At 63.1% G+C, this 113,384-nt stretch carries 104 protein-coding genes, 1 tRNA gene and 3 pseudogenes (1 of these 108 running past the window's edge); 54 read left to right on the top strand and 54 right to left on the bottom strand.

Translation table 11 applies throughout. The features are described from left to right. The 11 genes from DUGA2_RS25010 to DUGA2_RS24960 form a co-directional block, all read left to right on the top strand. Positions 1–1,993, top strand: the 3' portion of a protein-coding gene (locus DUGA2_RS25010) for a VirB4 family type IV secretion system protein (RefSeq protein ID WP_070272129.1). It extends 467 nt beyond the left edge of the window; the window shows 1,993 of its 2,460 coding nt (coding positions 468–2,460); its start codon lies beyond the left edge, outside the window; the stop codon is at positions 1,991–1,993. Between the two features lie 274 nt (positions 1,994–2,267). Further along, on the top strand, positions 2,268–3,266 hold the full coding sequence (locus tag DUGA2_RS25005) for a type IV secretion system protein (RefSeq protein ID WP_070272128.1): 999 nt from the start codon (positions 2,268–2,270) through the stop codon (positions 3,264–3,266). Positions 3,267–3,276: 10 nt separating this feature from the next. After that, entirely contained in the window at positions 3,277–3,993 is a 717-nt protein-coding gene (locus tag DUGA2_RS25000; RefSeq protein WP_070272127.1) for a type IV secretion system protein, read from the top strand. A 47-nt stretch (positions 3,994–4,040) separates the two neighbouring features. Further along, the gene (locus DUGA2_RS24995; protein WP_210402595.1) at positions 4,041–4,766 is read left to right on the top strand and encodes a virB8 family protein; all 726 of its coding nucleotides are present in this window, start codon (positions 4,041–4,043) and stop codon (positions 4,764–4,766) included. A 1-nt stretch (position 4,767) separates the two neighbouring features. Next, the gene (locus DUGA2_RS24990; RefSeq protein WP_083296462.1) at positions 4,768–5,667 is read left to right on the top strand and encodes a TrbG/VirB9 family P-type conjugative transfer protein; all 900 of its coding nucleotides are present in this window, start codon (positions 4,768–4,770) and stop codon (positions 5,665–5,667) included. Continuing rightward, positions 5,664–7,007 (top strand): type IV secretion system protein VirB10, encoded by a 1,344-nt coding sequence (gene virB10, locus DUGA2_RS24985; RefSeq protein ID WP_070272124.1) that lies wholly within the window; start codon positions 5,664–5,666, stop codon positions 7,005–7,007. Before DUGA2_RS24990 ends, virB10 begins: the two co-directional genes overlap by 4 nt. Next, positions 6,988–8,109, top strand: coding sequence for a P-type DNA transfer ATPase VirB11 (gene virB11, locus DUGA2_RS24980; RefSeq protein WP_070272123.1), 1,122 nt, complete (start codon positions 6,988–6,990; stop codon positions 8,107–8,109). Before virB10 ends, virB11 begins: the two co-directional genes overlap by 20 nt. Beyond that, a complete protein-coding gene (locus DUGA2_RS34100) occupies positions 8,106–8,450 on the top strand; it encodes a hypothetical protein (protein WP_070272122.1) in 345 nt (114 codons plus the stop codon). Before virB11 ends, DUGA2_RS34100 begins: the two co-directional genes overlap by 4 nt. Then, the gene (locus DUGA2_RS24970) at positions 8,447–10,207 is read left to right on the top strand and encodes a type IV secretory system conjugative DNA transfer family protein (protein ID WP_070272121.1); all 1,761 of its coding nucleotides are present in this window, start codon (positions 8,447–8,449) and stop codon (positions 10,205–10,207) included. The genes DUGA2_RS34100 and DUGA2_RS24970 overlap by 4 nt, the downstream gene beginning before the upstream one ends. Positions 10,208–10,222: 15 nt before the next feature. Then, the gene (locus tag DUGA2_RS24965) at positions 10,223–10,930 is read left to right on the top strand and encodes a hypothetical protein (RefSeq protein ID WP_141753374.1); all 708 of its coding nucleotides are present in this window, start codon (positions 10,223–10,225) and stop codon (positions 10,928–10,930) included. Positions 10,931–11,409: 479 nt separating this feature from the next. After that, positions 11,410–12,399, top strand: coding sequence for an LPD7 domain-containing protein (locus DUGA2_RS24960; protein ID WP_070272119.1), 990 nt, complete (start codon positions 11,410–11,412; stop codon positions 12,397–12,399). A 63-nt stretch (positions 12,400–12,462) separates the two neighbouring features. On the opposite strand, the gene DUGA2_RS24955 is transcribed toward DUGA2_RS24960, so the two are convergent. Next, on the bottom strand, positions 12,463–13,590 hold the full coding sequence (locus DUGA2_RS24955) for a hypothetical protein (protein ID WP_070272118.1): 1,128 nt from the start codon (positions 13,588–13,590) through the stop codon (positions 12,463–12,465). A gap of 313 nt (positions 13,591–13,903) precedes the next feature. On the opposite strand from DUGA2_RS24955, the gene DUGA2_RS24950 reads away from it, so the two are divergent. Further along, positions 13,904–14,728 (top strand): DNA-binding protein, encoded by an 825-nt coding sequence (locus DUGA2_RS24950; RefSeq protein WP_083296460.1) that lies wholly within the window; start codon positions 13,904–13,906, stop codon positions 14,726–14,728. Beyond that, positions 14,725–15,045, top strand: a complete 321-nt coding sequence (locus tag DUGA2_RS24945; protein ID WP_070272116.1) for a hypothetical protein — start codon at positions 14,725–14,727, stop codon at positions 15,043–15,045. Before DUGA2_RS24950 ends, DUGA2_RS24945 begins: the two co-directional genes overlap by 4 nt. A 68-nt stretch (positions 15,046–15,113) precedes the next feature. Here the strand turns inward: DUGA2_RS24945 and DUGA2_RS24940 are convergent, their stop codons facing one another. Both DUGA2_RS24940 and DUGA2_RS24935 read right to left on the bottom strand, forming a co-directional pair. Beyond that, the gene (locus DUGA2_RS24940; RefSeq protein ID WP_083296459.1) at positions 15,114–15,425 is read right to left on the bottom strand and encodes a DUF3761 domain-containing protein; all 312 of its coding nucleotides are present in this window, start codon (positions 15,423–15,425) and stop codon (positions 15,114–15,116) included. Continuing rightward, entirely contained in the window at positions 15,422–15,727 is a 306-nt protein-coding gene (locus tag DUGA2_RS24935; RefSeq protein ID WP_070272115.1) for a hypothetical protein, read from the bottom strand. The genes DUGA2_RS24940 and DUGA2_RS24935 overlap by 4 nt, the downstream gene beginning before the upstream one ends. A gap of 208 nt (positions 15,728–15,935) precedes the next feature. On the opposite strand from DUGA2_RS24935, the gene DUGA2_RS24930 reads away from it, so the two are divergent. Further along, complete coding sequence (locus DUGA2_RS24930; protein WP_070272114.1) at positions 15,936–16,121, top strand: hypothetical protein; 186 nt, start codon at positions 15,936–15,938, stop codon at positions 16,119–16,121. Here DUGA2_RS24930 and DUGA2_RS24925 read toward each other — a convergent pair. Continuing rightward, positions 16,118–16,765: a hypothetical protein gene (locus DUGA2_RS24925; RefSeq protein WP_070272113.1), complete on the bottom strand. Its 648-nt coding sequence runs from the start codon at positions 16,763–16,765 to the stop codon at positions 16,118–16,120. The two genes, DUGA2_RS24930 and DUGA2_RS24925, sit on opposite strands and share 4 nt — an antisense overlap. A 166-nt stretch (positions 16,766–16,931) precedes the next feature. On the opposite strand from DUGA2_RS24925, the gene DUGA2_RS24920 reads away from it, so the two are divergent. Together DUGA2_RS24920 and DUGA2_RS24915 are read left to right on the top strand one after the other, a co-directional pair. Beyond that, the gene (locus DUGA2_RS24920; protein ID WP_229212429.1) at positions 16,932–17,612 is read left to right on the top strand and encodes an SOS response-associated peptidase; all 681 of its coding nucleotides are present in this window, start codon (positions 16,932–16,934) and stop codon (positions 17,610–17,612) included. Positions 17,613–17,623: 11 nt separating this feature from the next. Continuing rightward, the gene (locus DUGA2_RS24915; RefSeq protein ID WP_070272111.1) at positions 17,624–18,028 is read left to right on the top strand and encodes a hypothetical protein; all 405 of its coding nucleotides are present in this window, start codon (positions 17,624–17,626) and stop codon (positions 18,026–18,028) included. A 16-nt stretch (positions 18,029–18,044) separates the two neighbouring features. Here DUGA2_RS24915 and DUGA2_RS24910 read toward each other — a convergent pair whose 3' ends face one another. Both DUGA2_RS24910 and DUGA2_RS24905 read right to left on the bottom strand, forming a co-directional pair. Then, positions 18,045–19,586: a recombinase family protein gene (locus tag DUGA2_RS24910; protein ID WP_070272110.1), complete on the bottom strand. Its 1,542-nt coding sequence runs from the start codon at positions 19,584–19,586 to the stop codon at positions 18,045–18,047. Further along, positions 19,583–21,112, bottom strand: coding sequence for a recombinase family protein (locus tag DUGA2_RS24905; protein WP_083296458.1), 1,530 nt, complete (start codon positions 21,110–21,112; stop codon positions 19,583–19,585). The genes DUGA2_RS24910 and DUGA2_RS24905 overlap by 4 nt, the downstream gene beginning before the upstream one ends. Positions 21,113–21,376: 264 nt before the next feature. On the opposite strand from DUGA2_RS24905, the gene DUGA2_RS24900 reads away from it, so the two are divergent. Then, a complete protein-coding gene (locus DUGA2_RS24900; RefSeq protein ID WP_141753373.1) occupies positions 21,377–23,932 on the top strand; it encodes a hypothetical protein in 2,556 nt (851 codons plus the stop codon). Positions 23,933–24,224: 292 nt separating this feature from the next. On the opposite strand, the gene DUGA2_RS33770 is transcribed toward DUGA2_RS24900, so the two are convergent. The 3 genes and pseudogenes from DUGA2_RS33770 to DUGA2_RS33195 form a co-directional block, all read right to left on the bottom strand. After that, on the bottom strand, positions 24,225–24,824 hold the full coding sequence (locus tag DUGA2_RS33770) for a hypothetical protein (RefSeq protein WP_141753372.1): 600 nt from the start codon (positions 24,822–24,824) through the stop codon (positions 24,225–24,227). Positions 24,825–25,636: 812 nt separating this feature from the next. Beyond that, complete coding sequence (locus DUGA2_RS33765; protein WP_070272107.1) at positions 25,637–26,338, bottom strand: Abi-alpha family protein; 702 nt, start codon at positions 26,336–26,338, stop codon at positions 25,637–25,639. Positions 26,339–26,392: 54 nt separating this feature from the next. After that, positions 26,393–26,715 (bottom strand): annotated as a pseudogene (locus tag DUGA2_RS33195) (IS21 family transposase); the annotation flags it as partial. A gap of 222 nt (positions 26,716–26,937) precedes the next feature. On the opposite strand from DUGA2_RS33195, the gene DUGA2_RS32910 reads away from it, so the two are divergent. Together DUGA2_RS32910 and DUGA2_RS24875 are read left to right on the top strand one after the other, a co-directional pair. After that, positions 26,938–28,656, top strand: coding sequence for a DUF6119 family protein (locus DUGA2_RS32910; RefSeq protein ID WP_071658973.1), 1,719 nt, complete (start codon positions 26,938–26,940; stop codon positions 28,654–28,656). Positions 28,657–28,809: 153 nt separating this feature from the next. Continuing rightward, a complete protein-coding gene (locus DUGA2_RS24875) occupies positions 28,810–30,072 on the top strand; it encodes an HAD family hydrolase (RefSeq protein ID WP_070272103.1) in 1,263 nt (420 codons plus the stop codon). 6 nt (positions 30,073–30,078) lie between these two features. Here the strand turns inward: DUGA2_RS24875 and DUGA2_RS24870 are convergent, their stop codons facing one another. Both DUGA2_RS24870 and DUGA2_RS24865 read right to left on the bottom strand, forming a co-directional pair. Next, positions 30,079–31,068, bottom strand: coding sequence for a DNA-processing protein DprA (locus DUGA2_RS24870; RefSeq protein WP_070272102.1), 990 nt, complete (start codon positions 31,066–31,068; stop codon positions 30,079–30,081). A 240-nt stretch (positions 31,069–31,308) separates the two neighbouring features. Next, positions 31,309–32,781, bottom strand: a complete 1,473-nt coding sequence (locus tag DUGA2_RS24865; RefSeq protein ID WP_070272152.1) for an HAD-IA family hydrolase — start codon at positions 32,779–32,781, stop codon at positions 31,309–31,311. 242 nt (positions 32,782–33,023) lie between these two features. Here DUGA2_RS24865 and DUGA2_RS32905 point away from each other — a divergent pair, with 242 nt between their 5' ends. From DUGA2_RS32905 to DUGA2_RS32900, 3 genes are read left to right on the top strand one after another with little or no spacing between them, the layout of a single operon-like run. Further along, positions 33,024–33,884: a DUF5131 family protein gene (locus DUGA2_RS32905; RefSeq protein WP_071658972.1), complete on the top strand. Its 861-nt coding sequence runs from the start codon at positions 33,024–33,026 to the stop codon at positions 33,882–33,884. Between the two features lie 28 nt (positions 33,885–33,912). Then, positions 33,913–35,190 carry a three-Cys-motif partner protein TcmP gene (locus tag DUGA2_RS24860; protein WP_070272101.1) on the top strand — a complete coding sequence of 426 codons (1,278 nt, stop codon included), beginning with the start codon at positions 33,913–33,915 and terminating at the stop codon, positions 35,188–35,190. Further along, positions 35,190–36,038, top strand: coding sequence for a three-Cys-motif partner protein TcmP (locus DUGA2_RS32900; protein ID WP_071658971.1), 849 nt, complete (start codon positions 35,190–35,192; stop codon positions 36,036–36,038). The genes DUGA2_RS24860 and DUGA2_RS32900 overlap by 1 nt, the downstream gene beginning before the upstream one ends. Positions 36,039–36,824: 786 nt before the next feature. Here the strand turns inward: DUGA2_RS32900 and DUGA2_RS24855 are convergent. Beyond that, on the bottom strand, positions 36,825–37,838 hold the full coding sequence (locus DUGA2_RS24855) for a site-specific integrase (RefSeq protein ID WP_070272100.1): 1,014 nt from the start codon (positions 37,836–37,838) through the stop codon (positions 36,825–36,827). Positions 37,839–38,002: 164 nt separating this feature from the next. After that, positions 38,003–38,087: transfer RNA gene (locus tag DUGA2_RS24850), tRNA-Leu, on the bottom strand. Between the two features lie 106 nt (positions 38,088–38,193). Between DUGA2_RS24850 and DUGA2_RS24845 the strand changes: the two genes are divergently transcribed. Then, positions 38,194–39,888: a mechanosensitive ion channel family protein gene (locus tag DUGA2_RS24845; protein ID WP_070272099.1), complete on the top strand. Its 1,695-nt coding sequence runs from the start codon at positions 38,194–38,196 to the stop codon at positions 39,886–39,888. Here the strand turns inward: DUGA2_RS24845 and DUGA2_RS24840 are convergent. Then, positions 39,839–41,098, bottom strand: coding sequence for a voltage-gated chloride channel family protein (locus DUGA2_RS24840; RefSeq protein ID WP_070272098.1), 1,260 nt, complete (start codon positions 41,096–41,098; stop codon positions 39,839–39,841). The genes DUGA2_RS24845 and DUGA2_RS24840 overlap by 50 nt on opposite strands. A gap of 117 nt (positions 41,099–41,215) precedes the next feature. Between DUGA2_RS24840 and DUGA2_RS24835 the strand changes: the two genes are divergently transcribed. After that, a complete protein-coding gene (locus DUGA2_RS24835; protein WP_070272097.1) occupies positions 41,216–41,671 on the top strand; it encodes a hypothetical protein in 456 nt (151 codons plus the stop codon). 16 nt (positions 41,672–41,687) lie between these two features. On the opposite strand, the gene DUGA2_RS24830 is transcribed toward DUGA2_RS24835, so the two are convergent. Together DUGA2_RS24830 and DUGA2_RS24825 are read right to left on the bottom strand one after the other, a co-directional pair. After that, positions 41,688–41,927 carry a DUF6566 family protein gene (locus tag DUGA2_RS24830; RefSeq protein ID WP_070272096.1) on the bottom strand — a complete coding sequence of 80 codons (240 nt, stop codon included), beginning with the start codon at positions 41,925–41,927 and terminating at the stop codon, positions 41,688–41,690. Positions 41,928–42,016: 89 nt separating this feature from the next. Next, positions 42,017–43,459, bottom strand: a complete 1,443-nt coding sequence (locus DUGA2_RS24825) for a M20/M25/M40 family metallo-hydrolase (RefSeq protein WP_070272095.1) — start codon at positions 43,457–43,459, stop codon at positions 42,017–42,019. Positions 43,460–43,595: 136 nt separating this feature from the next. Here DUGA2_RS24825 and DUGA2_RS24820 point away from each other — a divergent pair, with 136 nt between their 5' ends. From DUGA2_RS24820 to DUGA2_RS24785, 8 genes are all read left to right on the top strand, one after another. Beyond that, positions 43,596–44,126 (top strand): GNAT family N-acetyltransferase, encoded by a 531-nt coding sequence (locus tag DUGA2_RS24820; RefSeq protein WP_070272094.1) that lies wholly within the window; start codon positions 43,596–43,598, stop codon positions 44,124–44,126. A 141-nt stretch (positions 44,127–44,267) separates the two neighbouring features. Then, positions 44,268–44,702 carry a glycine zipper 2TM domain-containing protein gene (locus DUGA2_RS24815; RefSeq protein ID WP_008447760.1) on the top strand — a complete coding sequence of 145 codons (435 nt, stop codon included), beginning with the start codon at positions 44,268–44,270 and terminating at the stop codon, positions 44,700–44,702. A 108-nt stretch (positions 44,703–44,810) separates the two neighbouring features. Continuing rightward, complete coding sequence (locus DUGA2_RS24810; protein ID WP_070272093.1) at positions 44,811–45,848, top strand: serine/threonine-protein kinase; 1,038 nt, start codon at positions 44,811–44,813, stop codon at positions 45,846–45,848. Between the two features lie 167 nt (positions 45,849–46,015). Further along, positions 46,016–48,304: an FtsW/RodA/SpoVE family cell cycle protein gene (locus DUGA2_RS24805; RefSeq protein ID WP_229214765.1), complete on the top strand. Its 2,289-nt coding sequence runs from the start codon at positions 46,016–46,018 to the stop codon at positions 48,302–48,304. A gap of 3 nt (positions 48,305–48,307) precedes the next feature. After that, complete coding sequence (locus DUGA2_RS24800; RefSeq protein ID WP_070272091.1) at positions 48,308–49,912, top strand: hypothetical protein; 1,605 nt, start codon at positions 48,308–48,310, stop codon at positions 49,910–49,912. A gap of 17 nt (positions 49,913–49,929) precedes the next feature. Continuing rightward, on the top strand, positions 49,930–50,466 hold the full coding sequence (locus DUGA2_RS24795) for an SH3 domain-containing protein (RefSeq protein WP_070272090.1): 537 nt from the start codon (positions 49,930–49,932) through the stop codon (positions 50,464–50,466). 89 nt (positions 50,467–50,555) lie between these two features. Continuing rightward, positions 50,556–51,563 (top strand): PP2C family serine/threonine-protein phosphatase, encoded by a 1,008-nt coding sequence (locus DUGA2_RS24790; protein WP_070272151.1) that lies wholly within the window; start codon positions 50,556–50,558, stop codon positions 51,561–51,563. A gap of 138 nt (positions 51,564–51,701) precedes the next feature. After that, on the top strand, positions 51,702–53,237 hold the full coding sequence (locus tag DUGA2_RS24785; RefSeq protein WP_083296455.1) for an FHA domain-containing protein: 1,536 nt from the start codon (positions 51,702–51,704) through the stop codon (positions 53,235–53,237). Between the two features lie 10 nt (positions 53,238–53,247). Here the strand turns inward: DUGA2_RS24785 and DUGA2_RS24780 are convergent, their stop codons facing one another. From DUGA2_RS24780 to DUGA2_RS24770, 3 genes are all read right to left on the bottom strand, one after another. Beyond that, entirely contained in the window at positions 53,248–54,126 is an 879-nt protein-coding gene (locus DUGA2_RS24780; protein ID WP_070272088.1) for a pirin family protein, read from the bottom strand. A 4-nt stretch (positions 54,127–54,130) separates the two neighbouring features. Beyond that, positions 54,131–54,529: an OsmC family protein gene (locus DUGA2_RS24775; RefSeq protein WP_008447752.1), complete on the bottom strand. Its 399-nt coding sequence runs from the start codon at positions 54,527–54,529 to the stop codon at positions 54,131–54,133. Positions 54,530–54,605: 76 nt separating this feature from the next. Beyond that, a complete protein-coding gene (locus tag DUGA2_RS24770) occupies positions 54,606–54,893 on the bottom strand; it encodes a DUF1330 domain-containing protein (protein ID WP_070272150.1) in 288 nt (95 codons plus the stop codon). Positions 54,894–54,995: 102 nt separating this feature from the next. Here DUGA2_RS24770 and DUGA2_RS24765 point away from each other — a divergent pair, with 102 nt between their 5' ends. After that, entirely contained in the window at positions 54,996–55,880 is an 885-nt protein-coding gene (locus DUGA2_RS24765; RefSeq protein WP_070272087.1) for a LysR substrate-binding domain-containing protein, read from the top strand. On the opposite strand, the gene DUGA2_RS24760 is transcribed toward DUGA2_RS24765, so the two are convergent. The 8 genes from DUGA2_RS24760 to DUGA2_RS24725 form a co-directional block, all read right to left on the bottom strand. Further along, entirely contained in the window at positions 55,881–56,225 is a 345-nt protein-coding gene (locus DUGA2_RS24760) for a zinc ribbon domain-containing protein YjdM (protein WP_070272086.1), read from the bottom strand. A 44-nt stretch (positions 56,226–56,269) separates the two neighbouring features. Continuing rightward, entirely contained in the window at positions 56,270–58,576 is a 2,307-nt protein-coding gene (locus tag DUGA2_RS24755; protein WP_070272085.1) for a bifunctional serine/threonine-protein kinase/formylglycine-generating enzyme family protein, read from the bottom strand. A gap of 34 nt (positions 58,577–58,610) precedes the next feature. Then, positions 58,611–60,878 carry a hypothetical protein gene (locus tag DUGA2_RS24750; RefSeq protein WP_070272084.1) on the bottom strand — a complete coding sequence of 756 codons (2,268 nt, stop codon included), beginning with the start codon at positions 60,876–60,878 and terminating at the stop codon, positions 58,611–58,613. A 101-nt stretch (positions 60,879–60,979) separates the two neighbouring features. After that, positions 60,980–62,116 (bottom strand): hypothetical protein, encoded by a 1,137-nt coding sequence (locus DUGA2_RS24745; protein WP_070272083.1) that lies wholly within the window; start codon positions 62,114–62,116, stop codon positions 60,980–60,982. Continuing rightward, entirely contained in the window at positions 62,113–63,237 is a 1,125-nt protein-coding gene (locus tag DUGA2_RS24740; protein WP_070272082.1) for a hypothetical protein, read from the bottom strand. The genes DUGA2_RS24745 and DUGA2_RS24740 overlap by 4 nt, the downstream gene beginning before the upstream one ends. Before the next feature lie 3 nt (positions 63,238–63,240). Next, positions 63,241–63,813 carry a hypothetical protein gene (locus DUGA2_RS24735; protein WP_307171185.1) on the bottom strand — a complete coding sequence of 191 codons (573 nt, stop codon included), beginning with the start codon at positions 63,811–63,813 and terminating at the stop codon, positions 63,241–63,243. Positions 63,814–63,836: 23 nt separating this feature from the next. After that, a complete protein-coding gene (locus DUGA2_RS24730) occupies positions 63,837–65,189 on the bottom strand; it encodes a hypothetical protein (RefSeq protein WP_070272080.1) in 1,353 nt (450 codons plus the stop codon). Between the two features lie 100 nt (positions 65,190–65,289). Then, a complete protein-coding gene (locus DUGA2_RS24725) occupies positions 65,290–68,610 on the bottom strand; it encodes a penicillin-binding transpeptidase domain-containing protein (RefSeq protein WP_070272079.1) in 3,321 nt (1,106 codons plus the stop codon). Positions 68,611–68,833: 223 nt separating this feature from the next. Between DUGA2_RS24725 and DUGA2_RS24720 the strand changes: the two genes are divergently transcribed. The 5 genes and pseudogenes from DUGA2_RS24720 to DUGA2_RS24705 all read left to right on the top strand — a co-directional run bounded on the left by DUGA2_RS24720 (position 68,834) and on the right by DUGA2_RS24705 (position 71,336). Further along, positions 68,834–69,091: a hypothetical protein gene (locus DUGA2_RS24720; RefSeq protein WP_008447741.1), complete on the top strand. Its 258-nt coding sequence runs from the start codon at positions 68,834–68,836 to the stop codon at positions 69,089–69,091. Positions 69,092–69,344: 253 nt separating this feature from the next. Then, positions 69,345–69,563, top strand: a pseudogene (locus DUGA2_RS35035) (hypothetical protein); the annotation flags it as partial. Positions 69,564–69,662: 99 nt separating this feature from the next. After that, positions 69,663–70,097, top strand: a complete 435-nt coding sequence (locus DUGA2_RS34585) for a hypothetical protein (protein ID WP_373994845.1) — start codon at positions 69,663–69,665, stop codon at positions 70,095–70,097. After that, positions 70,097–70,795, top strand: a complete 699-nt coding sequence (locus DUGA2_RS24710; protein ID WP_070272077.1) for a ribonuclease HI family protein — start codon at positions 70,097–70,099, stop codon at positions 70,793–70,795. The genes DUGA2_RS34585 and DUGA2_RS24710 overlap by 1 nt, the downstream gene beginning before the upstream one ends. A 55-nt stretch (positions 70,796–70,850) precedes the next feature. After that, on the top strand, positions 70,851–71,336 hold the full coding sequence (locus DUGA2_RS24705; RefSeq protein WP_070272076.1) for a hypothetical protein: 486 nt from the start codon (positions 70,851–70,853) through the stop codon (positions 71,334–71,336). A 27-nt stretch (positions 71,337–71,363) separates the two neighbouring features. Here DUGA2_RS24705 and DUGA2_RS24700 read toward each other — a convergent pair whose 3' ends face one another. The 3 genes from DUGA2_RS24700 to DUGA2_RS24690 form a co-directional block, all read right to left on the bottom strand. Beyond that, positions 71,364–73,001 (bottom strand): methyl-accepting chemotaxis protein, encoded by a 1,638-nt coding sequence (locus DUGA2_RS24700; RefSeq protein WP_070272075.1) that lies wholly within the window; start codon positions 72,999–73,001, stop codon positions 71,364–71,366. Then, on the bottom strand, positions 73,001–73,495 hold the full coding sequence (locus DUGA2_RS24695; protein ID WP_051077248.1) for a chemotaxis protein CheW: 495 nt from the start codon (positions 73,493–73,495) through the stop codon (positions 73,001–73,003). The genes DUGA2_RS24700 and DUGA2_RS24695 overlap by 1 nt, the downstream gene beginning before the upstream one ends. 94 nt (positions 73,496–73,589) lie before the next feature. Continuing rightward, complete coding sequence (locus DUGA2_RS24690) at positions 73,590–73,907, bottom strand: hypothetical protein (RefSeq protein ID WP_070272074.1); 318 nt, start codon at positions 73,905–73,907, stop codon at positions 73,590–73,592. A gap of 159 nt (positions 73,908–74,066) precedes the next feature. On the opposite strand from DUGA2_RS24690, the gene DUGA2_RS24685 reads away from it, so the two are divergent. The 3 genes from DUGA2_RS24685 to DUGA2_RS24675 are packed head-to-tail and all read left to right on the top strand — an operon-like array spanning position 74,067 to position 76,811. Continuing rightward, positions 74,067–74,726, top strand: a complete 660-nt coding sequence (locus DUGA2_RS24685) for an HD domain-containing protein (protein WP_070272073.1) — start codon at positions 74,067–74,069, stop codon at positions 74,724–74,726. A 19-nt stretch (positions 74,727–74,745) separates the two neighbouring features. Next, positions 74,746–76,014, top strand: coding sequence for a TCR/Tet family MFS transporter (locus DUGA2_RS24680; RefSeq protein ID WP_070272072.1), 1,269 nt, complete (start codon positions 74,746–74,748; stop codon positions 76,012–76,014). Continuing rightward, positions 76,011–76,811 carry an ABC transporter substrate-binding protein gene (locus tag DUGA2_RS24675; protein ID WP_070272071.1) on the top strand — a complete coding sequence of 267 codons (801 nt, stop codon included), beginning with the start codon at positions 76,011–76,013 and terminating at the stop codon, positions 76,809–76,811. Before DUGA2_RS24680 ends, DUGA2_RS24675 begins: the two co-directional genes overlap by 4 nt. A 7-nt stretch (positions 76,812–76,818) precedes the next feature. On the opposite strand, the gene DUGA2_RS24670 is transcribed toward DUGA2_RS24675, so the two are convergent. Both DUGA2_RS24670 and DUGA2_RS24665 read right to left on the bottom strand, forming a co-directional pair. Continuing rightward, positions 76,819–78,732 (bottom strand): CocE/NonD family hydrolase, encoded by a 1,914-nt coding sequence (locus tag DUGA2_RS24670; RefSeq protein WP_070272070.1) that lies wholly within the window; start codon positions 78,730–78,732, stop codon positions 76,819–76,821. A 56-nt stretch (positions 78,733–78,788) separates the two neighbouring features. Next, complete coding sequence (locus DUGA2_RS24665) at positions 78,789–79,040, bottom strand: hypothetical protein (protein WP_141753371.1); 252 nt, start codon at positions 79,038–79,040, stop codon at positions 78,789–78,791. A gap of 280 nt (positions 79,041–79,320) precedes the next feature. On the opposite strand from DUGA2_RS24665, the gene trpS reads away from it, so the two are divergent. Genes trpS through DUGA2_RS24650 form a run of 3 tightly spaced genes read left to right on the top strand, consistent with a single transcriptional unit; the run spans position 79,321 to position 81,661 of the window. Then, entirely contained in the window at positions 79,321–80,373 is a 1,053-nt protein-coding gene (gene trpS, locus DUGA2_RS24660; protein ID WP_070272068.1) for a tryptophan--tRNA ligase, read from the top strand. Between the two features lie 5 nt (positions 80,374–80,378). Next, positions 80,379–80,687, top strand: a complete 309-nt coding sequence (locus DUGA2_RS24655) for a DUF1294 domain-containing protein (RefSeq protein WP_070272067.1) — start codon at positions 80,379–80,381, stop codon at positions 80,685–80,687. A gap of 11 nt (positions 80,688–80,698) precedes the next feature. After that, entirely contained in the window at positions 80,699–81,661 is a 963-nt protein-coding gene (locus DUGA2_RS24650) for a DMT family transporter (protein WP_070272066.1), read from the top strand. On the opposite strand, the gene DUGA2_RS24645 is transcribed toward DUGA2_RS24650, so the two are convergent. The 9 genes from DUGA2_RS24645 to DUGA2_RS24605 form a co-directional block, all read right to left on the bottom strand. Next, positions 81,658–82,287 carry an FMN-binding negative transcriptional regulator gene (locus DUGA2_RS24645; RefSeq protein WP_070272065.1) on the bottom strand — a complete coding sequence of 210 codons (630 nt, stop codon included), beginning with the start codon at positions 82,285–82,287 and terminating at the stop codon, positions 81,658–81,660. The genes DUGA2_RS24650 and DUGA2_RS24645 overlap by 4 nt on opposite strands. 105 nt (positions 82,288–82,392) lie before the next feature. Then, positions 82,393–83,007, bottom strand: a complete 615-nt coding sequence (locus DUGA2_RS24640) for an LON peptidase substrate-binding domain-containing protein (RefSeq protein ID WP_070272064.1) — start codon at positions 83,005–83,007, stop codon at positions 82,393–82,395. Between the two features lie 65 nt (positions 83,008–83,072). Further along, complete coding sequence (locus tag DUGA2_RS24635; protein WP_229214764.1) at positions 83,073–84,218, bottom strand: amidohydrolase family protein; 1,146 nt, start codon at positions 84,216–84,218, stop codon at positions 83,073–83,075. A gap of 234 nt (positions 84,219–84,452) precedes the next feature. Next, on the bottom strand, positions 84,453–84,743 hold the full coding sequence (locus tag DUGA2_RS24630) for an H-NS family nucleoid-associated regulatory protein (RefSeq protein WP_008447725.1): 291 nt from the start codon (positions 84,741–84,743) through the stop codon (positions 84,453–84,455). A gap of 179 nt (positions 84,744–84,922) precedes the next feature. Next, on the bottom strand, positions 84,923–86,086 hold the full coding sequence (locus DUGA2_RS24625) for a PepSY domain-containing protein (RefSeq protein ID WP_070272062.1): 1,164 nt from the start codon (positions 86,084–86,086) through the stop codon (positions 84,923–84,925). A 74-nt stretch (positions 86,087–86,160) separates the two neighbouring features. After that, positions 86,161–87,075 (bottom strand): LysR family transcriptional regulator, encoded by a 915-nt coding sequence (locus tag DUGA2_RS24620; RefSeq protein WP_070272061.1) that lies wholly within the window; start codon positions 87,073–87,075, stop codon positions 86,161–86,163. After that, positions 87,072–89,399: a GAF domain-containing protein gene (locus tag DUGA2_RS24615; RefSeq protein ID WP_083296454.1), complete on the bottom strand. Its 2,328-nt coding sequence runs from the start codon at positions 89,397–89,399 to the stop codon at positions 87,072–87,074. Before DUGA2_RS24615 ends, DUGA2_RS24620 begins: the two co-directional genes overlap by 4 nt. Continuing rightward, positions 89,396–89,671, bottom strand: coding sequence for a hypothetical protein (locus DUGA2_RS24610; RefSeq protein WP_229214763.1), 276 nt, complete (start codon positions 89,669–89,671; stop codon positions 89,396–89,398). The genes DUGA2_RS24615 and DUGA2_RS24610 overlap by 4 nt, the downstream gene beginning before the upstream one ends. A gap of 126 nt (positions 89,672–89,797) precedes the next feature. After that, complete coding sequence (locus tag DUGA2_RS24605; RefSeq protein ID WP_083296453.1) at positions 89,798–92,056, bottom strand: TonB-dependent siderophore receptor; 2,259 nt, start codon at positions 92,054–92,056, stop codon at positions 89,798–89,800. A 154-nt stretch (positions 92,057–92,210) separates the two neighbouring features. On the opposite strand from DUGA2_RS24605, the gene asd reads away from it, so the two are divergent. Continuing rightward, positions 92,211–93,059, top strand: a complete 849-nt coding sequence (asd, locus tag DUGA2_RS24600; RefSeq protein ID WP_141753382.1) for an archaetidylserine decarboxylase — start codon at positions 92,211–92,213, stop codon at positions 93,057–93,059. Between the two features lie 3 nt (positions 93,060–93,062). Here asd and DUGA2_RS24595 read toward each other — a convergent pair whose 3' ends face one another. Next, positions 93,063–93,974: a LysR family transcriptional regulator gene (locus DUGA2_RS24595; protein ID WP_070272058.1), complete on the bottom strand. Its 912-nt coding sequence runs from the start codon at positions 93,972–93,974 to the stop codon at positions 93,063–93,065. A gap of 117 nt (positions 93,975–94,091) precedes the next feature. Between DUGA2_RS24595 and DUGA2_RS24590 the strand changes: the two genes are divergently transcribed. Continuing rightward, positions 94,092–94,691 carry an FMN-dependent NADH-azoreductase gene (locus tag DUGA2_RS24590; protein WP_070272057.1) on the top strand — a complete coding sequence of 200 codons (600 nt, stop codon included), beginning with the start codon at positions 94,092–94,094 and terminating at the stop codon, positions 94,689–94,691. Positions 94,692–94,737: 46 nt separating this feature from the next. Then, the gene (locus DUGA2_RS24585) at positions 94,738–95,607 is read left to right on the top strand and encodes a pirin family protein (RefSeq protein WP_070272056.1); all 870 of its coding nucleotides are present in this window, start codon (positions 94,738–94,740) and stop codon (positions 95,605–95,607) included. 45 nt (positions 95,608–95,652) lie between these two features. On the opposite strand, the gene DUGA2_RS24580 is transcribed toward DUGA2_RS24585, so the two are convergent. Then, complete coding sequence (locus tag DUGA2_RS24580) at positions 95,653–98,040, bottom strand: penicillin acylase family protein (RefSeq protein WP_071658969.1); 2,388 nt, start codon at positions 98,038–98,040, stop codon at positions 95,653–95,655. Between the two features lie 202 nt (positions 98,041–98,242). Here DUGA2_RS24580 and DUGA2_RS24575 point away from each other — a divergent pair, with 202 nt between their 5' ends. Further along, entirely contained in the window at positions 98,243–98,707 is a 465-nt protein-coding gene (locus tag DUGA2_RS24575; RefSeq protein WP_070272055.1) for a hypothetical protein, read from the top strand. 94 nt (positions 98,708–98,801) lie between these two features. Here the strand turns inward: DUGA2_RS24575 and DUGA2_RS24570 are convergent, their stop codons facing one another. The 3 genes from DUGA2_RS24570 to DUGA2_RS24560 are packed head-to-tail and all read right to left on the bottom strand — an operon-like array spanning position 98,802 to position 100,908. Then, on the bottom strand, positions 98,802–99,962 hold the full coding sequence (locus DUGA2_RS24570; RefSeq protein ID WP_070272054.1) for an acyltransferase: 1,161 nt from the start codon (positions 99,960–99,962) through the stop codon (positions 98,802–98,804). A 17-nt stretch (positions 99,963–99,979) separates the two neighbouring features. Beyond that, entirely contained in the window at positions 99,980–100,270 is a 291-nt protein-coding gene (locus DUGA2_RS24565) for a hypothetical protein (RefSeq protein WP_008447713.1), read from the bottom strand. Further along, complete coding sequence (locus DUGA2_RS24560) at positions 100,270–100,908, bottom strand: DUF1906 domain-containing protein (RefSeq protein WP_070272053.1); 639 nt, start codon at positions 100,906–100,908, stop codon at positions 100,270–100,272. Before DUGA2_RS24560 ends, DUGA2_RS24565 begins: the two co-directional genes overlap by 1 nt. Before the next feature lie 171 nt (positions 100,909–101,079). Here DUGA2_RS24560 and DUGA2_RS24555 point away from each other — a divergent pair, with 171 nt between their 5' ends. The 3 genes from DUGA2_RS24555 (at position 101,080) to DUGA2_RS24545 (ending at position 105,782) form a co-directional block, all read left to right on the top strand. Further along, complete coding sequence (locus DUGA2_RS24555) at positions 101,080–104,352, top strand: winged helix-turn-helix domain-containing protein (RefSeq protein WP_070272052.1); 3,273 nt, start codon at positions 101,080–101,082, stop codon at positions 104,350–104,352. After that, positions 104,349–104,717: a hypothetical protein gene (locus tag DUGA2_RS24550; RefSeq protein WP_141753370.1), complete on the top strand. Its 369-nt coding sequence runs from the start codon at positions 104,349–104,351 to the stop codon at positions 104,715–104,717. Before DUGA2_RS24555 ends, DUGA2_RS24550 begins: the two co-directional genes overlap by 4 nt. Before the next feature lie 105 nt (positions 104,718–104,822). Further along, positions 104,823–105,782: a succinylglutamate desuccinylase/aspartoacylase family protein gene (locus DUGA2_RS24545; protein WP_070272050.1), complete on the top strand. Its 960-nt coding sequence runs from the start codon at positions 104,823–104,825 to the stop codon at positions 105,780–105,782. Here DUGA2_RS24545 and sugE read toward each other — a convergent pair whose 3' ends face one another. Further along, complete coding sequence (sugE, locus tag DUGA2_RS24540; RefSeq protein ID WP_070272049.1) at positions 105,783–106,100, bottom strand: quaternary ammonium compound efflux SMR transporter SugE; 318 nt, start codon at positions 106,098–106,100, stop codon at positions 105,783–105,785. Positions 106,101–106,219: 119 nt separating this feature from the next. Between sugE and DUGA2_RS24535 the strand changes: the two genes are divergently transcribed. Continuing rightward, positions 106,220–106,576, top strand: coding sequence for a DUF1304 domain-containing protein (locus tag DUGA2_RS24535; protein ID WP_070272048.1), 357 nt, complete (start codon positions 106,220–106,222; stop codon positions 106,574–106,576). Between the two features lie 34 nt (positions 106,577–106,610). On the opposite strand, the gene DUGA2_RS24530 is transcribed toward DUGA2_RS24535, so the two are convergent. Further along, positions 106,611–107,669 (bottom strand): hypothetical protein, encoded by a 1,059-nt coding sequence (locus tag DUGA2_RS24530; RefSeq protein WP_070272047.1) that lies wholly within the window; start codon positions 107,667–107,669, stop codon positions 106,611–106,613. A gap of 127 nt (positions 107,670–107,796) precedes the next feature. Between DUGA2_RS24530 and DUGA2_RS24525 the strand changes: the two genes are divergently transcribed. Together DUGA2_RS24525 and DUGA2_RS24520 are read left to right on the top strand one after the other, a co-directional pair. Continuing rightward, a complete protein-coding gene (locus tag DUGA2_RS24525) occupies positions 107,797–108,093 on the top strand; it encodes a helix-turn-helix transcriptional regulator (RefSeq protein ID WP_008447701.1) in 297 nt (98 codons plus the stop codon). A 10-nt stretch (positions 108,094–108,103) separates the two neighbouring features. Beyond that, entirely contained in the window at positions 108,104–109,159 is a 1,056-nt protein-coding gene (locus DUGA2_RS24520; protein ID WP_070272046.1) for an alkene reductase, read from the top strand. Between the two features lie 9 nt (positions 109,160–109,168). On the opposite strand, the gene DUGA2_RS24515 is transcribed toward DUGA2_RS24520, so the two are convergent. The 6 genes and pseudogenes from DUGA2_RS24515 to DUGA2_RS34095 all read right to left on the bottom strand — a co-directional run. Beyond that, a complete protein-coding gene (locus DUGA2_RS24515; RefSeq protein ID WP_210402594.1) occupies positions 109,169–110,125 on the bottom strand; it encodes an MBL fold metallo-hydrolase in 957 nt (318 codons plus the stop codon). Positions 110,126–110,195: 70 nt separating this feature from the next. Beyond that, positions 110,196–111,245: an acetate kinase gene (locus DUGA2_RS24510; RefSeq protein ID WP_070272045.1), complete on the bottom strand. Its 1,050-nt coding sequence runs from the start codon at positions 111,243–111,245 to the stop codon at positions 110,196–110,198. Between the two features lie 21 nt (positions 111,246–111,266). Further along, positions 111,267–111,758, bottom strand: a complete 492-nt coding sequence (locus DUGA2_RS24505) for a hypothetical protein (protein ID WP_070272044.1) — start codon at positions 111,756–111,758, stop codon at positions 111,267–111,269. A 12-nt stretch (positions 111,759–111,770) separates the two neighbouring features. Further along, complete coding sequence (locus DUGA2_RS24500) at positions 111,771–112,445, bottom strand: C39 family peptidase (protein WP_070272043.1); 675 nt, start codon at positions 112,443–112,445, stop codon at positions 111,771–111,773. After that, the gene (locus DUGA2_RS24495) at positions 112,442–112,843 is read right to left on the bottom strand and encodes a hypothetical protein (protein ID WP_070272042.1); all 402 of its coding nucleotides are present in this window, start codon (positions 112,841–112,843) and stop codon (positions 112,442–112,444) included. The genes DUGA2_RS24500 and DUGA2_RS24495 overlap by 4 nt, the downstream gene beginning before the upstream one ends. A 56-nt stretch (positions 112,844–112,899) precedes the next feature. Next, positions 112,900–113,384 (bottom strand): annotated as a pseudogene (locus DUGA2_RS34095) (hypothetical protein); the annotation flags it as partial.

Genomic DNA, 113,384 nt, shown 5'->3' with positions numbered 1-113,384 from the left:
AGCCATCGAACAGGAACACCTGGCCATTATGGAAGACCTCGACCAGCGCCTGCGCTCCAGCCTGCGCCGCTACGGCCCCGAACGTCTCGGCGCCTACCGGCACGGCGGACAGCTATGCTCCGAAATGGCCAGCTTCTATGGCTACCTGCTCAACGGCGTCTGGGAACACGTGCCGTACCGCCGGGCAGACCTGGCCGAATACCTGCCGGTGTCGCGCCTGCATTTCGGCGAACGCAACGGCATGGTGGAAATCTGGCATCCGAGTCGCACCCGCTTCGCCGGCTTGCTCGACTTCCAGGACTACCCCCGCTATTCCGAACCGGGCATGAACAACGCCATCCTGTACAGCGACTACGAATACATCGAAACCCAAAGCTTCTCGATACAGGGCAAACGCGACGCGCTCGACGCGCTGAAGCGCCAGCAAGGCCACCTGCAGGCGTCGGAAGATCCGTCGCAGGAAGAGATCGACGACATGAACGCCGCCATGGAAGACGTCAACAGCGGCGCGATCCATATGGGCGAATACCATTACTCGCTGGCCGTATTCGGCGACACCCTGGAACACGCCACGCGCCACATGGCGCAAGCCCGCACCGCCTTGCAGGAGGGGCCAGGCTTCGTTATGGCGACGGTCGACGCCATCCCAGAATGCGCCTGGTTCGCTCAGCTGCCCGGCAACTGGCGGCTGCGGCCGCGCGCAGCATCGATCAGCAGCCGCAACTTCACCAACCTGGCGCCGCTGCACAACTTCGCGCAAGGCAAGCGCCACGGCAATCCCTGGGGTGAAGCGCTGGCGCTGATGCAGACACCCAGCGGCCAGCCCCACTTCTTCAATCACCATGTCACTCCAGATGAAGAAGATTCGACCGACGAGAAAAAGCCCGGCAACACCACCGTGATCGGGCCCACCGGCAGCGGCAAGACCGCGCTGGTCAACGGCCTGATGCTGTTCGCGCTCAAGTACCAAGGCTTGCGCGGCGTCTTCCTGGACTATAACCGCGGCGCCGAAATCTGCATCCGCCGCGCCGGCGGCCAATACCGCGCCCTCAAACGCGGCGAACCCACCGGCTTCAATCCCTACCAGTTGCCAACTCACGAGATCCACCTGGCATTCTGCGAGAAGTTCACCCAGTTGCTTGCAGGCCCGTCCCATCCCGACCTGCGCACCACCGAGGAACACGACATCAGCCACGCCGTGCGCACCGTGATGAGCGACGCCATGCCCATCCAGCTGCGTCGCCTCGGCGCGGTTTGGCAAAACCTGCCGATCAGGGCCGGCGGCAACAGCCTGCGCGACCGTCTGCTGAAATGGACCGGCGACCATGCGCTAGGCTGGGCCTTCGACAACCCTGTCCACACGCACCACTTCGACGACGAACAGATCCGCATCTACGGCTATGACTACACCGAATTCATCGACGATGGACAACTCTGCGCACCGATAGTCGAGCTGCTGCTTCATCTGAGCGAAAAGATGATCGATGGGCGCCCCTTCATCTATTGGATGGAAGAGTTCTGGAAAGCGCTGCGGAACGAAACGCTGGAGGACTTCGCGCTGAACAAGCAAAAAACCATCCGCAAGCAAAACGGCCTCGGCGTCTTCATCACCCAGTCGCCGTCGGACGTGTTGGGACACAAGATCAGCAAGACCATCGTCGAGCAATCGGCCACCAAGATCTTCCTACCCAATCCCGCCGCCGACCACGACGACTACGTACAGGGATTCAAACTCAGCGAACAGGAATTCACCATCATCCGCAACATGGCTGAGGACAGCCGCCTGTTTCTGCTCAAGCAGGGACACCGGTCCGCCATCCTCCGCTACGACCTGGGCGGCATGCCCGAGATACTGAACATCCTGTCAGGCTCGCTCGACAACGTCGCTTTACTCGACCAGATCCGCACCGAGGTCGGCGACGATCCGGATACCTGGGAACCCTTGCTGCACCAACGCATCGCCGCGCGGCGAGCCCTCATCCTTCAACGCTAGGGAATCATCATGGCTTCTACTTTATTGAAACTTCTAAGTCTGGCCCTTGCTGTGACTCTCCAGGCAGGTTGCCGTCCCAATTCAGCTCATCAAACGCAAGAGAACGACGATGGCTCTACGACGTTTAAATTCAATCCAGAAGAAAAGTACGGTCCTGCTGCGCCACAACACCCCCCACGGCAAGCTAGTGGAAATCCCAAGAGCGAAAAAAAATAGGACGTGTGCACCACAGCATGGACCATGCCTATTCAACCCAGTTAGAAAAAGAGATCCTGTGAAGATCGCTGAAAACATTGAGAACGCTATTGATATCTTGCTGTCCGACTTTGTGACAAGCAAGAGCTCCGCGCTATGCACAGCGTTGCAACCGATCGCGCTGACGGGCATAACAATTTATCTCATACTTAGAGGTATATCTTTGTCACGAGGATATGGCGACGAAACATTTTCGGGAGTCTTGGAGAAGATCCTGAGAATATCTGTTATCACTGAACTGGCGCTTCAAGTCGGCGTCTACCAGGAAGTCATTGTTGGTGGTCTTACCTCAATCGGTATTGCCGTCATGGAAATCACTACGGGAGAGACTTCCTTCGGGGCAGTGCTAGACAAATTGGCTGAGCCCTATGCAATCCTAGGCGACAAGCTTTGGAGTGACGCAACGGTCGGTGTCCTTCCACATGTTGGTCTACTTTTCGCAGCCGCCGTTGTTTCACTTTCTCAAGCAGCGCTTTTCTCCGTTGGGCTAGGACTATATCTGCTGGCAAAAGTAAGCGTCACTCTTACCTTTTCGGTAGGGCCAGCGTTCATTCTCTGCGCGATCTGGCCCAGCACGCAAAAGTACACGGAGAGCTGGTTGGGGCAAACGCTCAACTACATATTCTTAAAGGTATTAGTAGGCCTCACGTTTGTAATGCTCACATCGTTCGCCAGTCAATATGCAAGGCATATTACCGGGAAAGCAGATGCATTAAATGTCATCGATGCCGCCTGCGCGTTGCTGCTTGTCTCTATCGTATTGACAATCATCATGTTGTTTCTTCCGCAGCTTGCCACCGCACTATTTGGCGGAGCATCGGTATCAGGAGTTGGCCGCGCTATCTTCAGGCTGCTAGAACGCTTACTACAGGCGCCCTCGTCCAAGCCCCCCAAAGATCCCAAGCCACATGCCAATTCAATTTTGGACAGGCCAAAGACAAGTAACTCCATTGAGCATGCACGGTACACCCCGCTATATCAACGCCACACCCTTGAACGAGTACGCACCGGGAAATAAGGAGCCATTCATGAAACGCATCATTCAGATTGCAGTGCTGTCGTTCGCCACACTACTGGCGGCTCCGCTTCATGCCGGCATCCTGGTGCTGGACACCGCTAACCTGATCCAAGCCATGGAACAGGTGGCCGCATGGAGGAAGCAATACGGGCAAATGGTGGAGCAACAGGAACAGCTCCGGCAACACTACGCCGCGATCACCGGCAACCGCGGGATGGGCAGCATCGCCAGCAACCCGCTGCTGCAGGCGGTGGTGCCGGCCGACATCCTCAAAACCTACAACGACTTGCAAACCTTGGGGGCCAACGGACTGACGCCTCAGGCCAGGATGCAGCGCGACCTGATCAAAATCTACGACTGCGAAGAACGCCACGGCGCCGACAAAGTCAATTGCCAGCGCCTGCTGAACAACAACGCCCAGCTACAGGCCTTGACCCAAAGCGCAATGTCCCTCGTCAACCAGCGCACCGCGCAAATCCAGGCGCTGCAGGATCAAATCAATACCACGGGCGACGCGAAGGCGATCGCCGAGCTACAAGCCCGGCTGCAAGCGGAAACCACTCAAGTCGGCAACGACGCCAACCGTTTGATGCTGATGCGCACCATGGCCGATGCGGCAGACCGCGCTGCCGAGCAGGCCATCCGTGAAAAGACCATGAAAAGTCTTTCGCTGAGCAGCGATGGCAGTGACACCTTCACATTTGTCCCACCCCGCCGCAAGCCGTAGGACGCACCATAGGCCACTCCATGCTTACACCACCGGAGCCACACGACATGGATCTCGACCAGCAATACTTTACCGCCGCCCGTTCGTGGGAAGCCGACCGGGAACTCTTCCGCGAACGCTCCGAACGCCGCGCCTGGTGGGTGGCCGGCGGCGCCACCATCATCGCCCTGGCCGCCGTGATCGGCCTCGTGCTATTGGCGCCATACCGGCGCAACATCCCCTACCTGCTCGCACTGGATCAAGCGCACGGCAACGTCGAATTTATCGGCGTGGCGGATGACCACACGATCAAGTCCAATCAGGAGATATTGGACAAATACTGGATACAGCGCTATGTGGCCGCACGCGAAAGCTACTACTACCGATTGCTGCAGGCGGACTACGACAACGTACTCGCGCTCAGCGAAGATGATGTCGGACGCGACTATGCCCGGCAATACGAGGGGCCGAACTCCCGCGACAAACAGTACGGGGATCGCGTCGACATCAAAGTCACCATCATCAGCATTCAGGTCTCTACCAACGCCGTCGGCCAGCAAGCCACCGTCCGCTTCAGCACGGTCATGCGGCACGTGGACACGAACCTGGCCGAGCCGCCGCAGTACGCCGTCGCTTCCATCGGCTACGCCTACAAACCCGCCATGTTCGGAAAGGAGCTTGACCTGATCAAGAACCCATTGGGATTCAAGGCCACGGCCTACCGGGTCGACAGCGAGCTGGCGCCGATTGAGGCCGGCAGCGGCAAGCCGCCCACCTCGCCAGCGGGAGGATGACATGAAAACCCCTTGTACCTTCAAGTGGATATTGATGCTGCTTTGCGTCCAGGCCGGTGCCGCGCAGACGCCACAGCCGGTCGGCGGCGACCCGCACATCCGCTATGCCGTCTACCGGCCCGATGAAGTCACCGTCATCACCGTTCAGCGCGGCACCGCCACCCGCATCGTGCTGGCCGGCGACGAAAAGATCCAGCGCGACGGCACGGCCACCGGCTTTCCCGCCGACTGCGCCAAGGCGGAACTGGAATGGTGCATGCACGCGGAGCCCGGCAGCAACCAGATACTGGTCAAGCCCAAGGACGGCGCCACCCACAACAACCTTGAACTGCGCACCGACAAACGCGACTACAGCTTCCGATTCGAAGTCGCCACCAAGGACGGGGCCGCGCGTGGCGGTCATGCCTCCGACAGCGCCATGTACCGCGTCAGCTTCCGCTATCCGCAGACAACAAGAGCGCAGCAACTGGAGCAACTGCTGGGGGCCGTCAACGCACAACCCGCGGCGTCCAACAGCGCTGGCGTCGCCATCCAGGACGCCTTGCCGCAGCCGCGCAACTGGCGCTACACCATGCAAGCCCTGCCTGGCGCGGAAGACATCGTTCCCGCCATGGTGTTCGACGACGGCCGCTTCACCTACTTCCAGTTTCCGGCCAATCGCGAACTGCCGACGATCTACTACGTCTCGCCATCCGGCGAAGAGGCCCGGGTCAATTTCCATATCGACCCTCAGGATGCCGGCCTCGCGGTAGTCGAACGCATGGGGCGCCGCTTCGTCCTCAGGCTCGGCGGCGCTACCATCGGCATCTGGAACGATGCCTTCGATTCGTACGGTGTACCGCCCAAGGATGGCACTACCGTCGACGGTCTGGTGCGATCGGTGCGGAAGGAAACGCCATGATCGCGGACGACGACACAAAGAACAGCGTGGAACCGGCGGAGCGCATTGTCTCCGTCAATAGCCAAGACGGCCCCGGCAGCGGCATCGCTGTCAAACTGGGGCTGCTGGTGCTGGTGCTCGCATCGGCTGTGGTGGGCAGCGCCATGGCGTTTCAACGCTATTGGGCCGCCCGCTCCGCCGAAAACAAGGACAAGGACGCCAGCAGCCAGCTGGAGCGCCCCAAGACAGGCCCCTCGCTGCGGCACTTCAGCGACATCGCGCCTCCACCGTCCGCCAAGGCGGCAAGGACGCCGCCGGAAAACAAGGCCGTCTGCGACGATGGCGGTCCCAGCCATGTCCTGATCGGTATCGACGGCAAGCCCATGACCGCCTCCGACGGCCAGGCGGCATGGATATGCCAGAACGGGCAGCTGTTGTTCCAGCAATTGACTGGCACGCCGGCCGCGACGTCCAATTCGACAACTGCGCAAGCGGCGGAACGGACGCCTGCTCCGGCCGCGCCGGCGGCAAGCCGCTATAGCGGCGACGTGCTGCTGTCCGTCACTCCGGCGTCGACGGCGTTTCCCATAATGCAGAGTACCGAGAACACCGGCGCGTTGATGCCGACCTCCCCGTCCCCACCGGCGACGGCACCACTCCCGGCGACTGAAGCCCCCACTGGCAACACAGTCGCCAACCCGCGGGGCAATCTCAAGGGCATGCTGCAAGCGCCGCCCGTCGCGTCGGTGCAAGCCAGACTGATGGGCGACCGCGACCTGATCCTTCCAGAGGGCCGCACCATCGACTGCAATCTGTCGCTGCGCATCATCAGCGAAGTGTCCGGCATGGCCGTCTGCGTGCTGTCGAGCGACGTGTTTGGCGACAGCGGCAACGTGGTGTTGGCGGAAAAAGGATCGGTGGCGACCGGCGACTATGTCGCCTTCTCGGCACAAGGGCAGCGCCGTCTGTTCATTACGTGGACTCGACTAAAGACCTCCAAGGGTATTCTGGTCAACCTCAACTCGCCGGCCGCCGACGCGCTGGGCACGTCGGGCCTCGACGGCTACGTCGACAACCGCTGGGCCGAACGGGTGGGTGCGGCCTTCCTGCTATCCATGGTGCAGGATGCGATCGGCTACGAGACAGCCAGGGCTACCGCCGGCAATGGCGCCGGCAACGCCGCCACCGGCATCGCCGTGTTCCAGAACACCACCGAAGCTGGCAACCGCCTTGCCGAACGCATCCTCGACAGCACCATCAACATCAAACCGACCATCTACAAGAACCAGGGCGACCGCGCCAGCATCACCGTCGCGCGCGACCTTGATTTCGGGAGCGTTTATGCACTACGCGCCAAATGAACCACTGGCGATGGACGCCTCGGTACGCCAACTGTTCGCGCCGCTGGCCGAATTCCTCGCCATTCCCGGCATCACCGAGATCGCCATCAACCGGCCCGGTGAAGTGTTCTTCGAAGCCGGCCCGCTCTGGCAGCGCCGCGCGACGCCGGCGCTGACGCTGCAGCGCTGCCAGAGCCTGGCCACCGCCATCGCCTCCTACGGCAACCAGCGCATCGACCAGCACGCGCCGCTGCTGTGCACACAGTTGCCCGGCCTGGAAAGGATACAGATAGCGGTGCCGCCTGCGGTGGAAGACCATACCGTGTCGATGACGATACGCATCCCCGATGCCAGCATTCGCGAATTCGACGCCTACCAAAGCCAGGGCTTCTTCGACCACTACAAGTGGGCCCGCCCAGCCGGCCTGGCGACTCACCGCGACCAGCTGGACCCGGTGCAGCGCGAACTACTGGCCTGCCTGGAGCAGCACCGCCTTGCGCACTTCCTGCAAACCGCGATACGCCACAAGCTCAATCTGGTGCTGGTCGGCGACACCGGCTGCGGCAAGACGTCGCTGATGAAGTCGGCTTGCCGCTACATCCCCACCGACGAGCGACTGATCACCATTGAAGACGTGCGCGAACTGTTCCTGCCACGCCACCCGAACCGCGTCCACATGCTATACAACAAAGGCGACCAGGGAACGGCCACCATCACGCCTGCCGCGCTGATCGCCACCTGCATGCGCATGAAGCCAGACCGCGTGCTGCTGGCGGAATTGCGGGGCAGCGAGGCGTTCGACTTCCTGAAACTGCTGACCACCGGTCACAGCGGCTCGATCTCCAGCTTCCACGCCGAATCGTGCGCGTTGGCGCTCGAGCGCTACGTCTTCATGTGCAAGGAACATCCGCAAGCGGCGATCTACGACACCGACGCCCTCAAGCGGCTGGTGGCGCTGACCATCGACGTCATTCTTCACATCCGGGTCAAGCGCATCTATGCGGACGACGGTACGCCGCTGCGCAAGGATCGCTACGTTTCGGAAGTCAGCTACGATCCGGTCGCCAAAGTGCGTGAACATATGGGCGCCGCTCAGTTGCTGCACGCCGGAGGACTGTCATGAATTGGCGCCTTGTCAGGTTCACGCTATTCACGCTCCTGGCGCTGGCTATTGTATGCGCGGCCGCCATCCTGTGCGCCTACCTGGCCGGCTGTGCCTATTATCTGCTGCACAAGACCATGCCGCGGCATGTTTCCCCGGACACCTGGTACCGCTACTGGCTGGCCTGGTCGGGCGATCCGGTCGAGCGTCGGCGCCTGCTTGCAGCAGCCCTGATCGGCACTGGTATGGTGCTGATAGCGCCGCTATGGGCCTTGATGGAATTGGGCAGCGTCGGCAGCCCGCTGCATGGCGACGCACGCTGGGCCAACGCAATGGAAATCCGGAAGGCCGGACTGCTATGAGCGAGATCATCGTCGGCAAATACCGCGGCCGCTACCTGACCGCGAAGGACCAGCAGTTCGTGCTGCTGGCCGCGCCGACCGGCGCCGACAAGGGCACCGGCGTAGTCATCCCCAATCTGTTCAACTACCAGGATTCGGTGGCGGTGTTCGACCTCAAGCTGGAAAACTACCGCTACACCTCGCTGTACCGCCAACGCCAAGGTCAGCAGGTCATCCTGTGGGCGCCGTTCGCCGAGGATGGCAAGACCCATCGCTGGAACATGCTCGACAATATAGACCGCGACTCGCTGTTCCGCATCGGCGATATTCTGGCCATAGGCCAGGCCTTCTATCCCAGCGATTGCCATCCCCGCGAGAAATTCTGGAACGACAATGCCCGCAACCTGTTTCTGGCCTTGGTGCTCTACTTGATGGAAACCCCTGAACTGCCCTGCACCCTGGGCGAAGTATTCCGCCAGTCCTCCGGCGCAGGCCAGCCACTCAAGGAGCATTTGCAATCCATAGTGGCGACCCGCGCCGACAAAGGACGTCCGCTCAGCGATGCCTGCATCGACGCAATCAACCGCTTCCTGTCCGCCTCGGCCGAGGCTGTCGGTAACATCATATCCACCTTCAACGCACCGCTGCTGATCTTCGCCAACCCGATCGTCGATGCCGCCACCTGCGCCTCCGACTTCGACCTTGGCGCCGTGCGCAAACAGCGTATGTCCATCTATGTCGGCATCCCGCCCAACCGGGTAAGCGACGCCGGCGTACTGGCCAATATCTTCTTCTCGCAACTGATCAACCTCAACACCAAACAGCTTCCGGAAAACGACCCCAAGCTGCGCTACGAATGCCTGCTGGTGCTGGACGAGATCACCGCGATCGGCAAGCTCTCCATCATCGCCAAGTCCAATTCCTACATCCGCGGCTACCTGCTGCGCCTGCTCACCACCTTGCAGAGCGTGTCGCAACTGGTGGCGACCTATGGCGAAGCCGACGCGCGTACGCTGATCACCGACCACACGATACGGATCGCCTATCCCCCCAGCGAGCATCAGGACGCCGAGGAGTACAGCAAGATGCTGGGCTACCTGACTCTACTCGTTACCTCCAAGGGTAGCAGCCGCTCCAGCACGGCGGCGGGCGGCAGTTCCCGCTCCGAACACACATCGGAACAGCCGCGCGCCCTGATGCTGCCGCAGGAACTTAAATTCATGCCACGGGACCGCCAGATTGTCTTCGCGCGCTACTGCCGCCCCATCCTGTGCGACAAGGCCCTCTACTACAGGGACCACCGCTTTCTCGATCGGATGAAATCCGTCAGCCCCACACTCGCCGCGCTGGACACCCAGGGTTGGCGGGGTGTGCTGCGCCGGCTCGGCCTGCGCAACTTCCTCAAGGCCACACCGACCGAGGCCGCCATCAAGCATGCTGCCTTCGTGCTGCACGAACTGAGCGTCGACGTGCCGGCCATCGCATTGGAAGCGCCGCCGCGCCGTGCTCCGGCCACCAAGGCAACCGGTCCGGGGCCAGCCTGCCAGGCAATGCAACTGCCGGCATTCAGCGATCCGGCGCGGCCGTCGGCCGAAGAAGCCGGAGCAGTGGTCGACGCCTTCTTCGCGCAATTGGCATTGTTCGATGCGGCAGGCGGCGAAGCCACAACTGTCGGCGATGGCGGCGCGCAGCGCGGCTTCGCGGCCATGGAAAGCAATGCCATCGAAGCGGGCACAGCGCGGCCCGCCAGGATAGACCTGTCCGCGCTCGATCGCTGACATCAGGAGGCCGCCATGCAACTTCGCCACACCCTGCCGCTCATGCTTTTGCTGTGCGCCTGCAGCGCACCACCCAAGCCCGCCATGCCGGACGGCAGCCAGCGCGTTGCGGTCAATACCCAGGACCATATCGACGCCTACCTCGAGCGCGCGAAGCAATCCCGCCTGACAGCCCAGACCGAAGCTTCGTGCACACAGCGCATTGCGACGCTGGAAAATCAGCTGGGCGAGGCCAGGCAACTGCTGATCGCCTGGGCCAAGTCGGATAGCATGACGCCAGACACCCCGGCTGCCGCCGCCAGCTTCCAGTTGACGCCAACGAGCGCGAACGGCGGCTCGATGGCGGTGCGCCCCGGCGGCATGACATTTCATTTCACCCTGCCGGCGGACAATACCGACTTCCGGCCATCCGGCGAACTACAGGCCCGGCTGCTGGCGACGGCGATGGCCAGCAACCGCATCACCATCCGCACCGGCACCGATGCCGCGCTGGCCGCACCGGCGCTCCGCCGTCTGACCGAACGCCTCTCAACCCAGGCCCGCGACTATCTGATCCTGCACGGAATCTCCGCAGACCGCATCGGCATCGGTCCGACCACCGCCCAAGACGGCGGCAAGCCGCTGCCCGGGCGGCGGCCCATCGCCAGCGCATTTGTCGATATCGATATCGATGCCGAGACCTTGGACTTCGCTCGTCAACAGCCGCTGGGAGGCGCAAAATGAACCAGGTCGAAGACAGCTCAGCCCCGGGACCGGCAGCACAAGATCCACCCGCCCAACGCCCCGGACGGCGGTCGAAAAACGACGGCAAGCCAGCTAAGCGGCAGGCCCAGCGCCCAGCCAAAGCCCCCAAGCGCTCATCGCCAGCTGCGGGCCAGCCGACAGTATCGCCCCGCCACGTAGCCGTAACAACATCGCCGCCTGTCGACGAGCAGCCGGAGCGCGGGGAGCCGCCTCGCGACGCGGCGGCTCCCCGCAATCCATTCATCATCGGCGTTCTACGCAGACTACGCACCGCCGCTGCCGACTACATCCGGCCTGACATGCCGAATCGCCCCGAGCCACCAGCGCCACAGCTAACGGCGTCGTCCACCACAACCGATCCGCCAGACACTCCCAAACGAAAAAAAGGACCGGCGCACAGTGCGCAGCCGGCGCCATCACCGCCAGACGCGCCGCCTGCGGACGCCATTCCGCCAGCCTTGCGCATCCGCTATCTGGTGGTCGATGCCAAATACTACTTCCGTGACCGCGAGCAAACGCTGGCTTTCGAAGACCACGGAAAACGGATCGCCACCGCACACGACGACGCCGAAGTCGCGCACTCCATGGTCACGCTGGCGCAGGCCAAGGGCTGGACCAGCCTGAAGCTGCGCGGCAGCGATGAATTCAAGCGTGAGGCTTGGCTGGCCGCAGCATTGCAAGGCATGAGCGTCAGCGGCTACCGGCCCAACGACATCGACAAGGCGAGGCTGGCCGAACGGCAAAACGAGCGCGCCCGCGACCAACCCAACTTCATCGAGCGAAAAATAGCCGAGGAGCATCCAGATCCCCAGCCGGCGGCGCCAACCGCTGCGACGGCCGCCGCGCCGTCGGCCGACGACGATGCGTCCAGGATGGGCAAGCGGCAGCAGCGCGCCATCGACACGCTGGCGGCTTATCTACGCCAGCGCGGCGACAGCGAACAGGCGATCGGCATGACGGTCGCTCTCGCCTCCGAACAAATGCAGCAGCGACGCACACACTTCGGCAAACTGGTCGGGCATGGCGAAGCGCGCTACAAGAACGACCCGGAGCAGGAGGCCAGCTATTTCGTTACCCTACAAACAGAGCGCGGCCAACAGACCATCTGGGGCGTGGATCTCGAACGCGCCATCAGCGACAGCGGCGTGGCCATCGGCGAAGACATCCTGTTGAGCAAGCGCGGCGCCCGCGACGTCACCGTCCCCATCGTCGAACGGGATCCGTCGGGCCGGCAGGTCGGCGAGAGAGTCTACATTGACACCCACAGGAACGACTGGGAAGTCAGCTCACTCGACGGCGCCAGAGACTTCATAGCCGCCAAGAGCACACCCGGCAGAACCGCGACAGAACATGCCGTGCCCCAGCATCACACGGCGGCCCCGGCCAGCCAGCCGGTATCGCCCCAGCCCAAGCTTCAACGCGATCCCGAGCCAAGCCGGGCGCGATAAACAAGTCAGCCTGCGCAGCACGCCACGACGGGTGGCGCCGCCGGTCCGGCACACCCCACCGCCTCAGCCGTCCGCCAGCGTCCTTACCCATTCCGCGAACGCTTCGTTTTCGAATTCGTAAGTGTCTCGGGGCGACTTCACCACCACGCCCGACAGCTTTTGCATGGCCCGCTGGACATGGGTCGCCGCCAACGATTCGACGCCGACAGCGCCGCGCAACTTCAGCAGCACCGGCTTGCTGAAGGGTTTCAAGGCCGGATCGTCCACCAGCAGTTTCACCAGCGCCTTTTGCAGCGCATCGAAGCCGGCCCAGACACCCTCGTGGTTTTCCGTGCGCGCCAGGTTGTCGGCGACCGCCGCCATCGCCTCCTCAAGAGCCAGGCGCGGGTTGAGCACCATCTGCACCACGCCCACCAAGAAAGGTTCCGGTTGCTGGTGAAAGGCCACAAAGGCCTTCCACGCCGGCGCCACCGGCAGCGTGCGACGCGTCGATTCCTCGTAGCGCTGCGCGATATACTCGACGAAGTCGCGCCCCAGCTGCGGGAAGTCGGCGATCGCCGCCCCGGTCGAGTACAGCGGCGCGCTGGCGTTGGAAAAGACATGAGCCAACTTGGTCCGCGACGAACCGGTAAACAGCACCCGCAACCGTTGCTGATTCTTCGTGATCGCCGTGCGCAGCGCGGTCGCCACCGCTTCGTGCTCGCGCGTCCTGGCCAGCTCCTGCGCCTCGTCGATCAACAGCAGCAACGGCGCCTTCCTGCATAAGGATTCGATCAGCACATCGATCTGCAGTGCCGTTTCCGACTGCGCCTTGGAGCCGCCCTCCCCCAATTCGACCTCCCCCTCCAGCTTGGCGCCAGCCACCTCCGCCTTGCCCTTGATTTTCCTGACCGGCGCCCGGGCCTTCGCCATCAGGCCACGCAGCGGCCCCTTAGGCTCCTGCGCCTGCTCCAGCGCGCGCACGATGGCCAAGCCTGGCGACAAGCGGGTCTGCCACAGATCGGCATACGCCACCGTATAGCCAGCCTTCTCCGCCGCCGGCCATAAATCCTTCAACAGGAAGGAAGTCTTGCCCGCCCGCCGCGGCGCAAAGATCGTAGTCGATGTGACCAGGCCGGCGTTCAGCGTGTCCAGATAGACCTTGGCCAGCGCAGGCCGATGAAAATGCCAGATCTCGGTGAGCTTGAGCATCACCCCTCCTATACAAAATTATTGTGGTAAAAATATTTATACAAACAACCGATAACTTTGTATAAGAATGCGCCGGCGATTCCGGCCCGCCTTGAGATACATCAACCCGACTTGCCTGCGACGGCGCCTGGCAAACTCCTGCGCACTTCGAACAAAGAGCTAAGCTCGATGCCCAGAGGTAAGGTAAGAAGAAGAAGAAGAAGAAGAAGAAGAAGAAGAAGCGAATAGCTACCTGCTTGCCTTACCCTGTGCTTCTTACCTTATCTTCTTGATATAGACCAAAGCGGCCGCGAAGGAGACGCATAAGCTTGGTATGGAACACCCCTCCTCTGCCATGAACTCGCACGCCGACATCGCGCCGGATATCGTCCGCCGCATCAATGAAGCCGCAGACCAGCTCTACGAAGAAGCTGGCCGCAACGCTTTCCCCAATGTGGATGCTGTACGCAGGCGCGCGCGCGCCAACATGAATCATGTCTCCCTGGTCATGCGCGACTGGCGCCACGAACGCATGGTCCCAAGCGCCGTGCAAGAAGATGCCCTGCCCGCCAGCCTGGAGCCAGCGGGCCGCCAGTTGCTGCATGCTTTCTGGCGCGAGGCCAGCGCCATCGCCAACGGCCACCTGCAAGCCGCCCAAACAGGCTGGGAGCAGGAACGCGGCGAGCTGGAGGAGTTCCGCGACCAGCTTGCGGCAGCGTTCGACACCCAGGCCGGCGAACTGACGGCGGCCTACCAAGCCAGCAGCGCACTGCGTGCGGAAATGGGAAAGCAAGAGGAACAGCTGGCGGTGCTGAAACAGCGTGCCAACGACGCCGAAACAAACGCGGGCAACGCCCGTGCGGCGCTGGAACACGGCCAGGCACAACTGCGGGAGCTGCACGAATCGCTACGACAAGCTCAGCTGGCACAACAGCAGTTGGCGCAACAGCTGCAAGACCAGCACGCGGCAGCCGCCGTGGCGGCAGAGCGCAACCTTGGCGAGCAAACACGCTACGCGGAACAGCTCGGGCAAGCACGGCAAGAGGTGGCGGGATTGCGCGCCCAGCTGGCCGCCGCGCTCACTTCCAAGAATGGCCTCTTAACCTCCGGGGCCGATGTAAAAAGCAATTCCAAACCGCGAAAGGAAAACCGATCATGACCGCACATTTTCTGCATCTGGCATCCCCAGGGCGCGACGGCGCCGCCGCTGTGATCGCCGGCGACCACCATGCGTTGCTGCGCCTGCGCACGGCCATCGATACCGCGCTCACCAGCGGCGCCGGCGCGGCGCAGTTCTACTCATCGGATGGCGAGAGCTACGGCATGGTCCTGATGCGCGAACCTGACATGGGGAGCGCATGCACGGCCTACAGAAACGAGGCGGCGCCCCAACGCTCGCTGCGCGAGACCCGTCGGCTGGACCAGCTGGAACAATTTACACTGGCTTCATGCATGCTGTTACACCTGGAGCCGTGATAAGCGACAAGGTCGAACTGCGGAGACGCACTCGGCTGGTGACAGAGGTGCCCGCGCGACAACCAGACCTACAACCAGTCTGCCACGCCGCCATGATGCGAACAGGTTCCGCGATGGCTCTTGCTGAAGCTGTAACTGCCATCCCGGCACTTCGCGCTGGCGCCGGCCGGCACTTTCCCGTCGACGCTCTTCGCCGGCGCGTGCACTTCCTGGCCGGCCTTGTTCACGTAATGACCGTGCGTCTGCAGGTCGGCTTCGTTCGGCTCGGCTTTCTTCGGCGCCGTGACCGGAGCGCTCGAAGGCGGCGCCAACTGCGCATGCACCGGTCCCGCCAGCAGAATCGCCAGCAGAACCGGCATGATCCGCGCGAAGATCCTCATTTGGTGCCTGCCTTGCCAGTCTCCGGATTGACGTTGCCTTTGGTGGACCAGTTATTGTCCTTCGTTCCGTCCTTGGTCGAACGGTCATGCGCCGCGACCTGGGTACCGTCTTTCTTCGTATAGCCGCCGACATGGGTATGTTGCGGCTTCGCCCCGGTGCCGGTCGCTGCCTTCGATGTGTGGGGGGCGCCGGCGGAATGGCCTGCGCTGTGCACGCCGGCATGACCGCCGCCATGACCGCCGCGAGCAAAAGCCGGGAACGCGAAACACAGGGCACATGCGGCAACGAGTATTTTTTTCATTGTTCTCTCCAATAGCGGCAAAGCGAGCCGGGGCGCGGTTTGATTATAGGCATGTTGTCATTTGGAAATCCATCGAAATACCACAAGGGTGGTTTTTCCCACCGCCCAGCTCCGCGCAAGAGCGCTGAATTTGCGGGCACGGGCCGATGAGTTCCATCAAATCCGCAGATCCTTCTTTACGCTACGATGATTTTTTTCGGAGCGCGCAATGGACAAGCACGACCGTCGCAGTCGCCGCGACAGAGCGAAAGCCGCTTTAGTCGACACAGGGATCGCCATGCTCAAGGACAGAGGCCAAACCGCAGCTGGCGCATTTCTGCTGCGCGAGCGGCTACCGTTCCGGGTGATCGTCAGGGTGCTGGCAGAACCCGGCCAGCGGCGACCGCCGCGCTAATGCGAGGGACCAAGCATCCGAATCTGCGAGCGAGTCAACTCCGGCAATTCAATATCGAATTCGCAAAGCCACCCGTTGCACTCCACTTGCTCGGGCCTCTCCCCGTGCGCCGATAGCACACGAAGGCCGCTGAGCTCGAACCGCTCTTCTGCCATCCATTCAAGCCGGCAGTCGAGCAGATGACGTGTCGAATCGCCACTCCCGGAAGCTTGGTAATAGCTCAGCTGAGCACCTAACGAGTGTCGGCCAAGGACACGTTCGAACTGTTCCCCCACCGCCAGTCGCCCCCCTGATTTGCCGGCCTCATGCAAGACCCTTCGTGGCCGTAGCACACCACCGACGTGGGTGTTGGTGATCCTGAATCCGATCGCATAGGCTGGCGGACTGAGCTTACATATCCAGGACTGCAACACCGCCCTGTGACCATGTGCACTTGGCATCTGCTCAACGCCACTGAGCACAAACAGCCAGTTCCGCAGCCATACCAGCTTCGGCGCCAGCAACTCTGCGACAGCCCGCCGTTCTCCCACCGGAAACAGACGCGCCACTTTCACGGGCCTGCGTTTCCCTTGGTCCGTCACTTCGACGACCAACAGCTCGAACGGCGCCGATGCGTGACCGAACTCAATGGGCTGGACGAGCAATGCACCCGCCTCCCTTCTTCGGGCGACCCAAGCACGCATTTTATTACCCCAAATAAATACTGTATAAATAAACAGTATAATACCGGAACGCGAAAAGCGCTATGATGGAAATTCAACTTCCTGGTTGCCAACTATGTGCGTCAACTTCCGTCCGCCCGACCCCGCAATGCTCGACGCCGTCATGGGCGTGATTATCACCTTGCACGATACCGGTTTCTGGAAAGACAACACGTTCAAGGACTATGCCGCGCCCATCGTACGGCGCGCGGCCGACGGCGGACGGGAAGGATTGCTTGCCAGCTATGGCATGGTGCCGCAGGACCGCATTCCGAAAGGAGTCAAGAAGTACGACACCATGAACGCACGGTCCGAAACCCTGGCCGAACGGCGCTCGTTTTCGCGCGCATGGAAACAACAACAGCTTTGTCTGGTGCCGGCGATCTCCTTCGACGAGCCATGTTACGAAACAGGCAAGTCTGAATGGTGGAGCATCGCCATGGCGGACAAGGCCATGTTCGCCGTAGCGGGACTGTGGCGAGAATGGGACGGCGCAGCCGGACCACAGACATCATTTACCCAGCTGACCATCAACGCCGACGGCCACCCTCTGATGCAGCGCTTTCACAAGCCAGGTGAAGAGAAACGGTCGCTGGTGATCGTGCCCCGGTCGGAATGGGACGACTGGCTAAACTGCAGAAATCCCGATTTCGCGCGTACGTTCTTCCGTCACTACCCGCCCGAGCTGATGACAGCCTGGCCTTCGCCGCGAGCTACACGCGAGAAAAAAACAAAGACGGAGCCTGCGCTCACTGCACCACCAGCGGCCAACCTGGATTTCGGATTTTGAAGGCGAATTCAATGAACACGAAACGACCGGAAGAAGGCGACATCGTTCAGCTGCGTGGCCAAGGCCGTGGCATGCAAGTGGTGGCGGACAATTTCGGTTCGCACGCTCACTGGCAAGGAATTCCGGACGCCATCGTCTGCGCATGGGAAGTCGACGGCGTAACACATCGAGAAGGCTACGCCGCCGGCGACCTGGAAGTGGTGGGATCACAGCGGCGGCAGTCGCACACGGAAATCTACGAGTGGGTCACGACCGGCGCCATCGCGACCATCACCACCTTGGCGGCGCAGGGTCAGCATGGTATGGCGCAGGGCGCGATGCGCCTGTGGTCGGAGTTGACAGGCACCATGGCCCGCGACGAAGATAGGCTGCGCCTGCAACAGCTCATCGACCGAATCGGCGACAACCGGCAATAGGTGTCGCCCGCTCCGGCTAGGGTTCGGCATCGCCAGCGCCAAGCCCGAAAAACGCCTCCAGCGACGCGGACAGCCACAATCCGCAGCGTTCCGGTGACTTCGCCGGTATCCACCTTTGAACTTGCGCCGCATTGGCCGTGGAGAGCAGGACGTAATGGTTGAAGCGATCTTCATTGATGGTTTGCAGAGCGCATAGAACAAAGTCGGTTCCAGACGACCGCGCGGGCGCGAACCATCCCAGACAGCCACCGTTACAGCAGATACTCCTGACGGAGATGCGAAGTGTGAGCGCCCCGTCCACCACCAGAACGTGCCGTTGCGAGCTCAACTGAACGCCATGCCCGGCGCGCTGGATGCAGTCCCATACCTGATCCCGCAGTTCCGCCACCCTCCTCGCAAACCTCGCCTGATGTGTTTCTTTCGGCATGCGGTTGATGTCTAGGCCAAGTGCGGCTTGATAGGCTTGGTGCACGCTCCCGAATAGTTTTTTGATCGTCTCCGAATGTGGAATGCCCGGCTCGGAGTCGGTCAAGCGGCGGCACAAGTAGCCTCTGCGGGCATAGATCTCGCGCAGCTTCTCAAGCATCGCCGCGACGTCCCGCCCTTGCCGCAGCTGTCGCTGCTTGCGTGCCTCGGCAAATTCAACGGCACTGACGATACCTATATGCGCCCCAGCGCGGCGCAGCCAATCGACAGCAGGATTGAGCCGACGACGGCCGCCAAGACGCTCGGAGATGCGGTTGTACACCAGGTTGCCGCAGTACTTTTCGTTGGTGAGGATGGCGCGCACGCGGCTATCGGTCCACAGTTTTCCCGCCCCCGCGTGCAGTCCTTGGGCATTCAAGCGCCGTGCCGATTCCCGGCAAGTCAACCCCTCCCGGCAGTACATGCTGTAAATCAGTCTGACGGTGGCTACTTCGTCATCGGGGCCTGGCGTCAATACCACCCGGTCGGTCGGGTGCGCTTTGCGTTCTCCCGGTTCCAGTGTGCATCGCCGGCTGCCGTCCGCACGCAGGCAAAGCCGGCGCAATCCAAAACCGGCAGCGCCGCCAGGCTTGTACCCTTGAGTGAGCAGGTACGCATGCGCGTCAAATACCTTCTGCGACAGCTCGCGGCTATGCTCGGCTGCCATGATGCGCTTGAGGTCCTTGAACAGATGCTGCATCGGCGTATCGTTCTGGCCGAAAGGTTCCGCGCAATAGACGATACGTATGCCGTGACGCCGGCACAGATATTCGTAGTAAGCGCTTTCATCGATGTCCAGAAACCGTCCCCAGCGACTGACGTCATACACCAGCACCAGCTCGAACCCGGGGCTTCCTCGAGCGATATCCGCCAACATCTGCTGCAGGCCCGGGCGCCGCAGCGCCGTTAACCCGCTCCGCCCCTCGTCACGATAGACCTTCACCACAGTACATTCCACCGAGCTGGCATAGCGGTCAATATAGTCCAGTTGTTCGGCGATCGACTGGTCCTGCATATCGGTCGACATCCGGACGTAGGCCGCCGCACTCAAGCCACGCAGGCCGGCCGCCTTATGCACGGTGTGTGTATTCACGGCAGGGGAGACAAACCGAACAGCGACGCCAGGGTCGGGAACAGCAAACCACGGCTCTTGGCGTAGCGTCCGCTGCCGAAGGAAACGACGGAACGCCGCTCATCCCGCGTCGAGATCAGTGCCCAGCGTTCGACCGTCTTGTTCTGCGTATCGAGCAGACCGGCAACAACGAAATCGGCGGGCTCGGCGGCATGGACCTGGATCCGCCACCGTGCACGGACAACGCTCAGGCGGCAGCACGCTACGGCCACACGCACGATCAACGTATCGTTCAAGCGCAGCAAATTATGGTTCGATTGCAGCACAACCGCAGACCCGCCGGCGGCGGCCGCCATCTGCAGCACCTGATCCCGCATTGTGGCGAGCATCGCGTTACGCGCGTGGATGGACATGCGGAAACCGTGCACAGAGGGACGCTCGATACCGGCGGCACGGCAAGCGTCTGCCAGCGATCCAAACATCTTGGAAAGTCTGCGCCACCCCGGCATGCCGGGCACTTCGGCCAGCAATGGATAACTTACCCTGCCATGTTCGCCATGGACCTGAGCGATTACATCCAGCACAGCAGTCCTGTCCTGCCCCGTGCGCATGGCCCGCACACGCTGGGCCAGTTCGCCTTCGGTTTGAGGCACCAGGGACGGGAGCGCGTGCTCACAGCAGATCCACTGGGAACGGGGGTTGTGCAAGCACGGCGTCCGCAATTTCCGGCTGGTGCGGTAGTACGCCTGCGTCCCCCAGTATTGAGGGCCACTCAGCACGGAAAAGACCCGATGATCTGTCCACGAGCCGCCGCCGCATGAAACGCCCTCCGCATTCAGCAAGCGTTTGATGGCCGCCGCGGTCCATCCTTCATGGTTATACAATTGAAAGATGCGCCGTATCGTCGCCTGTTCTTCATCGCTACCCGGCAACAGCCGTACCCGGTCGGTACGTCGCGGCTTCAGCTCTCCCGGAGGCAAATCCCGCCCGACTTTTCCGTCAGCCCTCACCGCCACCCTGCGCATACCATAGGTGACTCCACCGCCCTGCTTGTAGCCCTGCAGTGACAAGCGCTTTTGCGCGGCAAACACCTTTGCTGACAATTCGCGGCTGTATTCCGCCGCCATCGTACGTTTGAAGCTTTTCATCAACTGCGACAAGGGCTCGCCATCGTTGACGAATTGTTCGACGCAATACAGCACACGAATACCGGCCCGCCGGCACAGATATTCATAAAAGCCCGCTTCATCGACATTCTGATATCGCCCCCAGCGGCTGACATCATAAATAAGCAGGACGGTGAAGCCCGCGCATCCGCCCGCGACATCTGTGAGCAACTGCTGCATGCCCGCGCGGCCGGCAAGCACTAGGCCGCTCTTGCCATCGTCTATATAGACGCGCACGACTTCCATGCTGCGCTCATGGGCGTACCGACGCAAGTAGGCTTCCTGCAATTTCGGGGACAGCGCTTGCGTGCTGGTCGACATTCGGACATAGGCGGCAGCACGTATCACTTCCGAACCAGACGCCTGGCTGATGGTCGTCATATTGATCTCGCCCAGAAGAAATGGGCAACTGCGTTTACTTCGACCTAATCAAAGTAGTCGCTAAGATGACGACATGCAAGCACGAACGCCTAGTCATCTTAATGACTGCTGCGGCGGTGCCTCTGGGCGCGACCTAAACGGGCTTAAAGCGGACGTTGGTGATGCGGTCGAGTTCTGGCATGCGGGCCGACAAGGAAATATTGATGGCAAGCAACACTCCGAACTTGTAGAATGTTGCCACAAAGAATTCATATTGAGATTTCCATGCCGCGTCCAGCACCTAATCCCAGCCTGCCCCCTTCATCGGACACCAGCGGCGACGCTTGCGCACGTCCGGCATCAAAGGGTACCCTCAGTCTACCTATCGCATCGAACGGCCTGGGGTATATAAAACACATCCTGCTCGGCGAGGCCCGCCTCTTCGCTCCTTTGACCATCTTGGCTGCCCTACTCATGGCGATTTACCTGCCAGGGCAAATGGTGACTCTTTCACGGTCCATGACTGCGGGCTGGCGGATACCCGCGGAATCCTACGATGGAGCGGGATTCTACAGCGGTGATGGCACCCTGATACTTTGGTGGTCGCTCTGCTGCGGCGTAATATTAACGCTGGCGTCTTTTTTGAAACCACAAACGGTGACGGCCCTTCGTTCCCCCTACGGTCGGAGCGAAGCCTGGACGCAACGGCTCGTCGTTGTCCTGGTTTCCCACAGCCTGATCCTGGCACCGCTATTTCTTCATCCCAAAATTTATGGCTGGTTCCCCTTCCCGATTTTGGGCCTGATAGGCTCAGGCGTAACAATGGTTTTGCTGAGCAAACACGATAAAACCGGCGCGGTCTTGCTCTTTACTGCCATCCTCACCTCCCAAGTTGCCGTGTTGCATGGACGGGAGAATGTAGCATTTATCGTCGGTGGTGCAGTACTGGTGCTCTTACATTTGCGTCCTAACCTGAAGAGCAAGCTTGGATTTCCTCGATGGCTGGCGAGTCTGATCGCATCCAATATCCTCCTAGGCAGCAACTTGATCGCATTCATCTTTGTCGGTGCCGCACTGCCATGGCGGATGCCGGGCGACCATCACTTCGACTACCACGCTGTCATGCTGGCATTGTGGTGGCTCCTTCCTTCATTTATCGCGACCATCGCCATCCGCCGACCACGCACGCATGAGACCAAATGCCGCGTCCCCTGGGCCGTGCTGCTCTGGGGGATTCCGCTATCGGCGGCCGGCGTGTTCCCCAACGACATGCTAGCGTTGAATACGCTCTGTGCCGCCGCCGGCCTGATGATCGCCACCGCGAAACTGCTTCAGGGGGAGGGGGCAATGATTGCTCGCAGAGTATTTGTGCTGTTCACACTCGGCTATGCGGCATACAGTATTTGGCTACTCGATCCTACATATGAGGTGGACGGCGAAAGAAGGAGCCAACAAATCGGCGCTTGGAACCGCGAACAGGGATTCAATGCCTTTATCGATGCTTGGACCGCAGCGCGCGGCGAGCGGCTCGTTGATCACGGCCCGATTATTCTATTGGCGGCATCGGGAGGCGGCTTGCGGGCGGCCGCGCATGCTGCGCTGGCATTCACCACTGCAGACGACCTCAGTAATGGATTATTCGGCCAACGCGTACTCGCAGTTAGCGGCGTCTCCGGCGGCGCGCTGGGTGCCGTGACTTGGTTGGGCGCCCGCAACGATGGCAGCAGAGCAGAAAGTGCTAATCCCATGAAACCCCTCGGCGATGAGCCACGCCTCCCGCAATTAGCGCGCTTTTATTCTGGCGATTTCGTCAGCCCCCTGGCCAACACCCTGCTGACCCACGACCTGCTACCTGCGGCTACTCCCATCGTGACAGGACATTCGCGCCGCGCCGATGTCTTATCAGCGTCCTGGCAAGCTCAATGGGAAAAGACATTCCCCGACAACGGCACCCGAATTCCCGACCCACGGGTATTTGCCCATTCGGTAGGCGACTTCGCCGCTAAGCCTGGACAGATGCCCATGGTGATCCTGAATACCACGGCAGCCAGCGACGGACAACGTGCAGTGTATAGCAGCATCGACGCCAAATTCCCGGGCGCCGCGCACCTTGATCCGAACACAACGGTGGCAACCGCAGTGTCGGACAGTGCCCGCTTCGCCTTCATCAGTCCCGTCGTGCAATCCTGCGCAGATCAGCCACCTGCTGCGCCGAAGTTAAATGCCTCCGCATTAAAATGCCGCCCCGGCTATTTCCCCATTACCATCGCCGATGGCGGCTACGCCGACAACTCCGGTCTCGCCTCCATCCACGACATCTTAGACGAGCTAGTGGCCTCCAAACGCGGACTCGAAAATGTGTTCGTCATCATTGTAAAAAGCAACCCCAGCGAAGACATGCCGTTTAACGAAGGGACCCGCTTCGACAATGGCCGTCTGATCGCCGAACTCGCCGCGCCTGGCTATGTGTTGGAGGGAGCCCGTTCCGGCCACTCCTCGACCTACGAGCGTCTGATACGGCGCCGCCTCCCCTCCGAGCAAGTGATCACCTGGGAGCTGACCTATCATGAACTGGGACGAGGCTTCAGGCCAACGCCGCGCCCCAATAAACCCGATAGCTGGTTCGCTGAGCTGCAGCAGCGTTCACAAGCGGCGAGCGCCCTGCAGGCGCTCAATCTGCCACCCTTGGGCTGGACCCTGGATCCAGCGTCCTTCGAAGGGATTCGCTTCCAGTCGCGGCTACACCCCAACTTTGGCCCGCACGCCAACTGTGGCAACAATGTGGAGTCCTCCCCACTGTGCAGATCGATGATGGCCGCGAAGCGCCTCCTCCGACCATAAGCCAAAGAGCTAGTGGATCCCCGGCTCACCGCCTGAAATGCCGCCACTGCGATAGCCGCATGGGTTGAACCTAATGCTACAACCGCAAGGATCACACGCGCAGTGGGTCAGGGTGCAGGGTACCGGCACCGAACCGGCCGCGTCTATACAGGCAATGGGTTAGGTTGCGTAAATTCTGCGTAATGCCGCCCGACAATATGGCACGGTCGCGGCCGCTCTTGCCCCCTTACGGGCGCTCAACAATTTGCCCCCAACGTCTGTTTCAGCACCTGCTTATCGTCACTCGCGACAATCAAACTTCTTTGCATCTCGGCGCTTTGCAAAGGGCGCCAATAAGACCAAGACCTGCCAGCAACATTGCATATGACACAGGCTGCGGTACAGCGGAAGGTATAAGCAACGCACTTTGCGTCCAAGTGCCAGTAGATACAGAATTCCAAGCGGCATTTCCTTGACCTGGCAAAATTGCGAAGTCCCACGCAGCAGGGCCGTCGGCGCCATTTCGATAAGTAGTAAAGTCGGTGCCAGAATAAACGGTATATGGCGATGGATAAAAACCAAGGCCGACCCACCATCTATCAATTTCACCCGAACTATTGAATGAGAATTGCGCTATTCCACTATTCGACGACGGTGACTGGTACGATAAGCTGGGTCCGTTGGCAATACCAATAGTTAGTGACTGTATATCGGTCCAATTGCTCCATACAAATTTTGGCTGAAATCCATCGACAAAAGTGACCGATGCTGTCATTAGGCCGTATCCTGTTTGACCAGAAGTAAAGGCGCTACCCGTATAGGTTGCTGTTACGCCAGCAAAGCTACTTGAAGCGGCAGTTAATATACCAACTGTTGCGATGAGCAGTTTTAAGGCTATGTTTGCGAACGGCATAATTTCAGGCTCCGAAGTTAGGTTTTGTGGTATACCTAGATGTGTGCTCTCATTGTAATTTTATTTTATACAAAAGAATTTCTCATTTGGACAGTTGCTGGGTTGAGAGGCTAGGACAGATCTTCCTGCATTGCCGCCGTTATGAGTAGGGATGATTTGCACCTCATGGCAAGCACTGTCAATGCAGCCGCCACAACGTCTCAAAGTCAAAGCCTCCAGAGGAAAATTGCCAAGCATGCGGTTCGCATATACAATTTGCAATTTAACATGGGCGATACGAATGCGATTGCCGAAATTCTTTTGGTCCAATATGGAAATTACCGGTCTACGATTAGAAATAGTAGGATTGTCGCTCTTGCTCGGTGCCGCAATGTGGTAAGCTCAAGTGAACGACTGGTTCGACAAAAACTCCACTGAAGGAGAGCTACTCGCTCAGAGAGAAATCCAATGGAGAACTATCTATGCAATTAAGGACCTTGGCGTGATTCTAGCGACGGACGAATTGCAGGATCGTAAAAAGTACAGCGAAGAGTTAGAATAGAGTATTGCTCGCGCCGTTATCCGCTCCGAAGATTTGTCCCAAAGCAGGGAAAATCTGAACAAAGGACAAGCGACGTCATTCGGTAGCGTACGCAAAATGCTGGCGCTTTTGGGAAGCTGCTTAATCATCGTTGGCAAATACCAAGTCAGCTCATATAAGTCGAAAAATATAAGGGCATGAGCTCTTGGTAAGTCATATTATCCTGCTCAGTCAGCCAAGACGCGAGCAGGTCTCGGTCATAAGTGCAAGCGGTACACACCGCAATTTCCCTTCAGCGCACATCCAGGCACAATGAGTAAAGGTGCTCTCCCAGAATCGTCGGGCTGACCAGCCGAAAAATGGGGATCCCCCCCAACGTTTCTGTCACCCTCAGACATCCAAGCCGCTGAAGGTTCGCTATCCCAAGGCAAACCTCGGGACTAGGATCTTGGGTGTTGTTCCAATCAATAGTAGCCTGGTGACTTGCGGTAGTGGAATTAGGCAGGTCTGTAGTCAACCAAGCCGCCTCTGTATCGTCGCCAAGCTTAACAGAATATAGGCACTTAAGAATTTGTACTTCGAGGGAGGTGAGTTGTTCCAACATTACAATAAACGATCTGGTCAGCTCTCCCGCATGATCTACATCCGTGGCGTTCACAAGCATCCGTGCCCATACATCCTGAAGAGAGTTGTCCTCTTCAAGCGTGGCCGCTTCTAGCAGAGGGATAGCTAATTTCAAGGGAATTTGCCTCGTCGGTGCACGCAGTCCACGCTCATTCATAAAATCCATTGCGCGCTCGTACAAGCGTATTTGACGCTCCCACCTAACGTATTGCAGGCGATCGGTGATCATTCCCGACACTTCATTGATAGGGCCACCAAAAAATTTAGCAAAGGCTGCACCTGCCCCAGTGGTTGCATCGACAATCTTGCTGCCGACTTTAGCGAGTTCGCTTGTAGCCTTCGCCACTTCCTTGATGCTGTCGTCATCCATATCCGCCCCCCCCCTCCTTGCAGTAGTGATGTCTCGCCAATTTACGCACAAAACGAAGCGCACCACTGGGTCGGTCGGCGGTGCTGACCGCAGCTACGCATGAAGGCGCGCAACTGGCTCATACCGCCTTGGTAGCCACGTGCCGCGATCTCGCGGTACAGCACCGTCGCGGGAATCACATCGGGCTGAGCGGCCTGCTGCCGATCCCGCAGGTACTGCTCAAACTGCGCTAGCTTTGTCGGGCGTACCACCTTGCGTTCATACTTCGGCGCGGCCTCCAAGGCCAGTTGCCGACGCACCGTGTTTACCGCGCAGCCCACCTCGGCAGCGATCTGCCGTAGGCTTAACCCATGCTTCTTCAGCAGTTGGATTTCCACGTACACCTCCGAACTCCCGTCGCGTCAGAGGTGGTTCATCCATAGTGAACCTTAGAAATTATAAGCTGTCCAGGAAAAAATGCGATCAAAAACGACAATAGGGACAACTGCGATTGCTAACCACTCGCATATTATCTCAACATCCCAAGATTGTGACAATTTGCTAGTTTTTTGACAAAAAAAATATGCAAAATGGAAATTTAAATTCTTTATGGCAAAGCCATGTCAATTGATAAGATAACCATATTTAAAATAAAGCAACACATTTCCAGTTTTTCAGATTTTTTACGCGAAAAAAAACCCAAACATGTCGCTCTAGCGGTACCGGCGGGATCGACTTATACCGTCGAAGTCGTTACCGCATTCAAGAGCCATGAAAGCGATCCGAAAACCCATGACAAGATTCCGTGGCTGGTTTTCTTGAACGACGGCCTACCAGTTGCTGAACGGTTCACGTTCAAGTCTGAGAATAAGTTCCCGTCAGCAATTCTTGCAGTCAAAATTACAGAAAACGGTACCAGCGAGTTTTATGCCATTGTCTTCGGACTTGCAGGGGAGAGCCATATTCTTCCTGACCAAGTAGTGCGTGACTTCGGTATCCGGGTGGCAATGAATATCTGTGACGAGGACAAGCTCAAACGTGTTCAGAGCACGCGCCATGCCGAGGTTTCCACTCAGTCCGAGCGCCAGATAAGTGCCGGCAGCTCTTTTTCAGTCTTCGACATCGATGATGAAAAGGAGTTTCTTCAGGTTATAGCCGGGGCATCTGGTACCGGATACGAATTTATCCAGTCATTCACTGGAAAAGAAAGCATCGCAATCAAAGCCAGCAAAGACAGCTCCGTTAAATGGGATAACTTAATCGATCGTGTCCGCGCATTAGCAGCTGCTTACAAACTAACAAAATTTGAAACTTCCTTTCCAGGCTACGCAAAATTTCACTACGAAACCGATACCGCAATTATCGATGCCCTGGATGCTCAACTGTTTAAGTCGATCTCCAAAAGAAACTTCAGCACTGCTCACCTAGCACCTCCAGAAGTAGTGGACTATGCCACTTGTGACTTTTCTTTCGGACAAGAAGAATCTCGTTTTGAGGATTTAACGCTTAGCGATCTGATCGATTCAAGGAAGAGAAATTTCCAAGCAAAGGCTTCTATTGACAGTATAAAAACGATGCGGGTGAAGCTCTGGAACGTCGATACGAACCTAGTCACGCGCTCTTGGAGCGCATATCGCTGCATCGTTGCAGAAGGGTCCTATAACGGCGATACCTTTATACTTAGCAATGGTCAGTGGAAAAAAGTATCCAAAACACTACAAGATGAAATCGACGCATATATTCCAACAGTGGCAACTGGCGGCTGTGCCTACCTACCGCATGACGTCAATATCTGGAATGCGAAGGAAAACAAGAATCAAGAGCACATTTTTAATGCGCGGGCCAAACTTGCTAGTTCCGATCTCTTTCTGCTGGACAAAGGAAAAATCAAAATTGGTGGCAAGCGCATATATGAAGTGTGCGATCTGCTTCACAAAGATTGCGAGCTGATCCAAGTTAAACGGTTCCAAAATAGTTCTAGCTCAGTCAGTCACCTCTTCCTGCAGGGGCGGTTCTATGGCGAAGCTTTTTTGACTGATGAACAAACTCGCATTGGATTACGCACAGCTATAGAAAATACGCTAGGCCTACCATCGGCAAAACCCTTCCTTGATATCGTACCGATCAAACGTGACTTTCATCCTAAGGATTACAGTATTGTATTTTGTCTTCTCACGGAGAACGATATCGAACTGAAAGATCTACCATTTATGGCGCGCTATGAACTAATGCATAGCCATCGGTTCATTCGAAACACGCTTGGCATGAATTGCGGTGTTGTATTTCGTCGCATCAAAGTTGAAGATAAATCGAAGCTAGCGCCGGCAACGAAACCATAAGGCGCTGTTGTTGCCGCTCTTAAATGCCCAGTTGTTACCAATAGATGGAATTTCCCATCAATGATTAAGAGACTTCTTCTCATTCATTTATGGCAGGACGGCGTGGACTTAGCTGAGTAGGGACACACCGTTGAGCTGACAGGAGCAGATGCTATGTATAACTTCCTTATCTTCGATCTAGACGACACGTTGGCGGCGACTGGGATGCTCGAACATTTCCGGGGTGCCGCCAACGTCGGAAAAAACACTCAAGAATACTCTCATGCCTTGCGAGCTAGCATTATGTTGGCAGGTCTGCAACCAAGTATTCCCCAGCAATTCCTGCTAGAGCTGAAGGCCGAGAAACCTCATGCCAAGTTCGCTGTCGTTACGACCTCACCAGTCTCTTACGCGCTAACACTACTTGATTACTTTTATCCGCAATTTGCATGGGACGCCGTTGTCGGCTATGAGAACGTCGCGCGCACCAAGCCAGATCCCGAAGGACTATACCAGGCGTTCGAGCGTGCAGGGTGCGACCCTAATTGGAATCGCGATTCCATTGTCCTCATCGGCGACAGCATTAAAGACGTCACTGCCGCTTACCGCTCAGGTATCAGAGTCATCTTGTACACCGCTTGTTGGCCTCAGCAACCCGGCACTGAGCGCTTCAAAGCTGCGAACTTGCTACCAGATGCCCAAGTGAAGACGCTCGAATCGTTGCGCGATGCAATAGACAACCCAAACGACCGTTTGCCGGCTTTTGAACTCGCAGTAGCTGGGGCTCAATTCGGCAATGTCCGCAGTCCAAAGATTAACCATTTTTGCAACCATCCGGACGAAAGATTGCCTAACGGCCGATCTCCCAGTGTCTCAGTGTATACACTCGGCCGACTGTTTGCAGAGTACAAAATCATTGCTGAGCGCCGAGCTTGGCATTTGCCAACGCAACAAATTCACGATCATAAAAATGCATCGCGGTTTCCAACTGCCTGGGTCATAGCCATTCTGCAGGCTGTAGGCAAACTTGCACGCGAACTGCCTGCCGTGGTTTTCGGATTCACTCCGCTCGTGTTCACTTGCATACCGCGCAAACCTAACCGTCCTCCCCGCTTGGAGCTTCTACTACAGCAAGTACAGGCTGAGTATCAACACATCGGCGCAGGAGACTACGAATTCGCGCCTGCGGCGCTAGTCTACGACATTGGCGCCCTCTCCCATCACGGCGAACATCTAAAAGGATTGCAGCGCTTCGAGAACGCCAGAGATTTTCTTCGCGTTGCAAATCCTGAGCAAATCCGCGGCAAAACAGTTGTCGTGCTGGACGATGTTGTGACCAGCGGCGCCTCGCTGTTTTACGCCGATAAAAAGCTGAAAGCGGCGGGGGCTAACTCGGTAATTTGCCTCGCGCTAACCCAGACCATCGGCGAGGTTTGAGCGCGACTAAGCAGTTTGCTCGAGGACACTTGGCTTCACACCAAGCGGAAGCACAGAGGCAAGCTGGCAAGCCAACAGTTCATAGTCATTACGGCCTTCTAGCACGACCACGCGGTTAATATCTTCTGGGCGGCATTTAAGAAACTTACTGCTTTCGGTAGTGCTGCTCTGAATGATCTTCAGGTTTCCTCGAATCTTGGGTTCGCGCGCGGCCTGGTCTTCGTCCGTTGGACGCGGCACAACTAAAAAACGGCCATAACGCAGGGCTGCACGACTGGCGTGCCAACTACCGCCCTGCTCGTCAGATTGGACCATGACAACGCAAGTGGCAAGTGCCGCCTGAATACGGTCGCGCTCCACAAAATTCGATGGGAAGGTCCTGGAATTGTAAGCATATTCGCTCAGCAAAATGCCACCAGCTTCAACGATCTGCTCTGCTAAGAGCTTGTTTTCTTTGGGATAGACGGTGTCCAAGCCGTGCGCGAGTACCGCAACTGTGCTCCCTTTGTTCTCCAGCGTACATTGATGCGCAATCGTATCTATGCCAAGTGCTAATCCGCTCACGATCTGCCACTGGTCTGCGACAAAATGCGCTGTAATTCTCGCCGCTGTGACGATGCCGTGGCGAGTCGGCTCACGAGTGCCAACCACCGCAACGGATCTGTGGGTGAAACGCGCTGGATCGCCTCGAACGAAGATAATCTCTGGACGATCTGCAACATTGGCCAGCAACTTGGGATACTTGGAATCGAGCGCCGACAAGATGAAATGCCCATTCTTTTCGGCCAATTCAACATCACGATCAGCCGCTCCTTTGGCATCGCTCCAAGCAGCCGTCCCCTTGCGAAGCGCCTTCAGTTCAGGGAAATTTTCAGCCAACTCCTCCAGTTCCAGTTCAAAGAACATGCGGTCAGAAGAGAGATCGCGCAAAGTCTTCCTACCGACACCCGGCAATTTACCGGCAACAAGGAGTTTATAGGTGAAAGATGAAATCATAAAAGCTGCTCTACTTGTGGATCGAAGACGGCAAGGTCGAGCACAGTTAGCATCGCACATTGAGAAGGCGTGCCAATGGGCCTCGGATTTGACATACCATCATCATACTGCACAATATATTCCTCCCCCAACCTTGTTAATGCTCCGGTCCGTTCAGCAGCTGCGGAGACCTATGACGAAGAACAGTGATCTTGCCACCGCATAACCGGCCGGACCTCTCTGGCTGCACTCAAAAAGTATTCAGTTTTTCTCCAGAGTGAAGTTTTCTGCGTGACTACACTGCGGCGTCTCTCTGTATCCTGTGCAGCCCCAGAACGGTACGCCGGTACGGCTATTCGGTTTGACGACCATGTCTCGGCCGCATTTGGGGCATGGTTTCTTGTAGAACGGCTCGGTGTGCTTGCATAGGGACGCTTCGTCCCGAAATCCGCTGCATCCCCAAAAACGCACCTTTGTCGTCGGATGCTTCTTAATGAGCATCGACCGGCCGCATGAAGGGCAGTCCTTTTCGTGAGCAGCCACGCTAACCGTTTTCGCTAGAGCGACCCCGAACGCCGCTTCAGCACCGTGCTCCGTCACGAGCTCGCGTGCCCGAGCCATGGTGGAGCCAGTGGTGATGACATCATCGATTACTAGGACGCGCTTGCCCTCGATGACAGATGCCGCGCGGACATTGATATGCAGCGAACGAGAGGCTTCCATGTGCCTCTCATTCCGGCCCAGGGTTTTCTGGCTGCGCGCGTCGGCAGAATACTGGAACAAGTCGGGAACAAATACCGGCTTCGCAGTGTCAACACAGATAGCCTGGACTTTCGCAAGCAGGTTTTCTAAGCGAGGATGCTTACCACCTTTGGCTGGGATGACGGTGACGATGTCGAAGGGTTTTCCGCCCCCGAAGCGCGATTCACCACCGGCCTTAATCACGTGCGCGACCATCTCACTCACGTAACCCGGAAGTTCGTAGTTTGGCGTCTCGTCCTTTTTGATGATCTCCTTCGACAGCGCGTGAGAATCGTGGAGCACGGCTGAGACCTCTGACTTCTGCCCGAAGTAACGGCCCAGACAGAAGGTGGAGAGCTCGTCCTCCATGGTTACGACGTTGCCGTCGTCATCCAGCGGCAGGAAGTAAACACCGTTCCGTTTGAAGGCTGCAGTACCGAGCTCAGCACAGCGCTCGGCGAAGAGTCTGTATTCCGACGGGTCGGAAAAATGATCTGAGAGCATCGTGGACGAAAGCTCTATGGCCGGCGCAAGTGAAGTACCTTTCTTCGAGGCCCAAGAGGCCAGGATTGGAGTGACACCTGCAGCGTACGCAGCCTCAATGTCCTCATTTGTGTCGCCGACATACAGCACGTCCTTGTTTGCTGGCACCCCCAGCCGCTCAAGGGCGAGCTTGAGTCCGGTCGGAGATGGTTTGGCACCGGCCGCTTTAACGTCTGTGTAGGTCACGACGGTGGAAAAGTACTGCCCGATGCCCAAATGATCGAGCAAGACGCTCGCATACTTCCGGCCTGAATTCGTCACAATCCCAAGCTTTACCCCTTGCGTGGTAAGTTTCTCTAGCAGTTGCTGGACTTGCTTGTAGGGCTTGATCGGCGCGAGAACTTCCTGCGTCAACGCATCATAGTCGTGGGACTCTCGAATGTCGCGGATCCGTTCTGTCGGGGCCAAGGTATTGTCTAGATCGAACAGTACGCATCGAACAGCGGCCATCTGTGATTCCTTCCGTTGCAGCAGGATAATAGTGAAGTCGTTACTTTCAGCAATCATAGCGCGGACGACAAGGTATGGCGACAGAAAGTTTGCCTGAGCGCTGGCGCAGCCAACGACGCAGTCATTCGAGATAAAGTCACTTCGCAGACATTCCAACTTACAGCGTACAGCAAACTAAATTGCCAACTTGCCACTGGATGAAGACACAGTATAATTAAAATTCATCCTAAGGCGGGCTGAGCATGGGTAAAGAGACATCAATTGAATGGACGCATCACACCTTTAACCCTTGGTGGGGTTGCGTCAAGGTGTCAGCTGCTTGCGACCACTGCTACGCTGAGACTTGGGCGAAACGACTAGGCGAGGACGTGTGGGGACCGAAATCCGATCGGCGCTTTTTCAGCGAAGCGCACTGGAAGGAGCCCCTGAAATGGGACGCTGAGGCCAAAGCCCAAGGTGTTCGGCGCCGCGTATTTTGTGCATCAATGGCAGATGTGTTCGAGAATCGTCCAGACCTGATATCACATCGGTTACGTTTATTTGATTTGATAAAAAACACTCCTCATCTGGATTGGTTGTTGCTTACCAAGCGAATCCATTTGGTAAAAAAACAGTTGCCGAAGGGGTTTCAATTTCCTTCTAATGTATGGCTGGGTGCAACGGTAGAAAATCAAGCGTCGGTCAATAAACGAATTAAGTATCTATTAGAATTTACTTCGCCGTCCGTTCGGTTTTTATCGTGCGAACCGCTTCTAGGGCCGATCGACATAAGCAATTTTCTTCGAAAGGGACCTCTGGGAACAAGGGTAGATTGGGTTATAGCCGGAGGAGAGTCAGGGCACGGCGCTCGGCCAATGGAACCACATTGGCCAGATGATCTTCGCAAGCAATGCAGTGCCGCCCGAGTTCCGTTCCATTTTAAACAATGGGGGCATTGGGCACCGATTGAATTGGCTGGGGATGCGGTCACTCGAAGGACAGTAATCCACATAGTGCAGCATAGAGGTGAGGCGATTACACTCGCTGCTGTAGGAAAGGGTAAAGCAGGGCGTTCACTGGGCGGCAAGCATTGGGATCAACTCCCGAAAATGCGCAGGGCGTAACGAAATCCCTTACGATTGAAAGGCTCCCTTGGCAAAGAAGCATTACGATTGGGCGAACGGTCCCGCAGAGCTGGATGCTCATAGCTTAACAAAGCATGATGTCCTGGTCGGCTATCTTTGCCGCTACTTCGAACAACGGACACTCAATGCTAGAGGAAGAGAACTCTTCCGAATTACTTTGGTAGATGGTTTTTGCGGAGGCGGTCTGTACACCATTCGTGGTACGGGGCGAGAAGCGTTGGGATCGCCGCTGCGAATGCTCGATGCTGTAGAAGAGGCAAAAATTCGAGTAAATCTGGACCGCACAAAACCTTTGAATCTCGATGTCAAATTCGTCTTTATCGACAAAGATGAAAGCGCTATCAAATTTTTAAGCAAAGTCCTAGTTGATAAAGGATACGGCGCAGCAATCGGTACCTCGATCCACTTAATTCGTGAAGAATTTGGTGTGGCGTCACCGTCAGTCATTGCTCTAGTCAAGAAACATACTCCTAGAGCGGGGAAAGCACTTTTCTTCCTTGATCAGTATGGATACAAGGACGTTCCTGCCCCGCTTATTCAGTCCTTATTTGCTTCGCTTCCGAACAGCGAAGTTGTCCTAACCTTCCATGTATCATCCTTTGCCACATATACCAATGACGAGTTCACGGACCAAGTGAGCGCCAAGCTAGCAATCGATATCCGGTCTGAGTTGCGAGGGCGAACAATTGAGGAGTTGAAGCACAGCGACGCAGACTGGCGTAGGCTTATTCAAGGAGCGCTGTACCAGGCGTTAGTCAGGGACTGCGGAGCCAAATTCTTTACTCCTTTCTTCATACGAGGAAAAGGCAGTGGCCATGGCGAATATTGGTTGGTTCACCTTTCGCAACATCATCGCGCACAAGACGTGATGAAGCAGGTACATTGGCAACATCAGAACCATTTCATTCACTACGGTGGCGCCGGCCTAAACATGCTTGCCCCACATACCATGGGATTTCGCCAAGAGTTTACCGGAGGGTTCCAATTCGACGACGTCGCTCTCAAACAATCCAATAGAGCGCTCCTTCAACAACTCGCCGATCACATTTTTTCGAAAAACCAACCGACTACTATAGGCGACCTATACGCGTCTACATGTAACACATCGCCTGCTACATCCAGCATGTATAAGGACGTCCTAGAAGTTTTGATTGGCGAGAAAGATCTACTTGTCACATCCAGCGAGGGAAAACCAAAGAATTACGCCAGGTACATGAGCGATACCGACATAATTGAACGCAGCCGTCAAACCAGTCTATTTCCATTATCATTCGAGACAAAATAATGGCCTTTTCGCTTGCACACGATATCGACCCCTTCCCCGCGCTGGCAATCGAACGGGGCCGCACCGGAGAAGGCGTGGGTATCTGGGTGCCGGAGATGAAACATACATTTTTGGCAAAGTACATTGAAGGTACTCGACAGGCACGAAAGAAATTTCCACAACGGGTATTTCTAGATTTGTTTTGCGGGCCTGGACGTATTCAAGTAAAGGGCGAGTCAATCACCCGATATGGTGGTGCGCTGGTAGCGTGGCAGCACTCACAACTTGGCGGAGCCGCGTTTACCGAGTGTTTTATAGGCGATATTGACCACGACCGAGCGAGGGCCTGCGGAGATCGTCTGCGGGCCGTCTCAGCTCCGGTGCGCGTGTTCAACGGCCCCGCAGACGCTACGGTCCATTCTGCTGTCAAAGTTGTTCCTCAAAACGCTCTTTGTCTCGCTTACCTCGATCCGTACAATCTTCAGTATCTCTCATTTAACATTATAGAAAAGCTTGCCACACTAAAGCATATAGATATCGCCGTGCATTTCAGCACCATGGACTTGCGTAGAAATATCTTTATGGAATTCAATGAGGACCGAAAGCGGTTCGATATGACTGCTCCTGGATGGCGTAACCACATTGATCCCGCTGCATTCGTACGTGGGGATGCTGATGAGGCATTCTTTGACTACTGGTGCTCTCTAATTACAAACCTTGGATTTACAATTAGCAAAAGGATGCCCTTAGTTCGCGGCGACAGAAATCGCCCTCTGTATCACTTGGTTTTTTTCAGCAGGCATCCACTGCCGAATCGTATATGGGGAGATGTCGCTCAAGGTCCAAATAGAGAACTAGATTTTGGTTAAACAGTATCGGTCTACAGCAGATTCTGCTTGTCCCAGACAGTCACGTCAGCGAAACCCAGCGAGCCGAGCCTCCGCATGTCGATGACTGGGTTCTGAAGGCAGCAAGTCTGCACCGATGGGCTGCTGCCGCCATTCACATTGGGTAACGCGCATCCCTTTGACAATCAGTTGGGCTCTTTGTAGCTTTGAACCCATTCGATCACCTCCCTCGCGTTGTAAAGTGGCTGTGCCCTCCCCGATTTAGTTGGTAAGCGTATCGCCTTAGGAAAGCCAGGAAGACAAGCCATCCGCTCGCGCACAACTTGTGGATCACGCTTGAGGTACCGAGCGATCATTGTGATGTCCCATAGATCAACGGACAATGGGATTGCCGGCCGCACGTACCCAGCCAAGGCTTCAGCCAGCCGCTCGACAAATTCCGTGTCATTCATGATTTGTCTACCTATGTTATGGCTTCGCGCAGAACTTCGCGCGGTCATTTCACACATGATGAGGCCAGCTATCTAGCAGAGATATAACCCACATCAATCTTCTGCCAATTACATGCAAAAAACATTATAGAAATTGAAGCATGGAATCCGTCCGAGGCCACCGGTCAACCGACGTACAGTCTTCGCTCGATCTGAGGATGGTCTCAACGGTCCAATTTGCACGCCCGTCGACAATAATCGATAGCGGTACATTTGAGCGAAACTCCCGTCCCAAAAAAACCTAGGGCTTCAGCGTCCGCCAATGCCCTTCGATGATGCCACGGTGCGCAGTGCAAATGCCGAAACCTGGATCAAATTACTGCAGCTTCTTAGACAGCTCTTCGGCAGTCTCATTGTAGTAAGTCTGAAGCTCGTTCAAGTCGCGGTGCCCGACGACCCTCGCCAATTCAAGCACGTTTAGTTTTTTTGCGAGTCGCGTGATCGCCTCGTGCCGGGTATCATGGAATTTCAAGTCTTCGATCTGGCATCGCCCCTTCGCCTTGCGGAACAAGGCGTCCAGACTCGCAGCGCTGATGCCGAACAGCGTGTCACCGGATGGCATCAACGCGATCAGATCCAGCGCACGGCTGGACAAAGGCACGTCACGCTTGGTGCCGTTCTTCGTTCGAGGAAGGTGAGCCACGCTCCCTTTGATGTCACAGCGCTTCAACCCGCAGATCTCACCGGCGCGCATCGCTGTCTCTATCGCAAATAGAAATGAAACCGCGACGGCAGCACTCTTTGTACTTACAGGACCTTCGTCGAATCCTAGTGCCAAGCAGAGACGTTCAATTTCGTCTTGGCTGATACGACGATCGCGCGGAGGCGAGCCTTTCGGCCTGCGTACGTCGGTGGTCGGACTTTTGGCGATCCACTTCCACTCACGGCGCGCGGTCGTGAACACATGCGACAGAAGATTGAGTTCGCGAATCACTGAAGCGCCCAGGACCTTATCTGCGAAGTTCGCGGCAGCGGTACCGCGAAGCCGTTGGTCACGCCACTGGCCAAGTATGTCGGATGTGACTTCGCCCAGAGGCAAACCACCGAGCCGCCGGCCCGCGATAACATGATCGGCGATGGCTGCGAGCCTATGCCTCTCCATGCGATGGCCGCGCTTATGCACCGACACCTCGCGCAAGTAGCGACCGAAGGCATCGTCCAGCGTTTTGACGACGGCTGGTGCGGCGTTCTCTCCTGAGCGAATCTGGGTTTCGCGCGACGCCGCCCAAGCCACTGCTTCCGCCTTGGTCGAAAACGTCTTGGAATGACGCACCCCAGCCAACGCCACCTGCGCGCGCCAGCCACTCCCCGATTTCTTGATGCTCGCCATGATATTGATGACTGCGTAAATCGTGCGTAAATTATGCGTAAAGCGTATCCGAAAATAGCGGTTTTAAGCGCACACTTGTGTGATTTCCCACAAACAAAAAACGCCATAAACCCCTGATTTACAAGGCTTTATGGCGTTTTATGATCTTTATCAAAAAAGCGGACTGGTGCTCCGAGCCGGAATCGAACCGGCACGCCTTGCGGCGGGAGATTTTAAGTCTCCAGTGTCTACCAATTTCACCATCGGAGCGACAGAGCCCGTGATTATGCCATGAACCGCCCACAACTGCCATACCGGCAACTGTCGAATCCGATAACATGGCATCATTGCTAATATCTACGCCACAAGGAAAGTCATGACCGTTCTGCGCCGCCTGCTCTTCGCGATGCTCTTGATGCTGTTCAGCGGCCTCGCCCCCGCCGCCGACACCTCCGCCCTCCCCACTCCGCAGACGACCACACCCGCCGTGGCCAAGCTGGTCTTCGCCAACCGCACCATCTTCGTGTTCCGCTCCGCGCTGGCCGGCTATCCGCCGGAAGACCGCGCCGACGGCGCGCACAAACGTCTGGAGGCCGCGCTGGCCCGCAACGGTGCACAGCAACCAGGCGTACATCCGATCAGCGAAGGCACGCAGGTGACGCTGGACGGCGCCCTGCTGTTCCTCGTCACGCCGGCCGACATCAACCCGCTGGCCGGCGACACCACCGACAGCGTGGCCAACGAAAGCGCCGCGATGCTCGGCAAGGCTTTACTGGAGCGCCGCGAACAGGCCAGCCCGCGCTACCTGCTGATCGCGGCGGCGCTGTGCGCGGCGGCCACCTTGACATACGGCCTGATTCTGCACGGCCTGCGGCTGATGCACCGCTGGGTGGGCAAGCGCTCCACGCAGGCGATCAGCCGCCGCCTCGGCCAGGTCAAGCTGAAAAACGTTCGCGTGCTCGACGCCGAACACTACGTGGCCTTCATGCGCCAGCTGGTCAACCTGCTGATCTGGGGCCTGCGCCTGATGGCGACCTATCTGTGGCTGGCCTTCGTGCTCGGCAAAATTCCCTACTCGCGCAGCTGGGGCGAGCGCCTGCAAGACTACTTGATCGACATCGTCGCCAGCGTCGCCCAGGGCGTCATCGAAGCGCTGCCCGGCCTGGTGCTGGTGGGCGTGATCGCCGCCATCGCGCGGCTGGTGATGCTCACCGCAGGCTCGGTCTTCCAGCGCGTGGAAAGCGGCGAGCTGCAAATCGCCTGGCTGGACCGCGACACGGCCACGCCCACGCGCCGCATCTTCAACGTCGTGATCTGGTTGTTCGCATTGGCGATGGCCTACCCTTACCTGCCCGGCGCGCACACGGCTGCGTTCCAGGGAGTGTCCGTGCTGGTAGGCTTGATGGTGTCGATCGGCGCGTCGAGCATAGTCGGCCAGGGCGCCAGCGGTTTGATCCTGATGTACGCGCGCTCGCTGCGCAAGGGCGAGTACGTGCGCATCGGCGAATCGGAAGGTACGGTGGTCGAACTGGGCATGTTCGAAACCCGCCTGCGTACCGGCCTAGGTGAGGAGATCACCATGCCCAACGCCTGGGTGCTGTCCAACACCACCAAGAATTATTCACGAGCGCACGCGGGCACCGGCTATGTACTCGACACCACCGTCACCATCGGCTACGACACGCCATGGCGCCAGGTGCATGCGATGCTGGAACTGGCCGCCACGCGCACCGAGGACATCGCCGCCACGCCCAAACCCTACGTCATGCAGATCGGGCTGTCGGACTTCTACGTCGAGTACCGGCTGGTGGCCTATGCCACGGTGGAGACGCCACGCCGTCGCGCGGAGGTGCTGAACCAGCTGCACCAGCACATCGTCGATGTGTTCAACGAGTTCGGCGTGCAGATCACGTCGCCGCACTTCACGCAGGAACCGGCCGTGCCGCATGTGATCCCGAAAGAGCAATGGCATCCGGCGCCGGCCGTCGCGCCTATCGATCTGGCGCGGGACGAACATCACATCACACCGGCGGCTTCGGATCGCGCGCCACCGGCGGGAGGCGGTGCTTGAGCATGCCCACCTTCTGCGCTCGGTAGATGCCGGCATGGCCGGAGAACAGATAGGCCACCACGCAGGCCAGCGCCGCGTATGGCCCGATCTGCGGGCCGAATAATTCGATCGCCATGATGGTCGAGGCCAGCGGGGTGTTGGCAGCGCCCGCGAACACGGCGACGAAGCCCAGCCCCGCCAACATGGGGAACGGCAGATGTAGCAACGGCGCCAGCGCGTTGCCCAGCGTCGCGCCGATGTAGAACAGCGGCGTCACCTCGCCTCCCTTGAAGCCGCTGCCCAAGGAGGCCACGGTGAAGGCGAACTTGCCGATGAAATCCCACGGCGCCAGCGGCTGCTGGAACGCTTCGACCATCACCGGAATCCCGAGGCCGATGTAGCGCGTACCAACCAGCCACACCGCCAGCGCAACCACAACGCCGCCGATCAGTGGACGCAGCGGCGCATACGCCACATGGCGCTTCATGAAGGCCGACGCGGCATGGGTGGCTTTGGCAAACAACATGCCGGTCAGCCCGAACACAATGCCGGCAACCAGCACGGCGGCCACGCTCCAGAATCCGATCGTCGCGATGCCGCTCATCGCGTAGTGCGTGTGGTGCACGCCCCACGCCATGCCTACCTGGTCGGCGACGATGGCGGCCACCATGCAGGGATAGATCGCGTCGTAGCGCATGCGGCCGATGGCCAGCACTTCCAGGCCGAAGATGGCGCCGGCCAGCGGCGTGCCGAACACGGAGGCGAAACCGGCGCTGATACCGGCCATGAGCAGGATGCGCCGCTCGGCGTGGCGCAGGCGGAATACGTGGGTGAGCTGGTCGGCCAGGGTGCCGCCCATCTGCACGGCGGTGCCTTCGCGGCCGACGGAGGCGCCGAACAGGTGCGAGATCACGGTGCCGATCAGCACCAGCGGCGCCATGCGCAGCGGGACGACGCTCTTGGGGTCGTGGATTTCGTCGATCAGCAGATTGTTGCCCGCTTCGACGCTGCTGCCCAGCTTCAGGTACACCCAGCCGATCGCGAAGCCGGCCAGCGGCAGCAGCCAGATGATCCACGGGTGCGCTTGGCGCCAGTCGGTCGCGCGGTCCAGGGAGAACAGGAAGAAGGCGGAGGCTGTGCCGCTCAGCAGAGCAATCAGACCCGCGATGAAGGTCCACTTGCCGATATACGGCAGCAAGGCGATTTGTTCGGGATAGCGGCGTGATTTCATCTGAATTGCATACTAGCAAATTCGCCAGATAGCGGCAATCAGACGACCGGGATGGAACGAATTCAGCGTTAACAGGTCCAACACTTCATCCGTGACAGCCGGCAGGAGCATTGCAAAATGGAAGAGCGCATTGCAAGACTTGAAGCCATATCCGACAGCACCGTTGCAGCAGTCGCTGCGCTGAGGACCGACATGAACGATCGATTCAAGCTGGTTGACGTGCAACTGGCCGAGCTGCGCCGACAAAAAGTCGAGACCGACGTTATATTGGGCAGGCTGGACGCTCAGGCGGCCCAAATCGCCGACCTGCGGCAGTATATAGATGATCGTTTTGAGCTAGCCCGTGCAGAAACGAATCTGCGTTTCGATAAGATCGATCTGCGTTTCGATCAGATCGATCTGCGTTTCGATCAGGTCGATCGTACCTTGGAAGAGCACGCCCACCAGATCGAAGACTTGCGATCTGAATTCAAGGACTTGCGATCTGAATTCCGCTACGTCACGCGATGGATCATAGGCATCCAGTTCACCACGCTGCTATTCCTGGTGGGCTTGGCTGTAAAGACTTTCTAGCCAGCCTGAACGCAGCTCAGGCCAGCCGCACCAGCGGGTTGGCGATGATGTTGTCGATCTGCCGTATCGCCTCGTCGCAGGCGGCGGCGATGGCTTCGTCTTCGGTGTCGCGCACGAATTGCATGGTCGCGCCTTCGAACACTTCCACGCCGTCGGCGCCGGCACGCTCGATGTCGCAACTGGCGGTCCAGCGGCGATCAGTGGTCGGCAGCGCGGTGGGCACGATCTCCCAACCCTTGTAATGAATCTTGTCCATGACGGTCTCCTTGTTAAGTAAGCAGACTATCACGAGGAACAGCCGCGCCGCGCACGGATGCGCGCGGCCTCGGCCTTGGCCTCTGCCGGTCAGTCGTCCTCGGCGTCCTGGTGCGCGGTGCGGCCGATCGGCTGTTCCATGTTCGCCAGGAACCAGCTCAGCGAAGTCATCACGGCGACGTGGCGCTTCAGCTCCAGCGGGCTGACCTTGTCCAGCGTGTCGGCCGGCGTATGATGGTAGTTGAAGTAGGCAGAGGTATCGACCATAGGCTCGAACACCGGCACGCCTGCGCGCTCCAGCGGACCGGTATCGGCCGCGCCGGCAATGTCGCGCCGCTCGAACAGGCCCGCGCCGATCGGCGCCAGCGCATCTTTCAACGGCGCGAAGTACTTCACCATCGGCGGCGTCACGCTGCCTATGAAGCCGAACGGACGGCCACCGCCGCTGTCCGACTCGATGGCGGCGAAGTGTTTATCCAGCTTGTCCTTGTTCGCTTCAAAGTAGGCCTTGCCGCCACGGGTGCCGTTTTCCTCGTTCATCCAGGCGATCACGCGGATGGTGCGGCGCGGATGCAGGTCCAGTTTTTTCAGCGTGCCGATCACACCCATCGCGCCGGCAACGCCGGTGCCGTCGTCGTTCGCGCCGGTGGCCAGGTCCCACGAATCCAGGTGGCCCGATACGATCACCACTTCATCGGCCTTGTCGGTGCCCGGCCAGTCGGCGATGACGTTGAAGCTGTCGGCGTCGGGCAGGTTCTGCGGCGTCAGCGTCAGGTGCATCTTGACCGGACCGCGCGCCAGCAGGCGGTCCAGCAGCAGCACGTCTTCGGTGGTGATGGCGGCGGCCGGGATGCGCGCGCCGTCGGTCAGGCCGGTGACGCCGGTATGCGGAATGCGGTAGTTGGCGCCGCCGACCGAACGCACCAGCGCCGCCGCCGCGCCCATCTCCGCCGCCACCTTGGGACCGATGTAACGGAAGCCGGCGCCGGGGCCGTAGGCCTGGCCGGCGTGGCCACGGTCAGCCAGCTCCTGGTCGAACGGCACGTCCATCAACACGATGCTGCCTTTCACCTGGGCCGCCTTGGCCTTCAGTTCATCAAGGCTGCGCACCACCAGCACCGGCGCGGTCAGGCCGGCGGCTGGCGTGGCGCCGGAACCGCCCAGCGCCGTCAGCACGATCTTCTGCGTGATGCCGGCCGGACGGCCATTGTAGTCAACCAGTTCCGCCGTCTCCACGCCGCGCACCCAGTGCGGCACCTTCACCGGCTGCAGCGTCACCTTGGCGCCCAGCTTGCGCATGGCGGCGGCCACCTGCTCCACCGCCGCAGCGGCGCCCGGGGAACCCGACAGGCGCGGCCCGACCAGATCGGTCAGGTCGGCCAGGCGCTCGTAGGCCCAGTCGTCCTTCATCGCGCTGTCGCGGATCTTCGCCAGCGTGGCCGGGTCGTTGGCCGGCGCGGCGATGGCGCCGGCGCTCAACAGCGAGCCGGCAAGGACGGTCAGGGACAACGGGAGTGCGAAGACGGATTTCATGCGTTTCCTAAGAATGAGATGGGTAAGTTGCAAGAACGATCTAAACGATAACCTATCGTGGAGATCTTGTCATCAATGTTGATTTGTCATGGCCGTTGCACTACCATGAAAGTTCAACTTTGCGAAGAAGGCGCCTATGCTCAAGGGTTCACTCTGCACCGTACGTCACCTGCTGACGGCCGACCTGAACGCGTTCATCGCGCTGGCCAACGACCTGCCCTCGCGCGGCGACCATTTCTCTTCCCACTTCAAATCGCCGGAAGCGATGCGCAAGGAGTTCGCGCAAAACAGCTTCGTCACCGACGACAGCGAGCTGTTTGTCATCGAGGACAGCCTGCACCACGTCGTCGGCGTCATCACCCATTTCAAGAGCCGCACGCCGACAACGCGCGAAATCGGCTACCGGCTGTTCGACCCCAAGCTGGCCGGGCGCGGTTACGTGACCGAGGCCTGCAGGCTGCTGGTCGACCATCTGTTCAAGGCCTACCAGTACCACCGGCTGGAACTGCTGTCCGCGCCGGAGAACGAAGCCTCTGTACGGATCGCGCTAAAATGCGGGTTCCGCGCCGAAGGCACGCTGCGCCAGAGCTTTTTTATCAACGGCAGGTACCAGGACGTGCAGGTTTTCAGCCTGCTGCGGCCGGAATGGGAGGCCCGGCGGGGCTGAAGGCTAATTGTTACAAGCCATTACCGGATAGCCCGTTTTGTAAGCATGTGTATAAGACATGGCGTATTTCTACCCAGGCTATATAGTGAAGTCGCTGGCTAACGAATCATTCCGATCCGGGCCATGGCAAGGGGAACTACCATGTTGAGCAAAAAATTGATGGGTGTCGCGTTACTGGCCGCAGCAGCAGTATCGTCGTCGGCCTACGCAGGCGACCGTGATTTCAACACGGTAGCCGGTGCTGTGGTCGGCGCCGCAATCGGCCACAATGCCGGCGGGCGCGATGGCGCCATCGTCGGCGGCCTGGTTGGCGCGGCGGTCGGCAACAGCATCAGCACCAATGACCGCTATTACGATCGCGGCGGTCGCGGTGGCCGTTATGTGGAGACGCGTGTGTACACGCAGCCCGCACCGGTGTACTACGAGCCGGCTCCGGTCTATTACGCACCGGCGCCACGCTACTACGCCCCGCCTCCGCGCGTGGTGTATGTTGAACCGGCCCGCCCTTACTATCGCGAATACCGCGAAGAGCGTTGGGAACGCCATCACCACCATCACGATCGCTGGGACCGTTAAGCTCCCCGCCTGAGTAAAGAGCCTCGCCCCTGCGAGGCTTTTTTTCGCCTGTGCGGTTTTCTCCTCCCCCCGCTAGCCCAGACCAACGGCGCGGGCCGAGGGGAAATCATGACGACAGCAGACGCAATCATCGCTTTGGAACTGGGCCACTACCGGCTGCGCGAGCAGATCGGCGGATCGGCCTACGGCATCATCTGGCGCGCCAGCGGGCCTCCGGCCACGCGCGACGTCGCCGTCAAGTTCATCAACCGCGAGCAGATGGAGCGTGCCCTGCCCGCCCAGCGCGACCGCTGGATCGCCAGCGCGAATAACGAAATCGGCTTCCTGCAATCGCTGGAACCCTGGGACGAGCGCCACATCGTGCGCCTGCTCGACAGCGGCTGGCATGAAGGCCTGCCCGTCATGGCGCTGGAATTGATGGCCACGGACCTGGGCAAGCACATGGTCGCGCTGAAAGGCCGTGGCGAGACGATTGCGCTGCCACGCATACTCAATTGGCTGGCCCAGATCAATCAGGCGCTGGCCAAGGTGCACCAATACGGTTGGCGCTACCTGGACCTGAAACCGGCCAACGTGCTGCTGGATTGGGACCTGGGCACCGTCAAGCTGGCCGACTTCGGCACCAACCGCCAGTTGGGCGATCTTCAAGTTCACTCGTATGCCGGCACCGCCAATTGGCAGGCGCCGGAGCAGTTCTTCCCGGCCGAGGGCGGCGGTTACGCCACCGGCCCGCGCAGCGACTATTTTTCGCTGGGCGCGATGTTCTACTTCCTGGCGACGGGCGGCCTGCCGCTGCGCTTCTGCACCGACTGCGGCCAGGCATATCGCGAACATCACACGGCCGGCGCTGATCTGCTGCGCCGGCTGAACGGTGGCGCGGTTCCGACGGCGCTGCACGCGGAGGAAGCGGCGCGTTTCGCGGCAGCGATTCCGGCGCCGGTGCGCGATGCGGCGCTTGATCTACTGCGGGCTTTGCTGCATCCCGATCCGGCGCAACGTCCACGGCACGCGCTCCAGATCAGCCGCATGCTGCATGCGATCCAGGGCGTCAAGCCGGAGCGCGGCGCGTTCCACGCCGCCGATCCGATTCACGGCATGAACCGTCCAACCGCCGATAACGGCTGGCGTCACATCAGGAGCGCATGATGGCGATCTCTTTGCGCCTGCCTTTCATGACGACGCCAGCTGCCCGGCCAGCGGCACGCTCCCCAGTGCCCCGGGCCGCATTCGACAGGCCAAGCTTCGGTGAACTTTTCGCTGCGATTGTCCGCGCAGCGGCGCGCAACACAGGCCTCGCCGTAACGCTCTCGCTATTGATACTGCTGTGCGGCCTGCAGGCGCTGGCCTTGCTGCGCGCCCCGGCCGCGTGGATGCCGGCCGCCATTACAGTCAAGCTGGCGCCGGGCGAAGCGCTTGCGCTGGGTCAGCATGAACTGGCGGCGCCGCAGTCCGACCGCAACCATCTGTCGCTGCGCCGCGATGCGCAGGATGGCTGGATGCTGCGCAACCTGAGCGCGACGCGCCAGGTGATACTGCTGCGCGACGGCAGCGAGCAGCGCATGGGCAGCGTGCCGCTTCAGGCGGGCCAGCGCTTCCAGATCGACAGTGCGCTGTTCGAGGTCCGGGCTGCCGATGCCGGCAGCGTCACCTTCGCGCGCGACGGCCACGAATGGCGTTACGACGGCGCGGTGCTGTATCGCGACGGCCATCAACAAGCCAGTTGCCCGGAATCGCATGTGGCGTCCAAGCTGCTGTCGCTGTGGAACCGCGCCATGCCTGGCTTGGTGACGATAGCCCGTCCGCTGTCCTTCGGCGGCAACCTGTATTGCGACAACCGCCTTGGCCTGGCGCAGGTGACGTCCGGCGCGGCGCAGCTTGCGCGCAGCAACGGCGGACTGCAGCTCTCGGCCGGCAATCCCGATGGCGACCGCGCGGCGCTGCTGGTGCATGGTGTCGGATCGCCGATCGACTTGCGCAAGCAGGAGGCGTCGCTGGCCGGCGTGAACGCTATCGTGGTCGGGCATACCCGCTTCCAGTTGAACGCGGACGGCGGCCAACTGACGCTGCACCCCAGCCGCCACGTCAGCCTGTTCAGCGCACCGGACCTGAAACTGCCGGAGCACGTGTCGTGGCAATGGCAGCAGCGAGCACTGTGGGATGGCGGCCAATCGACCGCCATCTGGATCGGCCTGGCCGCCAGCCTGGCGTGCATGGCCGCCGCCCTAGCGATTGCCGCGATCCGCCGTGGCGGCACCGCGATGCTGCTGGCTGCTGGCGGTGTGCTGGCCTGTGGCGTGATCGCGCTGGTGTCGCAGCGGGCCGGCCATGCGCCGAGCGCCGCCTGTTCGATGCTGCTGGCCGCCAGCGCCCTGCTGTTGTGGCTTGCGCTACCCGGCCGCCTGACGCTCCTCAGCGCCGCCGGCGTCATTCTGCTGGCCGCCGGCCTGCTGTCGCAACTGGAGCTCGGCCTCGGCGCGCCCGAATCATCCTGGCTGCGCTACTACCAGAAAAGCGCCGCCATGCTGGCGATAGGCGCCGGCCTGGGCGGCCTGCTGCGCCTGTGGGCACAACGCCAGACCGCGCACCGCGCCCATCTCCAGCAACGCAGCATCGAATGGCTGCTCGCCCTGTTCGCCGCCACCGCGCTGGCTGCGCTGGCCGCGCAGGTATTGTGGGGCGACGAAACCGGCGTCTTCGATCTGCAACCGGTGGAGCTGGCCAAGCTCGCCCTCACCGCCCTCACCGCACACTGCCTTGCCCTGCGCTTTAGCTGGCACGCCGGACCGCAAAAGCTGACCGAACACGGCGCCCGCTGGCTGCAACTGATCGCCCCGGCGCTGCTGTTCCTGGCCCTGCTCGGGCTCTCGCTGGTGCAGGTGGACGACTTCTCGCCACTGATCCTGCTGCTGGTGTGGAGCACCGCCATGGCCTTCGCCTACGCCCTGGCGGCCTGCAACCGCAAGCTGGCCGGCGCGCTGGCCGCCATGGTGCTGGTCGCCATCGGCGCCATCGTCTACCTGCGCTGCGCCGGCACGGACGACCTGATACGCTGGGGCTTCTACGCCGACCGCTTCCTCGTCTGGCTCAACCCCGCCGAACACCCCCACACCGGCCAACAACTGCTGCTGGGCGCGCGCGCCATCAGCGACGGCGGCTGGCTGGGCGCCGACCACTGGCTCGGCCTGCGCTCGCTCGGCATGACGGCCGGCGGCGCGGTGCAGATCCCCGCAGTGCAGGACGATTTCGCCGCTTCCTTCTTCCTCAACCGCCATGGCCTGGTCGGCGGCCTGCTGTTGTGGGCAGCGCAAGCCGCTTTCCTGGCTGGCATCGCGTTCACGGCAGCCCGCGCCTACCAGGCCGGCGCGGCGGCGCGCGACTTCCGGCACGCGTGGTCCGGGCGCTTCCGCTACTTCGCCTTATGCGGCGGCGGCGCCTTCGTGCTGGGCCACTTCCTGCTCTCCTGGGGCACCAACCTGGCGATCTTCCCCATCATGGGCCAGCCCATGAGCTTTCTCTCGGCCGGCGGCAGCCACCTGCTGTTTTTCCTCTGCCCCCTGCTAGCGTTTAGTGCCATCAGCGCGCAATCTTTAGAAGGAGAATGAATCATGCCGATCTATGTCCAACACGAAGTCCTGGGCCGCATCCCCGACGTCTTCAATGCCGAAGCGATCTGGCAGGCGCCCGGCCTGGCCTTGTTCTCGCGCCGCCCGCTGCTGCGCGACCTGCTCGAACGCAGCCCGCGCGAACACAGGGGCCGCGCCGCCACGCGCTGCTTCTCCCACGTGACGCTGATGCTGCCGCAGGAAGAAGTCGACGACGACTACCACCTGACCCGTGGCGCCCGCGCGCGCGACCTGGCGCAGACGCTGACCGCGCTGCACCAGAAGGACTTCGGCGACCTGCTGGGCGGCGACCAGGTGCGCTACGATGTCACCGGCACCTCGTCGCTGGCGCCGGGCGAGATCGAAGTCAAGTTCGGCCACGCCGTGTACCTGCCGGCGGCGGACGAGAAGATCCTCTACAACGTCAGCGTATCGCGCGACAGCGCGATCTGGCATCCGGTCTGCCCGATCTATCCCAATCAGCGACTGGCATTGATCGGCGGCGAAGGCGGCGAAGCGAGCTTCGTCGCGAGCGGCTGGCCGTTCGGCCCGGACGGCGCCATCCTCATCATCAACGACGGCCCGGATGCGCCGCCCGTGGTGCAGGTGCGCCCCAAGGATGCCTACGATTGCCGCTTCGATCCGCGCAGCGGCTACTACACCATCAAGTCCCTGCGCGAAGCGCCGGGCGGCAGCCCGCGCCTGATGCTCAAGATCGCGCGTACTTCCGTCTCCGCACCGCGCCCACAAGCCAATGCGGCCGCAGACGCCATCAGCATCAATCCGGTCTGCGCCGCCGTGCGTGACGTGCAAGCCGCGCCGAGCGCCGGCGTCGCCGCCAAGCCGGCTGTCTGGCAAAGCCGCGCCGGCGGAGGCGCCTCGCCGGACATGACGGCGATCCCGGTCAGCCACAAGCCTGTCAACAACGCCGGCGAGAGCGACGCCACCTACGCGCCGGTCTCGCAACAGCGCGTCAGCCTGGTGGCGCTGGCCATGCCGCGCCTGAGCCGCTACCGCGACACCGGTGCGCAAGCGATGGAGCTGCCATTCAGCCGCGCGCTGGCATTGTGCACCGACGGCCGGCCGGCGATCAGCTTCGTCGTCGACGCCGCCGACGAACTGTATGCCTGCACCGCAGAGGGCCGCCAGCGGATCACCGCACCTGCCACGTTCACGCCGGTCGATACGCAGGCAATCCGCGTTCTGGCGGCCGCGCCGCAGATGGCGGACCGCTACCGCGCCGTGGTCTGCCTTGCGCAGCCGGTCGGCGCTTCGGTCGCGAGCGGCGCGCGGTTCACCTTCGGCCGCAACTCGCCCATGCTGGCCGCGCTGCGCCTGCTTGATTCGCCGCGCTTCCTCAAGCGCACCGGCGATGCCAACACCGCCAGCGCCGACCGCATCGGTCTGTCGCGCAACGCGTTCAGTTTCGAAGCGACGGCGCTGGGCTACAAGATCGGCCGGCTGAGCGCCTCGCAGGCCTTGTTCCATCTGGACGACAAGCTGGAATTCGTCGCCAGCATCGGCGATGCGGGCAACGATGCGCCTTACCTGCTGCCCAACGGCCATCACCTGGTGGCGGGCCATTATGTGCTGCGCTTCGACGCCTGAGCACCGAAGGAGCTTGCATGGAAACGGCTACACTCTACGCGGCGGGCGCCTTTGCCGTGGGGCTGGCGATCACGCTGTTCCTGGCCGCCTACCTGACGCCGCGCCAATGGTGGCGCCGTCCGAACGCGCGCGCGCTGCTCATTTCACTGGCCGGAGCGTGGGGGTTCGGCAGCCTGATACTGTACGCGGCGCACGCCCGCCCGGACGGCCACGACGATGCACCGGCCGTCGCCGCCACGTCCGCTGCCGCGCAGGCCACCGCCCGGCGCGCGGCATCCCGCGCCATCACGGCGGCCGTGGCGGCGCGGGATGCCGCATCGGCATCCGCGCCGACTAGCCTGATCGCCGGCCATCCATTTGCCGTACACCGCGACCTGAACCTGCGCGCCGCAGCAGGCGTGCACGCGGCCCGCCTGATCACCGTGCCTGCCGGCGCCGTCGTCACACCGACCGGCTTGCGCAGCGGCGACTGGTGGCAGATCAAAGCCAGCGTGGCCGGCCGCGAGAACACCGGCTGGGCCAACAGCCTGTGGCTGCGCCGGAGCGGCGAATGACGCCCGTGCGCGCCGAGGCGCGGTCCCACGCCAGCATATTTTCGGCTAAGCTGTGGCCTTTCGCCTCCCGCGCTGCGGCGCCCGCACCGATGACAAGAATTACCGACTCGCTGGACTTCGGTCCCGGCCTCGACGTGGCCGCGCGCAGCAGCGCCAGCATCAGCAAACTGCAGGCGCCCGAGAACCAGGACAACCTGCTCATCATCGACGCCACCGGCCGCGCCGCCTTCCTGCGCGACCAGATCCCCCACGGCGTCACGCTGCCCGACTGGCCGCGCGGCCACGTGCGCCTGGCCGTATTGGACGGCATGGGCGGCCACGGTCATGGCCGCGAAGCCGCCGAGGCCGTGGCCACCGGCCTGCTGCTGATCCCCGCCTGCGCCCGGCTGGAAGAACTCGGCGCCCGCCTCGACGCCCTGCACGCCCGCCTGCAGGAGCAGTTCCGCCGCCAGGGCGACGACGACAGCTTCCGCCGTCCCGGCACCACGCTGACGCTGCTCGAAATCCCGCCCGGCGCCGCGCCGATGCTGTACCACGTGGGCGATTCGCGGCTGTACGAAATCACCGCGCAAGCGGCCGATCCGCTGACGGTCGACCACGTGCCCGCCACGTCCTTCGCCATGCACGGCCTGCTCGGCGAGCAGGAATGGTGGCAGCAGGTGCACGGCGAACACCGCGCGCAGATCACGCAGGCCTACATCCTCGGCAACGCCTTCATCAATCCGCAGGTGCTGGACGACGGCCTGCTTCCGCTGGACGAGGCCAACCTGCCGCCCTTCCTGCGCCGCCTGGCCGACCGCCGCCTGCTGACCGTGCGCGCCGACGCTACCTATCTGCTAGCCACCGACGGCTTCTGGTCCTGCGGCCGGCCGCTGCAATGGACCGCCCGCTGGCCGGCGCTGCTGGCCCGGCCGGACAACGCGGCGGCAGCGCTCGACGCGCTCTTCAGCGACTACGCCGGCAACCCGCCGCCCGAACTCCACATCGACAACCTCAGCGCCATCGTGCTGCGCTTCGCCGGCGCACGCGCTTCCGCGCACGGCGAAAACATTGACGAAACGGCACTGCCTCACGCATCAATACCGTCGCATTTTTGATCACACGCGAGCGCCCGGTGTTGCGTGTCAGCCCCACGATGCGGCGCGGGTCAAAAATAAGTCGATTGCCGGGACCTTAGATTGCCAAACAGAGTGAAAACCGCATAAACTGACGGGTATCCCATCGGTCGGTTCGTCATGAAAAAATGCAGTAATGCCCAGCACCCGCATTGCACCTACTGGGTCATGCCAGGAGCGCAAACTTGCGAAGGCGGCCACGCCCAAGCAGAGCCCTCCAGCTTCGACCTGCTGAGTGCCGTGCGCAGCACCCGTTCCGGCGTACCCGGCACGATGCTCGATGCCGCCCCTGCCAACGGCGCCGCCCACGCGCCCACGACCTACGCCCGCCCCCTGCAACGCGCCCAGTCCGAGCGCCCGCAACTGCACATCAGCGGCTTCGACCCGCGCGCCGCCGGCGGCCGCCAGACCCTGAAGATGGAATTGCGCGGCATGCCCGAAGCCTGCGCCCCGCAACTGACGCTGCACGTGCAGTCCGACCTGATCCCCAACGGCGCCGCGCGCCAGCAGTTCGTGCGCGCCACCAACGGCGAATGGCGTCCCGTGTTTGTCGAGTTTTCCTCGCGCGGCAAGGAGCACGGCCAGTACCAGATCAGCATCGACCTGCTGAGCCAACACGCCGAACTAGCGTCGCGCAAATGGGTGTGCACCTTCGTCATCCTGGTGCCGCGCCTGGATGCGACGCTGACTGAAATCCACCGCATCTTCCTCAGCACGCACAAGAACGTGCGCGTGATGGCGGACGACGCCTCCATCGCCCGCGTCAGCGCGCAAGGCGGCGACAGCCTCGATATCGATGTCACCGCGCGCAACGCCGGCATCGCCCACCTGGACCTGAACGCACCGGCCGGCAAGGTCGACCTGGGCTTCTCGACCATCGCCTGGGACGAGGACCTGATCGAAATCGACATGCCGGCGGCAGCCGCCATGCACCCGCACCCAAGCCGCGCGGCCTGCCTGGTCAACGCCGCGCCGGAAGCCGGCGCGCAGCGCCAGATCCGCCTGTTCGCGATGGAGGAATGCGTGTTGGGCCGCTTCGAGCTGGTCGATCCGGAATCCGACGTGCTGCTGACCCACTACAGCGCCGACGGCCAGGACACCAACGGCCTCACGCGCCGCCTGTCCGGCCGCCACGCGGTGATACGCCGCGCCGGCCAGGGATTTGAAATCGAGGATGTGTCGCGCTACGGCGTGCTGCTGGACGGCGTCTGGCCGGGCAAGCACAAGCCGACCGCGCTGCGCCTGGGCATGCGCATAGAACTGAGCGCCAGTATCAAGGGCATCGTGGTGCTGTCGGTGTCGGCCATCATGCCGCACGGCGTGATCCTGCATCGCATCGACCAGGGCGCCAATGCCGAATGCTTCTACCTGCTGATGCCGGAAACGCATCCCGGCTATCCACTGAAGGCGTTTGCCGCCGCGCCGCACGCGGCCGCGCTACCGCTGCTGCTGCACCGCGACGGCGGCTTCTGGCACCTCGATCAGCTGACCGGCAAGGAAACAGCGCTGGCGCCGACGGTGCCGCTCGATAAACTGAGCCGCGTGCCGCGCCACAACCGCTTCGCCAGCGATCCGTATCCGGAACACTGGATCATCCGCACCGGCGCCACCGACCTGTATAGCACCGTGGCGGCCAACGCCATGTCGACCGCCTGAACCCGGATACTTAAGCTGGCCGTTTCGCCGGCAGTGGAATGAACTCGGTCTCTCCAGGCACCTTCTCGAAACGCTGCGCTTCCCAATCCTCGCTGGCCTTGACGATGCGTTCCTTGCTGGACGAGACGAAGTTCCACGACATGAAGCGATGGCCATCCAGCGGCTCGCCGCCGATCACCACGAACTGCGCATCCGCGTCGGCCTTGATCAGCTGCGCGCCTGCGGTATCGAGCAGCGCCATGCTGTGCAGCGCCAGCGGTGCGCCGTCGATGTGCAGCTCGCCGCTGATTGGATAGATCGCCGCTTCCGCCGGCAGGCCGCTCAGCGCCAGCTCATGGCCGGCCTTCAGCGTCACGTCCAGATACAGCGTCTGGCTGTAGGTCTTCACCGGCGAGGTCTTGCCGAAGGCCGAACCGACCAGCACACGCACGCGCGCGCCGTCCACGTCGAACTCCGGAATATCGGACGACGGCGTGTGGCAGAAGCCCGGTTCGTCCTCCTCGTGCGCGACCGGCAGCGCGGCCCACAGTTGCAGGCCGTGCGTGCGGTGCGGCTTGCCGACCAAATCCTTGGGCGTACGCTCGGAGTGGACGATGCCTCGGCCGGCCGTCATCCAGTTGATCGCGCCGGGTTCGATGCGCTGCACACTGCCGATGCTGTCGCGATGGTCGATCGCGCCTTCGAACAGATAAGTGACGGTGGACAGGCCGATATGCGGATGCGGGCGCACGTCATGGTCGGCGTCCAGCGGCACGTCGACAGGGCCGAAATGGTCGAAGAAGATGAACGGGCCCACCGCCTGCTTGATGGCGGACGGCAGGTAGCGGCGCACGACAAAGCCGCCGCCCAGATCTTTTTCATGGCCCTTGAGCAGATTCGAAATCGTCATGGTCTTATCCCAGCACGGTGGTGACTTCGGTGGTAACGGAAGTCATCAGCTTGTGGATCGGGCATTTCTGCGCGGCGGACAGCAGCTCTGCGCGCTGGGTCTCGGTCAGGTCGCCGGTCAGGTGCAGCGTGGCGGCCAGGCGGTAGGTGCCCTGGCGCTCTTCGCTGGCGTCGCGCTCCATGCTTACTTCCACATGCTCCAGCGGGATGTTCTTGCGCTTCGCGTACCAGACCACGGTGAGTGCTTTGCAGGCGCTCAGCGCCGCGTCGTACAGGTCGTGCGGCGAAGGGCCGGCGTCGTTGCCGCCCTCCTCCACCGAGCCGTCGGTCGACAGGATGTGGTTGCGCACGTGGACGATGTGGCGCATCGGCAGCGACTGGTCGCGCAGTACTTTGATAGTCATACGGTGTTCCTTGAAAACGGCATTATCAAAACCGTCACTCTACACCGTTTGACCGGGTTTCGCCTCTACTAAACGTCTACAAGCCGTTCAGCAGCACCATCGAAAAATCGGCACCGCCCTGACGCAGCTTCTTCAGCGGCGCGTGGGCCGGATCGTCATACCAGGCCTGCGCATGTTCCATCGACGGGAACTCGACGATGATCTGCGTTTCCGGCATCAGCGGCGAACCTTCCAGCACCAGAGGCGCCGCCTTCGCCAGCGGCTTGCCGCCGTGCTTTTGCGCCAGCGCCGGCATGTGCGCGCTGTATTCGGGCACCCATTCCGAGTTGCGTAAGGTGAGATAACCAATCGCGTATGCTGCCATGATGAACTCCTTGCTGTTGAATGAGGCTTCATTATTATTCAAAGCATTTACTACATAAATGAGCTAAGATTTCATAGACTCGTAACTAAAACTTTTGAATATATGAGCGATAAACTCCGCAGCATGCAAGTGTTCGTGGCCGCCGCCACCGCGCGCAGCTTCGCCGCCGCAGCGCAGGCGCTGGACATGTCCCCGGTCATGGTCGGCAAACACGTGCAGGCGCTGGAGCTGGAACTGGGCGCGCGCCTGATCGAGCGCACCACGCGCAGGCAGGCGCTGACGGAGATCGGCACCGTCTACCTGGAACGCTGCCGCGACGTGCTGGCCGGCGTCGAGGCGGCCGACCGCGTGGCAGAACACCTGCGCGCCGAGCCGCAAGGCAGCCTGCGCGTCTCCGCGCCATCCACCTACGGCGAACAGCGGCTGATGCCCGTTATCGGCGCCTATGCGGCGAAATACCCGCAAGTGAAACTTGATCTAGTACTGACTAATCGGGTGATCGACATGGCTGAGGAAGGCGTCGATGTCGTGATCCGTTCGGGCTCGCTGGTGGACAGCGGCTTGATCGCGCGGCCATTGCAGTCCGGGCGCGTGCTGCTCGGCGCCAGCCCGGATTACCTGAAGCGGCACGGCACACCGCGCCATCCGTCGGATCTGGAGAAGCACAACTGCCTGGTGTTTTCTGACTGGCGCCCGCATGCCGGATGGCGTTTCAACAAAAACGGGGAACAGGTCGAGGTGGCGGTGCGCAGCGCATTCACCAGCAATACCGGCGCGTCGCTGGTCTCGGCCGCCATCGCCGGCATGGGCGTCGCAATGCAGGCGGACATGCTGATGGAACCCGCGCTGAGAGAAGGAAAACTGGTGCGGCTGCTGCCGAAGTGGGAACTGCCTTCGCGGCCCATGCACATACTGCGCCGGCCGGAAGCGCGCCCCAGCGCCAAAGTCCGCAGCTTCGTGGACTTTGTGCTGGAACGGCTGGGATGATTACACGACTTTTTTAACGAACTCGGTTTTCAGGCTCATTGCGCCGAAGCCTTCGATCTTGCAATCGATATCGTGGTCGCTGTCGACCAGGCGGATGTTCTTGACCTTGGTGCCTACTTTGACGGTGCCGCCGCCGCCCTTCAGCTTCAGATCCTTGATGACGGTGACGGTGTCGCCGTCCTGCAGGATGTTACCGACGGAGTCGCGATACACCTTGGCGCCCTCTTCCGCCGCCTCGGCTGCGGTGGCGCTCCACTCGTGCGCGCACTCCGGGCACACCAGCTGTGCACCGTCTTCGTAGGTGAATTCAGAGTGGCATTTGGGGCATGGTGGCAAGGCGCTCATGGTAAGGTCCTGGTATTTTTAAGAAGGCAGCATTATACCAGCGGCTACACCAGTTTCCGAGCCACCCGGAAGCCGACGATGTCGTTGGCCAGCACCGCCGAGAAGCCGTTGCGCACCGACGAGCGCAGATAGCGCGGGTTGTAGAGCCACGAGCCGCCGCGCAGGACGCGCCGCACCTGGTCGCCGCCCTCTTCCCACGCGCTGCCGTCGACGGGGGCGCCGACGTAGTTATCGTGCACTACATCCTGCGTCCATTCCCACACGTTGCCGTGCATGTCGAACAGCCCCCATGGATTGGGCTGGAAGGCGCCGGCCTTGTTGGTGGCCTGCAGATAGGCGCCGCGCGGGCTGCCGTTGTACGTGTAGTGGCCGTCGTAGTTGGCCTGCTCGGTGGAGATGGTGTCGCCAAAGCTGAACGCGGTCTTGGTGCCGGCGCGGCAGGCGTACTCCCACTCCGCCTCGCTCGGCAGGCGGTAGGTCTGTCCGGTCTTCTCCGACAGCCAGCGCAGGTACAACTGCGCATCCACCCAGCTGACGCCGACCACCGGATGCTCGTCGTTCTGCGCAAAGCCGGGTGCGCGCCAGTCGGTGTCGGACTGCGATTCCCAGCCGGTGGCGCGCACGAACTGCCGCCACTGTCCCACCGTCACCGGGAAGCGCCCCATCGCGAACGAGTGCTCGATGCCCACCCAGTGCTGCGGCGTCTCGCGTTCCAGCCAGTTCTTTTGCGCGCCGGCCTTGATCGCCACCGCCTGTTCGTGTTCGTGGGAGCCCATCTGGAAGCGGCCGGTCGGTATCAGCACCAGGTCCGGGCCGACGCCCGTGCCGTCGACAAAGCGGTCGCGCAGCACGCCGTTGGCGTCGGCCACCGGGCTGCCCGCCGTGGGCATGAGCACGGCCAGTTCGGCGGCATTGCGTTCGGCCTGCTGCTTGCGGTGGCGCTCCTGCTCGGCGCGATACGCCGCCTCGGCCTTCAGCTGCGCGGCTTTGCGCTGCTGCTCTTCGCGCTCGTCGCGGGCTTTCTTGGCGTCGGCGTCGCGGCGCGCTTGCAGCTGCTCGCGCAAGGCCTGTTTGCGCGCCTGCGCGGCGGCTTCGGATTCGGCGCGCTGCTTCGCCTCCAGCAGGCGGCGCTGCTGATCCAGCTTGGTCTTTTCCACGGCTGCCGCCTGCGCCTCCGCCTGGCGGCGCGCGGTCTGCTCCGCCACCAGCGCCTGCCGTTTCATCTCGGCGATGCGCGCCTGTTCCGCCTGCGCGGCCTTGGCCGCGGCTTGGGCGGCCTGCTCCGACTGGCGCTGCTGCTCGCGGTCCTGCGCCTGCCTGGCTTGCGCGGCAAGTTCCTCCTGGCTTGGCCCGTCGGCGCGGCGCAGCTCCGCCAGCAGCTCGCTGACCGATGCCGGACGGCGCTCCTGCGCGTAGGCGAAGCCGTTTTGCAGCACCTTCCATTGCGCCGGGTTGAGGCCCTGCGGCGGCGACGGATGGAAGTCGGCCGGGCGCATGTCGTCGAACGGCATGCGGCCTTCCAGCAGCTGGTAGATCATCACCGCGACGGCGTAGACATCCAGCTTGGGTGCGGGCTGGCGCTGATGCGTGCCCGCTTCCGGCGCGCGGTAGCCGACAGTGCCGGCGTTGGGCGTCTGCAAACCGAGGCTGCTGCCGGCGCTGCGCGCGCGCGAGGCGATGCCGAAGTCCAGCAGCTTGATCTCGCCACGCTGGGTCAGGAACACGTTGCCGGGCTTGATGTCGCGGTGCACCAGCTTGTGCTTGTCCCAGGCGTATTGCAGCGCATCGCCGACGGGTGTCAGCAGTCGGAACACGGCTTCCATCGGCAGCGGACCTTGCGCCGCCAGATACGCATCCAGGTCCTGCCCCTCCAGGTACTCCATGATGATGAAGTAGCTGGAGGTGGCCGGATCCTGCGCCCACTCATAGACGCGGACGATGTTCTCGTGCGCCAGCTTGCGCGCCTGCGTCGCTTCCTCGATCAGCAGCTTGGCGTGGGTGGCGCTTTGCGTCAGCTGCGGCGGCAGGATCTTCAACGCCACCATGTCGCTGTGGCCCAGCTCCGCGTGGGTGGCGAGGTCGGTCGCCTGCCACACCTGGCCCATGCCGCCCATGCCGATCAGGCGCTCCAGCCGGTAGCGGCGGTTCTGCGGGCCGATCTCCTGGCCGGACATCAGCCCGAGTTCCGTCCCCTGTCGCACCGGCGGCGCAGCCGTGACGCTGCCTCCCGGCGGCGCGTACTCCGCATCCAGGATGGCGTTCTTGCGGCGGTCGAACTCCTGCAAGCTCAGTAGACCGTCATCATGTAAGGCCCGCAGTTCGCGGATCTTTTCTCTTGCTGTCTGCATCATTAAACTAAGTGTAACCGTTCCTGCACAAAGCTGTTCAAGCTAAAGGCACGCCGCATTGGGCGCAGAATTTGTCGAGCGGGTGGCCGGCCCGCGTTGGATGGCCGTTGGCGCAGTAGCGCACTGGCAGCGGCGCCGGTGCGGACGCTCCGGCCTGCGCCACGCCCACACCCAGCTGGCTCTGCGTCGTCAGCGCACTGGCGCTGGCGGCGTTCTGCACGTTCAGCAGGTCGAGCTGGTGGCGGCGATCCTTGTCCATTTCGCTGTCGCGGTGTGTGCGCTCCTCCAGCACCCGCTCATGTGCCAGCCGCGCCGCTTCGGCCGGGGTCACGCCATGTTCGGCCGCCACCACCTGCGCCAGCGCCTGTATCTGTTCGGCCGTCATGCCGCCCTGGATCTGCAGCTTCATGATCTGCGTGAGCGCTTCGGCGTTCGGCGCGGCGGCGGTGGCGACCTTGCCGCTGTCGCTCAGACGGCCTATGGTGTCGATACGCGTGATCTCATGCGACTGCTGCGCCAGCAGCACGTCGTACTCGCCCTTCCAGCGGGCGAATTTTTCTTCGCGCTCGTGCTCCAGTTTTTTCAGCTCGCGCTGCCACTGCGCCTCCTGTTCCTTCTGCTTCAGGATCTGGCGCTGCTCGTCCACTTCCAGCTGATCCAGCATGGCCTGCTTGTTGACGGCCAGGTTCTGGCGCTGATGCACGCCATCCGCCTCGATGGTGCGCAACAGTTTCTCGTACTGGGCCACGGCGTCGGCCTGCGCGCCGGCGCGCTTCAATTCCTCGATCTTCTGGCTGATCTCGGCCACCTGCACCGCATTGGCTGCGTCCTTGACGGCGTCGCCGCGCAGCATCTCGCGCTGGCGAGCCAGTTGCAGCTGGTCTTCCCACTCCTGCACGCGCTCGGCCTCGCGGCGGCGCGCGGCGCTGGCCAGGCTCAGGCCCTGGATGCGTTCGTTGTGGCCTTCGGCCTCGATTTGCAGCTCGCGTTCTTTTTCGGCCTTCTCGCGCTGGCGCAGCGCGGCCAGCTCATTGCGGCGATGCGATTCGTCCTCGATCAGCAGCGCCTGCGCGATCTGGCTTTCGATGGACTGCTGGCGCAGCTGGTGCGACAGCCGTTGCTGCGCCAACTGGCGCTGCCCGGCCGCCGTCTGCTGCTGCACTTCCAGCTCGGTGCGCATCTTGATCTGGGCCAGCTGGCGCACATGCTCCCAGTCGGCCTGCTCGCCGGCGCGGTGCGATTTGGTTTTCGCCAGCTCGTGTTCGAGATCGGCCAGGATGGTGCCCGCGCCCTTGTCGATGGCGACCTTGCGGGTTTTCGATTCCATCACGCGGCTGTACAGGTCCACTTCGCGCGCGCGCAGCGCCTGCAGGCGCTCGGACTCCTTGAAGGTCAGCTCGGCCTTGTTGACACTGGCGTCCTGGCGCAGCTCGGCGCGGCGCAGGTCGGAGCGCATCTTCTGCTCCTCGCGCCAGATGGCCTGCCATTCTTCCTCGTCGTAGATCTGGTCGAGCTGCTTGACATGCTCCAGCTGAACATGGCGCTCGTCGGCCACCAGCCACAGGGTGCCGATGCGCTCGCGGTTGTGGTCGAATTTATCGTGGCGCAGCGCGGCCGTCTCCACCCGTTCGACGGCCAGCCCGTAACCGGCCAGGCGCAGCTTCAGCGCGGCTTGCAGGCGCTCGTCCAGTTGCAGGCGCAGCTCGGCGTTCTGCGCCATGTCGCGCATGGCGCGGCTGCCGACGAATTCGGCCGCCACCTGGTGCACCGATGGCGCCAGCAGATCGTGCAGGTGCAGCGTGCTGACGACGCCGGGCACGGTCATGAAATGCTGGGCGAAGGCCGGCACGTTTTCAATGCGGATGCTGACGGTGAAGCGGGCCGATATCTTCAGGTGTTCCGCCGTTTGCAGGTCGCCGAACGAAAACTCCACCGGCAACGCGGTGCTGCGGGTGATCAGGATTTCGGCGTTCTGGTTGCGCAGAAGATGGTTCAGGCGAGTGAAGAAGCCTTCGATTTCGTATTCGCCTTGCGGTACTTCGGTGGCTTTGTCGGCTTGCAGGATGTAGGCGCGCGAGGTGGCCGGGACGCGCAGCGTCTTGGTGAAGATGCCGGACAAGGCGCTGACGCCGAAGTACACGGCCAGCTCGTCGTCGCCCGGTATCCAGCGGTTGTCGCGCAGGACCGGCTCGCTGCGCGGGGCGCCCAAGGTCAAACCGCAGTGCTTGCAGTAGCCCGACTGGTCGTCGTTTTTGTGCTCGCAGCGCGGGCATTTTACGCCGCCAAAACCAAACATTTGGAACATGTCAGACTCCTTCTTCGATTCATCTTCCGGGCCGCCCTGGCATCTGCCGATTTTAGCAGGGCACGCCCGTTTTCATTCTTGCGCACGATACGCGCGCCGCTTCAAATCATGCCGATCCGGTCGATGCAGGCCAGGCTGGCGCCTTTTTGCCGCAGTTCGGCCGCAAAACCGGCCGGCAACTCGCCCTGCCAGGCCTTGGGCAGCAGCACCCGGTCGCCCGGCACCGCTTGCTTTAATATCAATTCCAGCTTGGGCTCGCGGCCTTCCACCGTATCCACGCGGCCCGCATGCCAGGCGCTGGAGCAGCCGGTGGCGATCAGGCGGCCGCGCGGTACGAATTCGCGGCCGCGCGCGAGGCGGTCGGCCATCACCAGCGCCAGCTGGTACGATCCGCCCTGGAAACGCACCTGGCCGAAGCGCACCACGCTGCGCCAGCGTCCCAGTCCTTTGCCGTCGAAGTGGCGGGCGCCGGCCAGGGTCTGGCGCACTTCCAGTTGGGCGCTGAGGTCCAGGCCGGGGGCGGCGATGCTGTCTTCCTCCGTCGCTGCGGCGTCGCTTTCGATTGGGAAGACGCTCACTTCCACCCATGTCAGGCTGTCATTGACGCCGCCGCTGTGCAGCGGGAACCAGGTGCGCACGGTGGAAACGCCGGCCGATGGATCGGCGTGGCCGCTCAATGCGCCCAGGTGGGCAATGCGCTGGATCTGCGGCGAGACTTCGCCATTGGCCGCTGGGCCGCCGGCGATGATGATGTCTTCAGGGTTGATATGCGGCTGGGCGCGGGTCGCAGCCGGCGTCGGGCTGCCTTGCACGCGGCCCAGGTGCCAGTTGTCGGACCAGCCGTGGGCGTAAAGGCGGCCTGCCAATGCGGGCTGGAACAGGCCGCGCACCATGCGGTCGGCCAGCACGGCGGCCAGTTCCCAGTCGCGGTCTGCGGCGCCCGGCGGGATGTCCATGCTGAGGACGATCTGGTCGCGGCTGTCAAGGCGCACCTCGGTATGGCGGGCCAGGCGGACCACTTCCTGCATGCGCTCGGCGACGACCGGGGCGCCGGCCACGGTGCATTTGACGTCGGCGCGGTTGGCGCGCGGGCGGCGGCTGGCGGTGATCGTCACTACGCGGCCGTCGGCCAGCACGCTGCGGCATTCGGCGTTGGCGGGGACGTGGCTGGCCGAGAGCGTGGCGGACGCGGTGGGCGTGGTCGACGGCGTCGGCGTCGGCGTGATCGGCGTGGTCATAGCGTTGGCTCCGTGCGGGGCGCGTACGGAGCGCGGCGGAAGGCCAGGCCCGTTTCCAGGTTGGCGCAGATGCGGTCTGCTTCGTCCAACAGCCCTGGCCATAGTGCATGGGCGGCAAGCTGCAGGCGGGCCAGCAGCGCCCAGGCTTCGTCCAGCGCCTGCACGGCGAGCAGGGTCTGGCTGGTGCGGCGTGCCTGCTCTTCATGGGGCAGCGGCTGGTCGGGCGCAGCCCAGGCCAGCGAGGGCATGGTGTTGACGTTCAGCGCGGCCATGCCGAGGCGCAGCAACAGGGCCTGGTGCTGCTGGAAGATGGGTAGGCCTTCCGGCAGGACCAGCACGCGCAGGCCGCTGCTCAGGCTTGGCAGTTCGAGGAACAGGCGGCGCAGGCCGAACGCGTCCTGCCGCGCGGTTGCCGGTGCGGCGTCAGGCCGCGCGGCGCCAGGCGACGCCACCGAAGCCACCGATGCCACCGGTGCCCGCTCGGCCGGCGGTGCGGCGGCAGCGAAACTCTCGGCAGCGGCAGCGGCGGCGACGGCGACGGCTTGCTCGGCTGCGCGGGCTTTCAGCACATCGGCGAAATCGATCTGATCGCCCAGGTCGACCGGCACGCAGTCGTCCACCGTCACGCCAAAGCGCGTGTACATCAGCTGATTGAGTCCGGCACGGAAGGCGTGCCACTCTTCGAGCGAGGTGCAAGGCGGCAGATCCAGCGCGCCCTGGGCCAGCTCGATTTGCAGCGCCGACTGCGCCGACACGCGGAACGCCTCGACATCCAGCCGCTCCGCCATCTCGCTGTAAAGGTATAAATCGAACCGCTGCTGCGCCACGCGCGGGTTGGCGACATCGACGACAAACCGCAGCCGCAGCGCCCATTCCGGCGCCGCCGCAAACGGCGTCAGGTACACCGTGTACGGACCCGGATGAAAACACACAGCCATCTCGCCCGGCTCGCACGCCACCTTGCCCGCCGCCGCGCGGCGCGCATGGCCGCCGGCGTTGAACACCACCACCGTGCTATGAACCGGCGCAACATCCCCCGCCTCCAGCCTGAGTGCGATCAAGCTGGCTCCCAGCCCGCCGGTATCGGCGACCGGTTTGCGGCGCAGGGAAAATATGCCCATGGCTTAAGCCGGCACCGGCTCTACGGCGAAACCCGCACCGTACATCTGGAAATGCCGCGCCGGCGGCGTGGCGAAGGGCCAGCTGCATTCGCACTCGCCGTCCGCATCCAGGCGCCCCTGCAAAACGATCGCGCCGCCGCCGTCGATGACACGCACCATCACGTGCTCACGCAGCAGGCGCGGGGCAAACGGCGCCTCCGCCGACAAACCCAGGATCACCTGCCAGCCCTCGCCTTGCGGCAGGAAGTGCAGCGTCCAGCAGCCGTCGTCGGTCGCCAGCGATTCCAGCGCCGTGGCCGTGGCGGCCGCGCGCAGCATGCCGCTGCTGCCGGTCCACACCGGATCGTTGGCCGCCTGCCCTGCCGCCTGCCGCTCCAGCGACAGCTGCCGGAAACGCCGCAGCGTCAACGGCGAGGCCGATAGCGCCTGCCGCTCGTTCGGCGTCAGCACCCGGCTGCCGTCGAGCGCCCCCAGCAGCGTGGCGTCGGCCAGCATCAGGCGGTCGCCCGGCACGGCGCGGCCCAGCAGCAGGCGCTCCCGCAGCCGCGCTTCTTGCTCATCGTGTGCTGATTTCAATTCGTTCTCCTCCATTTCGCCGCCTAGCCCTTGCCGGTGTTGGCCGCGTACAGCTTGTCGATCGCTTCGTTGCGACGCTTGCGCAGCGTCGGCATCGAAATCCGGTCCAGCGCCGCCAGTTGCTGCAAGGTCGGCAGCTCGCCGGTGGCAGGGTCCAGCCAGGCGTCGGGATAGGTGTCGTCCGCGACGCCGAGCAGTTTCTGGTACACGGCCAGCCGGATCGGCAGAGATTCCGCCGCCAGTATGCGCAGCGCCCAGCTCCCGGATTCCTGCGCAGACCGCGCCAATTCAAGATAGCGGGGGGGCAGGGAAAGCGCCCCGGCCAGGGCCTGTTCGGCCGCCAGATCGTGCGCCAGATCGTGCGCCAGGTCGCGCGCATCAGGCTCCGGCGACGCCGTGGCGGCGGCGCCCTCGCCTTCCTGTTCCGCGTCGCCAGGCGCCTCGTCCGCCGCCGGCTCGGGCAGGATACGGTCCTCGTCCTGCAGGCCGCCGTGCGCCTCCTGCTGCTCGGACTCGCCGATCACGCGCCAGTAGTCTTCCAGCCACAGGGCCGCTTCGCCGGCGTCGCCCTGCCAGTCGTCGGCCCGGTCCAGGTTCGCCGACAGCTCCTCGTAATCGCCGATCTCCGCCAGCATCGCCGCGATCTTATCGGGACTGTTTTTCAGGCTGGCGAAACGCTTGGAGCGCGTATGCAGCGGCCCCGGCGAACCGGCGTAACGCTCCTGCGATTCGCTCCAGCGGATGATCCACTCCGCCTTGCAGCCGCCGATGGACTTCATCTGCCGCACCTCGATCGGACTGCCGTCCAGCGGACGCCCAAGGATGGCGCCCACCTGCCCCGCATGCTGCCGCCAGTCGGCGAACAGGCTGGCGATCTCGCGGTACGCGGTGTCGAGCATGCGGTAGGTGTAGATTTTGTTGGGCGAGCAGTCGCGGCCCGTGGTGGCGATGTAGCTGTCGGCGTCGACCTTGTCGCGCAGGCCGGCGTACATATCGTTGACCTTCTTGCGCATCACTCCCTCGGCGGCGGCGTCGAGCCAGAAGGCGCCGCTGCGCGCATGTTCGGCGGCGACGGCGGCGGCAAACGCCAGCCAGAACGACGGCTGCGCCTGGAGTTCGAACAGCAGGCTAAGCGACAGCTCGTACACGCTGTCGCCATAGCTGTTGCCCTCGGCCTCGGCGCGGGCCGAGCGGGCGCCCGCGCGCAGCGCTGCGGCTACCGCATCGGTATAGCTGTCGAGCAGCGGCGCGTGCTGCCCGGGGTCGAGCAGCTGGTGCATCTCAAGCTGCCGGAACGCCTGCAGCGAGCAGTGTCCGAGCAATTTGCGCACCTGTTCCCAGCCGTGCTCCTGATAGCGGGTTCCTGGCAAGCGCATACAGTCCTGTCAATAATAGAAAAACGAAAATGAGCGCGCTATGGCGGACGCCTCAAAATCATGCCACAAAAGCGGCGATTTCATTATCCCGTTTACAAGGCTATTTCCCCTTCTGTTCGCGGTTCTGCGACGCCAGCGTGGACAGCACCGCCGCCAGCACCGGCGCCGCATGTTCGCCGCCGGTGACGCCCGAGTGGCTGACGAAGGCCGCCATCGCCAGCCGGTGCGTCTGGCCGGGCAGGCTGCCCGGCTCCAGCCAGCCGGTGAACCAGACCGTGGCCGTGTCGTCGCCGCTAGGCGCGGTGCCGGTCTTGCCGTACAGGCCGGGCCGCACGCCCGCCAGCGCTGCGCCGCCGAATGCGCCGGCGCCGGTGCCGACATCGATCACGCCTTTCATGCCGGCGCGGATGCGGTCCAGGCGGATGCCTACCGGCTTCATCTCCGGCACCACGCTGTCGCTGCGGCCCAGCGACAGCAGCAAGCGCGGCGCCACCACCTTGCCCTGCCCGACCGCGGCGGCGGCCAGCGCCATTTGCAGCGGCGTCACCTGCATGCGCAGGCCAATCGACATCTGGCGCAGTTCGTGGCGCGTGTGGATCGGGTCGATATGGGCCGGCGTCGCTTGCAGCGCGTCCCAGCTGCGCCAGTTGAAATCGGCCGGCAGCAGGCCGCCGTCCAGGCGCAGCGTCTGTTCGAAGCCCAGGCGATGCGCGGCCGCGACGATGGGGCGCACAGAGTCCAGTGCGTCGGCGTCGAGCGCCTGCAGATCGGGAGCGCCGCCGTCGGCGCGGCCGAACAGGCTATGGTCGCTCAATTCGCCGGACCAGGCGAACCAGGTATTGAGGCTGTAGGTCAGCGCCTGCGCCAATCCAAGCCGCCCCTCCTGCGCGCGGCGGTCCAGGCTTTGCTCGTGGTAGTTGGTGATGTGGGCCAGGCGCGGGTTGAGCGGATAGCTGGCGGCGTCGGTCTGGAAGCCGAAGCCGCGCTGCTGCGCCAGGCGGTTGATGGCGGGCAGCGGCATGCCGCCCAACAGCGCGTCGATTTGCGGATCGCTCCTGGCGGCCAGCTCCAGGCCCAGCGCGCTGACCACCTTGAAGGTCGAGCCGGGGCTTTGATGCGCGCCGCCATCGTGCTGCAAGGCGGGCAGGCGCAGCGGGCTACGCGCGGGACTGGTGCGGTCGAAGTCGCGCACCTCGGCCCAGTTGGCGGCGCTGACTTCGCCCGTCCCGGCGCCGGCGGCGGCCAGCACGTCGCCGGTTTCGGTGTCGAGTATGACCAGGCCCGCGTGGCGTCCTTCCGGCGCGGGCTGCGCGCCGTTGCAGGCCTTGCCGTCCCAGCGGCCGCGATGCATGCCGACACAGTCCAGCACCCGCTGGCTCAGCGCTTGCAGCGGCAGGTCCAGCGTCAGGCGCGCGCCGACCGCCGCGCCGGATGCGCGCGAGACGGTGACATCGGATGCCGGCAGGCGGGCCAGCATGCCGGCCACGCTGTTGGCGTGATCGGCGCTGACGCCGAGCAGCGGCGCCAGGCCAGCGCCGATGGCTGGCTGGGTCGGCGCTCCGTCGGCCCACAGCAGCGTACCGTTGCGGTCCTCCAGCTGCACCGGCGACGGCGCGGCGGGACGCGGCATGCCGGGTGCGGCATCGCCGGAGACGGGCGACAGCGCCTGCCACACCAGCCGGCCGCCGGCGACGCGCAGGTGGCGGTACTTCTGGTCTTCCGGCGCATGGAAGTCCAGCGGCTGCACGATGAGCTGTACGGCATGCGCGCCGGCATGCAGCGTCAGCGCAATCTGCTGGACATCCGCGTCGTTGGCACAGGCGCGGCCGGTGCATGCCGGCGTCAGTTGCGCGCTGGCGCCGACGGTGCCGGTGACGCGGCCTGCCAGCAGCATCCGCACCACTTCGCCACCGGCGGCGGCACGCGGCAGCGTGAGGCTGAGGCGCACCACGGGACGGGCGCCCGACACCTCGCCCGCCTGCGGCCAGCGCGCCACGCGCGTCCACGGCTGCCAGCCCTGCGGCAGCGATGCGAACAGGCGCGATGCGGCGACCGGCATCTGGCTGGTGGTGGCGACCATCACCGGTGCGCTGTCCGACGCGGCGTCGCTGCCGGCGGTTGCGCTCCAGTCCATGACCATGCCTGGCGGCGCCTTCACGCGCCAGGCCAGCAGGCGGCGCTCGCTGTTGTAGATGTCGATCTGCTGGCGGACGTAGGCGCCGTCGGCCTGGTAGTACAGGCGCTTGAAGAGTTTGTGCGTGGCGGCGCCGGGCTTGACCTGCTTCCAGCTGTCCAATTCGGCCACGCGCTCGGTGGCGCCGGCCGCCTGCCATTGCGGCAGGTCGCGCGGGGCCAGCTCGATCGCGCCGGCGGCGTTCAGGCGGATCAGGCCCTGTGCTTGCAGCGCGTCGAACAGCGACTGGTCTTCCAGCGCCGCCGGCGCTGCCGCCGGCACCTGGTAGGTACCCGCCGCCAGATTAGCGCCAACCGCGCGGCCGCGTGCCGGAAAGGCCACCACCAGCGCGCTCGCCGGCGCCACGGACGATGCCTCGCTCTGCGGCGCCAGGCGATACATCTGCACCACCAGCTCGCCGGCCTGCGGACACATGGCGTTGGAACGCCGCTCGATGCGCAGCGCGGACGCGGCGCCCCACAGCAGCCATCCCTGCTGCCGCAGCGCCACCTGGCCGCTGGCGCCCTGCTCAACCTGGCCGAAGCTGGCGTCGCTGATCCAGCGCGTGCCCGCCTGCGCGCTGCGCCAGCTCAGTCGCAAAGGCTCGCCGAGCGGATCGACGAAGTCGGCGCGGGCCGTGCCTTCGATTTGTATTTCGGGGACGGCATCCGCACCGGCGCCGCTGTCGGCCACCAGCAGCACGTTGCGCAGCGAGATCTGGACGTCCGATTCCTCGTTGCGCTTGACCCAGCGCTTGACATCGTCGAACCGGTAGCCCAGCCGCAGAGGCAGCAGCCTGGCATCGGTTGGGCTGCGCATCTGGGTGCACAGGTCCACGCGGACCGGTGGCGCGGCCTGCATGCCGGCGGCCACCAGCAAGGCGCCGCCGGCGTGGATGCTGGTGCCGATTCCCGCTTGCGTCGGCACCGTGAAGGCGGCTCCGGGCAACGCAGATTGGAAGGCGTAGGCGGCGCGCACGCTGTTGACCGCTTGCGGCGTGCTGACCGTCGCTGCGGCCAGGTGGCGTGCGTGGCCGGCAATCAGCGCGCCACCGCCAGCCAGCACGCAAACGGCGGCGACCGCGACCCACATGGTGCGCTGTCGCCTCGCCGGCTGTGCCGCACGCGGGGACGGCACCAAGCGCATCGCGGGACGGCCACCCATGCCGGCACGCAGATTGGCCTGCCGGCGGCGTGCGCGGCGGCGCTCGGCCCAGGCTTGCAGGATGGTGGTGATATATCGCGGCATAAGCCCCTCGCGCTGGTGGACGGTATCTGCCCAGCCTTAGCGGAGGGCCCGGGAAAACCCGGCCGCAGCGGCATTCCATGGCCTAAAAGATATCGCCTTATCGCGTTTATCTGCATTTCGGACCGCCAAAAACGCACCTCGTCGCAATCCCGTGGCGGCTGGACGGGCCTTTGCATAAAGTGAGCACATCGAAACACACTTTTAACCACCGAAAGGAAGCAAAATGAACGTCCTGAAAAACTTCGAAGCCCTGTTTGTCGTGACCCTGGGCCTGGCCTGTGCCGCCAACTACGTCCTCGACGACACCACTGCAACGCCAGCGCCGGTGCAAGCCAGCTACACCGCACCCGCTGCCGCCAAAGGGATGCAAGTCGTGGTCGTCGCCGCGAAACGCCTGACCGCCGAACAGAAAAAACAGTCGCTGCTCGACGAAAGCAAATCCGTGCTGGCCGCCGACACCACCACTGCGAGCAAAATTTGAACGCCCGAGACCACTTCGCCTGGACGCGCCACCACCCTGCCGCGTAACAGGCGAAGCCTTACCCCGCTTCGCGCCGTTTCAGACACTACCCGCAGTTCCTCCCCCTCGGCAGTCCCTCTGTGCGCCATCGCACACAACTCCACACAGCTTTGTGTCAGATGTAAAAAGTTGCATCTCCGGGAGCCAGCCCCCGCGCCGCTTGCTATAGTTCGTTTCAAGCGTTGAAGCAGAACGCGCAAACGGAGAACACATCATGATCAAGCGCTCGCACAACATTTACGCTGCCGCCATGCTCGCCTTGAGCGCAGCAGCTTTCGCTCCAGCCATCGCGTCCGCACAAGTCGGCGTCAGCGTCGTGATCGGCAACGCCCCACCGCCTGCGCGTTTCGAAAGCATCCCGGCGCCGCGCCGCGGCTACGTCTGGGCGCCTGGCTACTGGAACTGGGATGGGCATCGCCACGTCTGGCTGGCCGGCCGCTGGGAAAACGAACGCCGCGGCGCCGAGTATCGCCGCGCCGAATGGATACGTGAAGGCGGCAACTGGCGCCTGGATCCGGGCGGCTGGGTAACGGTGAGTTCCGGTCCAACGCGGGTCGACTACGTGACCGTCGCGCCACCGCCGCCGCGCTATGAAGCGGTGCCTGGGCCGCGTGCCGGCTACGTCTGGGCTCCCGGCTACTGGGACTGGCGCGGCAACCGCCACGAATGGATAGGCGGCAGCTGGGTTTCGGCGCGGCCGGGCTATGTGTACGCACAACCGCACTGGGTGCAGCGCGACGGCCGCTGGCTGCGCGAGGAAGCCCGCTGGGAGCGCGGCCCGTACGGCGACCGCGATCATGACGGCATCCCCAACCGCTACGACCGTCACGACAACCGGGGCGAGCATGGACGCGGCCATGGCGACCGCGATCACGACGGCATCCCGAACCGCTACGACCGCGATCGCGACGGCGACGGTGTACCCAACCGCTACGACCGCCGTCCGGACAACCCGCGCCGCGATTGATGAACGACCTTGAATTCGAAGTATTGGCCACGGCCGCCTACAAAGGCGAGCGCGTGGCCGCTCGTCGTCTGGCCGCGCGTTCGAATGTGAGCGAGGCGGCCGCGCTGCATCAGGTGCTGCTGCAGGCGGCCGGCGCGCAGGGCTTGCCGCAGCTGCTGGCCGAGCGCGACGCGCTGCGTCTGCGCGACGAGCAACGGCGTTCGGCAAGGATCGCTGAGAAGGCGCGCTTGCTGGCACAGCGGACGGCGCGCATGCAGCCTGCCGCCGATGGCTGGCGCGGCTGGTTCGATGGTTCCGCGCATCCGAATCCGGGGCAGATAGGCATAGGCGCGCTGCTGTGCGGACCTGGCGGCGAGCGGCTGGAGATCAGCCGCCGCGCCGGTTACGGCAACAGCGGCGAGGCTGAGTACCTGGCGTTGACGGCCTTGCTGGAAGCGGCCGGAGAACTGGGCGCCACCGGCTTGGTGGTGCATGGCGACAGCCAGGTCGTGGTCAACGATGTAAATTTGAGCGAGCAGGCAGTGGCGGCCGGCAGCGGCGCGAAAGGCCTGGAGGCGCATCGGCAGCGCGTGATGGCGTTGATGGCGCCACTGGGCGCGGTCAGCCTGCGCTGGGTGCCGCGCCACCGCAATGGCGACGCGGACCGCTTGTCGCAACAGGCGATAGACCGGACTCCGATGGCGCGCGGGGGCGAATAATCAGCGTCGCGCGGCCGCATGTTCGGCGGCCATGACCAAGGCCATCGAGTGCTGATTGGAAGACCCGGCCAGATTCGTGCCCGGCGCAGACCCCGAGAGCCTGCACGGCTATCAATGGAAAACGCTGTTCCTGCCCGAGGGAACGATTCTGAAATCGTGGAGCTACGGCGAAAACAACTACGCGCGCGTTCAGGGCGACCAGATCATCCACAACGGCCGCGCCGTCTCGCCGAACCAGTTCGCGCAATCGTTCGCGCGCTCGACGCGCAATGCGTGGCAGGATTTATTCATCCGCCGCCCGGGCGACAAGACCTTCAAAATAGCGTGCCGATTGCGGGACGAGCTGATCGCAGCGTCGAAGACGCCGGCGCCTGCGCCTGCCGCAATCCCGCCGTTGCCCGTGGCATCAGAGCGGGCGTTACCCGTGCCTCAGGCTCCGCAGCCCGCCAGCGCAACACTGCGCAACACCGACTGCGAACCCGGCTGGGATTTACCTGAGCGCAGAAAATTCCGCTACCGGCTGGAAGACGTTGCTTTCTAGTTCAGTAGCAAAGGTGGCTGCGCGGACTCAGGCGCGGCTGGTCAGGCGCAGCGCCGGCGATACGGAAGCAGCGCGCGCAGCCTTGGCACGCGAACGCGACGACGAGACCGACGAAGAACCATCCACCTTGAACACGCTGACCGCCTGCGCCAGCGCCGCAGCCTGCTGCTGCATCGATTCGGCCGCAGCTGCGGCTTCTTCGACCAGCGCAGCGTTCTGCTGCGTCACGCCGTCCATGGCGCCGATGGCTTGATACACCTCGTTGATGCCCGCACTCTGCTCGGTGCTGGCCGCTGTGATCTCGGTGATGATGTCGCTGACGCGATGCACGCTGCTGACAATTTCATCCATCGTCAACCCGGCATCGGCCACCAGCTTGCTGCCCTGGTTGACCTTCTCGACCGAATCGCCGATCAGCGTCTTGATTTCCTTGGCCGCGGACGCCGAGCGCTGCGCCAGGTTGCGCACTTCCGACGCCACGACCGCGAAGCCGCGACCCTGCTCGCCGGCGCGCGCCGCTTCCACCGCCGCATTCAAGGCCAGGATATTGGTCTGGAACGCGATGCCATCAATGACGGCGATGATGTCGACGATCTTGCGCGACGACTGGTTGATCGAGTCCATCGTATCGACCACCTGCGACACCACCTGCCCGCCCTTCACCGCCACCTGCGCGGCCGATGCCGCCAGCTGGTTGGCCTGGCGCGCGTTGTCGGCGTTGTGCTTCACGGTCGACGTCAGTTCCTCCATCGACGACGCGGTTTCCTCCAGCGCGCCGGCTTGCTGCTCGGTGCGGCGCGACAGATCCTGGTTGCCGGCCGCGATCTCGCTGGACGAGGTGGTGATATGGTCGGTGCCGCTGCGCACCTCGGTGACGATGCCCAGCAGGCTGGCGTTCATCTCCTTCAGCGCCGACAGCAGCTGGCCCGTTTCGTCGCGGGCGCTGTCGTCGATATGGCCGGTCAGGTCGCCGCCGGCGACGCGGCGCGCAGCCGTCACCGCCTGCTGCAGCGGGCCGGTGATGCCGGTGGTCAGCAGCCACGAACTGACGGCGCCGAACGCCAGCACCAGCAAGGCCAGCACGTACAGCAGGTTGCGGCTGCTGGCCGCCACTTCATCGATGTGGACCGCGGTGGCGTCGATCTTCGCGCGCTGCATCTTCAGCAGCTCCTGCATCAGCGTCTGGTAGCTGGTCGAGCCTGGGCGGAACACATTGGTGAACACCTTCTCGGCTTCATCCAGCTCGCCGGCGGCCTTCAGCTTGGCCACCTGGTCGCGCGAGGACAGGTAGATCTTGCGCTGCTCGCCGATGCGGCCGAACAGTTCCTTCTCGTCGGCGTCGACGATCAGCGCTTCCACCTTCTTTTGATATTCGGCCGAGGTGGCCGACGAGGCTTTCGATTCCTCGGCAAAGAATGCCGCCAGCGACTGGTCGCTGCTGCGGGCGATGGCGGTGGTGCGGCGGATAGCGCTATCAATCTTGCTGGACCAGTCGGAGATCATGCGCTCCTTGGCCAGCGGCACCTGCATCATGTCGCGCGTGGCCGAGGCCACGCCCTGCAGCCGCCACACGCTGATGCCGGTGATCAGCATGGCGAACGCCAGGATGATGGTGAAGCCCAGGGCCAGGCGCTTGCCGATACTGATGTTGGCCAGCATCGTCATCACGCCGCCAGCGCTGTGTTTTCGATCAGCCCCATATCGGCGCTGGACATCAGCTTGTCGATATCGATCAGGATCAGCATGCGCTCATCCAGCGTGCCCAGGCCGACGATGTGGTCGGTGTTCACCACCGAACCGATTTCCGGCGCCGGCTTGACCTGCTCGGGCGTGAGCGTGGTCACGTCGGAGACGCGGTCCACCACCATGCCCACCACGCGGTGGCCGATGTTGAGGATGATGACGACGGTGAACTGGTCGTACGACGGCGTGCCCAGGCTGAACTTGATGCGCATGTCGACGATCGGCACGATGATGCCGCGCAGGTTGACCACGCCCTTGACGAAGTCCGGCGCGTTGGCGATGCGGGTGGGGGTTTCGTAGCTGCGGATCTCGGCTACTTTTTGTATATCAATGCCGTACTCTTCCTGGCCCAGTGTGAAGGCCAAATACTCGCCGGCGGGGGTCGTTGCGTGCAGTTCGCTTACATTACCAGACATGGTGGTTTCCTTCATTGCTAAAGTGACTGGGCGCAATGTTACCTCAAGTCAAGTAATTGCGCACCAAATAAATGCACTAGAGCAATAAATAGACTTACCGCAATTTCCACCTTGGTTTTTCGATCATCAGGCCGGCCTGCGCGGGCAGCGGCCGCAGGACGGTGGTCAGCACGCCACGCGGCGTCAGCGCCTGGCGGGCGGCGTCCCGGGCCGCATCCATCTCCGGCAGCAGCCGCCTGGCGGGCGGCGCGGAGGCGGCGGACGCGCCGGCGGCGGCCGGGCGGCCGGGCTGGCGATTGTCTTCGCCCTTGATCTGGAAGTGCGGCGCGACGGTCGGCGTGTCGTCCAGCGCCAGCGCGGGCGCGCTGGCCAGGGCCAGCCACATCGGTGCAAACGCCAGCAAGTTACGCATCACATCGCCTGTTATTGTCAAATATGGTTGTATATTAAACAATCTCATCGTACTTGGCAAGCAAACAATTTTTTATCCCCATTAAGTTCCACTGCACAAGGGCTGAATCAGGCTGTATGATCTTCCAAAAACAGAACGTCCAAACATCACGGGAGACCGATGAATAGCTTGCTCAACAGCTGGCACCCGCGCCTGGTCGGCCTGGCCAGTGCCGCCACCGATGCCGACGGCGCCCACGACACCAACCACCTGCACCGGGTCTGGCGCAACGCCGCCCTGCTGCTGGACGACTATCCCGAGGCCGACGCGCTGGTCGTGCTGGCCGGCTGCTACCTGCACGACCTGGTCAACCTGCCCAAGAACCATCCCGAGCGCCATCTGGCCTCGCGCAAGGCGGCGCTGCTGGCCAGCCGCCAGTTGGCCGAACTCGATTTCCCGCCCAACAAACTGGCCGCCGTCGCCCACGCGATCGAAAGCCACAGCTTTTCCGCCGCCATCCGCCCCGAGACCATCGAAGCCAAGATCGTCCAGGATGCCGACCGCCTCGACGCGCTGGGCGCGGTCGGACTGGCGCGCCTGTTCTACACGGCCGGCCGCATGGGCACCGGGCTGGCGCATGCCGACGATCCGATGGCGCTGCACCGCGAGCTCGATGAGAAAGCCTACGCGCTCGACCATATCGACACCAAACTGGCCACCCTGCCAGGCAAGATGCAAACCACGGCCGGGCGCCAGCTGGCGCACACCCGCTTCAACGAACTGACCGCCTTCCGCGACCGTTTCATCGCCGAATGGGCCGCCAGTCCGGCCACGCCCTGACCCTCTGCCCTCCGCGCTCATGACCACACCCGATACCGCGGCATCCGCCGCCCCCGCCGCATTGCCCGCCAGCGCGCCTGGCAACCTGAATTTCGTGCTGATCTGCGTCTTCATCGACATGCTGGGCATCGGCCTGATCGTGCCGGTGCTGCCGATGCTGGTGGGCGAGTTCACCGGCTCGCGCGAGAACCAGGCCCACTGGTTCGGCATCATGAGCGCGGTGTTCGGCCTGATGCAGTTCATCTTCATGCCCATGCTGGGCGCGATCAGCGACCGCATCGGCCGCCGCCCGGTGCTGCTGTATTCGATGGCCGGCATGTGCATCAACTTCCTGACCACCGCCTGGGCGCCCAACCTGGCCTGCCTGTTCATCGGCCGCGTGGTGGGCGGCATGTCATCGGCCAGCATGTCGGTGGCCTCGGCCTATGCGTCGGATATCTCGACGCCGGAAAACCGCGCCAAGAGCTTCGGCAAGGTCGGCGCCGCGTTCGGCCTGGGCTTCATCTGCGGCCCGATGCTGGGCGGCCTGCTGGGCAGCGTCGACCTGCACCTGCCGTTCTACGTGGCCGGCGCGCTGTCGGCGGCCAATTTCATCTACGGTTATTTCGTCGTGCCGGAATCGCTGCCCGCCGGGCGCCGCTCGCCATTCAGCCTGGCCAAGATCAATCCGCTGTCGGCGCTGTTCAAGCTGGCCGGCCGGCGCGACATCCGCGGCCTGGTCATCACCTTCGCGTTGGTGACGTGCGCGCAGATGATGCTGCAGACGACCTGGGTGCTGTACACCCACTTCCGCTTCAACTGGACGCCGGGCCAGAACGGCGCCGCCATGTTCTGCGTCGGCCTGATGGCGGCCGTGGTGCAGGCCGGCCTGCTGGGCATCCTGATCAAGCGCTTCGGCGAAGTGCGGCTGTCGATGATGGGCATGTGCTCCGGCGGCATCGTCTACCTGCTGTACGGCCTGGCCACGCAAGGCTGGATGATGTATGTGCTCATCATCTGCAACGTGCTGTCGTTCGCCATCGGCCCGGCGCTGCAGGCCATCGTCTCCAAATCCACGCCGCCCAACGAACAGGGCGAGTTGATGGGGTCTTTGCAATCGATCAGCAGCCTGGGGGTGATCTTCATGCCGCTGCTGGGCACCGCCATCCTCGGCCAAGTGAGCCACCTGCCGGCCAACGACTGGCGCATCGGCAGCACCTTCTACCTGTGCGCGGTGATGCAGACGATGGCCATCCTGGTGGCGCAGCGCTACTTCAGCCGCCACCACATGCAGGCGGCCAAGCCATGAGAGCGCGCGGCATCGCCCTGTCGATGGCGCTGTGCGCAGCGCAGGCCGCCGCCGCCGACTGTTCGCGCGACATCGCCGTGCCGGTATCGGCCAGCGGCGCCAGCGTGCAGGTGGAAGGCGCGCATATCGGCGGCATCTATCCCGACCTGCTGCGCAGCCTGGGCGCCCGCAACGGCTGCAACTTCGTCTTCAACCTGGTGCCGCGCGCGCGCCAGGTGGCCATGTACAAGGACGGCAAGGCGGACATCCTGGTGCCGGCCTCGCGCACGCCGGCGCGCGACCTGCTGGGCACCTTCGTGCCGATGATAGGCCATCGCGCCATGCTGATTTCCGTGGCCGGCCAACGCGCGCCGATCGCCGACGCCAAGGCCCTGCTGGAACGGCGCGAACTGCGCGTGGCCGTGGTGCGCGGCTTCGACTACGGCGAGCACTATATGGCGCTGATCAACGAGTTGGGCAAACAGGGCCGATTGTTCACCGAGGTCGATGTGGTGGCGGTGGCGCGGCTGCTGCACGCCGGCTCGGCCGACCTGACCATCATGGGGCCGACGCTGATGGCCGGCGCGATCCAGCGCGACCAACGCGTCAAGGGCATGCAGGACAAGCTGCGCATGGAGGCCATCCCCGAGCTGCCGTGGCACGAGAGCGGCGCCTACGTGTCGCGCGCGCTCAAGCCGGAAGACCAGCGGGTGCTGGTCGACATGCTGGAAAAAATCGGCAAGTCCAACCTGGTGATGGAAGGCTACCGCCGCTACTTCCGCGCGGACGTGCTGACCGGCAGCGTGCGTCCGCGCTAAGCCGCGCCTACTTGTTCTCCACCACCGGCAGTTCCAGCGCGCTGCTTTCCGCGCCCGCGTGATACACGCGCAGCGTGGCCTTCTGGTAGTCGGCCGGCTTGGCGTAGAAGATGTTCGGCACATAGGTCTGCGGGTTGCGGTCGTACAGCGGGAACCAGCTGGACTGGATCTGCACCATCACCCGGTGGCCCGGCAGGAACACGTGATTGGCGTTCGGCAGCGCGAAGCGGTACTTCTCCACCGCGTTCGGCACGACGGCCGACGGATGCTCCAGGCTGTTGCGGTAGCGGCCGCGGAAGATATCCATGGCGATGCCCAGCTGGTAGCCGCCCAGCTCCGGCTGCGACGGCACCTCGTCCGGATACACGTCGATCAGCTTGACCACCCAGTCGGCATCGCTGCCGGTGGTCGATGCGTACAGGTTGACCATGGGCGCACCGGCAATCTGCAGGCGCGTCTTCAAAGGCTCGCTGACGTAGCTGAGCACATCGGTGCGGTCGGATACGCCGCGCTGGTCGCTGACCAGCCATGGCCGCCACACATTGCCGTCGTTCATATGCACCGGGCGCGGCACGAAGGGCACGGGCTTGGCCGGGTCGGACACGTATTCGTCGTAGGCGGCGCCGTCCTTCGGCGCGTCGAAGTCGAGCTTGAAGCCGGGCTTCAGGTAGACCGGTTTCAGCGGCGCCGGGCAGCCCTGCTCGCAGGCCAGCGGCCAGCGCGGCAAACGCTGCCAGCGGTTCACGCCGGTCTGGTAGAACAGCACCGGCGGCGTGTCGGCCACCGGCGCGCCATCCTTCAGGTACTGGTCGAGGAAGGGTTGCATGACGTCGCGGCGAAATTCCAGCGCGGTGTCGCCGGTGAACTTCAACACGCCCAGGCTGGAGCCTTCGTAATTGACGCCGCTGTGGCGCCACGGCCCCACCACCAGGAAGTTCTTGTTGTTGGCCGTGTCCTGCGGCTCGACCGCCGAATAGAAGGCGTGGGCGCCGTAGATGTCTTCCTGGTCCCAGTAGCCGACCACGGTCATGGTCGGCACCTTCATCTGGCGCTTGCCGAGGATTTTGTCCAGCGCCTGGTGCTGCCAGTAGCTGTCGTAGGCCGGGTGCTCGAACAGCTTGCGGGTGAAGTTGAGCTGGTCCAGGCCGAACTGTTTGGCGTAGTCGGCGGTGGAGCCGCCGCGCAGCACGCCTTCGTAATCGTCGTAGACGCCGGTGGCCATGGTCTTGCCGCTGCCCTTGGCGGCGGTCTGGCCGGCGATGTAGGCCAGGTTGGGCAGGCGGAAAGCGCCGTTGTGGAACCAGTCGTCGCCGCGCCAGCCGTCGACCATGGGGCTCATCGGCACCGCGACCTTGAGCGCCGGGTGCGGATCGACCAGCGCCATCAGCACGGTGAAGCCTTCGTAGGACGAGCCTATCATGCCGACCTTGCCGTTGCTTTCCGGGACGTTCTTGACCAGCCATTCGATGGTGTCCCAGGCGTCGGTGCTGTGGTCGGTGCGGGTGTCGTTGAGCGGGCCCTTGATCGGGCGGGTCATCACGTAGTCGCCCTCGGAGCCGTATTTGCCGCGCACGTCCTGGAACACGCGGATGTAGCCGTTTTCCATCATCACTTCATCGCCCTGGCCCACCGTGGCCAGCACGCTTGGGCTGACGTTGCGCTGGGCGCGGCCGCTGGCGTTGTACGGCGTGCGGCTGAGCACCATGGGCGCGCGGGCCGCGCCCTTGGGGATGACGATCACGGTGTGCAGCTTGACGCCGTCGCGCATCGGTATCATGACGTCGCGCTTGACGTAGTCGGCGTTGGGGACGGCGGTGTCGAACTTGGCGGGAATGTCCGGCGCCATGGCCGGGGTGAACGTTTGCGCCGTTGCGGCGGAGACCATCAGGGTGGAAAGCACTGCCACTGCGAGTACGCGCATATCTGCTCCGGTAAGGGGTATTGCCAAGGATGGGCAATACTACCTTATCGTTACGATTAATGCATGAGCTTGAAGAGTACGGCGATCACGCCGGTTTGCACCACCACCGCGCCCAAGGTCCATTGCGTGATCCACTGGATCAGTTCGGACTTCAACTGCGCCAGGCGCAGATCGAGATAGTCCCTGGTGACGAGATGGCTGTCCATCAACTGGATCATGGCCGAGGTGAGCGCCTTGGCTTGTTTTTCCGAAAAGCCGCCTTCCGTCAAGGTATCCATAAACGCCACCGAATCGAAATTATTAGGCACGTCAGCCTCCATCAAGTATAAGACCCGGGAGCAGCAAGTCTAGTTCCCAATCCCGCGCGCGGCCTTGCGGCGCCTCACACCTTGACAGACCGCCGCTGAACTGCAACCATACGCGCATGAAATTTTCCACCGCACTTCACGCCTGCCTGATTTGGCGCCGCTCCTAGCGCGCGGCCACTGTCTACCCATAGTGATGTGATATTTTTATCAACGCCGCCCTTTGTCTGGTGGCGTTTTTTATAGTCGTCGCGCCGGACCGGGGCAACGTAAAGGAACCCTGATGAGCCTGACCGAACAGTCCGAAGTAATCGCCACCCCGCCGGCCGCGGCCAAAGGCCCCACCGTGATCCTGACCGGCGACCGCCCGACCGGCCCGCTGCACCTCGGCCACTTCGTCGGCAGCCTGCGCAACCGCGTGGCCTATCAGCACGACTACAAGCAGTTCATCATGCTGGCCGACGCCCAGGCCCTGACCGACAATATGGACGACACCAACAAGGTGCACCGCAACGTGGTGGAAGTGGCGCTGGACTACCTGGCCGTCGGCATCGACCCGGCCAAGTCGACCGTGTTCATCCAGTCGCAGATCCCGGAACTGGCCGAGCTGACCTTCTACTACCTGAACCTGGTGACGGTGGCCCGCCTGGAACGCAACCCGACCGTCAAGACCGAGATCGCGCTGCGCGGCTTCGAGCGCGACATCCCGGCCGGCTTCCTGACCTACCCGGCCTCGCAGGCGGCCGACATCTCCGGCTTCAAGGCGTCCATCGTGCCGGTCGGCGAAGACCAGATCCCGATGATCGAGCAGACCAATGAAATCGTGCGCCGCTTCAACCGCCTGGTCAACAAGGACATCCTGGTCGAGTGCAAGGCGCTGGTGCCGGAAATCGGCCGCCTGCCCGGCACCGACGGCAAGGCCAAGATGAGCAAATCGCTGGGCAACACCATCAACCTGGGCGCCACCGCGGCCGAGATCACCGCCGCCGTGAAAAAGGTTTATACCGATCCGCTGCACCTGCGCGTCGAAGACCCTGGCCACCTGGAGGGCAACGTCGCCTTCATCTACCTGGACGCCTTCGATCCCGAAAAAGACAAGCTGGCCGACATGAAGGCCCACTACGTGCGCGGCGGCCTGGGCGACTCCATCGTCAAGAAGCGCCTCGAAGTGGTGCTGCAGGAAATGCTGGCGCCTATCCGCGCCCGCCGCGAGGAGCTGGCGCAGGACAAGGGCTACATCATGCAGATGCTCAAGCAAGGCACGATGGAAGCGCGCGAAGTGGTGGCCCGCACCGCCGATGAAGTCAAGGCCGCCCTCGGCCTGAGCTACTTCTGAACCCGGTGACGCCGGACGCCCTGCCCTCGCAGCTCGCGCTGCTGTGGCTGGCGGCCGTGTACGGCGTCGCCAGCGTCATCTGCTTCATCGTCTACGCGGTCGACAAGTCGGCCGCCATCCAGGGCCGGCGGCGCACGCCCGAAAGCACGCTGCTGCTGTGGGGCCTGGCCTGCGGCTGGCCCGGCGGCTGGCTGGCGCAGCGCTGGCTGCGCCATAAAACCGTCAAGACCTCATTCCAGATCGCCTACTGGTGCAGCGTCGCGCTGAACCTGGCGGCGCTGGCCGCCGTCTGGTGGCTGTGCACCAATTACTGAGGAACTCCACCATGTGGCATGGCGTGTTGTGCGGATTGCTGGCTGGCGCCATGTGGGGCATGGTGTTCATCGTGCCGGAATTGCTAACGGCGTTCACGCCGCTGGAAATGGCTTGCGGGCGCTACCTCGCCTACGGCCTGATCGCCGCCGGCCTGATGCTGCCGCGCCTGCCCGCGCTGCTGCGCCGCCTCGACCGCGGCGACGTGGTCGCCATGATCAAGCACGCGCTGGCCGGCAACATCGTCTACTACATGCTGCTTGCGCTGGGCGTCAAGTTCGCCGGCGTGGCCGCGACTTCCCTGATCATCGGCGTGCTGCCGATCTCGGTCACGCTGATGGGCCAGAAGGACCACGGCTCGGTGCCGCTCAGGCAGCTGATGCTGCCGCTGCTGCTGGTGGCGGCCGGCATCGCCTGCATCAATCTCGACGTCTTCACCCACGACAGCGGCAACGGCGCGCCGCTGCCGGAAAAAATACTCGGCGTGCTGTGCGCCGCCGGCGCGCTGCTGTGCTGGACCTGGTATTCGGTGGACAACGCCCGCTACCTGAAGCGCAATCCGCACTTCAGCAGCGGCGAGTGGTCGGCCTTGTACGGCGTGTCGAGCGGCTTGATCGCGCTGCTCATCTCGCTGACGGCGCTGGCCTTGTTCCATGCCGACGTGACCGGCGCCGGCGCCGTGGCCAGCGGCCGCGACTGGACACTGTTCTGGATCGTCAACGCCCTGCTGGCCCTGGGCGCGTCGGTGATCGGCAACCACTTGTGGAATATCGCCAGCCGCAAGGTGCCGCTGACCTTGTCCGGCCAGCTGATCCTGTTCGAGACGCTGTTCGCGCTGCTGTACGGATTTATCTACAAGCAGCAGCTGCCGCGCGTGCTGGAGATCGCCGCGATGCTGCTGCTGGTCGCCGGCGTGATGTGGTCGATGCGCGTGCATGCGCTGGACGCGGCCGGCGAGGCCCACGCCGGCGATTAATCGGGCTTGAGGCGTTCGGCCACCAGCTGCGCCATCGGGTGCTGCTGCAAGCCCGCCACCACGCCGCGCTGGTCGGCCGCGTTGCGGTTCTGGCTGACCTTCCATTTGCCCACCAGGCTGTCGATCGGAATCTCGATGCCGATAATGGCTTTCATCGTCGCCGCCATGAAGTCGGCCGGCGCATCGTCCAGCTCCCACGGCTGCGGCAGGCCGCCTTCGTGCGCGGCGGTCAGATGGTCGAGCAGGCGGCGCAGCCAGAACGGTTCGTCCACCACGCGGGCGGCGCCGCGCGCCTGCACCATCGCATAGTCCCAGGTCGGCACCACCTTGTGCGTGGTGCGCTTGGTTTCATACCAGCTCGGGCTGATGTAGGCGTCCGGCCCCTGGAACTGCACCAGGCACTGCGCCCCCGCTTCCAGCCTGCGCCACAGCGGATTGGCGCGCGCCACGTGGGCGCGCAGCACGCCCAGGCCGCTGCTGCCCTCGTCGGCGTACAGCATGAAGGGTATCAGGTCGGCGGTGATGCCGTCGGCGTCGGCCACGATCAGCGTGGCCAGCGGATAGGCGCGCATCAGGCCGTGGCGGACTTCAAGGCGGTCTTCGGCAAAAGCGGGTTGCAGGTACATGGGCGGTGGCGATGGCGTGGATGACCGGGCCAGTGTAGCAGCGACACCCACGCGCCGACAGGGCCAGCGCGGCGCCCGCCGATGGAGCCAGCGGCGAGGCCAGGATCAGTCGAGCAGGCCGTTTTCGCTCAACACGTCCTGGATCAGCTCCAGCCGCAGCACGGGATTTTCCTGCAGCAGCAGGCGCTGCTTTTCTTCCACGTCCAGCCGCAGCAGCTCGCACCAGCGGTTCGCCACCCAGCCGGCTTCGTCCAGCCGGTACGGCGGCGCCAGCGGCATGTTGGCGGTGGAGATCTGCTTCTTCTGCAGCGAGCGGATCAGCGCGCCCAGCGCGTTGGCCACGTCCTGCTGTTCGCTCGGAATCGGCACCACCATGTCTTCGGCCACCTCGTCCACCTCGGCCATCCACAGCCCGTGCTTGAGCTGCTCGGCGGATTTGATCTGGAAGCGCGTGGTGCCGACGCAGGAGATTTGCAGCAGGCCGGGCAGCGGCGCGGTCCAGTCGAGGATGCGCGCCATGGTGCCGGCGTCGGACAGGGTTTCGTGCTTGTCGGGCACGCGGGTTTCGCTGCCTTCCAGCAGCGGCACGACGCCGAATTCTTCGCCTCGGGCGATGCAGCGCTTGACCAGGTCCAGGTAGCGCACTTCAAACACCTGCAACGGCAGATGACCGTCGGGGAACAGGATGGTATTCAGCGGAAAGAGAGGGATGGATGCCATTTCGCTATCATCGCACGAAATGGCCCAAACCGGTCTAGACAAGCACGTCTAACCTTACGCCTACCTTAAGGTGTGCGATAAATCATGCCGTCTTTCATCACAAAAGCAACGCTGCGCAGCGCGGCGATATCCTGGGTCGGGTCGCCCCGCACCGCCACCAGGTCGGCCAGATAGCCTTCGCGGATCCGGCCCAGCGACGCGCTGCGGTCCAGCACCGCCGCGTTGACCACGGTGGCGGCGCTGAGCGCTTCGGTCGGCGTCATGCCCAGCCGGACCATCCATTCCAGCTCGCGGGCATTGGCGCCGTGCGCGAACACGCCGACATCGCTGCCGTTGCCGATGACCACGCCCAGCTTGCGCGCCAGCTGGAAGGCGCGCGCGGCGGCCTGCATGGAAGGCGTCGGCGGCCCGCCGCGCTGGTACTTCTGGAAATACTCGCTGGTGGCCTCGGGCGCCGTCAGCGTCGGGAAATAGGCGACGCGGCGCTCGGCCATCAGGCGGAAGGTGGCTTCGCTGCCGCCATAGCCGTGCTCGATGCTGTCGACGCCGGCCAGCACGGCGCGGCGCATGCCCTCGTCCGTACTGGCGTGCGCGGCGACCTTGCGGCCCGATTCATGGGCGGCCGCCACCAGCGCATCCAGCTCGGCCTGGGAAAAGGTGGCGTGGGCGCTGCCGTCGGCGCCGCTGCGGTAGTCGGCGTAGACCTTGATCCAGTCGGCGCCGCGCGCGCCCTGCTCGCGCACCGCGCGCGTCACCTCGTCGACACCGCTGGCTTCCTGTGCGCCCTTGGGCAGGTCGACATCGGCCCGGTAGCTGCGCGGCGACGGCCCATACGTGCCGGTGGCCACGATGGCGCGGGTGGCGATGAATAAGCGCGGACCGGGTATCACCCCTTCCTCTATCGCTTTTTTAATCGCCACATCGGCATACAGCGCGCCTTCCGTTCCCAGATCGCGCAAGGTGGTAAAACCGGCCTGCAATGTGGCGGCGGCATGGCGGCCCGCCAGCAAAGTGCGGTATTCCACCGATTCCTTTAAGACCTGCTCGTCCCACGAGGTTTCATTATAGGGATGGAGCAGCACATGCGCGTGCAGGTCCATTAAACCGGGGATCAGCGTCGTACCGGGCAGGCTGATACGTTCGGCGCCGGCCGGCACATTCAATTTATCGGCGGGACCGACCGCGGCGATCTTGCCCTGGACAATAAGCACGGACCAATTGGCGTGCGGCTGCCCCTCGCCGGTCCAGACCCGGTCGGGACTTAACAGGCTATCGGCGGCCCGCGCGGCGGGAGAAAACAGGGAGATTATTACGGAGAATAAGACTGCGGCACGGCTGATCATGGATGGCGTCCGAAAAGAGAAAAGCCGGGAGCAGGGTTTATAAAAAATATAAACCCTGCTCCCGGCTTCGCAGCGGGCTTACCGAGTAGCTTGCCGAGTGGCTTACTTAATCAGATACTGCTCTTTGTCCTTGCCTTCCAGCCATTTCGGAGCACGGCCACGGCCGGTCCAGGTCTGGCCGGTAGCGTCGTCACGGTACTTGGTCGGCACCGGCGCGCGGGTCTTGACCGTCTTCACCTTGGCTACGCCGCCCAGATCCGCCACGGTCAGGCCATATTCACGCATGATGGCGGTGACTTTCTCTTTTGCCTGAGCGATTTCATTTTTACGGGCGCTTTCGGCCAGATTTTCCAGCTCGGCGATCTTTGCTTTGTATTCCTGGTAAGTCGTCATCTTATTTCCTTCTTATCGGCGGGTTAGATTTAAAAAAAACCACTGGTGACAATGTGTGAGAATTGATAAGCGCAATTTACCATAACTTTGCGCTGATTCTCCAGAGATATACGCGACAAATACCAATATAGCGATAAAAATGAATATTTTCCACCACTGTTGTTCAAACGAATCGCATATCAGACGGATTTACGACGCCGCCGCAATATCCAGGTGGAGAGGCCGGTAATAAAGAATACCGTGGGCAGCAAACCGGCTATCACCATTAGCCAGCGGCCTATGGCGCCACCGAATTGGCCTGAATGCAGAGGGAATAAAGCGGCCAGCAAGCGGTCGCCGCCGGTGCCTGCCAGCGGATTAACTGTTTCAATCACCGCGCCGTTGCGGATATCGATCAGCAGGCGCAGCGTGCCGGTGCGCTGCCAGTCGTCGGCGCGGCGCAGGCGTACCTGATAGATGCCGCGCTCGGGCAAGCGGTTCAGCGCCAGCAGGATGGCGCCGTCGCTCAGGTGCTGCTGGGCGATGGCCTTGGCGTCGTTCCAGGAAATCGTGGTTTCGCCTTTCTGCAAGGCCGGCAGGGCGATGCTGCGATGCTCGGTGCTGACCGGCGCCACCTGCCCCACCAGCGCGCGCGCCAGCTCCGGCAGGCCGTTGTAGAAACCAGTCACGGCCACCGTCAGCATCAGCACGATCGCCACCAGCCCGGCCGAACGGTGCAGGTCGAAATGGGCGCGGTAGGCGTTCTGCCGCCAGTTGATGCGCAGCGCGCGCCGCCAGCCCTGTGCCGGCGTCGGCCAGGCCAGCAGCAGGCCGGCGATCAGCAGCGCCGCCCAGGCCAGCGCCAGCCAGCCGAGCGCGGCGCGGCCGGCCTTGCCCTGCATCAGGCTGGAGTGCCAGCGCTGCAGGGTCGGCATCAGGTGGCGGCCGTCCAGGCCGGCTTCCTCGCGGTTGCGGCTGCCCAGCAGATCGCCGCTGCAGGAATCGAGCATGACCTCGTTGTCGGCCGTGCCGGGCGCCTTGAAATACAGGCGGTAGCTGGCGCCTTCGTGGCTGGGCAGATAGACCGAGCTCACCTTGGCCTGCGGCCAGATGCGCTGCACGCTGGCGACCGCGCCGGCAATGTCCAGCGGCGCGACGCAGGGTTCGTAGTTGTGGACCAGTTCGGGATTGAGCTCGGCGTCGAGTTCGTGATGGAAGACCAGCAGGCTGCCGCTCAAGCCGGCCAGCACCACCAGCAAGCCCAGCGTCAAACCCAGCCAACGGTGCAGCCACAGCACGCCCGGACGGATGGTCCGGCGCAGGCTGCGCAGTGGTCGCTGGGCGTGTTGGGTCGTGGCGGACATTGGACTCGGCGGCAAAGGAGGACGCCGATTATACAAAAGTTTCATACCAAACAGGAATAATTCTCAATTACACCTCATTCGCACAGCGGGCGCAGCTCGATGCCCTCCTTCACCACCTTGCGGATCGAATTCGCCAGGCGGCAGGTGGCGGGCCCGGCCAGCTCCGGGTTGGCGACGATCAGCGTCAGCGATTGCTTGCGGCGCTGCCCCACCCGCAGCGGCAGCGGCTTGAGCAAGCCTTGCTCCAGCTGGGTCCGTATCTTGTGCTCGGGCAGCCAGCCGAAGCCCAGGCCGCTGCAAATCATCTCCAGCCGCGTGTGCGGGCTGGTGACGGTCCAGCGCTGATTGCTGTTGAGCCAGCCATGGTCGCGCGGATTCAAGGTGCCCGAATCGCGCACCACGATGTGCAGGTTGCGGCTCAGGTCGTCCGATTCCAGCTCGCGGCCCAGCGCGTGCAGCGGGTGGCAGGGATGGGCGACGGCGACGAACTCGATGTCCATCAGCGCATCGCCGAGGAAGCCGGGCGGCACGCGGCTGACGATGGCGATGTCGACGCGCTGCTCCAGCAGCGCATCCTCGGAGCCGGACAGCACGGTCTCCTCCAGGTTGACGCGGGTATGCGTGGCCGACGGCTCGAACTCGCGCAGCACCTGCACCAGCAGCTCGACCGGAAACAGGCTGTCGACGGCGATGCCGACCTGCGGCTCCCAGCCCTCGGCCAGGCTGCCGGCCAGTTGCTCCAGCTGGAAGGCGTCGCCCAGCAGCTCGCGCGCCCTGGCCAACAGAGCCTCGCCGTTTTTGGTCAGGCGCGCGCGCCGGCCGTCGATCTCCAGCAGCTCCACGCCCAGCTGTTCCTGCAGCTTGGCCACCATGTAGCTGACCGACGACTGGCTGCGGTGCAGCGCCTCGGCCGCCTGCGCATAGCCGCCGCATTCCACGATCGCCTGCAACACCTGCCATTGCTCCAGCGTGCTACGGGGGATCTTCACTTGGATTCCATCACAAAAGTACCGTCCCAATCGTCGGGCGGCGGCTTGGCCGCCATGTGGGCGCAGCGCTCGATGTACAGCGCGGCCACCTTGTCGTGCGGATTCAGGGCCAGCACCTCGCCGAACAGCTTGCCCGCCGCGGCCCAGTTGCGCTTGCGGTAGCTTTGCAGGCCGTTGCGGAACAAGCCCATGGCCTCGATCAGGTGCGGATAGCTGTCCTCGCCGTGGAAGTCCATCACCTCGTAGATCGACACCGGCTTGGTCTTGCCCTTGACCACCACGATGTCGACCTCGCGCAGGCGATAGGTGCCGCGCAGCGCGCGGTAGGTGAATTCGCTGATCAGGATGCGGGCGCCGTACTGCTTGCAGGCCGATTCCAGCCGCGCCGCCAGGTTCACGCCGTCGCCGATGATGGTGTAGTCCATGCGCTTCTTGGAGCCGATGTTGCCGGACACGACCAGGTCGGTGTTGAGGCCGATGCCGATCTCCACCGGCGGCTTGCCCTCGCCCGCGCGCGCCTGGTTCCAGGCGCTGAGCTCGGTCATCATGGCGATGGCGGTGCGCAGCGCGCGGTCGGCGTCGTCATCGTGGCCGACCGGGATGCCGAAGGCGGCCATGATGGCGTCGCCGATGAACTTGTCGAGCATGCCCTCCTCGCGCTGGATGCAATCGACCATCAGCGTGAAGTATTCGTTGAGCAGCGTCACCGTGCCCTGCGCGCCCAGCTGCTCGGTGATGGTGGTGAAGCTGCGGATGTCCGAGAACAGCACCGTGGCCGGCACGTTCTTACCGCCCAGCATTTCGGCGCCATTGGCCACCATCTGGTCGGCGATGCCCGGGTCCATATAGCGCGACATGGTCGAGCGCAGCCGCTTCTCGCTGGAGATATCCTCGATCATCAGCATCCAGCCGATGCGCTTCTTCTCCATCGACAGCAGCGGCTGCACGCTGAAGTTGACCGACAGCGTGGCGTCGTCCAGCACCAGCTCGGCATCCATCAGGTGTTCGGCGGACTGGTTTTCCTCGACCTGGCGCAGCTTGTCCATCACCCAGGTGTTGGCGGCGCCGAAGAAGTCCGCCGCCGAACGGCCGACGATGCTGGCGGCGTCGGTGCGCAGGATGCGCAGGCCGGCGGCGTTGCAGGTGACAATCTTCTCCTGCCCGTCCAGCGTGATGACGCCGTTCGACATCGACTCCAGCATGGCTTCGTTGTAGTTCTTGATCTGCTGGACGTCGGCAAACAGCTTGGCGTTTTCCAGCGCGATGGAAATCTGCGCGGTGAAGGCGCGCAGCCGCGACTCGTCCTCGTGCGTGAACGGGCCGCCGCGCTTGTTGAGCACCTGCGTCACGCCGATGATCTTGCCGGCCTTGTTGACGATGGGGACGCACAGGATAGAGCGCGTGAAATAGCCGGTGCGCTTGTCGAACGCCGGATTGAAGCGCAGGTCGGCGTAGGCGTAGGGAATGTTGATGGTCTTGCCGGACGTGAAGACGGCGCCGGCGATGCCGGCCGAATTGGGCAGGCGGATCTGCAGCGACTCCAGGCCCTGCCCCACTTCCGACCACAGCTCGCCGGTCTTCTCGTCGTTGAGGAACAGCGTCGAACGTTCGGCGTTGAGCAGGCGCGTGGCCTCGCCCATGACCTTTTGCAGCAGCGAGCCGAGCTTGATGTCGGCCGTCACCTCGGACACCACGTCGATGAACTCCATCTCCTGGCGCCGGATCTTCTTCATGCTTTCCAGGAAGCGCGCGCTTTGCAGCGCCAGCGTGCCCTGCGTGGTCAAGGCCTCCAGCAATTGCAGGTCGGCGCGGGTGAACTTGCCGCGCCGCTTGTTGAGCGTCTGCGACACGCCGATGATCTCGCCCTTGAAGGTCTTGATCGGCACGCACAGGATGTTGCGGGTGACGAAGCCGGTCTGCTCGTCGATGGAGCGGTTGAAGCGCGGGTCGGCATAGGCGTCGGCGATGCTGACGGCCTCGCCGGTGGTGAACACATGGCCGGCGATGCCGGTGTGGTTGAGGAAGCGGATCTCGCGCTGGATATTGCCCTGCGCCACGCGGGAGAACAGCTCGCCCGTTTCTGCATCGTTGAGGAACAGCGTGCCGCGCTCGGCGTCCAGTTCCTCGGTGGTGACGTCGACCAGCGCGGTCAGGATTTCGTCCAGCGTATCGTAGGCGGCCATGCGGCGCGACACTTCCAGCAGCAGCTCGACCTGGCGCAGCCGCTTGCGTTGCGCGCCGGCCGCGGCCTGCGCGGTGGCGGCCTCGCTTTTGGCGGCCGCCGGCTTGGCCGGCACGCTGCGGATGGCGGGCTTGACGCTCATGCGCGCGCCTCCAGCGCGTCGCGCAGCGCGCGTATGGTCTCGTGCAGCACGGCCACTTCGGCATGGTGGACGGTGCCGGCCTGCTGCAGCGCGTCGATTTTTTGCTGCGTGAGTTTTTCCAGGCTGGTGCGCAGGGCCGCGATGGTGTCGCGCAACTGGGTGATCTCGCTGTGGGCGAAAGACAGGGCGTCCTGCACCGCGTGCTGGCGTTCCTGGTGCGAGGTTTCCAGTTCCGAGCGCAGCACGACCACGGTGCGCTGCAAATCACGCACCTCGGCCAGCGCCAGACGCAGGCTGTCGTCGTCGGACTGGATGATCTCGGTAACTTTAGGCTTTTTCAGAGGAGGCCCGCGGCAATTAAGTACACCGCAGCATCATATCACCTCATTATCCCGCCTTCAAAAACGCTTTTCCACCGTGACGCGCAGCTGGGTTTCGCCGCCAGCCACCGTCATGCGGTTGCTCGTGCCGTTGCTGTCGCTGTACAGGCTTTCCATCACGTAGTCCTGCGCCAGCAGATTGGAGACGGCCACCCGCAGATTGTTCTGGGTGTCGATTTTCCACAGGGCGTAGACATCCAGGTCGCGGCGCACGCTGGTGTAGCCGCCCTGCGTGCCGCTCACGCGGACCAGGCCGCCGTTGCGGAAACTGAAGCTGCTGCCGGTGGTGAGCACGCCGCCCGGACTCTTGTAGTCGATGCCCAGCGTCGCACTCAGCGGGGTCTGCTGGTCGAGGCGGTTGTCCGGCCCCGGCACGCTCTCCACCCGCGACCAGTTACGGCTGACGCTGGCGCGCAGGTCCAGCGCCGGCGCATGCTCGACCAGCGCGCGCATGGGGAACTTGGCCTCCAGTTCGATGCCGCGCGTTTCGGCGCGGCCGTCGTTGATCGAGGTCGAGACCCAGCGCTGGTTCTCATACAGCAAGCCCTGGTGCGTGTAGTTGTCGATGCGGCGCATCGAGGCGCTGGCGCTCAGCAGGCCGCCCTCGCCCCAGTAGTGTTCGAACGACGCGTCCAGGCCCAGCGCCAGTTCCGGCTTCAGGTGCGGATTGCCGCGGCGGTCGGGATCGGTCGCGCTGTTGTTGGTCGAGGTGAACTTGCGCGGAATCAGGCTCGATGTCGACGGCGCCTTGTAGGTGCGGGTCAGCGCCACGCGCAACTGGTCCTTCTTGTTGGGGAACTTGAACAGCGTCTGCATCAGCGGGCTGAACACGCTGGAGCGCTGCTGCACCGCATCGAAGGTATTGCCGTCGCTGCGGGTGTCCAGGCCTTCCCAGCGCAGGCCGGTGTAGAGCGACCACTGCGGCGTCAGGTTCCACTCGTCCTGGCCGTACAGCGCCAGCCGCGTGACCTTGGCCGAGAAGCCCTCGTCGCTATTGTCCGGCGTGCTGCCCGGCAGCGCCGCCTCGCGCTGGGTGCGCTGGTCGTCGCGCTGGGTCAGCCCGGCATCCCAGCCCATGGCCAGCGCATGCTCGGTCGGCGCCTCGCCCTTGCCGTCGGCCGGCGCGGCGCCGAAGGTCAAGGGCCGCGAATACTTGCCCTGGGTACTGAAGCCGTGCTCGGTGCCGACCGAGGTGACGGTGCGCGCCAGCGTCGGCGGCAAGCCATGGTTGCCGCCGATCTGCAAGGAATCGGAAGTGTTGCGGTTGTCGCTGACACCGGCCTTCAGGTCCAGCTTGGCGCCGCCGTCCAGCTTGTGCACCCAGTTCAGGTCGGTGCGGCCGAAGCCGTTGTGGCTGCTGTAAGTGCTGTCGATGCGGTCATAGTCCGGGCCCCGGCCCAGTGCGGTGGCGGTGCGGCTGTGGCTGTTGCTGACGAACTGGTTCAGATTGATGAAGGTCTGCGACGTCACCGTGTCGCCGTTGTCCAGGGTCCAGTTGATGCGCGGCGACAGGTTCATGCCGTCGGCGCGGCCCTGGTCTTGCCACGGGGCGGAGCGGCTCAGGTTGGGCAGGCCGGCGGCGTCCGTGCCGCTGTCGAACACCGGCGTCAGGCGGTTGTACATATAGCGCCAGGCGTTGCTGCCGAACGAGTACGAGGTCGAGCCCAGCTTGTCCGACATCTGCAGGCTGACGGACGGCGAGCTGAACTTGCTGCCCTTGGCCTCGCTGAACTTGAACTCGCGCTGGGCGGCTTTCAAGGCCTTCTTCAGCACGATGTTGATGGTGCCGGCGATGGACTGCGTGCTGAACTCGGCGCTGGCGGCGCGCAGGATTTCGATGCGTTCGATCACCTCGGGCGCCAGGCTGTCGATGGCGAAGCCGGCCGGCGCGCGTTCGCCGTTGATCAGGATCTGCGTGTAGCCATTGCCCAGGCCGCGCATGCGGATCTCGCCGCCGCTGCGCCCGGCCGCGCCGCTGACGGTGATGCCGGGCACGCGCTTGAGCACGTCGTTGACCGAGGTGTCGCCGTATTTCTGGATCTCTTCGCTGGTGACGACGGTCTTGCTGGCGGTGTCGTCGCGGCGCGCGTCATAGCTGGCGGCGGCGCCCTTGACTTCCACCTTCTGCATCGTCGCGGCCTCGGCCGGCTTGGCTTGCTTGAGCGGTTTGGCGGGCGCCTCCGGCGCGTCGGCCTCGGCCCGGGCCGCACCGGCGGTCATGTAGAGGGAGAAAACGGCGGCGGCGATCTGGGTCAGGCGGAATTGGCGTGCAGGCATTATTCTTGAAGGCAAGTTGTCGGACAAGTGGAAGCGTGCATTATGCCTTGTTTTATTCAAAACGTTCCGTAAATAACAAGGGCTTCAGATTGTTTAGTACGAATTCCTAAACCCGGGCGCTATAATGCGCAGTCGTTCACCACATGGATTCCCTATCGTGTCCCGTCTTGCCGTCCTGCCGCACTACCTGCTCCCCAAGGGAGCGTTGACCAATTTCGCGGGCCGCGTGGCCGGCGCCAAGGGCGGCAGCAAGACGACCTGGCTGATACGCTGGTTCGTCGGCAAGTACAACGTCAACATGGACGAGGCGCTCGATCCCGACATCGCCCACTACGCCAGCTTCAACGAATTCTTCACCCGCGCGCTGCGCCCGGAAGCCCGGCCTATCGCCGATGCCGACTTCATCTGCCCGATCGACGGCCGCATCAGCCAGTTCGGCGACATCAAGGAAGACCAGATCTTCCAGGCCAAGGGCCACAACTTCAGCACCACCGCGCTGGTCGGCGGCGACGCCGAACTGGCCGCCAAGTTCCGGAACGGCAGCTTCGCCAACCTGTACCTGAGCCCGCGCGACTACCACCGCATCCACATGCCTTGCGACGGCAAGCTGACCCGCATGATCTACGTGCCGGGCGAGCTGTTCTCGGTGAGCCCGGCCGCCGCGCGCGGCATCCCCGGCCTGTTCGCCCGCAACGAGCGCGTGGTGTGCGTGTTCGACACCGCCCACGGCCCGTTCGTGATGACGCTGGTCGGCGCCACCATCGTCGGCAGCATGGCGACCGTGTGGCACGGCGTGGTCAATCCGCCGCGCCAGCCGCACGTGTGCGAGTGGCAGTACGACGACCAGAACATCGTGCTGAAAAAAGGCGAGGAACTGGGCCGCTTCCTGCTCGGTTCCACCGTCGTCATGCTGTTCCCGCAAGGCTTGATGCACTTCAACCCGACGTGGCAACCCGCCGGACCGGTCCAGTTGGGCCAGGCCATGGCCACGCTGAAGAAGTAAGCCTCACACCCCGTACGGCCGCCCCTCCTCAAAGGCGGCCTCCAGCATATCGAGGAACACCCTGGTCTTGGCCGGCATCAGCCGGCGGCCGGGGAACACCGCCCAGCCGGTGACGATGGGGAAAGCCCACTCCGGCAATACCCGCACCAGCGTCCCGTTCTGCAAATGCTCGCGCGCGAACAGCTCGGTCGACGCGGCGATGCCCACGCCGGTGGCCGCCATGCGCACCAGCAGTTCCGGCGAGTTCGCCAGCAAACGCACCGGCAACTCCCTCTCCCACTCCGTCTTGCCGCGCAAGAGCTTCCAGCGTATCAAACCATTCAGCCTAGGCGGCAGGCTGAGCAGGTCGTGCTTGAACAGATCGTCCGGATGCTCCGGCAGCCCGCGCAGCGAAGTGTAGAGCGGTGACGCGTACAGCGCGATCTTGCTCAGCGTGACGCGGCGCGCGGCCAGCGAGGCATCGTCCGGCAGGTCGCCCATGCGGATGGCCAGGTCGAAATTTTCCGCCACCAGGTCCACCCGGCGCGGCGACAGGTCCAGTTCCAGCGCGATGGCCGGGTACTGGTGCATGAAGCGCGTCATCATCGTGCCCATCGCCACGTTGGCGAAGTCGGCCGGCATCGATACCCGCAACAAGCCGCTCGGCGCGCCCTGGCGGTGCTGCGCCAGCGCGCCGGCCTGTTCGGTTTCATCGGCCACCCGGCGCGCGTGTTCGAGCAGGCTGGCGCCGAACTCGGTCAGCACCAGCTTGCGCGTGGTGCGCTGGAGCACGCGTTCGCCCAGCTGCGCCTCCAGCAGCGAAAGGCGGCGCGACACCGTCGATTTGGGCAGTCCCACCCGCTGCGCCGCCAGGCTGAAGCTGCCGCATTCGACGATGCGGGCGAATAAAAGCAGGTCTCCCGGGTCAATTTCCATGTGATTGTTCCATAGGTGGATTAATGTTATCCATTTTAGCGTCTTCCGGAATGAATTTGAAACGATTAAAGTGACTCCATCGCAGCACACACCCGACAACAAACAAGGAGCAACACCATGAACATCCTGCAAATCAACTCCAGCGCCCGCAGCACCGGTTCCGAATCGACCCGCTTGGCCGACGCCATCGTCGCCAAGGTCCGCGCCGCCAATCCAGCCGCAGCGCTGGTGCGCCGCGACCTGGCAGCCGATCCGCATCCGGTGATCGACGAGCCGACGCTGCAAGCCCTGTTCACCCCGGCCGACCAGCGTACCGAAGCCCAGGCTGCCCGCGTGGCGCTGGATGACGCGCTGATCGCCCAGGTGCAAGCTGCCGACGTGATCGTCATCGGTGCGCCGACCTACAACTTCGGCATCACCGCTCAGCTGAAAAGCTGGTTCGACGCGATTGCCCGCGCCGGCGTGACCTTCAAGTACACGCCAACCGGCCCGGTCGGCCTGCTGAGCGGCAAAAAAGTGTATGTGGCCCTGTCGCGTGGCGGCGTGCACCGCGACGGTCCTAGCGATACGCAACTGGCGCACATCAAGATGTTCCTGAACTTCGTCGGCCTGAGCGATGTGCAGTATGTGTTCGCCGAAGGTTTGGGCATGGGCCCGGAAGCCGTGGCCAAGGCCCAGGCGCAGGCTGAAGCAGAGATCAACGCAGTACTGGTGTAACAACGGCGCCGCACAGGCGGCGCTACAACGAAGCAAGGAGCATGACATGACCGATCAAGTAAGCACCCCTCGCAGCGTAGAGCGCGTTATCACCGGCCAGGCCGTGATGGACGGCGCCGGCGTCAAGATCAACCGCGTCCTGACCCAACCGTTACAGCGCCGCCTGGACCCGTTTTTGATGCTGGATAATTTCGGCAGCGACCAGGCCAACGATTACATCGCCGGCTTCCCCAGCCATCCGCACCGGGGCTTTGAAACCGTGACCTATATGCTGGAAGGCCGCATGCGTCACAAAGACAGTTCCGGCAACGAAGGCTTGCTGACCAACGGCGGCGTGCAATGGATGACGGCCGGCCGCGGCGTGATCCACTCGGAAATGCCGGAGCAGGAAGAAGGCGTGATGGAAGGCTTCCAGCTGTGGCTGAACCTGCCTGCCAAGGACAAGATGCGCGCGCCGTGGTATCGCGATTTCAACGGTACCGATGTGCCAGCCTACACCACGGCCGATGGCGTGGCGGTGAAAGTCATCGCCGGCAGCAGCCACGGCGTGGCGGGCGCGGTGCAGCGCGAGGTGACGGAGCCGATCTATCTCGACATCCACCTGCCGGCCGGCGCCAGCTTCAGCCAGGCGCTGCCGGAAGGCCACAACGCCTTCCTCTTCACCTATCGCGGCGAGGTGAGCGTGGGCGACAAGGCGGTGGCGTCGGGCCGCATGGCGATCCTGGCGAACACGGCAGGCGCCGATGGCGTGACGGTGCATGCGGCGCAAGCCAGCCGCTTGATCCTGGTGGCGGGCCGGCCGCTGAACGAGCCGATCGCGCAGTACGGCCCGTTCGTGATGAACACGCAGGCCGAGATCTTCGCCGCCGTTGAAGATTTCCGCGCCGGCAAGCTGGGCGAGGAAGCCCACGCTTAAATCTCAACCGCCTCCGGACAAGCTTCTTGTCCGGAGGCGTTTTCTTTACGGCGTGCTGATGCGCTTGCTTGTGTACGCTGCGTCGCCGGTGATCTGCGCTTCAGTGTACGGTTGGGTGATCCACGCCTTTTGCGAGAAGCGCTCGGTCTGGTCGGCAAAGTATGGCGACGACGGCTGGCTCGACTGCGAATAGCTCAGCATCGCCTGCGCCACCGGGCCGTCCTTGTCGAAGGTGACGGCCTGGATGTAGCTGGTGCCATCGGTGACATCGCGCTGGCCGCCGCCGATATCGGCGCTGCTGATGGCGTTGTAGACGCCGTAAATATCTTCGCCGCCGTGGATAGAAATCCTCTTCGATCCGCGCACCGCCACCTGGATATCGCCCCACTTCGCTTCCGGCGACCAGCCCTTGGCGGCTGCGGCGCGCACCGTGTCCTGCAGCGCCAGCCGCAGCGCCGACACCACGCCCTGATCGGCCAGCTTCAGGCCGCGCGGCGTGCGCACCGGGTCGGCCGCATCGAAGGGCACCGCCCACACATCCTGATCGCGCACCCGGTCCCACAGGCCGGCGAAGTAGACATAGCCCATGTTCGCATCCAGGTTGGCGGTGCGGTCCCATGCGCCGAGCTTGGCGCAGGCCACGGCAAGCTCGGCGCCGCTGCATACCTTCAGCACATCATCCAGCACCTGCTGCGCCATGTAGACGCGGTTGTTCAGCGCGATCTGCTGCAGCTGCGCCAGGCTCATGCGGTTGCCCGCCAACCCGTCGCTGCCGGCCAGCCGCGCCTGCAGCTGGCTGATGCCGATGCGCGTGCGGCCGCTCTGCTCCACGCCCTGCACGCTGACGATCGTCGGGAACGACACCAGCGGCGCCGCCGGGTTGGTCAGCCAGGCGCTGTCGTTGGAATTCTGCACGAAGTCGCTGCGCGACAGCACCGGCAGGCTGGCGCCGGCGAAGATGCCGGGCTGCGGCGCGGCCGGATCGCTGCCCCAGGCGCAGGCGGCGCGGCCGCCGTCGAGTATCACAATGCCGAAGCCGGCCAGCGCCTGGTCGGCCGCCGCCACGCAGTCGGCCTGCTTGGCGAAGGAGACGTTCGGCACGGCGGTCACGTCCAGGTACAGCGCCTGGCCGTCCTTGTCGGCCGCCAGCGTGTTCACCCACGGCAGGCCGACCATGCGCACGATCGCATCCTTGAACTCGGCTAACGAGGTGGCGCGGTCCATCGCGTACCACTGCGACAGCAGGCGGTGATTGTCCTTGTTGGCGTCGCCCAGCGCGTAGGCGTTGCTGCGGTCCCAGGCGGCGACGCCGGGCACCACGGCGAGCATGCCAAACTCGGTGCTGTAGAAGTCGCGCGATTGCTGCTTGATGGCGCCGTCCGCGGCCTTGACGTCGACCGTCACGGTGCGTTTGGTCATGCTCTTGCTCTGGCCGTCGATGAGGTATCGGGTCGGATCGGCCGGGTCCAGCTTGAGCCGGTGCAGCGTGAAGTGCGACGAGGTGTTGACCGTGTGGCTCCACGCCAGGTTCTGGTTGAAGCCGATGTTCACCAGCGGCATGCCGCCGAGCGAGGCGCCCATCACGTCCATCTTGCCGGGCATGGTCAGGTGCAGCTGGTAGAAGCGCAGCGGTCCCTTCCACGGGAAGTGCGGATTCCCCAGCAGCATGCCCTGGCCGTTGTCGGTGGCGTCCTTGCCCAGCGCGACGGCGTTGCTGCCGGTACGCTGATGCAGGCGGCGCCAGTATTCCGGGCTGAGTACGTTCGGTTGCGCCGCCGGCGTGCCGGGGCCGCCCGCGCGTTGGCGCGCGCCCTGCGCCGTCTTGCCCGGCGGCGCGGCGGCGTTCAGCGCGCCGATGAACTGGCCCGAGCTGCCCTCGACTGCATAGCGGCGCACCATGCGCATCAGGTCCGTTTCGCTGAGTTCGCGCACCCATGCGGCGCCCTTGCAATCGCCCGGCAGATTGGCGACGCCGGTCTCTTTCAGGTATTGGTTGTAGCCGGCCACATAGCCCTTGACGAGCGCCCGGACCTCGTCAGGCTGGGCCGCCCACGCCTGCTTCAGCGCATCGGCGTCGTTGAGGATCTGGTAGAAGTAGTCAGCCTCCAGGTTGCTGGTCTGGTAGCCCGTGCGGGTGCCGTCCGGCCCGAAGTAACGCGAACGCTGGCCGTTGGCGGTGACGATTTCCTCGGCCAGCGCACACAGGTTGTCTTCCGCATAGGCATAGCCGGCGCCGTAACCGATATCGCCCTCGGTATTGCCTTTGATGTGGGGGATGCCGAATGCGGTGCGGCGGATGTCGGCCTGGTATTTCGGGGCCGGTGTGGCAGGCGTGCCTGGTTGGTCCGGCGAGTGGCTGCCGCCGGAGCAGCCAGCCAGCGCCGCCAGCATCGGCAGCAGCGTGCGGCCGAGCCGCAAAGTTCTATAGGTCATGGGAAAACCCTTTCATCGGAAGGAAGCGACAAGGTGCCGCAATATTGCAAACCTTGCACGTAAAATCCATCCGCTTTTGAAAGGGCTCAAAGACCGGGACTACCAGTGGCGCCTGACAATACCGATCGCTTGGCCTTCCTTGTCCAGCTCTCGGAGGGCATCACATCCGATGCGGCGGCCCGACTCAGGATAAAATGCCGGCATGATGCCCACACTCCTCAAATGGCTGCGCTACCTGAGCCACGTTCTCGGCTTTGAGACGGCCGAATCCTTCCCGCCCGGCCATCCGTACGAACGGACGCGCTGGAATGGCGCCTATTTCGATATCGCTTCCGACGTCAAGCCGGACCAGATCGAAAGCCGTCTGTGCGAGGCGATAGTCAATACGCCGCTGGTGTTCGGCTACATCACCAACCCGACGCCGCGCATGCAGCGCGCGCTGCTGGCGATGCTGGAAGAACGCATGCGCAACAACCGCGGCCGCGCCAGCGAACTGGCGGCGTTGCTGGTCCACGCCTACGACAGCCCGCACATCACCGAAGTGGTGCCCGGACTGCGCGCCGCCATCGCCGCCACCCGCCACGAAGACACCGCGGAACGCGCACGCAGCGTGATGGCCTTCCTGGGATCGATGCAGTCGCCGTTCGACGTGATCGAGCTGAATTAGCTAATCCGTCATTCCCGCGAACGCGGGAATCCATGCTGAGTATCTGTCCGGCGACAGTATGGGCTCCCGATTTCGCGGGAGCGACGGGTTCTGCTCAGGCGACAACGCCAGTCGGCACCACCGGCCTTGCGAAGTTGCCCGGCACATAGCGGTCGCGCAGCTTCATGAACGGCGTCTCCACCAGCAGATACAGCAGCCAGCCGGCCAACAGGCTGGCCGCGCTCATCAGCACGATGGCCTGCCAGCTGTCCGGCCCCCAGCCCTCGGCCTGCAGCGGCGCGCGCAGCAGCACGCACAGCGTCTTGTGCGTCAGGTAGATCGCATACGACCACAGCGCGATGCTGGCCGCGCCCGGCACGCGCAGCCTTTGCAGCAGCGAGCCGGGGCTCAAGGCCGCAATCAGCAGCAACGTGAAACTCAGGCCCAGCATCGGATAGCCGATCACGGTCATCGCATAGCCGTAATGGTCTTCGATGAACAGCGACCAGGTCAGCGCCAGCAGCGCCGCGCCAGCCGCCAGCGCCCAGTTGCCGCGCGAGGTCAGCCGCGCCCAGGCGCCGGCATGATGGTTCTTCAGCAGCGCCAGCGCGACGCCGGCCACCAGCTCATCGAAGCGGCACAGCGACGAGTAATAGATCAGCGTGTAGTAATGGAAGCCGCCCTGCTCCACCGTCCCCGCATGCGTGGTCCACAGATGGCTGCGGATCGCCATGCCGGCCAGCAGCGCGCCGACCACCGCCAACCAGGCCAGCAGCAGCGGGCGGCGGCAAGCCGCGATCGCCAGCGCCACGGCCGGCAGCAGGAAATAAAACTGCTCTTCGACGCATAGCGACCAGGCGTGCGAAAACGCCGTGCCCGGCGTCAGCTGGATATTCTGGGTAAAGGTGAGGAACTTCCACAGCGGCGGCAGCACGCTGGTGCCGCGAAACGCCGGCCACAAGGCGTACAGCGCCAGCACGACATAGAAATTCGGCAAGGTGCGCAGCAGGCGGCGTGCATAGAAACGCACCAGCGAAAAGCGCTCGCCGCCGTCCGACTGTCGCGAGCGGCGAATGCCGCCCAGGATCTGGTTGCCGATCAAATAACCGCTGAGCGCGAAAAACAGGTCGACACCCGTCCAGCCGATTTCGCTGAACCAGCCAAAAGTCGGCGTACCGCTGACAAACAGCATGTAATGGTTGGCAAACACCAGCACGATGGCCAGTGCGCGCAGGGTGTCGAGGCCGGCGTTGCGGCCCGGGGAACTAGGATTCATGCCCGCATCTTACCAAATCAGGGCGAGATCACCATGCTGAGGACATTGTTGACCACGCTGAGCACGGCCGTGCTGTCGGCCGCGATCGCGTGGTTGTGGCCGTGGCTGGAGTAGTAGTCGGTCCTGCCCAGCCGGATGCAATCGATCGCCGCGCTGACGCCATTGCTGATGGTATAGGCCGACAGCAGCATGTCCGGCGCGGTGACAAACTTCAACACCACGTCCTGGCCGGTATTGTTGAGAAAAATGGTCTTGGATGGCTTGACCGTCTTCAGCGACACGGCTTCGGTGAACTGTATCGTCAACATCACAGCACCCGGAACAGACCTGCCGGATAGCCATCGTTGGTGCGCGTCAGGTCGACGCTGATCCGCTTGCCGTCATCGACCAGCAGGCTGGCGGCCGCCAGTTGCTTGAGGCTGAAGCCGACATAGTCGCGCGAGCCGTGGTACTCGGGCGACGGCGACAGCCAGCTCAGCGCCGCCAAGCCCTTCAACACCATCGTCTCGCAGCAGGCGCCGGAACCGTACACGCCGACCTGATAGCGGGGCTCCCCCGGCCCTGCCGCCCGGAACGCCTGGTTGACGCCCTCGAAATACGCGCTGACCGGGCCGGCGATGGCTTCCTCCGACGGATTGAAGTCCACCGCAAAATAAATCGCCGAGCCGGACGGCTGGGTGATGACCGACTGCGCCATCAGGTAGGCGGCGGCGCCGTCCGCGCACCCTTGCGCCCGGCTGAAATAGTTCAGGTGATCGCCGCCAGCCTGCCACAGCGCACCGATCTGAATGCTGGCGTCGGTCAGCGACCGGGCTTCGGCCAGCGACAGGCTCTTGCCCGCCTGATGGCTGTAGTAGCGGATCGCGAAATCTATCCCCTGTTGCTTGATAGCAATTGCGTGCTGCGTCAGTTCAAATGGCGCTTTCAGGCCAGTCAGAACAACCATGAGATCTCCGGGTAGAAAGGGGTGTGGTTTCCCCTTGTTAATGTTAATATTTGAAAAATATGTAGATATGAAACAACTGTAACCATACAGACTAAAAATGGCCTTCCGAAAACCTTCCGAATGCCAAGTTGTTGATTACAAAGAACTTATATCCGAACAAAGAAGGTCCGCGTGAATCACAAAAGTTTTCGTTTCGGGCAGTGGCGGGTCGATCCCGCCACCAATACACTCAGTTGCGGCGACCTGAGCCGCCAGCTGGAACCCCGCGCCATGGATGTTTTATTGCACTTATGCAAACATCCGCATGTCGTCGTTTCAGCCGAAACCCTGCTCGACGCATGCTGGGGCGACATCTCCCCCAGCGACAACGCCGTACATAAAATCATCACCCAGCTACGGCGCGCGCTAGACGATTCGGCGGTCGAACCGCGCTATATCGAAACCATCCGCAAGCGCGGCTATCGTTTGCTGGCCGAGCTCAGCTACGACGACGACGTCAGCAACGGCAGCTGGCTGCACGCCTCGCCATTCCGCGGCCTGGAAGCCTTCGAAGAGCAGCACGCCGCCATCTTCTTCGGCCGCAAGCTCGGCGTCGACCAGCTGGTGCAAGTGGTGGTTAGCCAGGTGCAGGCCGCCTGCGCGATGGTGCTGGTGCTCGGTCCGTCCGGCGCCGGCAAGACCTCGCTGGTGCAGGCCGGCCTGATCCCCGCCCTGAAAGCGGGCGCCGCGCCGGCCGAATCCGGCGTGGCGATCGCCAGCCATCTGCAACTGGACTGCGCCGACATGGGCCAGGCCAGCCTGCTCGACACCCTGGCCAGCGTGCTGCTCGATGCCGAGCTGGACGGCCAGCTGCTGTTTGAAAACACCAGCGCCGTATCGCTGGCCCAGCGCCTGGCGCAGGACCTGCCGGGCCTGATCGCCCAGTTACAGACGCGGCTGCCGGCGATCCGCCTGATGCTGTTCATCGACCGCTTCGAAGCCATCTTCCGCCTGCCGCATATCGGCGAGCAGGAGCGGGCCGTGTTCATCCACGTGCTCGACCAGCTGGCGCGTTCCGGCTGCATCTTGCTGGTGCTGGCCTGCCGCAACGACTTCTACCCGCACCTGACGGCCTACCCTGCGCTGATGAGCATGAAGCTGCGCGGCGGCCACTTCGACCTGGCGCCGCCCGGCGCGGCCGACATCGCCCAGATCATCCGCCATCCTGTGCAAGTGGCGCAATTGCGCTACACGGTCGATGCCGCCGGCGAATCGCTGGACCAGGTGCTGATCGACGCCGCCAAGGCCGGCCCGGACACGCTGCCGCTGCTGCAATACTGTCTGCAGGAACTGTATCGCCTGCGCAGTCCCGATGGCGAGCTTAGCCACGCCAGCTTCCACGCGCTCGGCGGGCTGGAAGGCGCCATCGGCGCGCGTGCCGAACAGGTGATTTCGGCGCTGGGCAGCGCGCAGATCGCCGCGCTGCCGCATGTGCTGTCGCAGCTAGTGCTGGTGGCGGAAGATGAATCCACCGTCACCTCGCGCCGAGTGCCGTGGTCGGCGCTGCGCAACGAGGCCGATCATGGGCTGGTGCAGGCGCTGGTCGATGCGCACTTGTTCGTCAGCGATCTGCACGGCGGAGCGCCGGCCTTCGGCATCGCCCACGAAGCGCTGCTGCGGCGCTGGCCGCGCGTGGTGGCGTGGATCGAGGAACACCGCCAGGCCTTGCAGGTGCGCAGCCGCGTCAGCGCGCAAGCCAAGCGTTGGCAGGACAGCGGCCGCAAGCCCGACATGCTGCTGCCATCGGGCACCCAGGCGAACCAAGCGCGCCAGCTGCTCAAGACCAGCGACTTCAGCTTCACGCCGCAGGAGCAGGCCTTTGTCCACGCCTCGCTGCAAGGCGTGCGGCGCGGCGAGCGGCTGCGCTTGACGATCACCATCGTCATGGCTGGCCTGGCGCTGCTGGCCGGCGGCCTGTTCCTGATGGCGCGCTCGGCGCAGCAGGCAGCCGAACAGCACCGCACCGAGGCCGAGGAATTGATGGGCTACATGCTGGGCGACTTCGTCGACAAGCTGCGCCCGCTGGGCAAGCTGGACCTGCTCGACAGCGTCAGCAACCGGGCGCTGAAATATCTGTCCGATCCGATGCGTAGCGATGATGGCGATGCGGCGTTGGCCCAACGTGCCAAGTCCTTGCAAGTGCTGTCTGAAGTAAAGATTTCGCGCGGCGACCCAGCCGGCGCCAACACCGCGCTGCTGGCCGGCCGTGACATCCTCCGTCACCAACTGAAATCCAAACCGGATGACTTGGCGCTGCTCAAAAGCGCGGGCGAAAATGCCTTCTGGCTGGGGCAGATTCAGCTCGATCAGAAAGCATGGGACAAATCTCAGGAATACTTTGAGCAGTACCGGAGCTACGCCGACCGTCAAGCAGCAGTCGCGCCAACCTCGACAGATGCGTGGATTGAGCAGTCCTACGCCCACAACAATCTTGGCACCGTCGCCCTGCGGCGCGGAGACACGCAGCGCGCCGCCGATGAATTTGCACTGTCCGTCGATTTGAAACAACGCGCTTATGCGCAGACACCAAAAAACAAACGTCTCGCCGCCGATCTCGCCGACAGTCTTTCGTGGCAAGCCCGCGCTCAGCTGCAACTGGGGCAGTTGGCGTTGGCCGAAACACTAGGGGCACGCGAGCTCGCCCTGCTGCAAACACTGCGTGACGCCCATCCCGCCGAGACATTGTGGGTCAACCGCCTGTCATCTGCCTGGTCGCATCAAGCCGACCTCCGCCAGGCACGCGGCGACCTCGCCGCCAGTCATGAAGCCATGCAGCAGGCATATACGCTGCTACAAACCATCGTGGAGAAAGATAACAGCAACCGGAATTGGCAGCGTAATTTATACATCGCCGAGGTAGGTCTCATTGAAACGGAAAACGAAGACCAGAAACCGGCGTCGAAGCTTGCGCGGCTGGATAAACTGGAGCAGAATTTTTCGGAGCTCATCCGCCTGGAACCCAAAAAACTAAACCTTCAAATGGTCCAGGCCAGGGTGCGACGGATCAAGGCGGCGATTCACTTACGGGAGCACCGACTCGCAGACGCCAGCGCCAACTTGGGGCCGGCTGTCGAGAAGCTGGAGCAGCTTTACTCGGCCACGCCCACCGACCAACTGATACGTTCTGTCTTGATCGACGCACTACTCCTGGATGCGGAGCTGAGCGCATATCAAAATGCAGACATCGCACATCGTCGCTGCGAAGCAGTGCAGACATTACTGCGGCCATTGGTCAAAGGGAGCACCGATTTCCGGGTCCTTGCGCCATGGGTCAAAGCCCACGCATGCCTTGGCCAGAATGAACAAGCGGCGCCTATGCGCAAGCAACTCGAGGCGATGTCATATCGTGATCCTGCCTACCTGCAATACCTTTCCACCCACCCACTGAAGAAAGCAAGTTCATGAGTAAATTCATCGCATGCACACCATTCATCAACATTTTGGTAAAGGTCCGGCCCGGAGTAAAACCTGGCACTTACAAGGTCGAAACCATGCCTGCCATTCTTCGCGTTTCGCAAACCGATACGATCATCAACTACCAGATTTTCGATAGCGGCAACGACAATATCGTATTCACCGGCATGACCGTGGTACCGGAAGATAACGATCAATTCAGCGAAGAGAGCATCAGCATCAGCGGCAAACAGCTGACCTTCTGCGACGCTAACACCTCCAAAATGACGCTGAACATCATGCTCCACTTCAAGGATGACGCCGGCGTGCAATTCATGCACGACCCGCAAGTCGAAAACGAGCCTGAAGGCGGCTAAGCTCATCCAGTCCGATGCCGCAGCGATGGGCATCGGACTGCACAATTTCCCATCTTTTGACGCAAGGTATAAACTGTTTACTTTGATGACTCTGATGGGGTAGGCATGATCGTCACTGCCAGCTTGCAGTTCAAATCCATTCAATACAACGGCCAACACCCCGGCACGCGGCTGATCGTCACCGGCGCCGTGCATGGCAACGAGACCTGCGGCACCAAGGCCATCACGCGCGTGATGGAGCAACTGGACAGCGGCCAACTGACGATACGCAACGGCAGCGTCACCTTCGTCCCCATCGTCAATCCGCTGGCCTACGCCAAGGGCGAACGCTCGGGCGACCGCAACCTGAACCGCAACCTGTTCCCCAACCCGAACCCGCAAGACTTCGAAGACCGCGTCGCCAACTGGCTGTGTCCGCTACTGGCACAGCATGATGTGCTGCTGGACCTGCACTCGTTCAACGCCGCCAGCGAACCGTTCGCCATGGTCGGCCCGCGCGACAACGACGGTCCGCTCGAACCCTTCAAGCACGAGCAGCAGGAACGCGCGATGGCGCGGCGGCTCGGCGTGCGGCGCTTCGTCGACGGCTGGCTGCGCACCTACGGCGCCGGCGTGCAGCGCCGCCTGCGCAATGAAGGCGAACTGCAAACCGTGCTGCGCTACGGCATGGGCACCACCGAATACATGCGCAGCACCGGCGGCTACGCACTGACGCTCGAATGCGGCCAGCACGCCGATCCGCAAGCGCCCGAGGTTGGCTATCGCGCCATCGTCAACACCCTGGCCTTCCTCGGCCTGATCGACGCGCCCTCGCCCGAGCCCATCGCCGACGATGCGATGGAAGCGCTCAGCATGGTGGCGGTGTACGACAAGCAGCATGCGGACGACCGCTTCAGCCGCGCCTGGTCCAGCTTCGATCCGGTGCAGCAAGGTGAACAGATCGGCACCCGCAACGATGGCACGCCGGTGCTGGCCGAGTTCGACGGCCGCATCCTGTTCCCCGACGCCGCCGCCGGCGCCAACAGCGAATGGTATTACCTCACGCGCGCCAATCCTGCTTTCTGATCAGACGGCCGACAGCTTCAGGCCGACGATGCCGCCGATGATCATGGCGATGCAGCCGATGCGCAGCGCGCTGGCCGGTTCGTTCAACACGACAATGCCGAAGATCACGGTGCCGACGGTGCCGATGCCGGTCCAGATCGCGTAGGCGGTGCCCAGCGGCAGCGTGCGCAGGGCCAGGCCCAGCATGGCGACGCTGCCGGCCATGGCGGCCAAGGCCAGCGCCGTCGGCAGCGGCTTGCTGAAGCCGTCGGTGTATTTGAGTCCGACCGCCCAGGTCACTTCCAGCAGGCCGGCAAGGATGAGGATAATCCAGGTCATTGTGTATCTCCGTTGAAAAATTGGCGGAACTATAACACCGCCAGCGTAACTCTGCTGACGGCTTCCCGCCGCAGGCGGCACAGGTCATAATGCCCGTTCAACAATAACAAGGAGCATCCATGCAATTACTGGCGCAGATCGTCACCGGCCTGGTGGCGCTGATACATGTCTACATCGTTCTGCTGGAAACGGTGCTGTTCCAATCGCGCGGCCGCCGCGTGTTCGGACTGAGCAAGGAGAAGGCCGACATCGTCCAGCCGGCGATGTCCAACCAGGGTTGCTACAACGGCTTCCTGGTGGCGGCGCTGGTGGTGGGTTTTGCGCATCCGAATCCGGCGATCGCGTCGGCGTTCACGGTGTTCGGCCTGGCTTGCGTGGCGGTGGCCGGCATCTGGGGCGGCGTGACGGTCAAGCGCACTATCCTGCTGATCCAGACCCTGCCCGCCGTCATCGCCCTGGCCCTGCACTTCGCCTGACATCCGGGGTCAGGTCCGCCATTTCTACACGGCCTCAGCCGTTGGTGGGCTTGACGCCGTTCAGGCTAGGCAAGGCGATGGTCTCGATCACCACCGGCGCCGGTTCCGTCGCGGGCTTGGCGCCGCTGCCGCGCAGCGCCAGCAGCCAGCCGATGCCATCGAACCAGAACGGCGCTCCCAGCGACGAGGCGAAGGCGGTGATGATCCATCCCATCAGCGCGAACATCAACGCGGCCGTGAAGGCGCCCACGCCCTGGTCCCAGGTGCCGACAAAGCGCGACGACGACCAGCCGATCGGCAAGGCTTGCAGCGCCTGCACATCCTTTTTGGCCTCGGCCGCCTGACTCAGCGCCGTAGCTGCCGGAGTGCCTGCTGCTGCGGCTGCGGTCGGTTTCATGCTACCGCCGGCCATGGTGTCGCCAACCTGCTGCGCCGTCCTGGTCGCGAAGGCTTCGTCGCGCCACAGGCGCTGGCTCAGCTGCAGCGCATCGATATTCATCGCCCCGGCATAGAACAAGCCCACGCAGAACAGCACCAGCTGCGAGCGCCGCTTGTACCAGCCGGTGATGCGGTCCATCACCGTGTCGTACCAGATGCGCACCGCGTTCTCCAGCGCGGCCACGTCGTCCGGCCCCTCGCCCATGATGGCCAGCAGCGTGCGGCTCAATCCTTCATTGCCGACATTGGCCAGCAGCAGTGCCGCCGCCTGCCCCTTGCCATACTTGGCGGTCAGCGTCGACACGAACGCCCGCGCGAAGATCGCCGACGGAATATAGGACGGCATGCGCCCCTGCTGCGCCAGGCCGGTGATCAACGGATGCGTCATGACCTCGGCCGACAGCGAATGCGGCCCCAGCTTGGCCAGATTGAAGCCGCTGTCCAGCCGCAGGAAGCGCTGGATCGAGGGAATGATGCCGCGCAGATGAGACTTGCCGGCCGGCTCATGCAGCATGGTCAGCACGCCGTCGACCAGGATCTTGGCCCGGGTCTGGAACAGCGAGGCGATGGCTTCGCGCGTGGCGCTGCACAGCAGGCTCACGGCCAGGAATGTGTAGGACAGCCCGATGGCCACATCCAGGTAATGACTCGACATACGGCCCTCATATACTTCGAACAATGTTCCCATAACATAAATGATTTTTTGGCCGCCAGCACGTTTTTCTTTTATATCGTAAGATGACGATATTGAAATCGGAAAAAGACGATCCATATATCGTTACATGCAAATGGACATAGACGCTATCCACAAAGCCCTCGCCAACCCGATGCGGCGCCAGATCCTGGCGTGGCTGAAGGAGCCCGAGGTGTATTTCTCGGACCAGCAGCATCCGCTGAGCCTGGGAGTATGCGCCGGCCTCATCGACCGGCGTTGTGAACTGTCGCAATCGACGGTGTCGGCGCATCTGGCCACCCTGCTCAAGGCCGGCCTGATCACCTCGCACCGCGTGGGGCAATGGAATTACTTTAAACGCGACGAAGCCCTGATCCAGGCCTTCATCGATCAAATGACACTATAGGAAACTCATCATGGCAAATCTTTTCGACCCGCTCACCATCGGCGACATCACCCTGAAAAACCGCATCGTCATGGCGCCGCTGACCCGCGCCCGCGCCATCGGCGGCGCCCGCGTGCCGAACGCGCTGATGGCCAAGTACTACGAGCAGCGCGCCACCGCCGGCCTGATCCTGAGCGAGGCGACCGCCGTCACGCCGCAGGGCGTGGGCTATGCCGACACCCCGGGCCTGTGGTCCGACGAGCAGGTGGAAGGCTGGAAGCAAGTGACCGAAGCCGTGCACAAGGCCGGCGGCGTGATCTTCGCCCAGTTGTGGCACGTGGGCCGCATCTCCGACCCGAGCTTCCTGAACGGCGAAGCGCCGGTGTCGGCCAGCGCCATCGCGGCCGAAGGCCATGTCAGCCTGCTGCGTCCGCAACGCGCCTATCCGGTGCCGCGCGCGCTCGATACCGAAGAGCTGGCAGGCATCGTCGCCGCCTACAAGAAAGGCGCGGAAAACGCCAAGAAAGCCGGCTTCGACGGCGTGGAAATCCACGGCGCCAACGGCTACCTGCTCGACCAGTTCCTGCAAGACAAAACCAACCAGCGCACCGACAACTACGGCGGTTCGATTGAAAACCGTGCCCGCCTGATGCTGGAAGTGACCGATTCCTGTATCGAAGTCTGGGGCGCCGGCCGCGTGGGCATGCACCTGGCGCCGCGCCGCGATTCGCACGACATGGGCGACTCCAACCCGGCCGCCACCTTCGGCTACGTGGCGCGCGAGTTGGGCAAGCGCAAGATCGCCTTCATCTGCGCGCGCGAAGCGGTGGGCGAAGACAGCCTGGGTCCGTTGTTGAAGAAGGAATTCGGCGGCGTCTACATCGCCAATGAAAAGATGGACAAGCAGACCGCGCAGCAAGTGCTGGACGCCGGCACCGCCGACGCCATCGCTTTCGGCAAGGCCTTCATCTCCAACCCCGACCTGCCGCGCCGCCTGCAACTGGACGCGCCGCTGAACGAGTGGAAGGCCGAAACCTTCTACGCGCCCGCGGAAGAAGGCTACACCGACTACCCAGCGCTGGCTTAAGCTCGTCGCTTAGCGCGGCAACGCGTAGTCCACCGGCACGAAGTCGTAGCCCTTGCCGTTGACGCGCACATGGCCCAGGGCCGGGAACGACAGGTGGGGCGCGCCGATCAGGTAGCCCCCCTTGGCCGCCGCCGCGAACGCTTCCTTGCGTTCGGCGATGGCGATCTTGCTGTCGGTGTCGAAGCTAACGCCGACGCCGGGCGTTTCAAACTGCACCGCCTGCACGTGCAGCAAATCCCCCAGCAGGGCCAGCTTCTGGCCCTTGCTCTCCACCACATACGTGATATGCCCCGGCGTGTGGCCGCCATTGAAGTAGGACTTGATGCCCGGCACCAGCTCGCTGTTGGCGACGATGGGCTGGAACTTGCCCGCCTTGACATAAGGGTTCAGCGACATCATCGCGCCCTGGAAGTCTTCCTTCTCCTCGCCGGTCGCCTTGTCCAGGTTGCTCTGGTTCAGATAGAAATCCGCATCCAGCTTGCCCGCCCGGACCACCGCGTTCGGAAACACGCGCTGCTCGTTGGCCGCCAGTCCGCCCACGTGGTCGCCATGCATATGGCTGATGTAGATCTCGTCGACCTGCTCCGGCTTGTAACCGGAGGCCTTGAAATTGGCCAGCATCTTGCCCGCCGTCGGGCCGAACAGGCTGGCGGCGCCGGCGTCGATCAGCACCAGCTTGCTGCCGGTGTTGATCAGGAAGGCGTTGATCGAGGTCTCCAGCGGACTCTTCTCGAACGAGCGCGCCAGCGCCGCATTGGTCTTGGCCGGCGGCTGCTTGAGCAGCTTGTCGACCGGCAGATCGATGGTGCCGTCGTTGAGCACGGTGATTTCGAAATCGCCCAGCGTGGTGCGGTAGAAGCCTGGCGCCTGGAACTTGGCCATCGGCGCGGCGGCCTGCGCCATCGTACTGGCCATGGCCGCAGCCAGCACGGCTGCGGTTCGGGTCAAGGTGGTCGTCGTGATCATAGCGTCCCTGTTTTTTTAACAATCGAGAATCGCTACGATACCGCAAAATCGGCCTTTCCGGTCACGCGCTCTACAGTGAGAGCGGCATGCGGAACGATAGTTGCACGTCCGGCGTATCGCGCGTGAGCCCCGCGCCCACCGTGATGTTGACGGTGCGCTTGTCATTGAGCCGGTAAGACAAGCCCATCAACAACGTGCCCAGCTGCGTCCGCACCGAACCCGGCACCGGCACGCCGTTCTGCCGCGTGCGCGCGATCGAGCTGTGATCGTAGCCAAAGCTGATCAGCGCCCTGTCGTTCAAGGCCAGGCCCATGCCGAAATTAAAGCCCGCCACATCGCCCGGCGCGACCGTGCCCAGCGGCTCCCATTCGCCGTTCAACACCTTGCGGTTGACGTTGCTGCGCTTGAAGTTGACCAGGTAGCTGACGCCGCCGAACAGGATGGCCGGATCGCTGGCGTACAGCCACGTCAGGCTGGGCTGCACGGCATAGAAGCCGGATCCGGTGGGCAGTTCCAGCGGCAGGCCGGTGCCGGTGGCGTTGGGCCCCACGCAGCGCTTGCTGCAATCGGTGACGACCTTGAACGGATCGGTGCCGGTGCGCGACTTCACGCGCAAGCCGGCCACGTAATACGGCCGGTCCGGCGCTCCCTGGTTGAGCTGGTAGCGCAGCGCCAGCTCGGCGTCGCCCACGCCCTTGCCGCTGGTTTCAAACACCTTGTCGACACCGGTGCCGGTGAACAGCTCGCGGCTGACGGTGGAATCGGTGCGGTACACATAGGGCAGCTTCAACTCCACTTCCGCGCGGTTGCCCAGGCCGTAGCGCAGCGAGACGGCGCCGGTCAGCGTGTTGCGCTTGATCTCGCGCACGTCGACCAGCCCGATCAGCAAGGCCGGGATGATGGTGTAGCCGACCAGCACCACGCGGTTGCTCGACGAATAGCCGAACTGCGCCGACGGCTCCAGCACCAGCTTGCCGCGCGGCGTCAGCACGCCCGGCTGTTCGAACAAGGGCGCCACGGCCGGCGGCGCGGCATCGCCCTGCTGTTGCTGAGCCTGAGCCTGCGCCGCCGCGCACGCCATCCACACCAGCGCACTGGTTTGCCATCTCACACCTCGCATCGCCACCCTCCCTCGTCGTGTTCATTTCGGCCCCACCGCAGCGCTCAGGGCATCGCGCAACATGCTTTCAAAATTGACCGCCTTGAGCAGCGCCAGATTGCTGACCGTGGTGCTGATCGTGGTCTGGCTGCGGATGGCCTGGTCGTTGACGCTGTTCTGTATCAGCAAGGAGCCCAGTGCCGGCGTGGCCTGCATGACGTCGGCCACATTGCCCGCGCCGTTCTGCACCACCACGGCAGCGAGCGCATCGCTGGCCATGCGGGCCTCTTCAGCGCTCAACTTTGTCACATCGGCGATCGCAAAACGACTGTTTGCTACAACACTGCCATTGATCGAGACCAAACGTTCGACACCTAGCGAGACCATGAGTCCGCTGCCCAGCTCGTAGCCGCCGCGCGCCTGTGCCAGCGTGGCGTCGTCGACGGCCAGCCAGCCGTCGGTCGGGTCCGGCAAATCGCCGGCGTGCGCCACCGCCCCGCAGGCCAGCAGCACGGTCAACATCGTTGTGCGCATACGCGCCTCCGTTCAGTAATTGCCGCTGCCGTTCTTGGGCAGCGTGATGTCGGTCAGCGAGCCGCGATTGATGCCCTGCTCCAGCGGCGCGCGCGGCGCCACGCGCCAGTCCGCGGCCTGGTTGAAGTGCGGCTGCCCGCGCCAGTTATGGATCAGGAACAGCAACTGGTCCTGCCACACCGCCTCGAAATCCGCGCGCCGCATCGCCCGCGTGCCGCCGGCCGGATCGCCCAGCAGCACGCGGCCGTCGTCGACGCCCTTGATGACCACGAAATGTTCATAACCGTTTTCGCGGATGCGCACGATGGCCGGAAAGCGCGCCTCGGCCAGCTTGTGCAAGGGCTGCTGATAGCCGTCGGCGATGAAGCCCAGCCCGGCCAGGTAACGCTTCATGTCCAGCAGCGAAAAACCTTCGCGCTGGATTTTCTGTTGGTCGCCCAGCGCGTACATGGCGTCGAACACCTGCCGCTCGCTGACGGGCGTGTCGTAGTGATAGCTGAGCAGCGTCGCCACCGCCGCCGAGCCGCAACTGAAATCGAACTGCTGGCGCACCGTGGATCGGAAGCGCGCCTCCTTCAGGCTGGTGACGTGCAGCGCATAGCTGCCGCCCCCCGCGCCGGGCAAGTCCACCGCGCCCGCCTGGCCGCACGCGATGGCGGCCAGAACTGCATAAGCGTAGGTCTTCATCGCATCTGGATGTTGATGATGGTGGCGTTCTGGATCAGCACATTCGCGCCGGAATTCTGTATCGCCACCGGCAGGCCGGCGGCATTGCTGAACGAGCCGCTGCTGATCGAGTTGGCGCCGGTGTACACATTGACAGCGGAGTTGCCGCTGACCGCGCCGCTCAACTGCATGTCGTTGTTGACCGCATCGGCGCCCGCGCGCTTGCCGGCCAGCCTCGCGGCCGGCACCGCGCTGTTCTCGAACCCGGCCGGATCGGCGGTCGTGATGACGATCGCGCCCGGCAGCAGCACCGGCCGGGACAGCGCCGCCGGCGGCAACAACGGCTCGATCGACGGCGCCGCCAACGCCTTGCCGCCCAGCGCCAAGGCCACAAACAAACTGAAAACTGATGTATGCATACCGTACTCCCTGTAGATGGCGGGATGCGCCATGCTGCGCGCATCCCGCCCCCGCGCTACTTGCCGACCGCCAGATTGGCCTGGACGTTGACGCTCTGCTGCACCAGCGAGGCGATGCCGCTGTTCTGCGCCGTCACCATGATGCCGGCGGCCGACTGGCCGACATTGCTCATGGTGTTGGACATATTGAACGTGCCCGCCGTCACCGACACATCGCCACCGGCGCCGCCCGTGCCGCCTGCCGCCGCGCCGCCCGTGGCCGCACCGCCGGTAATGGTGCCGCCGCTGCCGCCAGTACCGCCGGTGTTCCCACCGCCGCCGCCGCCACCGGCGCCGCCCGCACCGCCGGTCGAACTGCCGTTGGTGGGATTGCCGTTGCTGGCCGTGCCGCCGCTGGCCGCACCACCCGCCGCACCGGCGCCGGCCGTATTGCTGGCCGCACCGGTGCTGGTGGCCGAGCCGCCTGCGCCGCCCGCACCGCCGCCGCCCGTGGTACCGGCCGCGCCTGCGCCACCGGTTTGCGTCACGCCGGCCCCCGCAC

This window comes from Duganella sp. HH101 (assembly GCF_001758795.1).
GTDB classification, from domain to species: Bacteria; Pseudomonadota; Gammaproteobacteria; order Burkholderiales; family Burkholderiaceae_D; genus Rugamonas; species Rugamonas rivuli.
Note: the sequence above shows the minus strand (reverse complement) of the source record. Positions and strands in the feature narration are given on the sequence as shown.

Coding starts and splice junctions, on each gene's coding strand:
- DUGA2_RS24990 (WP_083296462.1), top strand. CDS start 4,768: ATGAAAACCCCTTGTACCTTCAAGTGGATATTGATGCTGCTTTGCGTC.
- DUGA2_RS24520 (WP_070272046.1), top strand. CDS start 108,104: ATGGCAAATCTTTTCGACCCGCTCACCATCGGCGACATCACCCTGAAA.
- DUGA2_RS24625 (WP_070272062.1), bottom strand. CDS start 86,086: ATGTCCGCCACGACCCAACACGCCCAGCGACCACTGCGCAGCCTGCGC.
- virB11 (WP_070272123.1), top strand. CDS start 6,988: ATGCACTACGCGCCAAATGAACCACTGGCGATGGACGCCTCGGTACGC.
- DUGA2_RS24770 (WP_070272150.1), bottom strand. CDS start 54,893: ATGGCAGCATACGCGATTGGTTATCTCACCTTACGCAACTCGGAATGG.
- DUGA2_RS24740 (WP_070272082.1), bottom strand. CDS start 63,237: ATGGGCATATTTTCCCTGCGCCGCAAACCGGTCGCCGATACCGGCGGG.
- DUGA2_RS24630 (WP_008447725.1), bottom strand. CDS start 84,743: ATGACGACTTACCAGGAATACAAAGCAAAGATCGCCGAGCTGGAAAAT.
- DUGA2_RS24545 (WP_070272050.1), top strand. CDS start 104,823: ATGATCGTCACTGCCAGCTTGCAGTTCAAATCCATTCAATACAACGGC.
- DUGA2_RS24800 (WP_070272091.1), top strand. CDS start 48,308: ATGCCGATCTATGTCCAACACGAAGTCCTGGGCCGCATCCCCGACGTC.
- DUGA2_RS24605 (WP_083296453.1), bottom strand. CDS start 92,056: ATGCCTGCACGCCAATTCCGCCTGACCCAGATCGCCGCCGCCGTTTTC.
- DUGA2_RS24775 (WP_008447752.1), bottom strand. CDS start 54,529: ATGACTATCAAAGTACTGCGCGACCAGTCGCTGCCGATGCGCCACATC.
- DUGA2_RS24945 (WP_070272116.1), top strand. CDS start 14,725: ATGACCGCACATTTTCTGCATCTGGCATCCCCAGGGCGCGACGGCGCC.
- DUGA2_RS24855 (WP_070272100.1), bottom strand. CDS start 37,838: ATGGCGAGCATCAAGAAATCGGGGAGTGGCTGGCGCGCGCAGGTGGCG.
- DUGA2_RS24550 (WP_141753370.1), top strand. CDS start 104,349: ATGAGTAAATTCATCGCATGCACACCATTCATCAACATTTTGGTAAAG.
- DUGA2_RS24765 (WP_070272087.1), top strand. CDS start 54,996: ATGAGCGATAAACTCCGCAGCATGCAAGTGTTCGTGGCCGCCGCCACC.
- DUGA2_RS24835 (WP_070272097.1), top strand. CDS start 41,216: ATGGAAGAGCGCATTGCAAGACTTGAAGCCATATCCGACAGCACCGTT.
- DUGA2_RS24780 (WP_070272088.1), bottom strand. CDS start 54,126: ATGACGATTTCGAATCTGCTCAAGGGCCATGAAAAAGATCTGGGCGGC.
- DUGA2_RS24930 (WP_070272114.1), top strand. CDS start 15,936: ATGGACAAGCACGACCGTCGCAGTCGCCGCGACAGAGCGAAAGCCGCT.
- DUGA2_RS24680 (WP_070272072.1), top strand. CDS start 74,746: ATGACCACACCCGATACCGCGGCATCCGCCGCCCCCGCCGCATTGCCC.
- DUGA2_RS24695 (WP_051077248.1), bottom strand. CDS start 73,495: ATGTCTGGTAATGTAAGCGAACTGCACGCAACGACCCCCGCCGGCGAG.
- DUGA2_RS24825 (WP_070272095.1), bottom strand. CDS start 43,459: ATGAAATCCGTCTTCGCACTCCCGTTGTCCCTGACCGTCCTTGCCGGC.
- DUGA2_RS33770 (WP_141753372.1), bottom strand. CDS start 24,824: ATGCCGTTCGCAAACATAGCCTTAAAACTGCTCATCGCAACAGTTGGT.
- DUGA2_RS24745 (WP_070272083.1), bottom strand. CDS start 62,116: ATGACCACGCCGATCACGCCGACGCCGACGCCGTCGACCACGCCCACC.
- DUGA2_RS24755 (WP_070272085.1), bottom strand. CDS start 58,576: ATGATGCAGACAGCAAGAGAAAAGATCCGCGAACTGCGGGCCTTACAT.
- DUGA2_RS24685 (WP_070272073.1), top strand. CDS start 74,067: ATGAATAGCTTGCTCAACAGCTGGCACCCGCGCCTGGTCGGCCTGGCC.
- DUGA2_RS24965 (WP_141753374.1), top strand. CDS start 10,223: ATGCAACTTCGCCACACCCTGCCGCTCATGCTTTTGCTGTGCGCCTGC.
- DUGA2_RS24905 (WP_083296458.1), bottom strand. CDS start 21,112: ATGACGACCATCAGCCAGGCGTCTGGTTCGGAAGTGATACGTGCTGCC.
- DUGA2_RS24710 (WP_070272077.1), top strand. CDS start 70,097: ATGAACGACCTTGAATTCGAAGTATTGGCCACGGCCGCCTACAAAGGC.
- DUGA2_RS24500 (WP_070272043.1), bottom strand. CDS start 112,445: ATGAAGACCTACGCTTATGCAGTTCTGGCCGCCATCGCGTGCGGCCAG.
- DUGA2_RS24565 (WP_008447713.1), bottom strand. CDS start 100,270: ATGTTGACGATACAGTTCACCGAAGCCGTGTCGCTGAAGACGGTCAAG.
- DUGA2_RS24760 (WP_070272086.1), bottom strand. CDS start 56,225: ATGAGCGCCTTGCCACCATGCCCCAAATGCCACTCTGAATTCACCTAC.
- DUGA2_RS24515 (WP_210402594.1), bottom strand. CDS start 110,125: ATGATCACGACGACCACCTTGACCCGAACCGCAGCCGTGCTGGCTGCG.
- DUGA2_RS24720 (WP_008447741.1), top strand. CDS start 68,834: ATGAACGTCCTGAAAAACTTCGAAGCCCTGTTTGTCGTGACCCTGGGC.
- DUGA2_RS24700 (WP_070272075.1), bottom strand. CDS start 73,001: ATGACGATGCTGGCCAACATCAGTATCGGCAAGCGCCTGGCCCTGGGC.
- DUGA2_RS24585 (WP_070272056.1), top strand. CDS start 94,738: ATGACCGATCAAGTAAGCACCCCTCGCAGCGTAGAGCGCGTTATCACC.
- DUGA2_RS24810 (WP_070272093.1), top strand. CDS start 44,811: ATGACGACAGCAGACGCAATCATCGCTTTGGAACTGGGCCACTACCGG.
- DUGA2_RS24640 (WP_070272064.1), bottom strand. CDS start 83,007: ATGGCATCCATCCCTCTCTTTCCGCTGAATACCATCCTGTTCCCCGAC.
- DUGA2_RS24950 (WP_083296460.1), top strand. CDS start 13,904: ATGGAACACCCCTCCTCTGCCATGAACTCGCACGCCGACATCGCGCCG.
- DUGA2_RS24785 (WP_083296455.1), top strand. CDS start 51,702: ATGAAAAAATGCAGTAATGCCCAGCACCCGCATTGCACCTACTGGGTC.
- DUGA2_RS32905 (WP_071658972.1), top strand. CDS start 33,024: ATGGGTAAAGAGACATCAATTGAATGGACGCATCACACCTTTAACCCT.
- DUGA2_RS24505 (WP_070272044.1), bottom strand. CDS start 111,758: ATGCGCACAACGATGTTGACCGTGCTGCTGGCCTGCGGGGCGGTGGCG.
- DUGA2_RS24920 (WP_229212429.1), top strand. CDS start 16,932: ATGCTCGACGCCGTCATGGGCGTGATTATCACCTTGCACGATACCGGT.
- DUGA2_RS24690 (WP_070272074.1), bottom strand. CDS start 73,907: ATGCGTAACTTGCTGGCGTTTGCACCGATGTGGCTGGCCCTGGCCAGC.
- DUGA2_RS24795 (WP_070272090.1), top strand. CDS start 49,930: ATGGAAACGGCTACACTCTACGCGGCGGGCGCCTTTGCCGTGGGGCTG.
- DUGA2_RS24865 (WP_070272152.1), bottom strand. CDS start 32,781: ATGGCCGCTGTTCGATGCGTACTGTTCGATCTAGACAATACCTTGGCC.
- DUGA2_RS24560 (WP_070272053.1), bottom strand. CDS start 100,908: ATGGTTGTTCTGACTGGCCTGAAAGCGCCATTTGAACTGACGCAGCAC.
- DUGA2_RS33765 (WP_070272107.1), bottom strand. CDS start 26,338: ATGGATGACGACAGCATCAAGGAAGTGGCGAAGGCTACAAGCGAACTC.
- DUGA2_RS24995 (WP_210402595.1), top strand. CDS start 4,041: ATGGATCTCGACCAGCAATACTTTACCGCCGCCCGTTCGTGGGAAGCC.
- DUGA2_RS24935 (WP_070272115.1), bottom strand. CDS start 15,727: ATGAAAAAAATACTCGTTGCCGCATGTGCCCTGTGTTTCGCGTTCCCG.
- DUGA2_RS24530 (WP_070272047.1), bottom strand. CDS start 107,669: ATGTCGAGTCATTACCTGGATGTGGCCATCGGGCTGTCCTACACATTC.
- trpS (WP_070272068.1), top strand. CDS start 79,321: ATGAGCCTGACCGAACAGTCCGAAGTAATCGCCACCCCGCCGGCCGCG.
- DUGA2_RS24820 (WP_070272094.1), top strand. CDS start 43,596: ATGCTCAAGGGTTCACTCTGCACCGTACGTCACCTGCTGACGGCCGAC.
- sugE (WP_070272049.1), bottom strand. CDS start 106,100: ATGACCTGGATTATCCTCATCCTTGCCGGCCTGCTGGAAGTGACCTGG.
- DUGA2_RS24790 (WP_070272151.1), top strand. CDS start 50,556: ATGACAAGAATTACCGACTCGCTGGACTTCGGTCCCGGCCTCGACGTG.
- DUGA2_RS24650 (WP_070272066.1), top strand. CDS start 80,699: ATGTGGCATGGCGTGTTGTGCGGATTGCTGGCTGGCGCCATGTGGGGC.
- DUGA2_RS24955 (WP_070272118.1), bottom strand. CDS start 13,590: ATGCTCAAGCTCACCGAGATCTGGCATTTTCATCGGCCTGCGCTGGCC.
- DUGA2_RS34100 (WP_070272122.1), top strand. CDS start 8,106: ATGAATTGGCGCCTTGTCAGGTTCACGCTATTCACGCTCCTGGCGCTG.
- DUGA2_RS24915 (WP_070272111.1), top strand. CDS start 17,624: ATGAACACGAAACGACCGGAAGAAGGCGACATCGTTCAGCTGCGTGGC.
- DUGA2_RS24495 (WP_070272042.1), bottom strand. CDS start 112,843: ATGCATACATCAGTTTTCAGTTTGTTTGTGGCCTTGGCGCTGGGCGGC.
- DUGA2_RS24875 (WP_070272103.1), top strand. CDS start 28,810: ATGTATAACTTCCTTATCTTCGATCTAGACGACACGTTGGCGGCGACT.
- DUGA2_RS24535 (WP_070272048.1), top strand. CDS start 106,220: ATGCAATTACTGGCGCAGATCGTCACCGGCCTGGTGGCGCTGATACAT.
- DUGA2_RS24970 (WP_070272121.1), top strand. CDS start 8,447: ATGAGCGAGATCATCGTCGGCAAATACCGCGGCCGCTACCTGACCGCG.
- DUGA2_RS24590 (WP_070272057.1), top strand. CDS start 94,092: ATGAACATCCTGCAAATCAACTCCAGCGCCCGCAGCACCGGTTCCGAA.
- DUGA2_RS24510 (WP_070272045.1), bottom strand. CDS start 111,245: ATGCGAGGTGTGAGATGGCAAACCAGTGCGCTGGTGTGGATGGCGTGC.
- DUGA2_RS24615 (WP_083296454.1), bottom strand. CDS start 89,399: ATGAGCGTCAAGCCCGCCATCCGCAGCGTGCCGGCCAAGCCGGCGGCC.
- DUGA2_RS24595 (WP_070272058.1), bottom strand. CDS start 93,974: ATGGAAATTGACCCGGGAGACCTGCTTTTATTCGCCCGCATCGTCGAA.
- DUGA2_RS24675 (WP_070272071.1), top strand. CDS start 76,011: ATGAGAGCGCGCGGCATCGCCCTGTCGATGGCGCTGTGCGCAGCGCAG.
- DUGA2_RS25000 (WP_070272127.1), top strand. CDS start 3,277: ATGAAACGCATCATTCAGATTGCAGTGCTGTCGTTCGCCACACTACTG.
- DUGA2_RS24870 (WP_070272102.1), bottom strand. CDS start 31,068: ATGATTTCATCTTTCACCTATAAACTCCTTGTTGCCGGTAAATTGCCG.
- DUGA2_RS24750 (WP_070272084.1), bottom strand. CDS start 60,878: ATGTTCCAAATGTTTGGTTTTGGCGGCGTAAAATGCCCGCGCTGCGAG.
- DUGA2_RS24845 (WP_070272099.1), top strand. CDS start 38,194: ATGACCGTTCTGCGCCGCCTGCTCTTCGCGATGCTCTTGATGCTGTTC.
- DUGA2_RS24940 (WP_083296459.1), bottom strand. CDS start 15,425: ATGAGGATCTTCGCGCGGATCATGCCGGTTCTGCTGGCGATTCTGCTG.
- virB10 (WP_070272124.1), top strand. CDS start 5,664: ATGATCGCGGACGACGACACAAAGAACAGCGTGGAACCGGCGGAGCGC.
- DUGA2_RS24900 (WP_141753373.1), top strand. CDS start 21,377: ATGCCGCGTCCAGCACCTAATCCCAGCCTGCCCCCTTCATCGGACACC.
- DUGA2_RS24575 (WP_070272055.1), top strand. CDS start 98,243: ATGATGCCCACACTCCTCAAATGGCTGCGCTACCTGAGCCACGTTCTC.
- DUGA2_RS24730 (WP_070272080.1), bottom strand. CDS start 65,189: ATGCGCTTGCCAGGAACCCGCTATCAGGAGCACGGCTGGGAACAGGTG.
- DUGA2_RS24725 (WP_070272079.1), bottom strand. CDS start 68,610: ATGCCGCGATATATCACCACCATCCTGCAAGCCTGGGCCGAGCGCCGC.
- DUGA2_RS24570 (WP_070272054.1), bottom strand. CDS start 99,962: ATGAATCCTAGTTCCCCGGGCCGCAACGCCGGCCTCGACACCCTGCGC.
- DUGA2_RS24815 (WP_008447760.1), top strand. CDS start 44,268: ATGTTGAGCAAAAAATTGATGGGTGTCGCGTTACTGGCCGCAGCAGCA.
- DUGA2_RS24580 (WP_071658969.1), bottom strand. CDS start 98,040: ATGACCTATAGAACTTTGCGGCTCGGCCGCACGCTGCTGCCGATGCTG.
- DUGA2_RS24840 (WP_070272098.1), bottom strand. CDS start 41,098: ATGAAATCACGCCGCTATCCCGAACAAATCGCCTTGCTGCCGTATATC.
- DUGA2_RS24525 (WP_008447701.1), top strand. CDS start 107,797: ATGCAAATGGACATAGACGCTATCCACAAAGCCCTCGCCAACCCGATG.
- DUGA2_RS32910 (WP_071658973.1), top strand. CDS start 26,938: ATGTCAATTGATAAGATAACCATATTTAAAATAAAGCAACACATTTCC.
- DUGA2_RS24645 (WP_070272065.1), bottom strand. CDS start 82,287: ATGTACCTGCAACCCGCTTTTGCCGAAGACCGCCTTGAAGTCCGCCAC.
- DUGA2_RS24830 (WP_070272096.1), bottom strand. CDS start 41,927: ATGGACAAGATTCATTACAAGGGTTGGGAGATCGTGCCCACCGCGCTG.
- DUGA2_RS32900 (WP_071658971.1), top strand. CDS start 35,190: ATGGCCTTTTCGCTTGCACACGATATCGACCCCTTCCCCGCGCTGGCA.
- DUGA2_RS24670 (WP_070272070.1), bottom strand. CDS start 78,732: ATGCGCGTACTCGCAGTGGCAGTGCTTTCCACCCTGATGGTCTCCGCC.